This is a genomic window from uncultured Gilvimarinus sp. (assembly GCF_963975215.1).
Lineage (GTDB): Bacteria > Pseudomonadota > Gammaproteobacteria > Pseudomonadales > Cellvibrionaceae > Gilvimarinus.
In genome coordinates, this window is the sequence record NZ_CAXBFW010000007.1 from 1 (window position 1) to 115,343 (window position 115,343).

The following is a 115,343-nucleotide window of genomic DNA, read 5'->3' on the forward strand; positions in this document are numbered from 1 at the left end:
CCCATCGAAAAGTGGCAACGACGAGTACGGGCCAGCCTGAAAGCCCCGTAGGGCGTGGCCTGAAGCGCACATCTGCCGCGCCTTGTCTCTAGCAAAGGGAACCACCCTGTCCGTCGAGACAATGCACAGCAGCTGCACGCTTCAGGCCACGCTGAGCATGCAAGGGTTTTTACAACAGCCTGCTAGAATAAGAAGGGCGACATTACTGGGTTAAGGTTGCAGTTATATGACTGATGGAGGCTAACCCCGGGCTTTAGGCTGTTTTACTGTAAGTAATTGTTTTGCTGAGTTGATCAAGCGGGGGGGATGTTTTGTACGTTTGTATCTTTTGGGGTTTGTAAGGTTAAGCCATTTGGTTGCGGGCACACCGAATGGCTTTTATCGGTGGCCCGGAACGTTTCAACCGATTCAGCAAGTAACCAGACAAAGCCGGCAAATGACATCGGTCAACTGAGGTGGTTGGCGTTTAATCGGCGCCGTACACTTTTTGTTTTAACGGCTGTAGTCGGGCCAATGCGGCGGCAGGGGACTCGTCGGTTAAAACCAAATGGCCCAATTTGCGACCAGGGCGCACGGATTTGTTGTACCAGTCGAGCGCTACGTCGTCTTGCAGTTGGCTGGCTTGGTTCAGCTCGACACCCAGTAAGTTCAACATGGCGGCGGCACCTTGTAAGTTGGTGGAGCCCAAAGGCCAGCCGGCAATGGCGCGCATATGGTTTTCAAACTGACTGACAACGCCGCAGTGCATGGTCCAGTGGCCGCTATTATGTACGCGCGGTGCTAGTTCATTAACCCATAATTGATCGGAGGTGACAAAGCACTCCATCGCCATCACGCCCACGTAATCCAGGTGCTCTAAAATGGCTTTAAGGCCCGCTTGCCCGGTGGCGATTAACTCACTAGATAATTGCGGGGCAGGGGCCACAGAGTGCAGCAGTACACCGCTTTTATGAACGTTTTCGGTGGCGGGATAAAACCGAACTTCTCCGTTTGCGGCGCGCACACCAATAAAAGACACCTCGCGCTCAAAATCCATAAAGGGTTCGGCCACATAGGGCACGGCCTGGTCGGACTGCAGCTCAAAGTGTGCATCGGCGATAAAGTTTTCGACGCCTTTATCGTCGTACAAACGCCACTGCGCTTTGCCGTCGTAGCCTTGCTCGGTGTGCTTAACGACTAATGGATACCCCAGCTCAGAGACCGCTTTGTGTAAATCAGCGGCAGACGCAACGCTAACAAAAGGCGTGTGCGGAACCTGGCAGGTAATCAGCAACTGCTTTTCACGCTCGCGGTTTTGGCACTGGTAAATAGCTTGTGGGTTAGGGTGCACGGCACAGTGCTCGGCCAAACGTTTTAATGGCACCAATGAGCACTGCTCGCGCTCGACGGTGACAACATCGGGCTTGCCCAGTGCTTCATACAGCTCACTGCTCGTCAAGCTCTCATCCATAGCCGTTATCGGGCCCAAACCGGCAACCGGAGCTGTATCTTCGTTGTTTTCGGACAAAAAGCTGAATGTCATGCCCATTGGTAGGCCCGCCAGAGCCATCATACGGGCTAGCTGGCCACAGCCGAGAACCGCTATGTGCATTATTCGACCTCCACGGGCACCGAGTCAGTTTGACGCTGGCGCCAGGCAATAAAGCGTTGGCTAAGCTCTGGGTCGCTCAGCGCCAAAATTTGCGCGGCCATAACGCCGGCGTTTGCGGCGCCAGCTTCACCGATAGCCTGAGTGGCAACGGCTACGCCTTTAGGCATTTGGACAATAGACAATAAGCTATCGAGGCCTTTCAGCTGGCGGCTGGAAACAGGCACGGCTACCACCGGGATGTGGGTCATGGCAGCGGCCATGCCCGGCAGGTGGGCGGCGCCACCGGCACCGGCAATGATGACCCGAATGCCACGCCCGGGGGCTTGCTCGGCAAATTCGCACAGGCGCTGAGGCGTGCGGTGCGCGGACACCACCTGGGTCTCGTAGGCCACACCCAGCTCGTCCAGTATATCGGCCGCTAAGCGCATGGTTGGCCAATCGGACCGGGAGCCCATAATGATGCTGACAACGGGATCTTGCATAAAAACCTCGAAAGAGAGACAAGTCTAAATTTGTGAGCGCGGCATTTTACCGGATAATGACGTGTTAGGCCTAATTATTGGCCGATATTGTTCCAAGCGCTGCTACGGGGCGGGCCGTGGGAGCGGTACGCATAGCTGGGGTGTCAATATCCTATTTAACATAATATACATTATGCGCATATGGTAAAGTTGATAGAACAACGGCAATTAACACAAACAAGCATAAACCGATGGCTTCAATTCAAGCATTTTCATCCAGCGCTGCACTAGCCATTTCTGGAATGGTCGGAGTTATACAGTCATCTGCCATTCCTGAAACAGTTGCTTCACTGTGTGTCATGACAACTGGCCTTATATGTTACATCGTTCTTATCTGGCAAAGCTTTCCCATCCGGAGCCGTTACGGAGGCAAACATTGCAAGCGGCATGGTAAGTAACGACAGGCCTCCTTCGCAGGTTCGAGCTGTTCACCATTATTTTTGATGTGTTTACCACCAGTTCACGTGGTCTTTTCAGGCATCGTACTCGTCGTGGCGGCGATTCCATACATACGGCTTAGTCTGCGGCCAGCCTTCTGGGGAGTCTTCCCAGGTTTCTTGACGACCAAGCGGCGTTAAGTCTAAGTATGTCCAGAGGCTGCCAAGGTACTCGACACCACGGGCACCGGTATAATATGTGCGATAGATGTCATTCCCTTCGCGGATAAACACACTCACACCGTGCCTCTCACCTTTATCGGTCGTCGCGCCAAAATCGAAGTTAAAGTCGCTCTCGTAAGATGAATACCATGGGATAGGCGTAGTCCAGCCCATCCGGGATTTGTACCGCTCGAGCTTATCCCTTGGCGCGCGTGACACCAAAACCAATGAGGTATCGCGAGCGTTCAGATGGGCTGGATGAGTCATGGCATCTACAACCCAGGAGCAACCGTCACAGCCCGCATTCCACTCAGGGGCAAACATAAAATGATAAACAATGAGCTGACGACGGCCTTCAAACAAATCCAAGAAGGACGTTTTGCCGTTCTCTCCCTGAAACGTATAGTGCTTAGCCACTTTTACCATTGGCAACTTCCTACGCTCGGCGTTCAGTGCATCCCTTGCACGCGTTAGCTCTTTTTCTTTTATAAGAAGTTGATCCAGCGGTATTTGCCATTCCTTTGCAGAAACTATTTTTGGTAGAGGTTCCTTAGTCGTGCTCATCGCATAATCTTCCTCAGAATCCTGTTAAGGCCATATAACAATACCGTGTGTCTACTTTTCAAGGGTAACTTGGGAATATGGCGCCTCAGTTTCGCATTTTTCATTGTGGTTAAGGTCGGCCGCAATCAACCAGAGTGACACGTCGTGCCTGCCGGGCTCGCGTCGTATTCATCGTGGCGCCGTACCCAATCCATGATTTGCTTCTCGTTCCGGCCTTTCGGCGTGATATCGAGGTAAACAAAGGCGCCAATCACCTCCTCGTTGCCGCGGGCGTAGCTGGAATAAGTGTGAAACACGGTGCCGCTTTCGTCTTTGTAGAAAACGCTAAGACCAGGCAATTCCTCGCTGAAGTATTTCGGGTCCTCGATAGCTTGGTAATTATAGTAGAGCTGGCCAGCCTCCAGATTCTCTCGAGCGAAAGAAACCTGAAAGTCGAAATTGAAATCGCTGCCCTGGGAGGATACCCATCGCGCCTTCCAGCCCATGCGCCTACGGTATGCTTGCAACTTTTCCAAAGGGGCACGGGATACGCGGACGTAACTGACGTCGTGGTTGGCAAGATGGACGATCGCGCCCTCGGCATGATCTGCCTCCAGCGAACAGCTCGGGCAGCCCGCACTCCAGTCGGGGCCGAACATAAAGTGATGAACTATCAGCTGACTGTTTGTGCCAAATAGCTCGGCAAGCGTCCTTTGCCCTTCCTGCGTCTCGAATACGTACTCCTTTTCCACCTCTACCCACGGCAGTTCGCGCCGCTCACGGGCGACCAAGTCGCGTAGGCGGGTAAGCGCCTTCTCGTTTTTCAGGTGGGCTTTACGTGCCTGGGACCACTCCTCTCTGGACACAACTGTCCGTGATTCAATCTGACTCATGACGAACCTCCTCGCGTGAACTCATCGTTTTTCCGGGTCGAAACAGGTGAAAACTCAGCTTGCATAGAGTAGTCGTTCGTCATTGATCTAAATCGACATCGCCGTCACACATTAGTGATAAAGCGGCTAGGTATGGCAGGCTAGTGGCGCGAAAAAAACATTGAACAAGAAGTTGCCATAGTTGGCTGGTTGATGCGGGCGAGCAGTATTACGTCGCGTCATTTCAGAATCTTCCGGGGTGATAGGGTTTACCTGCCCTCTCCTTCTAATCCCTGTACCTAAAAACTATATACAAAATAACTAATTGGGCTCTTGTCTTAACCCTACTGGCAATCAGCTTAGGCGGCGTTGTCATCGTTCCGGTGATTCACATCACTCGCAACAGTAAGTGGTTGTTGGCTGAAATACTTACCGCGCTAGTGATGCAAATCAACGGCTGCGCAAGCTGATGTAGGCAGCCGCCGTAGCTCACTCACGGGAAGAAGGTAGCGTTGGGACTCTGCAACCAGCTCATAGAGAAGCGTGTCTGAACCGCCGCCTAGTATTTTCTCAAAGATGCTAGCGTCGCGCACATACAAATTACCCGTGATCAGAATACTTTCACTATCCGCCAACTCATCCCACTCAGGTGAGGTTCTACTGGAAAAAACAAAGCCGGAGATCCCTAATGGCCTCATGATATCGTAGTCAATAGATGCTCTGTCGGCAGCTGACCACTCGTAAAGGTAAAGAGACCCGGATTTGGAGTATGATTTGAGATCCGCACCGCTGAGGCGCGTTGTCGCCGCACATTGGGTGTATTTGTCAATATGTGGGTTGAAGAGGCCTGCCTGCGCGGCTGGAGCGGCGACAAGCATTAAAGTAAATGTTGCGGCGCACAGAGCCAAACTGCTCGCTCGAAACATATTACTCAAGCCTAACGCTTGCCTTGAACGCACTGGTCGACTTGATAAAAACCGGTGGCACTAGCCAGGGCCGAAAAACGCTGGAGCAACAAGATAACAAACAGATTTACCACTTTTATTTTCATAATCTATCTTCCTTAATATTTGTAACTGCATGGATTTAGATCCGAAATAAAGCACCCAACAGCCCATTTTCCCAGTTCCTTACTTACACTTTTACGCCGCACCGTGCAAACCTTGGCGGGCGCCCTGCTCCGGTCACGAATATATGTTGGTCGCGCATTGTGCTCTACCATTATCGCCATAAAAGGCGGGCTGCTACACGCGCCTCATCTGTGTGCAGCGAAAAATGCCAGCCATAGCGCTCACACAGCCGTTGAACGATACCCAGCCCCAGGCCATATCCGTGAGGCGTCTCTTGGGTCGGCGTGTGCTTATCATCCGCGTCTCCCCTTACTTGATTGGTAACGAATAGCTCGTGCTCTTTGATGTGAATGGTGATTGGCCCCTGCCCGTCGGGCGTATTCTCGAATGCATTTCGCACCAGATTATTGACCGCGATAGAAAAAGCCTGTGGGTGTCCGCAGGCAACGGGTTTTGCGCGATCATCGATTTCAATATCGATTAAGTCGATTTCGACATCGATGAACTTTCCGTTCAGGAGGTGGCGCTGTTGATCGATTGCCTGGCTTATTAGCGGCATTACGGAAAACGTCTCATCATACAGTCCATCGTCGGTTTCGCGCGCGAGGCACAAGAACATTTCAATCGTGGTTTTCATGTCGAGCGTTGCGCGCCTCACGCGATCTACCACCTTCTGGTCGGCCGCTGACAGGTTACTTTGTTCCAGCAGCTCAAGTGCGCCGGTTATTACCGTGACCGGCGTGCGCAACTCATGGCTGGCGGCATCGGTAAAGTGTCGCTCCCGCGCCACAAACGCGCTGATGCGCTCAAGGGTCTTTTCAATGGCTCCGGCAAGAATGCCCACCTCGTCATCGCCAAACCGACTTGCCTCGATGCGCTTATGGTCGGCGGCCGATAGATGTTCCAGGTCAATATCCGCGACCACCTTGGCCAGCTCTGCAACCGGGGCGACAGCTCGGCGCATCACAACAACGCCCAGTCCAAAGCCCAGAATCCCGAGCGTGCCGACGGCACCGCTGATTATGAGTAGCCACCACCAATCCTCAGACGATTCAGCTTCAATCCCTGCAACGTCAAAAACCACAAAGGCGCGCGACTGTTTATTGTCGGTAAACAGCACGGCAACGTGTAATTCTTGGGTATCGAGTTCGTACAACCCCGGGCCGGGGTTTGTCTGCGCCCATTGCCGGAGTGATTCTGGCAAGTGTTCAACCTTGTCGTACCCGCTAAGGTTTGTCGTCAGCGATGGATAGCTCCGTGCCGCATGCTCTAGCTGGCGCTGCAGCACATGATCTTCGGTTAACTTGATCCCTGCAAAAAAAGCGAACCCCCAGGCCACGCTGAGTACCGCAACGCACAACGCAAATGCAATGGCGACCCGCTTGCGCAAACCGTGCCGGTACACGACTAAGCATCCTCCGCAATTCGGTACCCGATGCGATGCACGGTAAGAATTAACGGGCTATCAAACGGCCTATCGATTGCCTGGCGCAGCTTGTATAGGTGTGAGCGAAGCGCATCACCATCGGGGCGCTCGTCAGCCCACAACAGTGTTTCCAGGTCTTCGCGGGACACAACAGCCGGGGCCTCTTCCATTAATCGTTTAAGCAGCCTTATACCGGCAGGGGTGAGATCGATGCGCCGCCCGGCGCGATGCACTTGCAGCGTAGACCGATTTAAAGTCAGATCGCCCACCGTTAACAGATTGTCAGGTTTCCCGTGCCTACGCTTGTACAGCGCCTGCAGCCGCGCATGTAGCTCTTGCAATGCAAATGGCTTAACCAGGTAATCATCGGCCCCTGCCTTAAACCCATTCAGTTTATCATCAAGCGTGTCTCTCGCTGTTAGCATAAGCACGGGTACTTCTACGCCAGCGTCGGCTCGCAGTTTACGGCACACGCTTAGGCCATCCATCCTTGGCAGCATCAGGTCTAGCACAATAACGTCATAGGTATTTGTTAGTGCCAGCTGCATCGCGCTTACGCCATCATAAGCAAAATCCAGTATATAGCTATGCTTGTCGAGATAGGCGGCGATGTTCTCACAAATATCGCGGTTGTCTTCGACAATTAATGCTCTAACCGGCGCTTCACTCAATGCGTGTACCATAGCTGTTGCCACCCCTTTACCAGGCGTAATCCAATCGAAGGCCAATAAGCGGCTCGGCTTCGCTGTCGTCTTCTACTTCAATGCCGCGGCGGTAATCAAACTCGGTATCGTCGCTCGACGACGTTGCAGTGACGTTGATGATATCGAGAAAGGCTGTTGTATCTATGGCGCCAAAGGCGCGCCGGTAGTCAACACGAACGTTCAGCGAGCCAGAACCGCTTTTGCGGCCGACACTGCGCGCCGTAATCTCTTTCGAGTAGCGTAGCGGCTGCCCTGCCCCTAATACGTCAGAGTGAACAATAAATTGGTCATCTGGCCTACCGGACAAATACTTATAGCGCCCGGCGATCTTCCAGCGGTCGTTGATCTCCCAGGTTAGCCCAAGGGTGGCAACATGCTCGCGGCTGAATTCGTCGGCGACTTCACCGCGGCCGTCTTTGCGGTCGATTACGGCATCATTGTAAGAGTAAGTGGCGGTCGTATAAAGACCTTCGCGAATCGTACCGGTGGCCACAAAGTCAACGCCGTAGGATGTGCCGACACCGATATTGGCAAAGGTTTCGCTGGTGCGATCCAGGTCTACCACCAAATTGTCGAGATCTTGATAATAGGCTTCAACTAACACCGACCAGCTGCTAGACGGAAAGTATTCAAAACCGATACTGCTATGAGTGATTTCTTCGGTTTTAAGGTCGTTCGACTCGTTAGCGGCAAGGTCTAAATATCGTGGCGATTGGTGGAATATTCCCGACGTCGCAAAATATCTAATCATGCCGTCAGGCCGCCAATTGACGCTGAACCTGGGTGAGGCAAAGCTTTCGTCGGCAAAGCCGTCATGCTCGAAGCGCACGCCTGTGCGAATATCCCAATCGCCGCGCTCAAACACTTGATCTATAAAGCCGGCATAGCTCGTTTCTTTTTGGTTGAGTGACGAGTTTATGCTCTCCGGTGTCAGAACAATATAAAATTGATTGGGGTCTGGCCTAAAGTCATCTTGGTCGTAGACAAACCGATTCCAATCTCCATCCAGAACGGTGCTATAGTCCAGTTCAATTTGCGTTACCCGAACCCCCGAGCTGAACACACCCCAGCGATTCACTGTTTCAAAGCCGCTTCGCCAGCCGATCTCTGTCTCCTTTTCACCGACGGTAATAATGTCTTCCCGCACCGGAAAACTAGACGCAGGCGAGCCTTCAGGCACGAGATCGGGATAGGCTTCCCCCTCTGAGCTTACTTTGTCGCTCTTGCGGTAGTATATTTTGTTGGTCCAAACGGACTGATCTCCAATCAGTGACTGCAAGGTCAAACCGTACAAATCGCTATCCTGCTCAGAATCCTGCAGCGCGGTATCTTCAAAATTAGGCGACGCAAAAACGTTATTCACACCGCGAGTGTAGTCTTCGTGGGTATCCATCAGTAGGATTTCGAAAGTGTGGTTCTGGTTGATCGGCATCACTGATTTTACGATGATGTCGCGTAAAACAGGCTCGCCTATATCTAGCTCCTCAATCGTTTCAAAAAAGTCGCCAAAATCCAGCTGCCTGGCAGACACAAGCATTGTTGAGTCTTCAGTGATACCGCTAGGTCCGTCGTATCCCACCTCGTAGCCTGCAAGGTCGTACCGAAAACTGGCCGACGGGCTTGGGTTGCCATCGGCGACGTCTAATTTCAGTAGCGATGCGGCCCGGCCGCCATAGGCCGCACCCCACCCACCCGGTGAGAACTCGGCACCACTGATAACGTTCGGCGCAAAAATCGAGAAACGGCCGCCACCGCCTACATCTTCTTGCTCCCCCAGGGTCGCATCAAAATGCACGGCTTTATCAAACGGAAAGTCATCAACAAACAGTAGGTTGTCTCGTGGGCCGCGGCCACGTACGCTAAAGGCTGCAAATTCACTGGAAGATGCCAGGCCCGGTAAACCGTCCAGCCCGAGGAGCGGGTCCGCACCGCCACCCACAGCGCTGCGCAACGCCTCTCTATCGAGGTAAGTGCCGTTAACCGATGCAATCACGTCAGCGTGCTGCCCGAGAATCAGCACCTCCTCAATGGCCTGCTCTGTAAGCTCAAATTCAATTTTAATGTTCTTGCGCGTCACCACGCGCACACTTGGCTCATACAATGAAGCAAACCCGTTTTTGGCGGCGTTCACCGAGTAAAGGCCGGGGTCGAGCTGTTCAATCACGATGCGACCCTGCGAGTCGGTTTCGACAGCTTGTGTGGACTCGGACTCCCGCTTAGTGATTGTGACTAGCACGTTAGCGAGTGGTCGGCCTGTATTCTGATTTTTGACAATAAACGTCAGCTCACCGGGCGCCTCTGCGGCGCGCGCAAACACGGAAAGACTCAGCATAAGCGCCAATAGGGCCAGCCGTGATACTGCTATAAAATGCCTGCGCAAATGGTTATTCCGCCCAACCGTCAACCACGATAACTGCCTTAGTTGCCTGCTCATGCCTTCTCCCTCCAAGAATCAACCGCATTGATGTCATTAAACGCAGGAAGGGTATCAAAGCCAATGTGACCAAAAAGTCGCTGAAAGTTGAAAGAATGATTATAGGTGACAACCGAATCCCCTACCCCTTACTGCCGCACGGATCGCTGGTAAGCCTCTAAGATGACGAGCGTTTGCGCTGGGCGAGCCAGTTTGCGGCGTTAGGGGGTAACGCGACTCTATGCATAGGCGGATGTTGGTGGGAGGGCAGTACACTCCCCTGCCCCAGCTTCCAACTGGGCGGGGGTTGAGGTCAGCTGGCTGGCAGGGTTTGATTTTGAAGTTAAGGTTATTTTGCCAGAGTTCTGTCTGAAGCGCTTTGAGCATCGATTCAGGCTGCGCCACTCAAAACTCGGTGATTTTATAGAAAGATGTGCAGATTTAACTTTAAAAACAGAAAATAAGTTTGTCACCTTTTTCGAGGGTGCACTAAAAATCTAAGTTAGTCTTCTTTCGGCCATTAGCTGACGTATAAAGTGTTTACTCTTGCTCCAAACTTCAAACCGCGAAATACTAGTTTACGGAATATCCAGAACAGTATCTGCAACACGTTAAGTGGTTTGAACAACACGCTTAACCGCGTCCTGTAAACCGTCTTCTTTCACCATACCCATATCGACGTTATAGCACTTAAATTGTGGCCCAGACGCCGGAAGCCAGTCTTCGAACTGGATTACTTTCATTGACTTTCCTTGAGGGGGGAGCAAAAAATCAAGCAGCCGGTTCGTCAAATCTTCATGGTGACTGGTGACAATGACCTGCCTTTTCCAACTATCGTTAGCGTCGGCGTAGGCCAACTTACGAAGCAGTACAGCAGCTGGAATTAGCTGGTTCATATCAAGGGAAGTAGTGAAGTCATCAAACCCGATAACCCTATGACCTAACTGATCTGACATGGCCAAGTTTAAGTTAATTGTCCAACAAATTGCTAGCTGTGATTTTTGACCTGTGGATAAATCTTCGAACTTTACACCTGACCTTGTCGTAAAACCCCACTTTTTCTTTGCCGGTGTGCCATAGTTTTCAAGCTCGATAGGCAGAAAATCATTGGGAAAATGGAAGCTTGCAAGAAGCTGATTCATGTTTCTTAACAATTGTTCAAGTTCAGCCTGTGGTATTGCCTCAACAACTGATAGCAACTGACTTCTTGCCCCCGATTCCTGTTTACTTATAGCCAGAGCATCGGTGATCATTTTCTCTGCTTGCTCTAAACTATCCAGATCAGTTGCACTAGCTTCGTCTTCTGCCTTCTGGATCTCTAAAGCTGACCAGTTAGTAAATACCCTGCCAAGCTCATGTATAATGTTGGTTTCATCAACGGCCGAACCCCTCTCTGCAGCTGGAGTTTTTATCGTTTCAAGATTATCACTAACATAGTCAGTTAACCCTTCAACAGTAAAGTTAGGGCCATTTAGGAGGTGTGAAAGCTGATCTGAATGAGTATTTATATCTCTCACAACCTCCTGAGACCGCTTTACCTGATTGAGCCTCGCGGTAACAGCTTGCCCTTCTTCGGTAATCTCCTTTATCTTCCCTCTAAGTTCAACAGAACGTGAGTCCGCTAATGTCGACAAAATTTCCAATTGAACCTGTATACCCTGTTTCAAATCAGTAATATTCGAAGCATCGGGATGGCTGTCCCAAGCATCTAACCAATTACTAATATTGTCAGTAAAACCATCAATCCAGGTTGCGAGCGAGCTTTCTCCGCCCTGCAACTTTTCTTGTAGTTTATTAAGCCTTTGGTACTCGAAGGTCAACTCGGCCCTCCGTTTCTCTAGCTTTTCTATTGTTTCAACGTACATGTCGGTATCTGAGCCGACAAACAAAGTATTCTCGAGGTCAGAGGAAGCCAAGGTAGTACCTGTTGACCACTTTTTTATGGCCAAGTCTGCTGGCAAAGATTGAATAGTAGATAAGAAACCTTTGGTAAAGGCAGGCGGTTCGTTTCCTTTCTCAGATAAATCAACCTGGCGGCCTCGATACTCCAATAAACTATGCCCGATATGCTTCAACTGTTCAGAAAGTCTCGAACCTACCGGTTCAGCCAAGTTGCTGAAGCGTCCAATGGAGCTAGAAAGGTTGCGGATTTGAGAATCCCATTTGTTTTGTAGGTTGCCATTCTTTAAAGTCAACGTACTATCGACTAACTCCTGACGAAGCGGCAATTCTTGAGGGAGCTTGGCGACAAGCTCATTAACTCTTCCTGCGAGCGTTTTTCTCTCCTCTTCATAGTTTTTTCTATACTTCAGCGTATGTAGCTGACGCTGCCAGTCTTCCAACTTTGCTTGTAACGCCTTCAAGCTCCGCTTGATCGCTTCGCCCGGCTTGTTTTCAGGCTCTAATAGCTGAATTATTTCGTCACAGGCAAGTTCAGAAATATTTTCTTGATAGAAAAATGAGGCTACTGTACAAAGTTTCTTATGATCAGTTTTAGCATTACCCTTAAGCTCTAACCTCTCACCATTAATAGATACCGCGCCATTACTTTGCCCGGTGGTTATAAAACCACCTGCACCAACATCAGGCTGATTAAGTACCCAGTCCATTGCTTCTAACAAAGAAGTTTTACCAACTCCGTTTTTACCAGTCACCAAAATAAGGTCTGCAGGCTGATCAATTATCGTAAAATCAAGCTCTTTGGCGACACCATTTTTTGAAGCCCGGTAGCCTTTGAAATTTTCCAGTTCTATAGACTGAATAGTATCGATATTGTTACCCAAGAGAAATTGCCTCCAGAACTGGCCGACCTAATAGGTTATTGATGTCCTTTACCAACTCATCTTGCCAGCTTTGAGCAACGCTATAGTCTTCACCAGCGTCCACAGAGACCTTTAAAATATCCGCAAATCGAGCAAATAGCTGCGGTTCAACGCCTCTGGGAGGTTTAGCGCTTTCAACAGCTTCAGAAAGTGCAGAGGAAAAGTCTTCAGCTGTTATTCTCCGAGGGGTATATTCACTTGAAGACAGTGCCCCCAACCAACGGCTCTTTACATCTTCAACTGATTTCCCTTCAAATGACCTCACAGCCTGAAGAACAAAACGCCCCCGATGCCAATCTTGATCACCCATAAGTTGTAACCAAGAAGCAGAGTTCTCTTGCATATCAATCAGTGCAACTAAAGGCGCAAACTTCTGGTAGTCATGCATCAGGTCTGCGAGGCGATCCATCAGACGGGCAACATATTTCTTTACCTCAATCATTTTCTCCTCATTTGGATTCGAATCAGCCCGCCAAATCACCAGATTACAGGCGGAGTGGCAATGCACAGACACTGGATAAATATCCTCCCTTGCTGGCTCACAACCTCCAAAACTAATATTCAATAATGATTCCATTCTTAAGCTTCTCGCAAGTAGGTTCGCCGCTTGATACTCGGCTGGTTGGCATAAAAGTAATTTGTGGGAGAGTCAACAGCATCTAGGATCGTATCTGCGACTGTGTCTTTGTTCCCGTCATAAGGCTTTTGGTGAAAAATATGTTGCCACCCCAAAGTCACTATTGTCTTTGGGGTGATAGAACCTGCTGTAGAATTTTTATTAATAACTCTTCGAAGACTTGGCCGAACATGCGAACCAGCCTGCCCTAAAGCGAGAGCCAGATGATTATTACCACTCGGAACACTCACTTCATCGCCGGAAGAGACAAAGGAGGGGTTTGCATTAAGATAAAGGACCTTATAGCCGGTGACTCCCGCCCTAGAAGGTTTGAAAGATAACACCATACCACCTTCTAGCTCTTCTTCTGAACTTGGAGAAAGGAGGCCTTCAAATAAAAACAATAAGGTTGAAAACTCGGACATAAGAGCCCTGTTTTCATTTATAGGATCATATTCTTTCGTCGGTCTACCATTGAGCCTGGATAAACTGGCGGCTAGTGCAGAATATGGACCCTGATTTTCGCGGGCAGCGCAGAAAACGTCAGTTATAGAATCCAGCCAGGTAGGCGTCGCCGTATGGTAACCGAAATCGCGTTTAAAGGCGCCTTCGAGTGTTGATATAACCTGATGAAGAATTACTACCGAAAATGGTAAGACAGAAGTGAAACTGGCATTCATTGACTGAATACTTGTTTTTAAGGCCTCAACAATCAAAGTTCTTGCCACCCGCTCATAAATCCTCTCCCACAGCTCATCTGCCGCTAAATTCTGCTCCTTATCGGGGTTTCGAATGATTAACTTATCGCCGTCCTGCGGATCATTATTGTGGTGCAAGGCGTAGGTATTGACGATTTGCTGCTGGTGAAAAGTTGGGTAAGCGTCAAAAACTGCAACTATTGGCGCAGAATGTGTTTCCAACACATCTTGCTCATTGTGTTCAAGCTCATCTGTATACTCGTCCAAAACAGTCTGTAGAGTGTGATGCACTTGTGGCTCGTCGCTACCAAAGCCTACAAAAATCAGGGATTTACTTCTAAGTCGATCTCTAAAAACATCGGCAGCCCATTGCCTGTTCCGCCATTTCTGGAGCTGTCGCTCAGTTAGAAGTATCGACTCGTATCTCTTTTCAAAAGCACTATCAGTAAGACGCGCAGCACAACCATTAACCTTGAAGACCTTTAGACGATTAACCTCTCCAATCTTTGCGCCTTTTTTACGGTAATCGTCAAGACAGGAAATCACGTCGGAATTACTTCCGCCGCTCAATTCAGTATAGGCATTCTCAAAGTTGCAGTCGTAGTTAGTAGTTATTACTTCATTAATCAGCCCCTCTCGCGACAACTTTGCTATGTGGTGATGAGCAGGTGTGGGCAGTAAGTCTCGATACTGATCAATTTGTAGAAGCTCCACCAAACTCTTATAAGCGTCATCAAGGTTATCAAACTCCCACAGATACAGTTCAGACAAGCACCCCAGCTGGTTTGCGCTTGCGGCCTTGGTAATATCAGAGAAAAAACAGACACCTTTACAGATTTCACCAGTGGTTGTATAACCAAGGACCTCGAGCTCATGCGAGCACCAGCAATTGCATATAGCCCCATGATCTACACTCTTATATCGGGCCAATCGAAGCTTAAATAGCTCTTCTTTTAGGGCTCTGACCATCCAATTGACATGATGAACCCACTCCCCGCTTTGCGGGACACTTGGCATAGATATACCCGCACCGGCAACGGGCACACAGCGTCGTTCCAGTATCTTATTAACAGTGTAATCAAACGCATTCCTTGCAATCATCTCTTACAGGGCTCCGAGATTTTTGGGGTCAGAGTAAAAATTGTTGTTGTCCGCTTTGGGTCGAAAGCAGTCCATCAATGAAAAATCACCCTACCGAAAGTTAGCACGTTGGTGTAGATCTTGGTGGGCTCCACGTTGCGGTGCCCGAGAATCTGGCTGATGTTCTTGCGCGGCTGACTGGGCAGGGGCAGGTGTATTACAAAGGCCTGGCGGAAGATATGAGGGCTTGGAGATTCGACACCCGGCGCTTGGCGATACCTGAATGGATTTGGTCTCGGGCGCAGCAGAAGCCTCTGGGGCGCTCAGCATCCAGTGACGGCGTGGCGTGCCGACCGGCGAATAAGTCTCGTCTGATGGGGTGTTTTGCACCATATGTCCAGATCCTTTGGTACGGGGTGGCCGGTTCTTTTACGGCCCATTTGGCACAAATTTACTCTTTCTGAGGGTGTGGTGCAAGCCCTGCAGGGCCCTAGCTGGGGTTCAGGGGGGCTGGCTTTCAGCTGCTAGCGGTTCTGGGCGAGTTTATTAAGCAGCACCTGAAGTTGTCGCTTGTATTTCAGGGTTTTAGGTTAGTGCCAAAGCGGTCGTAGGCCCAGTCGGCGTTCCAGTGCATGTAAACAAAGTCTTTGGGCATTTATATTGGGACGTTTGGCCGTCGGTTTCGATGTGATCTATCTCCCGCGACGCTTGGCGTGGGGCGTATGGCACAAGCCTTAAGGCTTGTGTAAAATAACGGCTTAGTCTACTCCCACCGAGGTATTTGTCCGATGCGCCATTAATGCCGCCGTTGTTGCAACGGCCAGTCTCCACCAGCCCCCACCATTAGCCGGGGGAGTTCTTGGCATTTTTGGGATTTGCGTATGACGAATATTCATCTTTCACTGAAAGACGTGTCTTTGGTTTTGCCCGATGGCAGAACGCTTTTTTCTGGTTTAAACGATCAATTTGATGTGCGCCCAACGGGGCTCGTTGGCCGCAACGGTGTTGGTAAATCTTTACTGGCGCGAATTCTTGCCGGGTTAGACCAACCGACCAGCGGGCAGAGCTTGTGCTCTGGGCGAGTGCATTATCTCGCCCAGCACACGGGCCACGATAGTGGCGCTACCGTAGCGGATTTGGTCGGTATCGGGCACATACTTGATGCTTTAACGCGTATTGAGCTGGGCGGTACCCAGGCGACAGACTTTGAGATTGTGGGTGAGCACTGGGACATTCGCCAGCAATTACAGCTTGAGTTAGAGCGCTGCCAGCTGGGCCATTTGGATGCCGCCACGCCGATTGGCGTGCTTAGTGGCGGTGAGGCAATGCGGGTATCGTTGGCGGGCGCCCTGCTCTCTGATGCAGAGTTTTTAATTCTGGATGAGCCCAGTAATCACCTGGATAGGCCCAGCCGACAGGCGCTAATAGAACAACTGCTGCATTGGCGCCGCGGCTTGCTTGTTATCAGTCACGACCGGCCGTTACTGGCAACTATGGAGCGTATTGTAGAGTTAACCCCCAACGGGTTGCACAGCTATGGCGGCAACTACTCTTTTTACGCCGAGGCTAAAGCCCTTGAGCAGCAAAACGCGAAAAAGAAACTTGAGGCGCTTAAGCTTGGACGCAAACGGCAAGATCTGGCGATGCGCAAACAACACGAGCGCGCCGAGCGACGTAAAGCGCGTGGCAACCGCCAAAGTAAAAACGCCAATCAGGCAAAAATTTTACTGGACCGACAAAAAGAGCGTAGCGAAGTATCTGCCGGTGCGTTGCAAAAGAGCTTTTCCGCGAGCCGTGCGCAGCTAAACAAGCAGGTGCTTATCGCGGCGCAGCAGGTAAACGATGACGCGCACATAGTGTTGCATGGCCTACCTGCCCCTTCAATGCCAAAGGGGTATGTTGTTGAGCTGGAAGAGTTGCAATTGCCCTACGTGACGGGCGCTACCGGCCGCATTAATCTGGCGCTAAGTGGCGAGCAGCGCATCGGCGTGCTGGGGCCAAACGGTTGCGGTAAATCCACCTTGCTGCGTGTGCTGTCGGGGCAATTGTCGCCGGTGTCAGGCCGATGCCAGGTGACCACTAAGGTGGCCTACCTGGACCAGCAGTTGCGCAGCCTAAAAGCGAACCAAAACGTTCTTGAGCAAATCAAAAGTGCCAACCGCTTTGCCAGCGAGGGTGATTTACGTATGCGCTTGGCGCAATTGGGGCTGGATGAGCAGACGATAACGGTACCCAGCAAAGTGCTCAGTGGCGGTGAGCGCCTGAAAGCGGCTCTGGCCTGTCTTATTTACGCGGATACACCGCCTAAACTGTTGCTGCTAGATGAACCCAATAACCACGGACCTTCCGTCATTGCAGGCATTAGAGCAAATGTTGCGAAGCTACGCTGGCGCGTTAGTGGTGGTGTCTCATGATGATAGCTTTTTAGACACGCTGGCGCTGACCGGGCGGCTGCAGGCTGCAGCGCATGGCTGGCAGCTAGAGGCACTATAATTAACGCCGTTTTTTAGGCGGCATCCACCACGGCCAAATTTACATAAGTTAGCGCTTTAGTGCCCTGCGCCGCCGCATTGCGCACTATACTGATTAGCTACTTTACACAGCCAATTCCAGCCACAGCATGTTGGCCGCGGATTATAGGAGTGAATAATAATGAAGCTCAATATCAACGGAACCATTAAGCAACTAGAGGTGGAAAGCGACACGCCCTTGTTGTGGGTGCTGCGCGAACAGCTCGGGTTGACCGGCACCAAGTATGGCTGCGGCATTGCCATGTGCGGCGCCTGTACGGTTCATATCGATGGCGTCGCCCAGCGCAGCTGTGTGCTGCCGGTTGGCGCTGTGTCGGAAGCGCAAACAATAACCACGATCGAGGGGCTGGGGGTACAGCAGTTTCACCCGGTGCAGGATGTGTGGGCCGAGCTGGATGTGCCTCAGTGCGGCTACTGCCAGTCGGGCATGATTATGGCCGCCTCGTCTTTGTTGGCGCAAAACGCCAACCCCAGCGACGATGATATTCGCCGCGAGATTGGCAATATTTGCCGCTGTGGTACCTACCCGCGCGTGATTGAGGGTATTAAGGCCGCCGCTAAACGCCTTGCGAGCAACGCCGATGGAGGTCAGGATGCCAACGCCTAATTCAACGCTACCGCTCGATCAGCCCGGTAGTACCTCACGCCGAAATTTTCTTAAAGGCAGCAGTGTTGCCGCCGGTGCCTTTGTGTTTGGGTTTTCGTTTCCCTTTGGTAAAACAGCGCTGGCTCAATCAGGGGCGCCGGAGGTTAACGCCTGGGTTGTGGTGCAACCGGATGACTCTGTGTTAATTCGCATCGCCCGTATTGAGATGGGCCAGGGCTCGCTTACGGGCTTGGCGCAGTTGGTGGCCGAAGAGCTTGAGTGCGACTGGGATAACGTCGGTTATGAGATGGTAAAACCGGGCGAAAACCAAACGCGCGACAACGTCTGGAAGTCGCAATCAACCGGTGGCTCTACCGCCATTCGCGGCTCCCATGAATATTTACGCCAAGGCGGCGCAGCCGCGCGCGTGATGCTGGTAGAGGCCGCCGCACGCCAGTGGCAAGTACCCGCCAGTGAGTGCAACGTCAGTAAAGGCGTAATTAGCCACATTGGCACGGGTAAAACCACCAGCTACGGCGCCGTTGCCGCTTTGGCTAACGACGTTAAACCGCCCGAAACCGTTGCGCTAAAAGACCCTGCTAAATGGACTATCGCCGGCAAGCCCGTTAAGCGCCTGGATACCCAGGAGAAAGTCGACGGCTCGATGGTTTATAGCTCTGACTTTACGCTTCCCGGTATGTTGATTGCAGTGCCCAAGGCTTGCCCGGTGCACGGCGGCACCTTAAAAAGCTTTGACGCCAAGGCCGTGCAAGATATGCCTGGCGTAAAGCGCGTGGTGCGGGTGGATGATAACGCCGTGGCCGTGGTTGCCGATACTTTTTGGCACGCCAAAAAAGCCCTGGATGCCCTGCCCGTCGACTGGGATCTGGGCCCAAATGCGAATGTCTCGAGCGCGACAATTGCCAAGCAGTTACACGCAGGGCTAAGCGCGAAAACCGATTATGTGGGCAATAAAGTCGGCGATGCCGCGGCGAGCCTGGCGAATGCGGAAAAAGTCATCGAGGCGGACTACAGTTACCCCTACCAAAATCATGCGCCGATGGAGACCATGAGCACGACCGTTCGCTGGCGCAAAAACGGCTGCGAAATGTGGGGTGCAACCCAGGTGCCCGAGTCGGCGTTGGCCGCACTAGCAGAGGCCGCCGAACTGCCACAGGAGGTGTGCGAGGTGCACACCATGCGCATTGGCGGTAGTTTTGGCCGCCGGTTGGCGACCGATTATGTGCGTCAGGCAACGTTGGTGGCCAAACAGTTTCCCGACACGCCTATCAAGTTACTGTGGACCCGCGAAGAGGATATGTTGCAGGGCCATTTTCACCCGGTAACGCAATGCCGCATGCGCGCAACCCTGGATAAAAACGGCGATTTACAAGCGTTGCATATGCGTCTTTCGGGGCAATCGATTTTAGCGCACGTTAACCCCAAGGGCATTGGCGATAAAGGCGACCCGGTGATGTACCAGGGGCTAGACCCGGACGGCGATATGGCGCTGGGTTACAGCGTGCCTAATTTGCTGGTGGATCAGGTGATGGTTAACCCGCACATTCGCCCGGGTTTTTGGCGCGGGGTTAACCTCAACCAAAACGCGCTGTATATGGAAAGCTTTATCGACGAATTAGCCCACGCCGCCGGCAAAGATCCACTGGTGTTTCGGCGCAAGTTGATGGCCAATCACCCCAAACATCTGGCCGTACTTGAAGCGGCGGCCGAGGGTATCGGCTGGAACAAGAAACCCGCCGAGGGTGTTTACCGCGGTATCGCTCAGGTTAAAGGTTTTGGCAGTTACGTGGCGGCCGCCGCCGAGGTGTCGGTGACCGATGGCAAGTTAAAAATACATCGGATTGTCGCCGCCACCGACCCGGGCTATGCCATTAACCCGCAGCAAATTGAGGCGCAAGTGGCCGGCTCGTTTGTGTATGGTTTGTCGCCCATGCTTGCCAGCGAGTGCACCGTTAAAAATGGCCGTATTGAGCAGGAAAACTTTAACACCTACCAGGTAATGCAATTGCATGAGATGCCCGAGGTGGAAGTGATTACTATGCCCTCCGGCGGCTTTTGGGGTGGCGTGGGTGAACCCACTATCGCGGTTGCCGCGCCGGCCGTGCTAAATGCGATTTTTGCCGCAACCGGTAAGCGCGTGCGTAACATTCCCCTCAAAAATACCGATTTATCGGTAAGCTAAACCGTGGCGCCCTGTGTTTAATTTTGTGGGGCGCCTATCTAAAATGGCGCGTATCTAAAGGGGGCGTATCTAAAATCGCCACCGTGCACGGCGCTTTTGTTAATCGGCTTTGGCGCTGCTGTGAATATTGTGTAAATCTTCTGGCGTATCAATGTCGCGGCACACGCCGGCATCTTTTACCTCAATTTCTTGATAACACTCCGGGTGCTGTTTGATCAGCTTTAAGCCGCCCTGCTCGCCATTAAGCGCAGTAAGCGCGGGCCAAAAAAAGCGCCCAAAGATTACCGGGTGACCCACCTGCCCCGACCAGATTGGCCTAATAATATTGTCAGCGTTAGCTTTGTGAGCAAGTTGCGTTAAGGTGGTTGGTGAAATATAGGGTATATCACCCAGCCATACGGCGGCGGCTTGTAGGTTGCTTAGTGACGCGTCGGACAATAGCGCCTGGAAACCATCCGCCATGCTGGCGCCCTGACCCTGTCGCGCATGTGGTGTTCGGTATACCGGCGTATTGGGCGCTAAGCCCAGAGTACTCATATCATCTTCATCGCGGATAATCACCCGGACGTTTTTAAAAAAGCTGGCGGCACAGTGGTAGCTTGCCGCCAGCAGCGTTTGTTGCCGGTTAAGTTTGGCAGCGCGTTTATCGTTGTCACCAAAGCGAGTGGAATAACCTGCCGCGACGATTAAAGCCACAATCTGATCGTTTTGAACGGCGCTACTATTAAAGCGCATTGCGCTCTTTACCCCGCTGTACTCGCAGTATGTCGGCCATAACGGCCAGCGCAATTTCGGCGGGTGTTTTGCTGCCAAGCGCCAGGCCAATGGGCATATGAATGCGCGCGACTTCCGCCGCGGTTAAACCGCCGGTGCGCTGCAAACGTTCGGCTCGGGTTTGCGATGTTTTATGAGAGCCCATTACACCAATGTAAAAAGCCGGTGTTTGCACCGCCTCAATCATTGCCAGGTCATCAATGCGTGGATCGTGGGTTAAACCAACAATGGCAGTCGCATGGTGGCAGGCATCCGGCGCTGCGATAAACAGTGAGGGAAGCACGTATTCGGCGCGTATTCCCGGCATGTTAACATTCGCCCAGGCCTCTTCGCGCGGGTCGCAAATGATTACTTCAAACCCCATTGCCAAGGCAAATTCGGCGCAATAGATAGACACGCTTGAGACGCCGGCAATAATCAGGCGCGATACCGGCCCCACCCGGATATCCACAAACCGCTCATCCGGGTCTAGCCAGACGCGCTCGCTTTGGGGCTGATCGTGCAGTAACGATGTAGCGTTACTTTCTTTTGAATCATCGAGTACCACCCGGCGTGTTTTGACCGCTTTTCCATCAAGGGTCGCCAATAGGTTTTGCAGGTGCTCGGTATTCGCGGGCGTAGGCGCTAGCTTTTCTATTAATACATCCAGACTGCCGCCACAGGGTAAGGTAACCCGATTGTTGCCCATATTACCTTCGGCGCCGTAGCGAATTCGCTCGACCGTTTTTTGAAAGCGCCCGTCACCCAGCTGCTGCAAGAAGTCCTCCTCTACGCACCCGCCCGAGAGTGAGCCCACGTGCTTGCCATCGGGTGTGGCGGCCATTAACGAGCCGGGCTCGCGCGGTGACGAGCCAAAGGTGGCGAGTACGGTGCACAGCCAAATCGGCTCACCGTTATGCAGCCATTGCAGCGCCTGAGAAATTACGTGTTTATCCAAGTTTTGCATAATGGTGCTAAGTTTTACCCAACAAATTTTCAGTTATTATACAGGCTAATAAGGAACGACTGCCGAAAATACGGCCGTGCAGCGCGATACTTGTCGTGGCCGAACGACAGACGCCATCGAAATTGCTTACGGTAACACCAGCTTTTAGCAAAGTGGTCTTAGCTCATGACCATTTCTGGGGTTATGGGCAATTGGCGCAAGCGCTTACCAGTGGCGTTGTAGATTGCGCTGCTCACTGCTGCCGCCACACCGGTAATGCCAATTTCGCCAATGCCTTTGGCGCCGATGGGTGAAGCGTTGAAGTCTGGGGTGTCTATCCACATGATGTCTAAGTCGGGGATATCCGCGTTAACGGGTATGTGGTACTCCGCCAGATTATCGTTGGTAATTCGGCCATAACGGTGATCCCAGTGAGTGGCCTCTTGCAGTGCGTGGCCAATCCCCATGACCATGCCGCCAATAAATTGGCTGCGACCGGTGCGGGCATTAAGAATAGTACCGCAGGCGTAACAACCGAGCATACGGCGCACCCTGACTAACCCCAGCTCCTCGTCCACCGCGACTTCAACAAACGTTGCGCCATAAGAGTGCGGCGAATATTTTTGCTCCTCCGGGCCTTTAAAGCTACCGCGAGCCGTAAGATTCGGTTTGCCGGCTTGCTCTAGCAAATCATCCATGGCGATACGTGTTTGCCCGTCCGTTATGGCCCCTTGGGCGAAATGGATATCTTCGAGTGATGCGCTTTTAAGCTCACCTTGCTGCTGTGCAAGAGTCAATAGCTGCTCTTTTATTTTTTCGACGGCATTGCGAATGGCGCCGCCGACACTGGCCGTGGTCGCGCTGCCGCCAGAGATGCCGCCCGGTGGTAGCGAGGTATCGCCTAAGCGCATGTTAACTTTTTTGATGGGCAGGCCAAGCATATCGGCGGCGAGTTGGCTTTGTGCGGTGCGAGTGCCGGTACCTAACTCTTGTGTGCAACACGCAATATCGGCCGTACCGTTTTCATTAAGGGTTACGTCTACCTGTGTGGGAAATACGTTGTGCGGGTACGTGGCGGACGCCACGCCCATGCCAATTAACCAATGGCCGTCGCGTTTGCTGCGCGGTTCGGCGGCACGTTTGCTCCAGCCAAAGCGCTCGGCCCCTTTTTGCAGGCAATCTACCAGCAAGCGACTGCTAAAGGGCTTGCCACTGTGTTGGTCTACCTCCGGCTCATTTTTAATGCGCAGCTCGATCGGATCCATTTTTAGTTCTGTCGCCAATTCATCCACCGCGGCCTCAAGCGCGTACAAGCCGGGTGTTTCTGGTGGCGCGCGCATAAAGGTCGGTAATTGGGTATCTAGCCGACAGCGGCTTTGCTCTAGGTGCAATGAGTGTGTGCGATACATCATCCGGGTTGCCATGGTAAAGGCTTCGTTGTAAATGTCTTTGCGCGAGGTACTGGCGACGCCAGTGTGGATGATGGACTGAATAGTCCCGTCTTTATCGGCACCAAGCGCCACCCGCTGGCGAAAGGGGGAGCGGTGCCCTGTGCCGCCGTACATTTGTTGCCGAGTGGCGACCACTTTGACCGGCGCATCGACCAGCTTTGCGCACAAACAGGCTAACACGGCCTGCGGCCACATGGCGCCTTTAGAGCCAAACGCCCCGCCTACGTAGGGGCATATAACTTGTACCTGCTCGGGGGCAAGGTCGAATAGCGCTGCATAAGTAGCCTGCCCCGGCGCTAAACTTTGTGTTGTGTCGTGAACGGTTAAGAAAGGCTTGCCGTTTTTTTTGCCAAAGTGCGCAATGGTGGCGTGCGGTTCAATAGGGTTGTGGTGGTTACCATACAGCCGATAATCCGCCTCAATTTTTACTGCGCTCGCTTGCCATGCCTGTTGTGCGTCGTCACCTTTAGTGATGACAGCGGGTGCACCCATAAGGCTTTCAGGGCGCTCGTCTGCAGGAGCATCGTCAATGTTGGTTACATGCGTTTGGGTCTCGTAGGTAACCTTCACCAGCAGTGCGGCATCGCGGGCGGTTTCAAAGGTATCGGCGATCACAGCCGCCACGTATTGGCCGGCGTAAAATACCTCGGTTTCGGCCGCCGGAAATACGTTACTGGCCAGTGAATGCTTCACGCCAGAGTCGTTAAACGTTTTAATACGGTTAAAGGGCGGGACGTTGTCGGGCAGCAATATTGCCTGAACTCCCGGCAGGTTTTTTGCCGCGCGGGTGTCGATAGACTTGATTTTGCCGCGTGCGATATTACTGGTAACGGCTACCGCGTGCAGCATCCTGTCTGGTTGGTGCTCGGCGGTAAAAGTGGCGGCGCCAGTGACTTTTTCCCGGCCGCTTTTTCGTACCAGAGATTTTCCAACCGTGCCGCTATAGTCGATCGATTTAAAAGCCATGGTTATACTCCCCGTTGCGTCGGTTGGGTATCGGAGCGGCCGTGTTGCCGGGCCCAGAGTGCGTCATCATCTAACGGTCCCTCATCACGCAGTGTTTGTAACGCCCGTTCCAGCGTGCGTTTGGCGAGCAACACCTTATACTCTAGTCCTGCTGGCGGCTGCGCAGAGGCAAGTGCCGCTTGCGCTGCCGCACGAAACACCTCATCAGTGGGTGCCTGGCCTATCAAGGCTTGCTCGGCGGCTTTGCTGTGCCAGGGGATGGAGCCCAGCCCACCAATACCAACGTTGGCACTGCGGATTGCTCCGTTGTGTATTTCCAGCCCTACGGCGGCGCTGGCGAGGGCAAAGGCATAGCTGCTGCGCTCGCGAATTTTAAAGTAATAGCTATTTTTTAAGCTCGCCGATACCGGGAAAATAACCGAGGTTATTACCTCGTTGGGTTTAATTTTGGTCGAATACTGAAACTCTTTTTGCTGCGGTGTTTGATAAAAATCACGCGCTTTAATACGGCGTTTTACTTCGCCGTTGCTTAACTCCAACTCCGCATCAAATGCGACGGCACTGATGGCAAAGTCGCCGGGGTACATACCCACCAGACGGCCATTGTTGCCAAGCACTGCAAGCATCGCCGTGTCGACGCCCTCGCCATGGTTTTTAATGGTGTGGCCGTCGATTGGCATATCGGGGTGGCGATAGTAAGGCGACCGTGTGCGCTGCAGAAGGTTGCCGCCTATAGTGGCCATGTTGCGGATTTGCGGCGATGCGGCGAGGATAAGCGACTGCCTGATGACGGGAAATGCCCTTCCCCCTTTCTCGGCATCGGCAAGCTCAGCCATCGTGGTCGCGGCGCCAATGTTTAGTGAGTGGCCATCGGATGAAACACCAGAGGGTAATGCGTCGCGCACGTGCACTACAGAGGCAGGTGTTAATACGTTCAGCTTCATAAGGTCGATCATGGTGGTACCGCCGGCGATGGCTTGCACCGAGCGATGATCGATGAGTGTGGCCGCCTCTTTTACGGTTTGCGCATTGTGATAGTCAAAAGGAATCATGAGGTTTGCTCCGCAGGGTCGCCGGCGGGCTCGGCGCCAGAGGTTTGTCTAACGGCGGCTAAAATATTCGGGTAGGCGCTGCAGCGACACAAATTGCCGCTCATCCATTCGCGAGTTTCTTCCGCTGACCCGCTCGCGTGCCCTTCTTCAATACAGGCTACCCCCGACATAATTTGTCCGGGCGTACAGTAACCGCACTGGTAGCCGTCGCAACGTAAAAAAGCCTCTTGCATGGGGTGCAGTTCGTCGCCTTGAGCGAGCCCTTCAATCGTCGTAACGTCCGCGCCGTCGATGGTTGCCGCCAGTGTTAAACAAGACAACACCCGTTGACCATTGACATGCACAGTACAGGCCCCGCAAGTACCGTGGTCACAACCTTTTTTAGTGCCGGTCATGGCTAGGTGCTCGCGTAATAGATCGACCAATGTGGTGCGGTTATCAATAGGCTGGGTGACTTTTTGCTTGTTAATGGTGAGGGTGATTTCGCGCTGAGTGGGCGTGACTGATGATTGCTCGGCCGGTTGAGATGCCGTGGCCGCCGAGGCCGAGGTGGTAGCCGCGGCGCCGGCCGCCAAGCCAACGCCCTTAAGAAAGTCGCGCCTTGGCCAGACGCCTATGGCGCCTGACGAGTCGCTGGCCTTTTTATCATCGCGGTTCATAAGCACTCCCAAAAGTGGTTGGTAATTGATGCGCCTTAATGACTAACCATACGCACCGTATTTAGTTTGTACGATTTTCAAACGCTCTAAGGGGGTTTGTAATCTTCGCAACGCCTTTGGCAGAGAAATCCGCTTGCGGTACAACGCGACAAACCATCCTTAATCGGTTTGATCGTTCAAGCGCCATCGTAACGGCGCCAATACGGGCGTTCTCGGCTGTGTTGGCGGCGTCGGTATAGCCTAACGTGATCATCGCGCGCTCCAGCTGACCCATAACAAACGTCAGAGTGATGAAGGACAGCAAAGAGCGTTCCAGCAACGTTAATAGACGTTCATGCTGTAGATCGATGGTAAATTGATTAAAGCGCGCCTTTTCCTTTCTTTTCTATCCCGGTCGGTAATGACCTGTATAATTCCGCCTCTTATTTAGCGTGTTGCTCACATCGATACGTTGCACTCTCTCCCGGAAGCTTGTGTATGACATCCCCCACCGCCACGCCTACCAGGCACATTTTTTTAACATTACTCGGCTTAATGCTGGTTGCGTTAAATTTGCGCCCGGCACTGACGAGCGTATCGCCGGTGTTGCGCACAATCGGCGATGATTTGTCGCTAACGCCTTCGGGGCTGGGGGTTTTGACCACCTTGCCGGTGCTGTTTTTAGGGCTGGCGGCACCCTTGGCGCCGATCGTGGCCCGCCGGCTTGGTATGGAGCGCACGGTGCTGCTGGCGGTGGCGTTGCTGGCAGTCGCTTTACTTGCTCGCCCTTATTTGGGTGTGGCGGGGTTGTTTATTGGCTCGTCCGCCGCGGGCGCTTGTATTGGCGTGATGGGCGTATTGCTGCCAGGGATCGTCAAGCGCGACTTTCCCAACTCCGTTAGCTTACTGACCGGCTTGTATACCGCGCTGTTATGTTTTGGCGCCTCCATGGCGGCGGGCGCAACCGAGCCGTTACGGTTGCTGTTTAACAGCGATTGGCGCCCCGCCCTTGGGTTTTGGATGCTGCCGGCGGCTATTGCGGCCGTTGTATGGTGGCTGCAGTTAGGGGCTAAGCACTTTCCTAAAAACGTTGGCGCGCCTAAAAAGTCGTTGTATCGCGATTCGCTCGCATGGCAGGTAACCCTTTATATGGGGTTGCAGTCGGCCTTGGCCTATACCGTGTTTGGCTGGCTACCCTCGATTTTACAAGATCGCGGCGTCGATGCCGTGGCCGCCGGGCTGGCGTTGTCGGTGTCGATTATGGTGCAGGTGATTACCGCGATTGCCGCGCCCTGGATATCGAGCTATATGCGCGATCAGCGCTTTATGATCGTGCTGGTGGTCGTGCTCACCCTACTCGGGCTGGCCGGTTGTATCTATGCGCCGCTTAGCTTGATGTGGGTTTCGGCGGTAATATTGGGCCTGGGTCAAGGCGGGACCTTTAGTATGGCATTAACCTTACTGGCTGTGCGGGCCCGCGACGCCGATACGGCGGCCCGGCTATCGGGTATGGCGCAGGGCGTTGGCTATACGCTTGCGTCGTCGGGCCCGTTGTTAACCGGATTACTGCACGATGTGTTTCACGGCTGGGAGGTTACCGGCTTGTTTCTTGGTTTAATTGGCTGTATTGCAATTGCGGCGGGCTTGGGTGCCGGCCGTAAATTGTATGTGCTGGATGAGCGTTAACGAATAGTGATGGTTGGTTTAATTATTTCCATTGCAAATGATAGTACTTATCATTAATATTACCCCCTTGGATTTACTTCGACTTGGGGGTCGCTATGTCTTTTACCTATTTTTCGCGTCGCAATGCTCTGCCCGGTTACGCTTTACTGGCGCTAAGCGCCGCGATTAGCGCTGTGTCGCACGCTCAAACAGAGAGTGATCGCGCTGAATCAGACTCGGATATTGAAGAAGTTCTGATCACCAGCCGTTTCACCACTAACGATCAGCTCGACACGGCCACCGGCCTTGGCTTAACCCTCTACGAGACGCCGCAATCGGTTAGTGTGATGACCTCGGAGCGTATCTCAGATCAGAACTTGCGCTCACTGACCGATATCGTGAATAACGCGGCGGGTATCTCGTCGGTATCCAGCGATAGCTCGCGGGACCGCTTTTCGGCCCGCGGTTTTGCCATTGATAACTACCAGATTGACGGTATTCCCATGAGCTGGAGCTCGGGTGGCGACGCCGGCGAAACCCAGTCTAATACCGCCCTGTATGAGCGCGTTGAGGTAGTGCGCGGCGCGACCGGTTTGTTAACCGGCGCCGGTAACCCTTCGGCCTCGATTAACTTGGTGCGCAAGCACGCCGACAGTAAAACCTTGACCGGTTATGTTAATGCCTCGGCCGGGCGCTGGAACACTTATACGGCCACCGCCGATGTGGCCACCGGTTTAAATCGCAGTGGCTCGGTGCGCGGCCGCGCGGTGGTGAGTTATGAAGATGGCGAGTCGTTTCGCGATTTGGCCGGTGATGAAACCACCGTATTTTATGGCGTGCTCGATGCCGACCTAACCGACAATTTGTTAGTGCGCGTGGGTGCGAGTTATCAAGACAATCAACCCACCGCCTCGACCTGGGGTGGCTTACCCACCTGGTACAGCGATGGCAGCCGTACGGATTGGGAGCGCTCTAAAACCATTGGCGCCGATTGGACCGCCTGGGCCTCGACCGTACAAAACCAGTTTGCCGATGTCATTTACAACTTTGGCAGTGATTGGCAGTTAAAATTAAACGTTAACCGCAATGTAAACGAAGCGGACCTGATGCTTATTTACATGTCGGGCACGGTTGATCGCGACACGGGCGAAGGTCTTAACCCCTCGCCTTACAACGCCGAGACAGAGCGCGATCAAATGAGTTATAGCGCCCAGTTAAGTGGTAGCTATTCATTGTTTGGCAATCAGCACGATCTAACCGTTGGCGCCATTAGCAGTGAGCAGGATTTTATCTCGCAAACCCGCGCCCGCACCGATGTGGCTCCGGTAGGTAACTTTTTTGAGTGGGATGGCAGCTACCCGCAGCCGACCTGGGGTGAGCAATCCGTTGCGGCCGATCAGAACATTACGCAAGAGGCGGTGTACGGCGCGACGCGCTTAGCGGTGACGGATGTGTTTAAAGTGATCCTGGGTGGACGTATTTCAAATTGGGAGCAAACCGGCGTTAGTTACGGCTCGCCCGTGGATTATGGCAACGATGATATTTTTACCCCTTACGCCGGCCTGGTGTACGAGATTAACGATCATCACTCGCTTTACACCAGCTACACCGAGATTTTTTCGCCGCAAAACAGCCGCGACCGCAACGGTGATTTGCTGGACCCCATTACCGGCACCAACTACGAGTTCGGTTTAAAAAGCCGCTTCTTTGACGATGCGCTGCACACCACGGTGACACTATTTAACGTGGTGCAGGATAATCTGGCGCAAGCCGATGGCGACGAGATAGTGCCCGGCTCAGTGCCGCCCGCACAGGCTTATCGCCCGGCTGAAGGCGCCGAGTCTACCGGTGTAGAGCTGGAAGTGGTAGGTGAAATTACCGACGGTTGGGATGTGAGCTTTAGCTACACCAAGTTTGATGCCGAAGACGCTGATGGCACAGCGGTAAACACTAATCAGCCCGACGAGTTATTAAAACTATATACCACTTACCGTTTTGGCGGCGGGCTCGATAAGTTAACCGTGGCCGGTGGTGTTAACTGGCAAGGCAGTAACTATACCAACGCCACAAACCCGATAAGCGGCAACGCCGAGCGTTTGCAGCAAGATTCTTACTCGCTGGTAAGCCTAATGGCGCGCTACGATATTTCATCTCAGTCATCAGTACAGCTAAACGCGGACAATGTGTTGGATGAAACCTACTACAGCCAAATTGGGTTTTACAGCCAATTAGAGTATGGCGAGCCGCGCAATATTACTGCTTCGATAAACTATAACTTCTAACCCACGGTTAGGTGTCGCGTATTAGCGTGACAGTAATCGTTACTCTACAGCTCTGCGGGTATGTGCTATTTGCACCTACCCGCGGGCTTTTTACGTTTTATCGTTCGTATTGGAATTCGTTATGGGCTTAACCGGTTGGCGCCTTGTCTCATTAATTGGCGCGGCATTATTGGGCGGCTACGCCTTGGCCAGCGCCGTGGGTATTTTTCTTGCCGCTATTTTACCGGCCAGTAAAAGCGATGCCGTGTTGCTGGGTAACCTGGTCAGTTTCGCGGTGTACGTCGCTGCCATTATGTGGGTTTGCGCGGTACGCAAGCCGCTGCGCGCCTGGTGTGTATTGTTGATCACGGCGCTCATTCTGGCGGGCCTTTGTCAGGCTAAGGGTGTGAATGTGTTAGCGAGCGTGGGCTTATGAGTCAATCGTCACCGAGTAATAAAAAAGCCGCCGCCTCACCTGATGGCGGCTTTCGCCAAGCCATGACCTGGTTGCACACATGGGTTGGCTTAACCTTAGGCTGGGTGCTGTTTTTAATTTTTGTCACAGGTACCGCCGGGTATTTTGATACCGAGATTGATCGCTGGATGCAGCCAGAGCTTCCTATGGTCGAGGCTCCGTTAAGCACACTGGAAACCGCCAATGTGGTAAGAGCCCGCTTAGAGCAAGAGGCGCCGCAAGCCGAACGTTGGTACATTAGTTTGCCTGCAGGGCGCAACCAACTTTACCCTAGCGTGTTTTGGCAAGGTGCCTCAGAGGAGGCGGGCGCGAGCTCGGCCCGTGGGCGCTTAACGCTGGATGCTACCACCGGTGAGACGCTAACCCCGCGCGATACCGGTGGCGGGCAAACCCTGTACCAAATGCACTGGCGCCTGCACTACCTAGGGCGCGGATACTCCGATTGGATTATTGGCGTTGCCACCTTGTTTATGATGGTGGGGCTCGTTACCGGCATCATTATTCATAAAAAAATATTTGTCGATTTTTTTACCTTCAGGCCCGGCAAAGGCCAGCGCTCGTGGTTGGATGCGCATAACTTTTTTAGTGTGTTTGCACTGCCCTTTCATTTAATGATCACCTACTCGGGTTTATTGTTTATGGGGTTTTCACTGATGCCCCTGATCGTCGCATCGCACTATGGCGATGAAGGCCGGCGCCAATTTTATGCCGAAGTGTTTGACCCGCCGGGCATTGTTGACGCCGCTAACACCCCTGCCCCGTTGGCGCCCTTTGCCGATGTTATTAATCAGGCGGAACAGCGCTGGGGCCCGGGCCGGGTTCAGGTGGTGGACGTTCATCACCCACAAGATGCCAATGCGCGGGTGGTGTTGTACGAGAGTATCGACCAAACGGTTAGCACCAGTGGTGAGCGCCTGGTGTTTGATGGTGTGACGGGCAATCTTTTACACATAGAGCCGGCTGATGCCTCGATGGCCAAGCATGTGCGCGATGTGTTTCTTGGTTTGCACGAGGGCTTGTTTGCCGGTACCGCCCTGCGCTGGCTGTATTTTTTGTCCGGCGTCTTGGGCACCGGCATGGTGGCAACCGGGTTAATTTTGTGGACGGCTAAACGGCGTAAAAAAGCCGAGCGCAAGCCGGGTCAAACTCACCGTGGGTTGGTGCTGGTCGAGAAATTAAACATCGGTACCATCGCGGGCCTGCCCGCTGGCATGGCAACTTACTTTTGGGCAAATCGCTTACTGCCCTTGAATATGGCCGGGCGCGGCGAGTGGGAGGTTCACATTTTGTTTTTAACCTGGCTGGCTATGTTGCTGTATGCCGCGGTGCGGCCAAGACTTAAGGCGTGGCAGGAGCTGCTGGCAGCCACCGGTGTACTATTTGCCGCCCTGCCGGTGTTAAATGCGCTGACTACCGAGCGTCATTTGCTGCAAAGCTTAACGAGTGGCGACTGGGTGTTTGCCGGTTTTGATATTAGCGTTTTTGTGATTGGCGTTGGGTTTACCTGGGCGGCATGGCGCGTTCGGGCATCACGCTACCGCGCGAGCACCACCCAGGTGCCGCTGCGTAAACCACGGGGCAACGCAAATAACCAGGAAGGCATTGAGCGAGACGCCGTGGGGAGTAATTCATAATGGCCGATAACTTATTCCTCTTGGCGGTATCGCTGTTAAGCGTTAGCGCTATGGCTTGTTTGTGCTTAGCCATGAACCGCCATGCGTTTGACCTTAGTAAGTCCGGCGGCCGATTGCCGTTACCCCCGCGTATTTTCCGCAGGCTAGGTTGGTTACTGGTAGCGCTGGTGCTGCTGGTAACGGTTGCGCGGCAGGGTTGGAGTTTTGGGCTTGTGGCCGCCCTGGGTTGCTTAACGGCGGGTGCCGTGCCGGTGCTATTGTTGGCGTCTTACCGGATAACGCGGCTCGCCGCAGTCGGTTTAGGCAGTGGTGGTATTGCTCTGGTTGTATTCGCCGTCAGCTACGTCTAACTGTAATCCTTACTCTGTTAGTTGTGATCTCGACTTCCTATATGTAATATAATACTAATATAGGGGTCGCGATGGTCTACGCCATGCGGGACCAGCATAATAACTAACGAATAAGGTTTGCATGATGCGACAGATAATGTTTTGCGCTTTGTGGCTATGCTTGGCGGCGTGTACGCCAACATCGATAACACAAGCTCCCCCTACCCTGTCGGCTGAGTCCGTAAAAGCGCTGACCCAAAAAGTCGCTGACTGGCAAATAGCAACCTTTTACGAGCAAGGCAAATATCGCGCCCTGCCTACTATTCCCCCGGATTGGATGAACCGCGAGCAATACCACGATTTGGAGTGGCACCACGGCGCGCTCTACGCGGGTATGAATCAGTGGCGCCAAGTGGCCGATAACCCCAAAAAATACACTGACTGGCTGATCGAGATCGGCGAGCGAAACGACTGGGCGCTGCACCAGCGGCCCTACCACGCCGACGACCATACCGTGGGCCAGTTCTATCTGGCGCTGTATGAGGACTTTAACGACCCTAAGATGCTGGAGCCCACCCGCGAGCAGTTTGACTGGATTTTAGGAAACCCTAAAACCGGCACTCTGGACTGGCTGGCCGAAGACACCCACGCCCACGACCGCTGGGGCTGGAGCGATGCCTTGTTTATGGCGCCTCCCGTTTGGGCGCGCTTAGCGAAGGTGACCGGCGACTCTAAGTACCTGGAATTTATGGATCAGGAGTATCACGCCACTTACGACTTGCTGTGGAGTGAAAAAGACCATCTGTTCTGGCGCGATTCGAGCTTTTTTACCAAAAGTGAGAAAAACGGCGAGGACATTTTCTGGTCGCGCGGCAATGGCTGGGTATTTGGCGGGCTTGCGCTGATGATTCCCGACTTGCCTGCCAACTGGGAGGGGCGCGAGTTTTACATCGACCTGTATAAAGAAATGGCTGCTCGGCTGCTAGAAATTCAACGCGATGACGGCACCTGGTCTATGGGCCTGCTCGGTGGAACCGAGGGTTACCCCATTATGGAAACCAGCGGCACCTCATTCTTTACCTTTGGCCTGGCTTGGGGTATCAACCAAGGCATTCTCGATCGCGAAACTTACGAGCCTTCGGTTCTGCGTGCCTGGCAGGCATTGTCGGGCGCGGTAACCGAAAAAGGTCTGTTGGGGCATGTACAACCCGTAGGCGCCGCACCCGGCGACTCTTTCCCTGACTACACCGAAGTGTATGGCATCGGCGCTTTTTTAGCGGCGGGCAGCGAGCTGTATAAGCTGCTGAACGACGAGCCTAAAAAAAAAGTAACTGACCTACGTACATTTATGTACAACAGCGGGTGGTGCTGGTTTCAGGACCCCCGCGCCATCGTCCACAACGGCAAATTGCTGGTGGGCGGTGTCGCCGGAAACGGTCGCGGTGACGCGGCCGTAGGCGTTTACGATTTAGAGCGTGACGCCTTGCTGGGCCGCACTACCTTGCACGATCAGTTTGATCACGACGACCACAACTCTCCGGTTTTTTACGCTCGCCCCGACGGCCGGGTATTAAGCGTTTACGCCCGTCACAGCACCGAAAACAAACACTACTATCGCGTCTCAAGCAGTGACGATTTTTTAAGCTGGGGTGACGAGCAGATCAAGCGCTACGACGATTCCGTTACCTATATGAATTTGTATGCGCTTGATGATGGCAAGCTGTACAACTTTTATCGCGGTATCGATTGGAACCCGACCATGGTGGTCTCTAACAATCAGGGTAAAACCTGGGGCGATGAACAACACTTTATTCAAAACGAAGTTGAGGGCGTTCATCGCCCTTACAGCCGCTACACCAGCAACGGTACAGATACGATAGGCATATCCTTTACCGATGCGCACCCGCGCGATTACGGCACCAGCATTTACTACGCGGAGTTTCGCCATGGCAATTTCTACACCGTGGATGGCCGCCTGATTAAAAACCTAGAGAAAGACGGCCCTCTCAAACCGTCTGAGGCCGAAAAAGTTTTTGCCGGCGGTGGCGGCGGTTTTCGCAGTGTAGCGTTAAGCGCTGAGAACAGTGCATGGACCAGCGCGCTGGCCTTTGACGACAAGGGTTACCCGCACATCGCCTACTCTTTGTATCTGGCCAACAATGACCAGCGCTACCGCCTTGCCTCGTGGGATGGCCAAAAGTGGATCGACCGCGAAGTGGCACACGCCGGCACTCGGTTGTACGAGCAAGAGGCCAGCTACACCGGTTTAATTACCCTAGACCCTACCAACCCCGAGCGTGTAGTGATCTCTACCGATGTTGACCCGACCACCGGCGAAGCCTTGGGCGGCAAACACCAGATCTTTACCGCCCGGGTTGCAGAGTCGGATAGCACCGATACAATCAATTGGCAGCGTTTGTCTTTTGATGATCATCGCCATAACATCCGCCCCATGGTGGTGAACGGTGGCGAGCACAAGTTGGTGTTGTGGTCGCGCGGCCAGTACAACACTTACACCGATTATTATTTGGATACCGTGGGGCGTGCACTGGAATACAACCACTAATAACCGGTAACCGATTTAAAAACATAACGACAAGGTAGAGCCCATGAAGCCCGTTAAACTTTTTTTCGTCGTATTCGCGCTGGCATTAGTAACCGTTACAGGTTGCCAGCCAGTGGCTCAGGTTGCGGCACAAAACCCTATTATATGGGCGGACGTACCCGACGTGTCTGTGATTCGGGTAGACGATACCTACTATATGAGCAGCACTACGATGCACATGAATCCCGGGGTGCCCATCATGCGCTCTAAGGATTTGGTTAACTGGACTTTAGTCGATTACGCCTACGACCGTTTGGTCGATAACGACGCGATGAACCTAAAAAACGGCGAGAACGCCTATGGCCGCGGTAGCTGGGCAAGCAGCTTGCGTTATCACAACGAGCAATTTTATGTCTCGACCTTTTCCGCTACCAGCGGTAAAACCCACACTTACACCACCAAAAAGATCGGCGCGGGTAACTGGCAAGAGGTTAACTTTTCGCCCGATTTACACGATCTGTCTCTGTATTTTGAAAATGGCCGTAGCTTTATGGTCTACGGCGGCGGTGATATTCGCTTAGTTGAACTTAACGATGATTTATCCGGGCCTAAGCCCGGAGGCATTAATCAAGTGATTATAAAAAACGCCAGCGCCGTGGCCGGGAGCGATATTATGTTGCCGGCCGAGGGTTCGCAGCTGCGCAAAATAAATGGCTACTATTACCTCTTAACCATTACCTGGCCACAAGATGGCATGCGTACGGTGCTGGTTCATCGAGCGGAATCCCTAACGGGGCCCTATACCGGTAAAGTGGCACTGCAAGATCAGGGCATCGCCCAAGGCAGCTTAATTGATACCCCCGCGGGCGATTGGTATGGCCTACTGTTTGGCGACCGTGGTGCCGTGGGGCGTATTCCGTATCTGGTGCCCGTCCACTGGCAAGATAACTGGCCGGTGTTTGGGGTTGATGGCAAAGTGCCGCAGCGTTTAGACATGGCGGTCGCCAACCAAAATGTTGCCGGTATTGTCACCTCTGATGAATTTAATTCCGATACGCTTTCTTTGCCGTGGCAGTGGAATCACAACCCCGACAACAAGCACTGGTCGCTTACCGAGCGCGAAGGTTTTTTACGCCTCGGCAACGGCAGAATCGATAAAACCTTACTCGATACCCGCAACACATTAACGCAGCGAACCTTTGGCCCGGAAAGTACCGCGAGCGTTAAAATCGATATTAGTCATTTACAGCAAGGCGATGTGGCGGGATTGGCGCTCATTCAGAAACACTACGGTTATATTGGGGTAAAACGCAGTGACACCGGCACTGAGATTGTTGCGGTGCAAACAGCTAATGAACAGCCAGCTACGCTGGCAACGCTACCGCTGCAGCAACAGGACGTTTACTTTAAAGCTCGCGCCGAGTTTCGCGATAAAACCGATCAGGCACAATTTTACTACAGCCTAAATGGTAATGATTGGGTACCACTCGGGCCGGTGCTAACTATGGAGTACACCCTGCCTCACTTTATGGGGTACCGCTTTGGCCTGTTTCACTTTGCGACGCAAGAGTTAGGCGGCTCTGCTGATTTTGATTATTATCGCTTAGCGCCCTTTAAGCCAATTGATCGCCCACCAAGCTTATAGTTAATGAGCCTGTCGGCTTGTGGCGGTAAGAGTTGATTAGTAGCCTGCCTCGAAACGTTTTCGAGGCAGGCGATGCAAGGCAAAACTGGGCGAAAAAGCGGAGTTTATGAGTAATAAACGAGCATTTTGAGCTTGATTTCAACGCCGCAGCGGCCACGCAGATAGTTTTTCAATAGCCTGTTAGTATTATCGGCTGCTAAGCAACCTAATTGCTGACCTGGAGACTACTTGCAAAACTTCACCCGCGCTACCGACTTTCCCGGGCTCGACCGCCCTCTCGCCATTGTGGATATCGAAACCACCGGCGGCAGTGTAACGCGCGATCGTATTACCGAAATTGGCATTATTGAGGTGGATGAGCAGGGGGTGCGCGAGTGGAGCACCTTGATTAACCCGCAAATACACATCCCACGCAGTATACAGGGGCTAACCGGTATTACCGATGAGATGGTGGCCGATGCGCCGCGTTTTGAGCAAGTCGCTAAAGAGATCGTCACGCGGTTGCAGGGTAAAACCTTTGTTGCCCACAATGTGCGGTTTGACTACGGCTTTTTGCGCAATGCCTTTGCCGAGCTTGGCTACCCGCTGTCACTCGAGCTGCTGTGTACTGTAAAGCTATCTCGTGCGCTCTACCCCGAGCATAAGCGCCACAGCCTGGAGATTATCATTCAGCGGTTTGGCATTGCGGTTGATGCCCGTCATCGCGCGTTGGCCGATGCCCGCGCCACCTTCCAATTTTTATCAGCGGCCGCCGCCGCAAAGCCTGCCGATACTTTTATGGCGGCCGTCCAGGTGCAAACCCGCCGCCCTAGCCTGCCGCCTGGGCTCGAGCCGGACATTATTGAGCAACTACCTACCGGCCCAGGCGTTTACTATTTTTATGGCGACAACGAGAATTTGTTGTACGTGGGTAAAAGCGTCAATATTAAAACGCGGGTGTTATCGCACTTTAGTGGCGATCGGGCCAGCGCTAAAGCCATGGCCATGTGCCAGCAAATTCGGGATATTAAAGCTCATAGCACCACCGGTGAGCTCAGCGCTTTGCTGCACGAGGCGCAAGAGATAAAAAAGCATCAGCCGCTGTACAACCGGCGCTTGCGCAGGCTCAGCACGCTATACACTATTCAGCTGCAAGAAGATGAGACAGGCTTGCTTCGCCCCGATATTATTGACGCGCGGGAGGCGACTCGCAGCTCCCGTATGTATGGCCTGTTTGCGGCGCAAAAAAAGGCTCGCGAGGCTTTGATACAGCTCGGCAAAGAATATGGCCTGTGTGACCATGTTGTCGTCACACCCAAGCCGGTAAAAAGCGCATGCATGAGCCGCCAACTGCAGCGCTGCAAAGGCTTGTGTACGGGCGAGTGGTCAGTATTGCAGCACAATACCGCGCTGATGGATGCGCTGGGCAAAGAAGCATTAAAAGCCTGGCCCTACTCTGGCCCTGTGGCTTTAGTCGAGCAGCAAAACCCACACGATAATGAGCCTGCCTACACCGTCTTTGTGCTTGATAACTGGTGCGTGCTGGCCTCGGTAAGTGGCTCGGGAGAGCCGGACTGGGAATACCTACGCGAAGTTCAAACGGGCGCTGCGCTCCTGGATCGTGATATTTACCGCTATTTGGTTAAGGTGGTGTTAAAGCCCGGCAAAGGGTTAACATTAGTCCCTTTAGCGTAATCAACAGGAAGAGGCTCTATGGCCGTTATACAAACCCTTTGCTCGCAGTGCCTAACAGCCAACCGTGTCGATGAAACTCGCCTAAGCGACGGCCCCAAATGTGGCAAGTGCCGCGAGGCCATCTACAGCGCTCAACCAATATCGGCAAATGATAGCCAGTTTACGCGTTGGCTCGAGCGCGAGCAGCTGCCTTTGGTGGTCGATTTTTGGGCCGAATGGTGTGGCCCCTGTCAGAGTTTTGCCCCGGGTTTTGCGCGTGCCGCCAGTGGCTTAGAGCCCATTGCCCGTTTTATTAAAGTAAATACCGAGCAAGCCCCGCAAACAGCGGCGCAATTTGGTATTCGCAGCATCCCCACGTTAATGGTCTTTCGCGGTGGTGAGGTGTTAGCCCAGCAAGCCGGTGCCTTGCCCTACCCGCAGTTTTTACAATGGCTTAACGGGGTATTAAATCCGTAACTACCGCTCGCTTACAAAAGAGTTACACATGTTCCGCGCAGATTGCCTGCCGAGGCCTTTCGTATACCGTTATTGATTGCACAGCCGAGCCGCAATCACCGGCGTGACGACAGCATGCCCCACCCTGCTAAATGCAAAGCACTGCTAAAGATTTGTAAACCCCTTCACCCCGCAGGCGTAGGTGTGGCACCGGACTCTTTTTGGTCACAGACCCCGCACCTGCCTCTAAGCCCCGTATATTGTGGCCTGCCGTTTCAACCGGCGATGTTCTACCAGCCGTTACTTTAGGCGATTTAGGTACGTTAAGCCTGTCACACTCCAGCATATAGTCTAATTGACACATAGGTTTGACGGGTCTAGTATCCGCTTAGCACCCAACTTGTATACTAGTAGGTTAGGCGCCAAAAAAGACCACAATAATAGCGGTGATAACAATAATCCATCGCCCAATAGAGGATCTGGATCATGCCAAATACGCCACACTTCAAACGTTCTAAACTGGGGTTGCTCAGTTTATTAATCGCCAGCTCAACCACCGTTATGGCACAAGATGCCGACTCTAGCGCAAGTCCTGTCGCCGATGGCGCCGCTATTGAGGAAGTGGTTATTACGGGTTATCGCGGCAGCTTGTTAAACTCCACCATGGCAAAACGGGATTCGGTTGGTTTCTCGGACGAGGTGTTCTCGGACGACATTGGCAAAATGCCAAGTCAAAACCTCGCAGAATCCTTAAGCCGTATTCCCGGTGTAAACATCAACCGCGAGGTGACCGGTGAAGGCCAGCAAATTTCGGTGCGTGGCCTGGGCCCCTCTTTTACCAAAGTGGTATTAAACGGCAACTCCATGTCGGTCGCCTCTATGGGGGATATGAATCAAAACGGCAGCGATGGCCGACAGGTAAGTTTGGACATCTTCCCACCCGAGCTGTTTAAAAGCTTAACCGTTAATAAAACCGCAACGGCCAAACAAATTGAAGGCGGTGTGTCGGGCTACGTGAATATGAAAACGTTGCGCCCGTCAGACTTAGGCGAAGGCCACACATTAAACGTGGGTGTGGACGGCATTTATAAAGAGGCGACCAGCTCAACCAGCCCCAAAGGCTCGCTCACCTACAGTTTCTCTAATGAGACTTTCGGGGTGTTGGCCAGCGTGGTGGCGCAATCTAATGACCATGGTGTGGATGGTTACGAAGTTATCGGCAATGTGCTGCAAGGTGCCTGCTTAGGCGAGCCTGGTACGAATGCCTGCGCCGACGGCAGCGGCGACGGATTACGTTACTCCAATATTGCCTCAGCAGACTACGCCGCTGCCCACCCGGGCGTTAATGCCGGTGACGTCATCGATATTAGTGGCCAGCAGTCAACCTTTGACGCGATGCAACTGCCTTACATCGGGCGCATGGTATCAACCAATGGCAAAAAAGACAGCGTCTCGGCGTTGGTGTCTCTTGAGTACACTCCCAACGACGATATTACGGCGGCATTGGATTTTTTGAGTGCCGACACGGCAAACGAATACACGCGGGATGAAATATCGCACTTTTATCGCCGCAACTATGTGTATCAGCCGATCCCCTCTGATATTCAACTGGACAGTAAAAACCAGGTGGTTTCAGGTACTTTTTATGGCACCTCGCCCTGGATTGGCTCGCAGGATTACGACGAAGAAACCACCTTTACCAGCATCATGCCCAGTGTGGACTGGCAAATATCCGATAGCTTTTCGGTGGCGGCCTCGGCCAGCTTTACCGACTCGGAGTTTTCTCGTTACAACCCCTACGGTTTAATGTTTGGCGCCTCGACTACGCTGGAGTACGCCAATGACGGCATTGTGCCCTCCGTTCGTTACGGTAACACCAGCGATTACGCCAATTACACCACCCATGACGGAGAAGATCGGATTCGCGCCAGCCACACCGAGCGTGAAACCAGCACCACAGGTTTTCATGTTGATTTTGAATACGGTGACGACCCGGATCGCAACGGTTTTAAATTTGGTATTCATCACGATGAAATAGAATCCACCCGACAAACCTTCCTGCCTGTGTTTGCTATGGAGTACGACGGTAATGCCGACGGCTCTGTCACTATGGCCGAGTACCTGGAAGGCTCAGGCGCCACAGCTGAGCTGACCAATAATATTGAGGGTTATATCCGGACGGTTAACTTTGGCTCTAACATCGATGGCTGGAACGGCGTACAGAGTTTTGGTGCCACCGACTGGTCGGCCATGAAAGATTTAATTGGCTTTGACCAGTGGCAAGAAGAGCAGCAAAACCTGACCGACATCACCGAAGAGGTCACCGCGCTGTATTTAGAGTTTAATACCGAAACGGAAGTGGCTGGCCGTATTTTGCGTACCAACAGCGGCGTGCGTGCGTTAAAAACTGACCAATTCGTCGAAGACCAAACCGGTGCCACTAACGAAAGTTACGATCGTATACTGCCCTCTTTTAGCGCTGTGTATGATCTAACCGACGACATTAAGCTGCGCACCAGTGCGTCACGCAGCCTGACCCGTGCCAACCCCAGTGATATGTTCCCAGGCGCCCAGTGGGATGGCTCTGGCATCGATGTGGTACGTGTGGGTAACCCGGGACTCGCGCCGTTTGAATCCACTAACTTTGATATTGGTGGTGAGTGGTATTTTAGTGAACTGGGCTATGTTGGTTTAACTTATTACACCAAAGACATCAGCGGGTTTACTTATCAGGACACCATTTTAGAGAACCTGGACAACCTTGGTCAGTACGGGGTTGATCTCAGTGAGCTGACACCCACTCAGTTAGAGGCGGAGGCAATTTGTAGCCCTAACTGCACCGTGCAAGTCATTACCCGGGTAAACACTCGCGAGGCCAGCACCCTAAAAGGTTTTGAATTAATCTGGGTTCAGCCGCTGGACTTTTTGGTCGAAGGGTTAGGCTTTAATACCAGTGCCAACAAAATTGAGGACGACTCGCCCGAGGGTGCCGAAATTACCGGTGTGGCGGACTCGTACAACGTAACCGGCTACTACGAGAACGATGCATTTCAGGCGCGGGTAACCCTGTATCACCAGGAAGGCGCTGTAGCGTTTAACTCGTGGGGGCAAGATGTGGAAACGCGCGATCGCTCGCAGGTGGATGTATCGGCCAGTTACCGTTTGCCGGTTATGCAAGATAACGATGTAACCTTAACCTTTGACGCCTACAACCTGAACAACGAGCCGCTCTCTACGCGCTTTGCCGGCGACGGCGTGTTGGGGGATTCTCAGTCTTACAATGTTTACTATCCGGGCACGACTTACACCATGGGTGTGCGTGCGTCCTTCTAAGCAACCTGGTGCCGCGATGGCGGCACCTTTTTAAATTTTAGGCTCTCCTAAGCGTAAGATGTATGCCTTGCCCCGCTCAACGCGGGGCTTTTTTTAACTATTGGAAGTACTCTGGATGCTCTTGCGGCAAGGTATCAAGTACTTTGTAAATGCCGCGCATATGAATGCTCATGGCGCTAATGGCCTCGTCCTTTGAGCCGGCTTTAATCGCCCGGATAATCGCCCGGTGTTGCGTCAGTATCCGCTTGTATTGGCCGCGCATATGCAAACTTAAATTCCGCACGCGATCCATATGTGCTTTTTCTTCTTCGATTTTCTCGGCCACTCTTGCATGGCCGGTATGGTTGGCCAGTACCTGATGAAACTTATCGTCTAAACTTTGAAACAGCAGTGCGTCATCGGCTTCGGCCGCGAGCTTTTGCTCGGCAATAATCGCCTCGGCGGCGGCGATAACCTCGGGTTGTGTATGCTCGGCCAGGTAGCTAACCACAGACACTTCTAAAGCCTCACGAATAAACCGCGCCTCAAGAATATTCTTCATACTAAATTTAGACACATAAGTGCCGCGCTGAGGCAGCACCTCGACAAACCCTAAGTTGGCAAGTTTTATCAGGGCCTCACGCACAGGGGTTCGGCTAACACCGAATTTAGCGGCCAGCGCTGTCTCGGAGATCATCTGCCCAGGCAGCAGCTCCATGCTGACAATCGCATCGCGAACAAAGCCATAAATCTGTCCGCTGGCCGGCCGATCATAGCTAATACTCTTGCCGTACTCAGCCGCTTTGTCGAGATAGTTAACAGGTGCGTTACTCAAAAATGGGCATCCTTATTTACTTTTTATGGTCGAGGGCTCAGGTTATTCTAATCTATATTAATTATCACCACTATCCTGCTCACAGAACGACAGGAACACCCCGCCCGCGAATTAAGCATTAGGTCATCAATCGTAAATTTAGCGTAAAAAAATAACGGCACTTTTCGTTAATTTTTAGCGCGCTTGCTATTGTGACTGACACCTGTTGCTGACCCAAATGGCGAGCAGTTGCCGCAACAGGCTCTTACCGCTACCCTCATATGGCCGTATAGACTATTGTGCTTGAGTTTACCCGTTTTATAGCAATAGCGAGCAAAATAAAAAGGAATAATAATGTTTTTACCACAGCTAACCCCACGGCGGGCGAGAGCCCTTTTTGCATTGTGTTGTACGCTTGTAGGCTGCGGCTCAAGCGCGGCCAGCGCGGAAAATAACGGCGCCGACTGCCCCGTACCTAAATTGGCTGACGCCACTGAGCTACCTGACATCGCCACCCTGCCAGATCCGTTTATGGCGCTATCCGGCGACCGCATTAGCAGCAAGCGACAATGGCGCTGCCAGCGCCAGCAGCTTTACTGGCAGGTGCAGCATTACGAGTCGGGCATAAAGCCCCCTAAGCCCGAGCTGGTGAGCGGCCGCGTGAAAAACAACAGCGTTGCCGTCACGGTGCGGCATAACCACACCGAGGTTAGCTTTAACGCCGCGCTTACCTTGCCCAGCCGTGGCGAGCCGCCCTACCCGGCGATTATTGGCATCGGTGCCTCAAGCCTCAATAACGAGTATTTGGCCCGTGCCGGTGTGGCCGTTATTAATTTTAATAACAATCAAGTAGGTGCCCAAAGCGGCAGTGACTCGCGGGGTACGGGCTTGTTTTACGATGTGTACGGCAGCGATCACTCCGCCAGCTCTATGACGGCCTGGGCCTGGGGGGTAAGCCGTTTGATCGATGTGCTAGAGGACTCTGGTGAAGGGCTAATTGATGCCAGCCGGGTTGGTGTAACGGGCTGCTCACGCAATGGTAAGGGAGCCCTTTTGGCAGGCGCCCTGGACCAGCGTATTGCGTTAACCATTGCCCAAGAGTCGGGTGCCGGCGGCGCCGTTAGCTGGCGGGTAGCGCAAGCGCTAGCCGATAAAGGTAACAATATTCAAACCTTAGGCCATGCCGCCGGCGAGCAGCCCTGGTTTCGTGAATCCTTTGGCGCCACCTTTGCCGATAGGCATGTTACGCGGTTGCCGTTTGACCATCATCAACTTATGGGCATGGTGGCGCCGCGCGGCTTGCTGGTGCTGGATAATGACATTGACTGGCTTGGCCCTCGGGCGGCCTATGTCGCAACGGCGGCGGCTAAAGAGATTTACCGCGCACTGGGCGTCCCCGAGAACATTGCCTACTCAGAAAACGGCGCGCATGCGCACTGCCAATTACCGGCCCACCAGCAGGAGGTATTGGCGGTCTACGTAGAGCGCTTTTTATTGGACGAGCCGGGCAATACCGAGGTAATGCGCTCGAGCAAAGCCAAACCTGAAGACGTGACTCCCTGGATTAACTGGAGCACGCCGGCGCTAACGGACTAACGCCGGTTTTGGGTATCGGTTAACGGCCTGCTAAGCAACGTGCGTTGCTTAGCCCTCGCAGCCCGGCATAGCGTCTATCCACTCGCGCAACAGGGCCTCGCCTTCGACATCCACCATGTTGCTGCCTACGGGCGGCATTTGTTCGGCGTGATCGCGCAGTGCCATGCGCAACACCAGTACCGATAAATCACTGTTTGCCGGCACCAGCCGCAAGGCACCATCAAGCCCCATGGTGCCGTTTTGCGGCGGCACATTACACAGCCGGGTGTTGGCAAAATCGGTCTGCCAGCGCAAGTCGATATCCACATTGGTGCCGCCGCTGGGTTGATGGCATTGGGCGCAGTTGGTGTGCAAATAAGCGCGGGCCCGCTCTGATACGGGAGCACTTTGATCGGCCGGATCGGCAAGCGTTACGTCAGTGGTTGTGCCACTTAACGCGCCGATGGTTTTTAACGTGGTTATTTGGTGCCCCTCTCGGCCACTCGAGGGGTAGCGCAACACGCTGTTTAGCTGCGCGGTTTCAAGCCCCAGTGCGCGCCCTGCCGCCTCGGTGTGACATTGCATGCAGTCGCTGCCGCTGGGGTAAATCCACGGTTGGCCTTGGCGCGGCATTACGGCGCCGCCCTCGACCAGCTCGGCGTCAGTGCCAGAGTCGTTCCAGGCGTAGGTATACCCGGCCCACACGTTATCGCTATGGTGTTTTAGCAAGCGGGTCTCAATCAGCTCGTCGTTTAAATAAAAGTTTTTCATCAAAACGCTACCGGCGGGTACGGCCCAATCCTGATTGGCCGCCACCGTTAAACGCTTGCCTTCGGGCAGTGCCAGCCAGCGTTGTTTGTGGGCGCCATCGGACCAAAAAGGTGCCGCAACAGCGTAAGGGATAAGCCCGTTTGCTGGTTGTTGCGGGTTGCTTGGCTGCACACAGCCGGTATCCGACAGCAATGGCTCGGGGGCATTGCTGAGCTCGCCGGGCTCACTGCTTTGCACCAACTGATAGATGCCGCCGCCAAAGCTTAAGATGTACAGCTCGCCATTGGCGTCCTCGGCAAACGAGGCAATGTTGTGGCCTGTATCCGCGATTAACACTTCGGGTTCCCAGCCACCAGAGTCATTCTCTTTTAAGGCGTGCAGCGGCCGGGTAACAAAATCGCCATAGACATATTTACCCCGCAACGAGGCTACGGCTGTGCCGCGATAACGAAAGCCGCCGGTAATGGATTGAAAGCCCGGTTGCGCCTGCTCGGCTACGGGGTCGATCAACCCCGCTGTTTGACAGCCGCTGGAGGGGTTATAGCAATGCTCTCCTTCGCGAATACGCCAACCGTAGTTGCCGCCGCGCTGGATAATATTCACCTCCTCCCAGTTGCCCTGCCCTACATCGGCCAGCCACAAGGCATCGGTTGCGCGATCAAACGACCAGCGCCACGGGTTGCGCAGCCCCCAGGCGTATAGCTCCGGGCAACTGCCGCCGGCTGCTTGCTTTTGCATCATTTGAGTGTCGGAATCACACAAAAAGTCCGCTTGCGCGGCAAAGGGGTTGTCGCTGGGTATGCCATAGGGGGTGCCCGTGTCTACGTCGATACGTATCATACTGCCCCATAAATTGGCGGTATTCTGAGCGCGGTTGTCCGGGTCTCCCGACGAGCCGCCATCGCCGATGCTTAAGTAAAGGTAGCCATCGCGGCCAAAACCAACGCGCCCGCCAAAATGGTTTTTGGAGCGGTAAGGTGCGCTGTAGCGAATGAGCTCCTGCTCTGATCCCAGATCCAGCTGGCCAGTACCATCGGTGGTAAAGCGTGACAGCACCGAATCGCAACAGCCGCCAGCACCGGCTTCATCGGTTTGGTAAAACACATACACCTCGCCGTTACTGGCAAACTGCGGGTGAAACGCAAACGACAGCAAGCCCGCCTCATTGGCACTGTCATTAACTTGTGCGCGCATATCGGCAAACAGCACCCGTTCGCTTACGTCTTGCTCGTTGGCAAAGCGAAATATTCGACCGCCCTGCTCGGCCAAATACCAAACACGGCTGTCGCCCGGCGCCATGCGCATATCCACCGGCTCGTTAAAGCTTAAATTGCCGTAAACCCGCTGCAGCGCCACGCCATATTCAGCGCTGGGCGACTCCCCTGCCAGGCAGCTAGTGTTGTTTGGGCGGCTATCTAAGCCTGATACCTTAGGTACGCTAGACTGGCTGCTGGATGAGCTCGCTGAGCTGGAAGAAATGGTAGAGCTTGTCGAGTTCTGCGAGCTAATAGATGATGAGGTGCTGACAGAGGAGGAGCTAGGCAGAGAGGAGCTGGTGCTTACACTTGTGTGGCTCGAAGAGTTTGGGGAGCCCACAGAACTTGCGCTGCTCTGAGGTGAGGAGAAGCTACTTGAGCTCTCAACGGAGCTGGAGCTCGACGATATCCGGCCGGGTGAACTGTCCGACGAGCTGGCTTCGTTATTGCTGCCAGAACCACCGCAGCCCGCCAACGCTAGGCATGCTGCGAACACTAAAGTCCTCATGCTTTTACCTCCATTTGTTAGGAGCCTACGCCTTAATTTACTTGATTAGTGTGATCTATTTACAAAAGCCAGAGATAGACGTTCATTGTAGTCAGTCACTGTAGATTGGCGAGTGACCGATGCCCCCTCACTGCAGGGCAGCCCAAAAGTAAAGCATCCTAGGCCTTAGTAAGCGTGTCTTTGGTATTCTTTGTTTTAGCTAACCGCTCTGCTAAGCTGCTGTGATCTTCAGGTGCAAGGAGCCCCGTATGTCTTTTGCAGACTTTACCCCCGCCGGTGATTACAGCGAGTATCGCCAGCACGAACTGCGTAAACGTCGACTGATCATGGTCGACGGAAACTTAACCGCCAACGACAGCTCGCACGTTGCCGGCGAATCCGCCCGTGCTTTTCAAAAGGGCTACTGGGGGTTTGCCTCGGCCACTCAGCCAACAGGTGCAAACAAGCTGAGTAATATTGCTTTAGCCAACGCTCAGGCGATGCAGGTTTTTGGCGATCAAAGTCGCCCACTGCCGGAGCTGGCTTACCAGGGCGAGCATGGCATTATCTGCCAGCCAAACTGGTCGTCTGAGCAGCTTATCGAGTGGTTACAGTCCGTGTCTGATTTGGCGCAAAACCGTTACGAGAAGGTGGCCTCGGTTACCGCCGTAGCACTTGATGAATATCACAATAAATATGTGCAAAACAGCCTGGGTTCTCGCGCTTACAACAACATCTCGCGAGCGATGATGTACTTGCTGATCCGGGTTAAAGATAACGACGATAAGCCCGTCGAGCTGGCTCATATCATCGGGGGTAAAGGCAGTTTTGGTGATCTGGATTTATCCATGAGCTCTGTGGAGTCGCAACTTGATGAGCTCTATCTGCATTTAATGGCTAAGCGCGAAGCCGTGCATGCACAAGGTGGCTCGCAACAGGTGGTGTTGGCCCCCAATCTGGCCGGAATGCTCGCTCACGAGGCAATGGGTCACCCGTGCGAAGCCGATCTGGTGATGGGCGGCGCGGTCACTGGTGATATGCGCGGACAGCGTATTGCCAGCGACTTAATTACCATGGTCGACTTTGCTCATAGTTACGAGGGTGTTGAGTTGGATGTGCCCGTCTATGCGGATGATGAAGGCACTCCCGCGCAAGACGTTACCCTGATTAAAGACGGCATACTCACCGACTTTATGCACAATCGTGAAACTGCCTCGCGCTTTGGTAACCCTGTAACCGGCAATGCACGTGCCTATGCCCCCGACGATGAACCGCTTATACGGATGCGCAATACAGCTATTATGCCCGGCAGCAGTAAGCTCGGCGATATGATTGCCGACGTCGAAGATGGTTATTACCTAATGAAAACCAGTAACGGTCAGGCGGATACGACTACCGAATTTATGTTTGGTATTAGCCTGGGATACGAGATCAAAAACGGCAAGCTTGGGCGCGCAATAAAAGATACAACGCTATCTGGCTCTGCCATAAAAATGTTGCAGTCGGTGGATGCCGTCTCGGGCGATATGCATTGGGATAGCGCCGGTTACTGCGGTAAAAAACAACCTATGGTTGTTTCGATGGGCGGCCCTGCTATTCGGGCAAAAGCGCAACTGGGAGGTGAATAATGCAAAAACTTGCCCATACAATACTTAAAACGGTCACCCGTGCCGGATTTGATGACGCCCTCGTAAAAATTACCGAGGCAAATGTTAATGAACTAAACATTGCTCACAACCATGTGAGTTTGATGCGCACCACCCAAAGCCAGTCGCTGTCGGTGATGGCGATTCAAGATCACAAACGTGTCTCAGCATCCGTTTCCAGTTTGGATGCAACGATCATTGATCAGATGATCGTGAATTTAAAACGTGATGTTGCCACCTCACCTCAGGATGACGCCTACGCGGTAGCGCCTGAGCAACAAGGCACTTTTACCAAAGGGCCACAGGAGGTCGACCGCGATGCTATTGCCGCCAGTGCGAAATCGTTACTAAACACCCGCAGCCAACATTACCCAACGTTTCAGATTGAAGAGTGCGCCATTAAACACACGCTCGCAAAAACGACGCTAGTGACCACCCAAAACACCGAGATTACCTCGTCGGTGGGCGGTTATGAGGTATCCCTGATGGGGGCGAGTAAAGACGAGCAGGGCAGTAGCTCATTTAACTACACCGGTGGTGAGCTAGATACCCTACCCCTAGAGCTAACAGAAGCGTTCGACATGAGCCAGATGATGGCCAACAGTGTGCAGGAAACCCGCACTCAAATGGTGGGCGAGAAGTTCACGGGCGAGGTTGTGTTAATGCCGATGGCGGTGATGGATTTACTGGGGTGGTTAACGCAACAGTTAGGCGACGGCGCCCTGATCAGCAAAACCTCGGTGTATCAAAACGCGGTAGGCCGTGCAATTGCTTCGCCCTCACTCACCGTTTACAACAATCCGCAGGGGCCAGGGCAAGCGCCCTATAACTTTGATGGCTTTAAGGTCGAGTCAGTCACACTAATCGACAAAGGTAAGCTCACCTGCCAGTTGCCCACCTACATCGGCAGCCGAAAAATGGGGATTGATTACACCCCGGCGGGCAACAGTTGGTGTATCGCCCCCGGCACAACGAGTCGGGCCGATATGCAGGCCGGGGTTAAGCGCGGTGCGCTGGTGGGGCGTTTATCAATGGGCAACCCTGCCCCCAATGGTGATTTCTCGGGGGTTATAAAAAATAGTTTTCTTTTAGAGAGCGGTAAACGTACTACTGCCCTTACGGAAACGATGATTACCGGTAACGTTGCTCAGATGCTGCTCGATATTGAAGCTATTAGTGCCGAGGTGTCGGACTTTGGTGGCAGTCAATTGCCCTGGCTAAAAATCAGCGGATTACGTTTTTCGTAATGCTCATACGCAGTGTTGCCATTTGGCAGCACTGCGGTTCAGGCACACACGAGCACTATTCACACTTTAAGCCCTGCGCTTTGCGTGCCCCATATCAGTAATAGATAGAATCACCGAGGTGTCCAACGCAGATTAGACACACCCACAGGTACTCGCCACTGTTCACCATCACTGGTTTGCCACAAAAAATCTCCGTTCGCGCCAAGCAAAAACGTCTGGCCTTTTAATTGCGCAATACTGGGTGGGCCGTTGTCACTCATGGTTGATCTGTTGGCGATAGACCAGCGGATGCCGTCCTCTGAACGATAGTAAGGCCTATTGAACCGCGCGCTTATACCGTGCCCTAAAAACATATAGAATGCGCCATTAATATTTGTGACGGTAGCATCCCACAATTGCCCCACACCCGTATGTTCGGTCTCACGGTTCCACTCAATGCCGTCGGTAGTACCCCAAACGTCCTGAAGATAGTAATCGCTTCCGGAGTATACATACCCTCCCGCTAAAAACAGCTTGTCGTCGTTGGCGTATAGCGCAAAACCCTCACGTGAGCCAAAGGGGGCAATAGCGACCTCCTTCGTCCAATTCTCACCGTCTTCACTGGACCAAACCTCGGCGGGGAGGTTATCGTTCCAGATGTTAGAGGTAATGGCCCACAATTTACCATTAAAAACGATTACATCACCTCGGTGGCCTGCGGGCGAGTCGTTACTAATTAAATCCCAATCGGTGCCGTTGCTTGAGCGCCATACCTCTGAGCTAAAGCGGCCCGCTCCACCTTCAAACGCCCTTTCACCACCGAAAAGGTATAGTTGGTCTTTAAATACCACGACAGTATGGTCATGAATTTTGCCGTAGTCGGCGTCGCCGGACTCAACCGCCCAGTCTGCGCCATCGCTGGAAGACCAAATATATTCATTGTGCCGGACGTAGTAAGTTCTTACGTCAACACCGCCAAACAACCAGAGCTTATTTTTAAATGCAACCAATTGGTGTCCGCGCTTAGACGCTAACGGTGTAGTCTTTGCCTCCACTCTTACCGCGTTGGAGCGATAATCTTCATTTTGAAATTGCAGGTAGCCGAGAGTGCCAATTTTAAGAAAGTTGTCGCGATACGGCCTTTGGGGCGCCTCATAAAAACGTTTAAGAGTTCCGTTAGAACAAAGTTGGTATTGATCAGCGTTACACCGGTAATAGCTAGAGCGGATCATTTCTATTGCATCGCTTGGCGAGCTCCATTGAATCGCCGTATTACTATAACTAATGCCGATGCTCAGCTCACTTAGCAGCTCAGTGACCTCAACCTCGTAGCGGGCAAGCGCATCACGGTAGTTTTCGTCACCCGCTTTGTACGCTGTGATCTCGGCTGTGCCCGCCGCGATTGTGCTGATAGCGCCCTCAGAATTTACTGTGGCTACCGACGAATCACTGGAGCTAAAGGTAACGGCCCCGAGGCCAGAGCCACCAGTCAGTGGGTTGCTCGGCGCTGGTGCATTGACGATGGCTTCGACCAGGCTTTGCTCAAAGCTCATCACCTGTTGTGAATATTTATCGACTTGCACAAGGTAGCTAGCGGTTGCTTCGGTAAACTCCGCGTCGGATTGTTTACGCGCCGTTATCTCACTGCTGCCCTCGCCTACAATCGTAACGACACCGTTGTGCTCCTCTACAGTGGCCACGGTTGGATCGCTCGAGGTGTAATGTAGCTCGCCCTCGCCGCTGCCACCCGTTAAAGGGTTGCTAAAAGGCTCTGCGTCGATAAATACGTGTTTCTCGGACTCTAAAAAAAGCAGCGGCACCTGTGGCGCTAAAAGCACCGTGACAGCCACCTGAGTTGCGGCCGCCAAATAGCGGTTGTCCGCCGCTTTTTTTACGTCAATGGCGGCGACTCCGGCGCTTATCGGCGTTACATTACCGCTCGCGTCGACTGTCACCACCGAGGTGTCGCTTGAGCTGAAGCTTAGCTCACCACTACCCGAGCCCCCTGCCACATCGAGGGCTACAACGCTTTGGTGCAACGATAATTCTAGCGAGCCCTGTGGCACCGAGAGGGCCGCTTGAGCCTCTAGTGCTGGCTCGTCTTCTTCACCGCCGCCACCACCACCGCCACAAGCGGTCATTAAAGCGGTCATTAAAGCGGTCACGATAAACAGAGTGAATAAGCGTATTGTGCAATTGAGAGACACGGTCAAGAGGAGCATCCTTTTACAGCTATTGTTGTAGTCGCCTTGCTTGGCGTAAAGAGCGTGGATTTTAGCGACTTGTCGGGGTATTCACAATTGAGTGTCGCGATTTTGTCCGCCGTGAGCTGAGAGGTTAATTTTTGGAGCTTGGTTGGGTGTGTATCGAGTGAGCTTGGATGACAAATGCTTAAATGAGGCGATATAAAGCTTTGCGAGGCACCGAAGCCTTCCAGGTGCCAGCCTTACGCGCAAAAGACAAAAATTTACAGAACCTAAAACCATAATTGCCCGGCCAAAACGCGCCCTGCCTTTTAAAAATGCGGCCTTGCGGTGTTTTTACCTAAAAATAGCGTCCTGTCGCAAACTTATTGATTTTGCGCTATTGTTACCCCATCTAATGGTCATAATGAATATAAGTCTACGTTTGTAGCAAACCAAGCCACACCATAACAATAGGAGATACCCATGCACGTGCCTTTTAACTGGCGGCCACTGGCCGCAGCAGTAGCAGGGGCAACCATGCTTGCCGCTTGCGCCCATAACCCCACCAATACTGCGCAAAACTCGCTAACGCTAAACGATAAAGAGTACTTTGATTCAGCCGCTGTAGATGTATTTGCGTTTTCCAGTAAGCCCGGTGGCCTGTTTTTTGATTCCAAAACCGCGGGCATAGAGATTGTTCAGCACGGCGAGCGAACCGCCACCAACGGCGATGTGCGGCTGTTACACACGCCCGAGCAGTGGGATGGTATGGGCCAGTTTGTCTCGCGTGAAGTCGACAAACAAAGCGGTACCATTACCACCCAACTCGCCTACCCTGAGCTGGATTTTAGCTACAGCGTTACCGCCACCGCCCGCGATAACGGCGTTGTAATTAGCGTATACCTGGGTAGCCCGCTGCCCCAGGAGCTGGAGGGCAAAGCCGGCTTTAATATGGAGTTTGTGCCCGCCGAATACTGGGACAAAGCCTACCTGGCCGATGGCAAGCCGGGGCAGTTCCCGCGCTCGGCCTCTACCACCGACGGTATGATCATGAACGATCAGGGCCTGACCGAGCCCACCGCCTTTGCACAGGGTAAAACACTGGTGCTGGCACCGGCCGACCCGGAGCGCCGCGTTACTATCCGTAAAACCTTAGGCAGCGAAACCCTGGGCGATGGCGAGTTAATGCTGTTTGATGGCCGCACCAAGGCGCAAAACGGCTGGTACGTGGTTCGCGATATGATCCCGGCCGGCCGCAGCGGTAAGGTGGTTGAGTGGACCGTGGACATCAGCGCGATCCCCGATTGGGTGCGCGAGCCTGTGGTGGGATATTCGCAAGTGGGTTACCACCCGGCGCAACCAAAACGCGCCGTAATAGAGCTAGACCCGAACGACACGCCCGAGGCAACCGTAGAGCTACTTAAAGTGCAAGCCGATGGCAGCACCAGCGTAGCCCACAGCAGCAAGCCAGAAGCCTGGGGGGACTACCTGCGCTATGAATATGTCACCTTCGATTTTTCAAACGTGACGGAGCCCGGCCTGTACCAATTGCGCTACGGTAACCAAACCACCGACAGCTTCCCCATCGACTCCGACGTGCTGGCCAAAGTATGGCAGCCTACGCTGGACTTTTTCTTCCCGGTACAAATGGATCACATGCAGGTGCGTGAAGCCTACCGGGTTTGGCATGGCCGCTCACATATGGACGATGCGCTACAGGCACCGCCTAACTACGAGCACTTTGACCTCTACGCCCACGACGGCAACCTGGATACCGACTTTAAGCCCTTTGAGCATATCGACGGTTTAAACTACGGCGGCTGGTACGACGCCGGCGATTACGACATTCGCACCCAATCGCAATACCACACGGTACAGGGGTTGGTGCATGCGGTAGAAGAGTTTGGCATCGAGCGAGACAACACCACCGTTAGCCAAGAGAAAAAGTTTACCCAAATCAATCGCCCCGATGGCAAGCAGGATATGCTGCAGCAAATTGAGCACGGCACTTTGGCGCTTATCGCCCAACACCGCGCCATTGGTCACGCCATTCCCGGCATCGTCGCAGGCCGCCTATATCAATACCCGCACCTGGGTGACGGCTCGACCAAAACCGATAACATGATCTACGACGCCTCGATGGACCCTCATACCGATGAGCGTGCCGTAGGCCCCATGTACGACCCCACCACCGTAGACCCGACGGCCGGTGAAGATCTAATGCCTGAAAATGGCACCCACAGTGGCCGCTTTGACGATCGTTGGGCCTTTACCAGCAACAGTACTGCTCTAAACTACGGTTCGGCCGCGGCGCTTGCCGCTGCCAGCCGCGTGCTGGGCCCCGTGAATGCGGAGCTGGCCGATGAGAGTTTGGCAACGGCCAAAAAGGTGTGGGAGTACGAGGCAAACCGCGAGCCCAACACCTACCGTTTTGGCAACACCACCGGCGGCAAACTTGAGGAAGAAAAACTCAAAGCTGCCGTCGAATTGTTAATTGCCACCAGCGACAAACGCTACGCCGCGGCAGTTAGTGATTTACTCGACGAGGTGAAAGATAACTTTCGCGGTGAAAACGTCGCCATGCTGGTGTCAGCCATGCCTTATATGGACGACGCCTACGCGGCAACGCTTGAGCAGCTAACGCGTGATTATCGCTCGGGGATTGGCGCTATCGAGGCGGAAAACCCCTACGGCGTACCTATTACGCGCGGCGGTTGGGCCGGTAACGGTTCGGTAATGGGCTTTGGTATCACTAACTACTGGTTGCACAAAGCCTTCCCGGACATCGTCGAGAAAGAACTGGTGTATCGCAGCTTAAACTACATATTTGGCACCCACCCCGACTCTAACTACTCGTTTGCCTCGGGCATCGGCTCGCACTCGCAAACCGCCGCTTACGGCAGTAACCGTGCCGACTTCTCGTATATTCCGGGCGGTGTAGTACCCGGCGTATTGGTGCTGGCACCCGACCTGCCCGAAAACAAAAGCAACTGGCCGTTCTTTTGGGGGCAAAACGAATACGTAATCCCCATGGGTAGCCGTTACTTGTTTTTAACCCATGCAGCGCAAGCATTGCTAGAGGAGTAAAGGTAGCAGCAATCAACAGTAAACGGCCCTAACACTCGTTGAGTGAGAGCGCTTGCCGGCACCCTAACAGGTGTCGGCTTTTTTATGTCAGCACTCTTTGTGGGGGAAAACGAACCTGGCGCTACTTACGACTTTTTAATTCGGCGCCGGTATGGCTATACTAACTTGATGCTCTCTAGGTAGGATTGATCCATGCGGCGCGCTATCACGGATGTGTTTTTTGTACTCTTGGTTTTAGCTGTGGCCGCGACGCCGCAAGCACAAGAGTTGGCCCCACGTGCCTATTGGCCCGCCCCAACGGGCACCAATGTGGCCGTTATGAGTTACCAGCACTCGCAAGGCGACGTACTCGTCGATGCCTCTGCCCCCATAGAAGGCGCCGAGGCCACCTTAGATTTTCTCTCACTGACTTATCAGCGAACCTTCGGTCTGTTTGATCGCACCGCCAGCCTGCAAATAAATTACCCTTTTGTCCAAGGCGACGCCGAGGCGATGATTAACGGCGAGTTTAGAGAGCGCTCCATCAGCGCGGGCGCCGATGCCCGGGCCCGCCTTGCGATTAACCTGATGGGCGCCCCCAGTATGGATGGCAAAGCGTTTCGTGAATTGGTGGCAAACCCAGAGCCCATTGTGGGTGCCAGCGTGTTGGTGAGTGCCCCCACTGGCGAATACGACGGTGACAAATTGTTTAACGCCGGTAGCAACCGCTGGGCCGTAAAACCGGCGGTGGGCTTTATTGTCCCAATCAGCCACGGTTGGTTATTTGAGGGCGAAATTGGCACTTGGTTTTATGAAGATAACGATGATTATCAGAGCAAAGTCCGTAGCCAAAAGCCTGTGCTTTCGTCCGAGTTTCATCTGGTGCATGTGGTTAAAAACGGTACCTGGTTCTCGCTAGACGTTAACTGGTATCAAGGGGGCGCCGCCACCGTGGGTGACGGCGCCGAGCAGACCGAACTGAAAAACTCCCGCGCCGGTCTCACCCTACTACACCCCTTAAACCGTCACCACGCCATTCGGTTTGCGGCCAGCACCGCCATAGAGTCAAAAATCGCCGGCGATTTTGACAGCGTTAGCCTGAGTTATATGTATATTTGGTGAAGGCTTAGATTGTTTGAATGATCAGTGCTGTTGTAATACGGCGGTAGCGTTAGTTAAGTCGTATTATATCGTTGCTACCGGATATCTTGGGACGCTCAGTGGCATATGTGCTCGGGTAAGGCCCGAGCACACGCTCCCGTCGGCTGAACTGGTAGTCTTTTGCGTCAACGTAATAGACCCAGACAGTCCAATCAAATTTACCCCACAAATTGGACTGCGCCCATACCTCAGCGCTGTTGCGTAGGATGATCTGGTCCGATACTTTTTTCCACTCCCCGGCGCGTTCAATATTGGCGCGAATCTCCCAGCCAACGATCAGCCGGCTCTGGTCTGGATCAACATTAAAATTGTGATTAACCACGGTAACAGTGCCGCCATGGGAATAGGCGAGCTTTCTGCTCTCGATCTGGACGGAGTGGCTTCCGTTGTACTCACTGTAACCATACAGCCAGGCCTTCGGTCCACAGTTAAGACATGTAGTGATGTGACCCTTTTTCGGCTCATGTGATACTTGAGCGGCGACCGCGAAGTAAAAGTCTTGCCTGTCCAGAACAGCACGCAATGAAATGTAGAGATCGTGAGCTTCTCCGGTTAGGTCACTGCGTACGGAACGATCGGTTGCCAGTAGGTTGCTATTAGCGCTGAGCTTGTCCCGGAAGGATGTAATTGTGCTTTCGTATTGTTGCTGGTAGTTAGACGGTAAAGAGTTGAAACTGCTGTCAATACGGAAGTGCATCTGGTAGAGCTGGCGCAGTGCCACAAATGCCGTCGGGGAGATAGCCACAATAGTGGGTATAGATGCGCAAAGCCGGCTGTAATGGTACAGCTTGGCACGTACCGGTACGCCCTCCTCCTGCTCAATAAAGAGCTGCAACAACTTAAGAATCTCTTCCGGATCTTGCGGCGTTGCGGGTAAGTTTCCCTTAAAACCCACCGCGTCCACAGTAATCGTAATGTTGACGTCGTTACTTTTGGCCGCTCGCTTAAATGCAGTGCTACCTTTGGCGTCGAAGACCTCCGCATCGGCACCCACAGTAGCTTTAAATTTGTCTAGCCTCTCTGCTGAGTGAGTCTCGCACCGATAAACAACCGTAAAGCGCGACCCGCGACGAGAACCGGCCACAAAATAGTCGCCGTAACGCTCTCGAAAATTCTTAGGATTACCCACTTGCGCCTTGGCATCCGCGTTAAGTTCGTACTGGTCAGACTCATCGTATCCAGTATAAGTCGACTCGTAGTGCGCAATCAGCGTCACCGAAGTGTCCGAGAACTTAACTTCATTAAGATAACTGGCCGAGGCGCTAAGATTTACGCCGTCCATGTTGTACCTGCCATTAGCGGAAACGTCGATTTCCTGATCCAGGTCCGACTCCGACTCAATCCACTGGAACCTAGATCGTGCCTCCTTCGTCTCCGACTTGGTCGGATTGCTTTTCTCAATCGCAACGCCTGCCATCAGCTCGCCCGTTACCGCGTTTATTCCGGTGCCGATACTGAACCCATCAGACCACGGGAGATTCGATACGATGCCGTCAAAGTGGGTACTTGGGCTTTGATTATGCTGCTTTGTCATAGATTGTTCCCTCCACTGGAAACACAAACTATCAGTTTTTCGTTCTTCGGTGATTGGCGAAAACCCAGGGGTACACTGCTCTGCTTTGATAGTGATCATGTACGCTTGACCCTGGACGTAAAATGCTTCCACAAACTCAGAAAAATCTAGAATCAAGCCCTCCCAATAGGTGTGGAATGGGCGACCCGATTCAATCGCAGGCCCTTAGCTAGAATAACTAATCACCATTGGGTGCCTCAGGTATTTTTCTGACCTTGCTATAATGACCTTGTCATACTAGTGGCGAACGATTCAGTTGAAAATTAGATTAAACTCGGTGCGCTAAAAAGAGTAATCGACAATTTTTTATTTTGATATTACAGCCAATTACACGGCTTTAAGCTCGGGCCTTGCGGGTACGATTGCTGAAAACAAAGTAAAGTTCTCGCGTGACTAGCAAGTCGTTGCGACTTAATACGGAATTGATTGACACCTAAACCTGCCGTAATTTTCGTGTTCGTGGTATGGCGTATGGGTTAAGTGACGTGAACTCCGTTCTTTGCTATCGCGCCATAAACCTTATTGGAAGCGACCAGTAATTAAGGTCATACACAGTGACTACCAGACTTTCCCCATGCCTCCTGCCAGATGGCCACCCGATGTAAAGTTCCTGCCAGGAAACATAGCCTCAATCTTGTTCACCGTGGTGTATGAACTTTGGCTCAAAGCTTGGAATTTACTGTGACCAATCATAAATGCTCGATTTTCCGTTTCGTTTTCTCACATGCTCTTCAGACTGTCGCAGCTAGGTAAAGCCTTGTCTGGTGACTTATGTAAGAGACGAAAATTGATGACTCTAACTCCGTTACGTTTAACCATCAAAAGCTCTGCCCCTAGGGGACTATGCTTTACGGTACCTAAGTACTGAAACTACTTAGTTTACCCGCTTAGCGAACAATCCATAAAGTGAGTACACAGGTGACATAGGCATCCCACTGCTCTACAGGCCATTCGGTTTTCGGCTAGCGCCGCCGTAGAATCATGGGTTAATAGGTAAGATTGAAACTGTCATCCGCATCAGGTAGATTCGCAGGTGGATTATTTACCTAAATGAGGAAAATACTATGCGTATTCTGGCAAGCATCGCCCTGACACTAGCGGCACCACTCGCACTGGCCGGCCCGCAATGCACCGACACAGACCCGTCCGAGTGGCAGGATCAAGAGGCCTTTCAGCAAAATCTGAAAGATCAAGGTTACAAAATCAACGTTTTTAAGGTTACCGACGGCAACTGCTACGAAATCTACGGTTGGAACAAGGCGGGCCAAAAGGTCGAGATCTACTTCCACCCGGTAACCGGTGAGGCCGTTAAAACCGAGATCGACGATTAATGAGCGCCACCGTCAAATTATGGGACCCGCTGGTCCGGCTGTTTCACTGGTCGTTCGCGGGTATCTTTGTGGCCAACTACTGGCTTAACGAAGAGGGAGACGACTGGCACCAGTGGTTGGGCTACACCGCTGCCGCTCTGGTAGCGGTACGTTTTGTGTGGGGCTTTATCGGCCCCCGCGCCGCGCGCTGGTCCGACTTCTTCCCTACCCCTTCACGGCTTAAAGCTCACTTATGTACGTTAATTAATGAGCGCGACTACCATCGCCTTGGTCACTCCCCGCTCGGCGCGTTGGTGATGATTTTAATGCTACTAGGGTTTGTGGGCCTTGCGGTAACGGGCTTCATGATGGCCGAGATCGACCGCTACTGGGGCGTACAATGGGTCGAAAACATTCACGGCTATATTGCCAATAGCCTTTTGGCCCTGGTAATTCTTCATATCCTGGCGGCAGTTTATGAGAGCATTCAGCTGAAAGAGAACCTTCCGTTGTCGATGGTGACGGGTAAACGAAAAACGCCAAAAGAGTAAACCCATATTCTGGTGAGCTGGCTAGTCTTTCCGGTCAATAAGCGTGGAGCTAACCGCTGCGCTTATGGTTAGGTCTGATCTCTTAAGGGCTCAGCTCTAGCCACACGCTCGCTTGCCGCAACGAGCTGATTTAATCTCCGCAGCTTATTAAGAGATATTTGAAACTGACCGTTGCTCGGCAAGCGCTTGCCTTCAAACTCCTTCCAAACCAGCGCACCTGGCCCATTGTAAATCTCCTCAAACGTCCCATCCGGCAATATTTTAATGATAATGGTGTGCGCCGGTTTACTGCGAAACGCGACAGCGTTGGCTTGAGTCGCTTTAATTTCTACCTGCAGGCCATTTTTACTCAGTGCGTCATAACCCTTATTGGATGCGGTCAGTAACTCAAGGTCATAGGCATCAGCCACCAAGCATTCCCCCAGGCTACCCACCATATGTCCGTCCGGAGTAAAGTGCCGGCCGGGAAACATCGCCTCAAGCTCGAGCACCGTGCTGTAAAGCTGCTTTACTAACCCTCGTAACTTTTTGTGGTCGATCATAAGTTCGCTTATAAATATTGTGAGTTTATGATGAATGCTTGTTATGCGCACCATACAAGCTAAAGGATACGCGCCACATGGCGGGTGATCAGAAGCTTAAACCGAGCGGCGCTTACTAATGTCGTAATCACCCCCTTGTTAAACAGAGCCATATCGTCGTCTTGTCGCTGCTTGAGTGCCGAAAAACAGTGGTCCCGCCTCGCCAGGCCGCCTCTCTAAGAAACTCTAAAGTTGTGAGGCAAGCCGCCGACAACCTTGAACAGGACGAAAGTGGGAGGCTCAGCCACCACCGTTATCGTAGCGTAGTCTACACTCACACTGGCCCTAGCAATATTGGTTTAACGAGCACAGGCACAACCTGCTTTTTTGTCATCAACAAATAACGAGTTATTGCCATGTTTTTTCACAATAAGCGCCTTGCGGCTAAAATTCGGGATCTTGAAGACCAATTACAGGTATTCTCGGATATTCAAAGTGATTTACAGCAAGAGATGATCAGTTTTTCGCTTGATTCCCGTGGGGTGATGAAGGGCGCAAACCAAAACTTTTATGAATCGACGGGTTATAGTGCTGGCGATATTAAAGGTAGAGCGTTAAAAGAGATATTAGCGCCCTCTTCTCTTGATAAAGATCACTGTCAGCGCATGTTTGACTGTATTTCTGCGGGGCGTCATTGGCATGGCGCGGTTCATATTGTTAAAGGAAATGGTGACGAGGCCTGGTTTCGCAGTATATTTCAACCGCGCGCTAAAGAGTCTGGGGAGTTGTCCGAGATGATTACTTACTCTACGGAGCTCACCAACACAATTTCTCAGTCGCGTGAACACAAAGATATGTTGCAGGCACTCAACCGATCTTCGGCCGTTATTGAGTTTACATTAGACGGTACTATTCTCGACGCCAATGACAATTTTTTGCGCTGTGTCGGCTACAGTAAAAGCGACGTTGTGGGTAAACATCATCGCATGTTTTGCACGAGTGACACGGTACAATCTGTCGAGTATGCCGAATTCTGGCAGCGGTTAGCGCGAGGTGAAATTGTCTCCGATCGATTTCAGCGGGTAGGCCACGATGGCAGGATCATTTGGCTCGAGGCCAGCTACAACCCTATTCGGGACGACACAAACAAGTACTATAAGGTCGTTAAATTTGCTACCGATATTACCGAGCAGATGAACCGTGAGGCCGCTATTGCTGAAACCTCGAATATCGCCTACGAGGTTTCTCAAAAGACCGATAGAGATACTGCCGAAGGGATTAAAGTAATCAATTCAACCATCGAAACCATGCAAGGGCTTTCTCATCTGATGCAGGATGCCAGTGCTGGAATTAACGATTTGGATACCCAATCGGAGCGCGTTTCATCGCTAGTTGATAGCATTAAGGGTATTGCCGATCAAACCAACCTTTTGGCGCTTAATGCTGCTATTGAGGCAGCTCGCGCCGGCGAGCAAGGGCGAGGCTTTTCGGTGGTGGCGGACGAAGTCCGTCACTTAGCTTCACGTACCAGCGAGGCCACCGAGCAGATTATTCAGGTGGTTGCCGAAAACAAACAGCTCACCAAGAAATCCGTGGCGTTAATCGAAACCAGTTTGGCTGACGCTCGCCGAGCGCTAGAATCCTCCAGTGAATCGGGGAACGTGATGAACGAAATTCAATCGAGTGCCCGACAAGTCGTCGACGCCGTAAGTGAGTTTAAAAAGACCCTTTAGGGCAACACTATCCGCCACAGCAGGTGTGTCAAAGCCTGGCGACTCCCTGGCCTTCGCCTTGATGTTCCAGAGTTAAGGCTGGGCTTGGATGGCTTTTTTAAAACCCCTCGTTTCTAAATCGCCTAAGTTAATTAATTAACCCACCTAGCCAGCAATCAACAAAGTCAGTACACAAATGCCACAGGCAGCCACCCGCCACGGCCCGCCACTTCCAGGAGGGAACCGCCAGCAGACAGCCATAAGCCGCGCCCGCCCACACCGTATGCAGCGGATGAAAGCCAATACTGCAACGGTTAGGGTCAAAAATCGGATCCGCCAAAAGGTGATCAACATCGATAATCATCGTCGCCAGCATAATCAGTGCCGCCTTCCGCCAATTACCCTTCCAAAATAGCTTTGCAAAAACCACAGGCATTAGTAGGTGGAATGAATAATGAATTATATGCCTGAGTAAGTCGGTGTTGACTTCCATTGGTTTGCTCTTGGGTTGCAGACTGATTTCATTAGTTTAAAGCTCAAAGTGCTGCCTCCTCTCGGGGCGGCCAGACCTTGCCAGCTAGCCATCGATCTCGCTATCTATTCAATGAACCTATTGTTTTACAAGAATGTCAGATAGCTCGTAAGTATAATTTGTCCCTGAACACAGTGATAGCGCTCCACCTTCCGGAAGCGGAGCGCTGTATGCCGCCCATAACATCACCGAAACCTCACTACTTTGAGTGAAATGCACGATTGTACCAGTGTATTTTTCGGTATCGATCCCTTCTATTCCGTAGTCGATGTTTTGCAGTAGTGCATAAGCCCCGAAAATATCCTCCCCGTCCTCAACCAGCGTAATAAGCACGGACGAAATCGTGGTTTCTTCAATCTCTTTGAGAAAGAATACAGCCACAGTATCTTCGTCAAGGATATGGGCAAAAGCTCGCTTGTGAGTATTGCTCGGGGTGTTGCAGCTATGAGCCAAAGGAACAGAAAAAATAAAGAATAAAAATAAGGCGACTAAACCTTGACGATTAAGCCCTATGGCTTGGTGCCGTGTTTCCATGGTTTTTGTCCTATTGATTTTGTACTGTATCTCTATGCCTATACTCCTAGGCTCCAATTCCTACGATACTGGGTTCTTTATATAATATAGCGTGAATCGGAGCGCTTTTCTGAGTATGGCTTTTCACACCATGCAAATTAACCTTTAATATTCATGCCGCATCATCTCAAGAAAATTCCCGAGGCTATGGTTTGTGATTGTGATGATCAAGGCCCAATTTTTAACCATTAGTGGGAGGTGTAATGCCTGACACGATTGCCTTTGCGGAAGGCAACTAAATATTTTTTAAGTCAACTGAGCTTTCAATAACTCACATTTGGCCAAAAAGCGGGATTCAATGTTTCACTACGCCGAAATAGTTTCCATAATTACTAGTGAAATTCCAGGTTACAACATAGTCGCCAGAAATAATTTCTTTAAAGTCATCAATAAACAAGCTATCCACATAAAGCCCGCCTTCTGCATATTCTCCGGCTTTAATCTTTATTTCATATGGATATGCTGTAGAGACGGGATAACTAGCATTAACACAATGGATTAGGTCAGGTTTTCGGCAAGCTATAAAATAGGGCTGATGCTCTCCTCTCCATGGAGCCTGAGTCAACACAACCTCAGTGCTTTGGTTGTTTTTTATTCTGAAATATATTTTTTCGTGCTCATAATATGAACTGATTACAATCTCATTCTCAGCATATGACGGGCAAGCCAACAAAAAAACGCCGGCGCTCCTCAGTAAAACACGGACTAGACTGGAAAAAACAGCGAACCGATAACGAGTTTTTGTTACTGGTCTTATCGACACTTGATGACGCTCCCTTAGTTATCAGTGAGGCGCGACTTGAGCGCTGCTCAACGGCCACTGCCTCTTTTTTCTAACCACCCTGCTTGGCTAATCCTGGTTGATGATGACGCCCGCATTGTGGTTGGTTTGGAGCACAGCGAAAAACCAATCCGACAACATGCGCTTGTTATAGCCTTACCACTGTATTTTGCTTGCGTGGTTTGAGCATTTTTCTTTCTTGATCTGTAAATTGATGCTCTGCATCAACTTTTTCTGTAACATTTCTGGCAATTTCATTCATGAGTTCCAGGCCACCACCAAAGTTAAATAAATAGAGAGGCAAATATTCATTAGGTGATAATTTTAATGTCAGAGTGCAACTATACATCGCGTCAACCATAGCCTGTTCTTTCGGTCTACGATTGCCACCATAAAAGAAATTATGCCATTTTGATTTAGGGAGTCCAGGTATAACTTTTTCCAAGGTTGAAAGATCTACGCTTAGATTCACAGGTTCACCTCTACTGAGTATGCCTCGATCCAGGCTCCATACCTCTTTTTCTTTATATTGCCTTAGCCTGAAATAACCAAAGGTCAACGCAGTCGCTAGAACTATGAAAGCAGCCATTATTTGACGAGTTTCAATGTTATATTCAATCCCCATGTACTCAAGGAGGGTTATTAGCCCTCCTGAGAATACGACAGCACCGAAGACTATTGAAACTAGAGCAAAATCTAATAAAAGAGAAAGCCCAACTCTGAATGTGATTTTTGTTTTCATACTCTACTGCTATAACAGCTTATTAATATGCGAGTTGAAAAGTGCGCCGTGGCAACCTATCTACCCTAGAAAGGTTTTACAAAGCGCTTTCAACACCTTTCTATAAAACAAAGTGAGCCGGCTTTCTTTACAAGCGTTTTAGCTAATCTTTATCACAAACGCCTCACTATGACAGGGCTTTTTAGCTAGCAAGTTTAAATCGTCAGAGATGTAAAGCAGTGAGGAGAAGTGTTCGCACATCACTCCCGATGCATTTTTACTCTACCTTTCCGCTGGCCAACCTGCTGATCAAATGAGTTTATGATAAACCCACCGAATCCACAGGATACAAGAGGAAAAGAGTGCCACGAATTTTATGGTTTGGCAACCGGGGTTTCTGCTAAGGCGGGAACGGAGACTGGGGTTACGGGAAAGGTCGGCCGCTCCTTTTGGCTGAATTCTCGATCGTAGTCGAGAATAACGTGCATCGAGGCTTTGGTCGTGTTTGAGCACAATAATACCTAACCACCAGAATGGCACGCTGGGGCCCCTGAGAGCGAGCCGAATGAAGGCCTATTTTAGGGGGTAAGTGAGCAGGACGCTCACGCAAGTATCGCCGTGCCAGGGATAATGGTATGGACCCACTCCACTTTTAAACCGGCCTCGCGATGGGCCAAAATGGAAGTTGCAAAACACCATTGAACAAAGAGGAGTGGGTCGAGATGAAGATTACAACAGTTGGGATCGATATCGCAAAGTCAGTGTTTCATACAGTAGCATTAAGCCACCAAGGTAGGCTGATTAAGAAAAAAGAGCTCAAGCGTCATCAAGTCTTGGCTTACATGGCTAGGCTAGAAGCCTGCACAGTCGTGATGGAGGCGTGTGGCGGTGCGAACTACTGGGCCAGGGAGCTGATGGCACTCGGTCACAAGGTTAAGCTCATTTCCCCGCAATATGTGAAACCCTTTGTGAAGGGCAACAAGAATGACTACAACGATGCCGAAGCGATTGCCGAGGCCGCTCAGCGCCCTACGATGCGTTTTGTACCGATAAAGTGCATCGAGCAGCAAGATATACAGAATATCCACCGTCAACGAGAGCGGCTAAAAAAAGAGCGTACCGCACTGGTTAATCAGATCAGAGGGCTGTTGACGGAATATGGCATCGTTATTCGCAAAGGCGTAACAGCCGTCATACAAGAGTTGCCGTTAATACTGGAAGATGCGGAGAATCAACTGACGGTCCTGTCAAGAGCGTTATTCTCGGAACTGCTCGAAGAACTGTACCTGTTAAATGAGCGACTCAAGCGTTGCGAGGAAAAGATAGAAACGGTTAATCGGGAGAATGAGCAGTGTCGGCGATTGGATGAGGTGCTGGGCATCGGCCCGATCACGGCAAGTGCCCTGTATGCGGCGGCAGGGGATGGCAAGAACTTTGTGAATGGCCGTCATTTCTCCGCGTGGATTGGGCTCGTACCGGGTCAGCACGCGAGTGGTGGGAGATCAGGGTTACTGGGCATCAGCAAGCGAGGCAACGTGTATCTGCGTACTTTATTGATTCATGGCGCGCGATCAGTGCTGCTGAACTCGGCCCGAAAGACGGATCGTTTCAGCTGTTGGGCACAAGCGTTGTTAGAGCGCCGAGGGCACAACAAAGCCTGTGTGGCGGTGGCCAATAAAATGGCACGCATTGCATGGGTGGTTATGGCCCGAGGCGAGAGTTACCGCCCTGCAGCGTAGTAATACTAGAATGCCAGCTTAGGCTGACAAAACAGCTAACAAAAGAGTTTACCTTTCACTTCAGTTGCAAAAGACAGAACGATCAGATGGTGAGATAGGTCAGACCGGCTCATTCAAACCCTTGCACACGCCGTGGCCTTCGAGGCCGGAGGGATGATTAGGGGGATGAGCGCAGATAACCATCGGGGCCAGGAGGTCAAAAACACCTCCACTCAAAGGCCGGATATATGAGAGCAATGATTTTCTCTCACATAATGATCACAGTGTCTTGCAAACGGAGTGGGTCCATATATGGCGCGTCGATACGGCCCGCTAAAATTGGCTGAAATGAGGGCACCCGCAGGGCCGTGAACCGGGGTGGGCTTTCTTTTCGTTAGTTTTCTTTTGCCCAAACAAAAGAAAAGTGACTCGCCCGCCCGGCGACCCGGGCATATTAAAAGTCTCCCGCCTGCGGCGGCTCTCTATACATTAGACCAGCGTGACGAAGTACGGGGCTGTGCGTGATGACCATGTGCTTCGTAGATACACCAAAGCCACTGGATACCGGCTCCAGGCCGGTATGACGAAAAAAACGACCGGTGACTGAGGGCAAACAAGGATGGTAGAACCAGATAGCTTTCGATGGGCGCTAGCTATGGACTACGTAGCAACCAAAGCCACTGAATACCACTTCCAGGCGGTATTGTGGAGCCTGATGGCGACGTAATTCGTAGGCACCTCATAGCCCAGGCCGGCATGGCAAACACCCCAGAGGCTACACTCCCTTCAACACCTCCGCCAAATACTTCCCCGTCTCCGAGCGCTTGCGCTTAATCACCGTCGCCGGCGTGCCCTGCGCCACCACCTTGCCGCCACCCGAGCCTCCTTCCGGCCCCATATCGATAATCCAATCGGCCTCAGCTACTACATCCAGGTTGTGCTCAATGACCAATACCGAGTTACCGGCATCCACCAAGCGGTGCAGTACGTGTAGCAGTTTGTCGACGTCGGCCATGTGCAGGCCGACGGTGGGTTCGTCCAGCACGTATAAATTGTGCTGGTTAACGCGGCCTTTGGCGTCCTCTGGGGTCATTTTCGCTTTGGCGAGTTCGGCCACCAGCTTGATGCGCTGGGCTTCGCCGCCGCTGAGTGTGGGGCTTTGTTGACCCAGGGTTAGGTAGCCCAAGCCAACATCTTGCAGTAGGCACAGGGCGTGATGCACTTTGCTGACGGGTTTAAAAAACTCGGCTGCTTCGTCGATGTTCATGGCCAGCACGTCGCCGATGTGTTTGCCCTTGTAGCGTACGCTTAGGGTTTCATCGTTAAAGCGCCAGCCGTGGCACACATCGCAGGGGACGCGCACATCGGGTAAAAAATTCATCTCGATTTTTTGCATGCCCTGCCCACCGCAACCGTCGCAGCGGCCATCGCCGGCGTTAAACGAAAAGCGCGCGGGGGTATAACCACGCAGGCGTGCATCGACGGTGCCGGCAAACAGCTTGCGAATGGCATCCCAAATACCGATGTAGGTGGCGGGACACGAGCGCGGGGTTTTGCCGATGGGGGTTTGATCGACCTCTAGAATACGGTCGATATCCTGCCAGCCGGTAATGGCATCGGCGCCTTGCCAGGTATGCGTTTTTTTGCGTTTGTTGTTAATCGCCTGTTTTAGGTTGGGGTACAACACGCCGCGTATTAAGGTACTTTTACCACTGCCACTGACGCCGGTAATGGCCACCAGCTGGTGCAGCGGCACGGATACCGAGACGTTTTGCAGATTGTTTTGGCAGGCGCCCTCAATGCTCAGCGATTCGCTATCCCACAGCGCGCGCATCTCGGTGTTGCGCAGTTCGTCCATGGGGTGGCGCAGCGGGTTGGCCAGCATTTGCCCCGTAAGCGACTGCTTGTTCTTCATGAGTTTGGCAACAGTGCCCTCGCCTACCACCGTACCTCCGTTTACGCCCGCGCGCGGGCCTATGTCGATAATATGGTCGGCTTCGCGCATGGTGTCTTCGTCGTGCTCGACCACCAGTACCGTATTGCCCTGCTGCTGTAACTCGCGCAAGGTTTGCAGCAGCTTGCGATTGTCGCGGGTGTGCAAACCAATGGTGGGCTCGTCTAATACGTAGCACACACCCTGCAGGCTGGAGCCTAGCTGCGCCGCCAGGCGAATGCGCTGGGCCTCGCCGCCGCTAAGTGTTGGCGCGGCGCGATCAAGCGTTAAATAATTAAGCCCGACTTTTTGCAAAAAGTGCAGCCGGTTTTGCATCTCGCTTAATAAATCGCGGGCGATGGCTTGCTCGTTATGTTTGAGTTTAAGTTTGCTAAACCACTGCTCGGCGTTGTCCACCGGTAAGGCGGCAAGCTCAGCGATGCTTTTATCGCGAAACCTTACAGACAAGGCTGTAGGGTTTAAACGCTGGCCATCGCATGTGGGGCAGACTTTATCGGCGCCCTCCTCGTCCGGTTGCCAGGTGTTCTCTTCGCCGGTTTGCTCTTCATCAAAGCCTTTAAGCTTTACACCGGTGCCAAAACAGCCGGTGCACCAGCCGTGCTTGGAGTTGTAAGAAAACAGCCGTGGGTCCAGCTCGGGAAACCCGCAGCCGCAGCTGGGGCACGCGCGCTGGGTAGAGAACAGCCGCTCTTTTGCTTTGCCCTGGGGCGCGGCGATGACCACGCCATTACCGAGGCTGAGCGCCTGTTGCAGAGCGTCGGTTAACGCCGCCTGATTTTTTGGCTCGATGCTAACGGTTGCCAGTGGCAGCTCAATATCGTGCTCTTTATAGCGGTCGAGCTTGGGCCAATCATCCGTGGGTTGGTACTCGCCATCGACCCGCAACTGCGGGTAACCCTTTTCAGCGGCCCACTGGGCCAGCTCGCGGTAAATACCTTTGCGGGCGACCACCATGGGCGCCAGCAAAGTAAGCGCTTTACCGCGATAGTCTTTTTGCACACGTGCCAAAATAGCATCAAGGGTTTGTGGCTCGATGGCTACATCGCAACTGGGGCAATGCTGCACGCCGAGTTTGACGAACATAAGCCGCAGGTAATGATAAATTTCTGTGAGTGTGGCAACGGTACTTTTGCGGCCACCGCGGCTGGTGCGCTGCTCGATGGCCACCGCCGGAGGGATGCCGTAGATGGCGTCGACATCCGGGCGCGAGGCTGGTTGCACAAATTGCCTGGCGTAGGCATTAAGCGACTCTAAATAGCGGCGCTGGCCCTCGCCAAAAATCAAATCAAACGCCAGAGTACTTTTACCGCTGCCGCTGACGCCGGAAATAACCGTGAGCTTATCGCGCGGGATGGTAACGTCGATATTTTTTAAATTGTGCTCGCGCGCGTGATGCACGCTAATAACATTGGCGGCTTTCTTTTTAGGTTTGTGGTTGCCGGCTACTGAGAGCGCTGCACCAGAGCGGAGTGTTTTAACATAGTCGTTAAGGGCTTGGGCGGTATAACCTTTGCCGTTTTGCATTACCTGTTGCGGGGTGCCTTCGGCAATAAGTTCGCCGCCGGCATCGCCGCCCTCGGGGCCAATGTCAATCATCCAGTCGGCGGCGCGAATCACATCCAGGTTGTGCTCGATCACCAGCAGCGAGTGCCCGGCCGATTGCAGTTGCCGAAACGCCTGCATTAGCGTGGCAATATCGGCAAAGTGCAACCCAGTGGTGGGCTCGTCAAATAAAAACAAAATATGATCGCGGTCCTTCGCTTTGGTGTTAGCCAAGTGCCCGGCCAGCTTCAGCCGTTGCGCTTCGCCGCCACTTAATGTTGGCACCGCCTGGCCCAGCTGAACATACTCGAGCCCCACATCGGCCAGCGGCTGCAAGCTGCGTAGTACCTCGGGTTTGTCGTCAAAAAAACTTAACGCTTCGCTAACGGTCATCTGCAACGCATCGGCGATGGAGATGGCGCGGCTGTGTTTGAGTAACTTAACCTCGAGTATCTCATCGCGAAAGCGTTTGCCATTACACTCGGGGCAGCTGAGGTACACGTCGCTTAAAAACTGCATCTCGACATGTTCAAAGCCGTTGCCCTGGCAGCTGGGGCAGCGGCCGTTGCCCGAGTTAAAACTAAAGGTGCCGGGCTTGTAACCGCGCTCTTTGGCCTGTGGCGTGGCGACAAAACATTTACGGATGGCATCATAGGCACCCACATACGTAGCGGGGGTCGAGCGCGTGGTTTTACCGATAGGGCTTTGATCGACCATAACCACTTTATCGACGTGCCCGAGCCCGTTTATGGCCTTGTAAGCACCCGGTGCTTCGGTTTGCTCGCCAAAGTGCTTCAGTAGTGCCGGGTATAAAATTTGCCGCATTAAGGTGGACTTACCCGAGCCGCTTACCCCGGTTAAACACACAAGTTGCCCCAGCGGAATGGTGACATCTATATTTTTTAAGTTGTGCGCGCAGGCGCCCTGAATATCGAGTGATTTAGTTTGCAACGCTTTAAGGGCGGGCAAGTACTGCGGCGCGACTTCTTTAACGCCCTCGGCGCTCTTGCCAACAGCTTTTGCCGCATCACCGGTGGCCGCCATTGCTATTTGCTCAGTTCCGTTTAAATAGCGTGCGGTAATGTTGGTTTTACGCTTAAGCAGCGCGCTGGGCGTGCCAAAAAATTCGATGTTGCCGCCATCGCGGCCGGGCTTTGGGCCTATATCTAAAATGCGATCGGCGGCCAAAATAACCTGCGGGTCGTGCTCTACCACTAACAGCGAGTTACCGGCGTCGCGCAAGCGGTGCAGTACGCTCACTAGCCGGTCGATATCCCTCGGGTGTAAGCCGGTGCTGGGTTCATCTAAAACAAACAAGGTGTTGACCAGCGATGTACCCAGCGCAGTGGTAAGGTTAATACGCTGTACCTCGCCGCCGCTTAAGGTGCGCGATTGGCGATCGAGAGTTAAATACTCCAGCCCTACCTCGCACAAAAAGCCCAGGCGCGAGCGAACTTCGCCCAGCAATAACTCGGTGGCTTCGTCGATGGCCGAGCCGCTATCGGCGGCTAACTGATTAAAAAATGCAAGAGCATTGGCCAACGGCAGCTGCATGGTATCGGTGATATTAAGGCCTGGCAGCGCGTTAAAAACTTTGTCGGGCAGATTGGCGCCCACAGGTTTAAAACGGTTGCGGCCGGCCAGTGCTTTTTGCGCCTCGCTAAACGAGCCAATGCGCCACCACAGTGACTCGGGTTTTAACCGCGCCCCGCCGCACGCTTTACAAGGGGTGTAAGCGCGGTATTTAGAGAGCAGCACGCGAATATGCATTTTGTAGGCTTTGGACTCTAGCCAGTCAAAAAATTCCCGCACTCCGTACCAAACGCCTTTGCTCCAGTCGCCCTCGCCGTCAATCACCCATTGTCTATCTGCTTCGCTTAAGTCTTTCCAGGCGGTGGTAATGGCGATACCACGTTTTTTGGCAAACTTAAGTAGGTCGCGCTGCACCTCGGCGTAGCTGGGTGTTTGGATCGGTTTAATGGCGCCGTCTTTTAGGCTCTTGTTCTCGTCGGGTATCACCAAGCCCCAGTCAACCCCGATCACCCGGCCAAAACCACGGCAGGTATCGCAGGCGCCAAGGGGCGAGTTAAATGAAAAATGACTGGGCGTGGGTTTGCTGTAGCTGATATCACAGCTGGGGCAATGGTGATGACTGGAAAAGTGCTTTGGGCTGCCCGCCTCGCGGTTATCGTCCAGCGGGTACACCAGCACATGGCCTTTGCCGTAGTGCAGCGCGGCCTCCAGGGCCTCGGTTAAGCGGCTGCGATTTTCCTCCGTCAGGCGCAGGCGATCTTGCACTACCTCAACCCGGCTGCCCTCGCGGCTGTGGATACGGGCATAGCCCTGTTGGTTGAGTAACTGCAGTACTTCGTCATCACTGAGCGCTTCCGGTACGGTTATGGGCAGGCACACCATCAAGCGCTGCTCGTTTGACCAACTTGTATACAGTGCGCTCAGAATGCTTTGCGGCGTGTCGGTAATAACGGGCTGGCCGCAGCCGGCGCAATAAAGTTGCGCAACCCGGGCAAACAGTAGCTTAAGATAATCGTTAAGCTCGGTCATGGTGCCCACGGTCGAGCGCGATGTGCGCACTGTGTTGCTCTGCTCGATGGCAATGGCCGGCGGTATACCGTCAATGCTGTCCACCGCCGGCTTGTCCATGCGATCTAGAAACTGCCGGGCGTAGGCCGAGAAGGTCTCGACGTAACGCCTTTGGCCCTCGGCGTAGATCGTATCGAAGGCCAGGGTCGACTTGCCCGAACCACTAACGCCGGTAACCACCACCATCTCGCCCAGCGGGATATCCAGATCGAGGTTTTTAAGGTTGTTTTGTCGAGCACCGCGGATTTTGATGGCATCGAAGGACATAGAGACAGCACCTGAGCGAAAAAAGACTGAGTAAATATACAGTGTTTTGGAGAGTTATCAAAGATAGTACGAGCGCCTTTGCGAGCCAGATCACCGAGCGAATTTACTTGATAACCGTTATCATCCTATTTACCCTAGGGTCTTAGCACTATCACTGGAGAATTTTATGCGTCGCCCCCAACTATTGGCTGGAATTTGCCTGGCACCACTTTTGTGGTCTAGCACTGCGTTTGCGCAGTGGACTCTGGAGCCTGCCAGCTCATCACTCTCGTTTACCTCGGTTAAAAACGACACCATCGCCGAGCATCACAGCGCGAAGCAGTTTACCGCTAGCGTGAGTGACGCCGGTGCCCTAACCGGCTCGGTCGATTTGACGCAGCTAGACACCAATATTGAGGTGCGGGACGAACGCTTGCGCACCATGTTGTTTGAAACCGAGCAATTTAGCGCGGCCACCATAACCGGCAACATTGATCCGGCCTTGCTAGAGGCCAAAACTGGCACTGTAACGACAATCGAGACAACCCTTAACCTGACTTTACACGGCACGACTCAATCGTTGCCGGCTAAGCTGAGCGTGGCCCGATTGAATGAGTCGCAGTTGTTGGTATCAACGCTGACGCCTATTATGGTTAACGCCGCCGACTTTGGGTTGATAGAGGGCGTTGAGAAATTGCGTGAAGTCGCCGGCTTAAGCAGCATTGCAGTAAGCGTACCGGTTACCGGTGTGTGGTTGTTTCAAAAAGATTAATCACTAGCGTAACAGTTACGGCTAAAAACGGCTTGTGATTACACACCGTTTTGGCCATCGGGCGGCAACCGCAGTAATGCGGTTGCCGTTTTTGTTTATGCGTAGTGCTGCCCGCTACTGCATCTCGTGGGTTTTACGTTAACCCAATCGGCGCTGCGGCTGAGCTGGCTGCTGGGCTTGTTTTAGTAGCTCGATAAAACTCACGGCGCTGGGTGTGGGCAGCTGCTCAGCCTCTAGCTCGAGCGCGATAAAATGCTGGCCTTTGCGCACAATTCGCCCTTCAAACACAAAGCTGTAAGCGTTGCCATCGATATCGCACAGGGCGATATCAACGGTAATTAATTGGTGCAGTGAGTAATCGTGATTGTCGACCTCGATGTAAAACCCCAGCGTACTGCAATTGCGTAAACGCCCATTGCACTGATGTTTATTGCGATTTAAGCGAACTCTTAGGTCAGTATTGATACGTGGGCTACAGCGGTGTTCCATAGATGATATCCTCGATGCATTTAATGCCGTTGGTTAGGGATGCATAAACTCCAGGGTGGGTAACGGGTCGCCGGTGCGATCAAAACGGTTAACTTCACGGGCAATGTCGGCGGCTAGCTGATCGGTCATGGCCGCACCGTCGAGCTGCCAGCACCAGTTGTTGTTGCAGGTGCCGGGGGTATTCATGCGCGCTTCAGAGCCGAGCGCCAGCCAATCTTGCATAGGCACAATTGCCATTCTCGCCACCGAGCGCAGTGCGGCTTTAATCAGTATCCAATGGTTTAACGCATTTGGCTTAACGGCAAAATACTCGGCAATGTGCTGCACTTGCTGGGCGCTTAATGTCGCCAGCCAGCCGCACGTCGTGTCGTTATCGTGCGTGCCGGTGTAAACAATGTTAATAGGCTCGCAATGGTGCGGTGCATTAATATTCTTGGGCTCGCCATCCAAACCAAACTGCAACACCAACATGCCAGGCAGCGCAAACCCGGTGCGTAATTGCTCGACCTCGGCGGTAATCAGGCCGAGGTTTTCGGCCACAATGGGCAGCTCGTCAAACTCTTTAAACAGTGCGGTTAATAGTGCTTCTCCCGGCGCCTCGACCCACTGCCCCGCGCTGGCGTCAACACTGCCGGCGGGAATCTCCCAGTAGGCACTCAGGCCACGAAAGTGATCGATACGAATTAAATCAAATTGATCCAGCTGACGTCGCAGGCGGTTTTTCCACCAGCTAAAGCCGTCCGCTTGCATAGCCTGCCAGTGGTAATGGGGATTGCCCCAGTGCTGCCCGGTGGCCGAAAAATAATCGGGTGGCACACCGGCGACGCTGGTGGGGTTGCCCTCGGTATCGAGTAAAAACTGATCGGGATTGGCCCAAACATCGACGCTATCGTTGGCAACAAAAATTGGAATATCGCCAAACAATGCAATACCAAGCTGTTGTGCGTGTTGGCGCAACTGGCACCACTGAGAGTAAAAGGCAAATTGCTCGAATTGCGCCTGAAAGATATCGTCGGCGCATTGCTGGCGTATATCGGCCAGCGCCGTTTCCGAGCGCAAGCGCAGTGGCTTGGGCCACTGGTGCCAGCTAGCGCCCTGGTGCCGCGTGCGAATAGCGTAAAACAGCGCAAAGTCGTCCAGCCAGTAATCTTGCTCGGCGATAAAGGTCGCAAAGTCTTTACTCACGTTGCGCCCGGCGGGCGACGCAATAAACGCCTTAAACCCCTGGCAAGCCAATGTGCGCAAGGTGGCAAGCCCGGTTTTATTGATACCATCATCGGCCGGTTCTAGGGTTAAATCGGCGGCGTTAACCCAGCCCCATTGGCACAATCGGTTAAGACAAATTAGATCGGGGTTGCCGGCCAGCGCCGACCAGGAATGATACGGTGAGCCGTCATCGTGGGTGGGGCCCGTGGGCAGCATTTGCCATACGTTAAGGCTGGCGCGGCTTAAAAAGTTTAAGTAATCCTCGGCGCTTGCACCCAAATTACCACTGCAGGGTATACGCCCGTTTACCGCCGGCGCCGGCAGCGAGCTTGGGTGCAGCAACACCCCGGCGGTGCGCCGATTAAATATAGCGGCGGGTTGATAGCTAAGCGATGCCAGCATTTATTGATGCCCCTGACGCATCACGCCGCCGTTAGCTGGCGCCCCGCTACCGGTGCTGATTGGGGTGTTGAGTGAGTCAGGCGGCACCAGCCCCAAACAGGTGTACAGGTTGCTAACGTGCTGACGAAATAAACGGTCAAAATCGCGCACACTCTCGGAGGGGTTGTAATCGCCAAACCACCAAAACCAATCGGATCCTTCGCACAAGGCCAGCTGCAAACTGGCTTCGGCGGTTTTCTCATCGCTAAGTTTGCCGCTTGCAATCACCTGGTCGTAAGCGCGCTTGGCCTCACATAAAATATCCCAGGCGTGATTTTTTTCGCTGTCGCCAATCCAGGTCGAGAAGGTGCCGTACACCCAGCTGCCGGCACACAAGTGCTCCAGGCTGATGGGGTTTGTTGCGGTGGCTTCGCTCTCGGGGTGCAACACTTCAGAGTAGGTTCTGGTAACTAAATAGGGGTGCTCTTCGATCTTTTTATACAGTGCGTCGATAAAGTACCAGGCGTTTTCGGGGTAGTACTCCCAGGCGTTTTCGCCGTCCATCACAATCGAAATAACCGTGTGAGTGTCTTTGGGGGCGGCTTTGGCAATATTCTCTAAGTGGTGAACAAAATCGCCCACGGCATCGTCGGCGTGCCAGTTGGCGTATTCAAAACCAATTTTATCCGATAGGCCATCGTCCCTAAAAAAAACCTTTACCCCGCCCTGCCCAACCTGAAATGCGGTATGGCGACTGTTGGGGTCGTTTTTGATGTGCTCGCTGGCCTCGCGGTTACCGTCGCCCTGCAAGCTATTAAACAGCACCGAGTCGCCGGTAGCGCTCCACTCAATACCGTGCTCACCCAGTAAACGTAACGTGGCATCACTAAGCGCACCCTCAGAGGCCCAGCAACCGGTTGGCGTTATACCAAAGTGTTGTTTAAAAACCGCTAGCCCGTGGCGCATTTGCCAGTGGGCGCGCTCTTCGCCGCCGGGGTATTCGGGCGATTGGGGTAATGGCGCCGCGGGCATGGCGTCCCGGGTACTGTTTAAGTCCAGCAGTAAAGGCAGTATCGGGTGTGCGTAGGGGCTGGTAATTAGCTCGGCTTGGCCCAACTCGGCGAGTTTTTTGTGGCGTGGAATAATCCCGCTAACGGCGCCGTAAATAATTTGCAGTAACTCGCGGCAGTGCTCGGCGGTGTAATTATAAGCTTGCTGTTGCAGCGCCTCGACGGCCGGGTTGTCGCGCCTTACGGTTTCCCCCAGCCAGCCTAAGTGATACCAGACGCACAAGTCGGTAAGGTATTGTTGATTAAGGTAGCGCTCACCAGAGTCCAGCGTTAACGAATTGTCGTACAGGCTCATTAATTGTTGGTAAGGCTCAAAGCGCTCGACAATGCGCTCGCGGTTGGCCCGGGTGCATTGCTGTAATAAATCGGCAAATTGCTCGCTGCCGGGCTCGGGCCGCTCGGCGGTGGTCAGTACCGCGAGCAGCGGGTCCGTCAATGGTTCGCCCTTGCTGAGGTAAGCGTTTAGCTGTTGGTCATAATCAACCAATTGCTCGATTAAAATAGGTACGTAGTTAAACACGGCTTTACTGCCCGGGTTGTTCTCCAGGTGCCCGGCCATATCGGTGTAGTCTTTAATGGCGTGCAGGTACGTCCAGGGGAAGTAGTACTCCCCGGTTAGGCAATCGCGGTAGTCCGGTTGGTGCATGTGCCATAAAAATACGACGGATGTTTCGGGTACTGCGGTCATGACTAATCTCCTGACAACATATCGGGGGTGACCAATACAACGCCTGCGGGAGAGACATAAAAACGTTCGCGATCGGCGGCTTCATCAAAGCCGATAACGGTGCCCTCGGGGATGACGCAGTCGCGATCGATCAGGGCTTTTTTGATTTTGCAGTTACGGCCTATCTCGACGCTGGGAAACAACACCGAGTCGACCACCTCTGAGTAAGAGTTAACTCTTACCCGGGGGAAGAGCAACGAGTGGCGCACCACCGCGCCGGAGACGATACAGCCACCCGCCACCATCGAATCTACCGCCATGCCCCGCCGGCCCGAATCGTCAAACACAAACTTGGCCGGCGGCACATGCTCCTGATAGGTCCAGATGGGCCACTCAGAGTCGTACAAATCCAGCTCGGGGGTAATGCCGGTTAGCTCGAGGTTAGATTGCCACAGTGCATCAACGGTGCCCACATCGCGCCAGTAAGCCTCACCACCACTCACCGGATCTTTAAACGGGAAGGCAATCACTTTGTGAGACTTAAGCAGCGAGGGAATAATGTCTTTGCCAAAATCGTGAGATGAGCCCTCGGATAGCTGATCGCGCTCAAGCTCTTCCATTAACACATCGGTAGAGAAAACATAGATACCCATCGAGGCTAACGCAATGCCGGGTTTACCTGGAATATGCTCCGGCTCAGGCGGTTTTTCGGTAAACTTTACAATGTTGTAGTCAGTATCGACATCCATTACCCCAAAAGCGCTGGCGGTTTCACAGGCGACTTCGATGCATCCCACGGTAATATCAGCGCCGCTTTCAACGTGCGCGCCAATCATGGTGCCGTAATCCATTTTATAGACGTGGTCACCGGCCAAAATCAGTACATAGCTTGGGTCATGGCGTTTAATAATGTCCAGGTTTTGGCGCACCGCATCGGCGGTGCCGGCATACCAGGATTCTCCCAGCCGCTGCTGTGCGGGCAGCAACTCCACAAACTCACCCATTTGCCCGCCTAAAAAGCCCCAGCCCCGCTGAATATGCCGGTTTAGCGAGTGCGACTTGTACTGGGTAAGCACGCTGATACGGCGAATACCCGAGTTAACGCAGTTAGATAGAGGAAAGTCGATAATACGAAACTTGCCGCCAAAATGTACCGCTGGTTTGGCTCGCCACTGGGTTAAGTTTTTAAGCCGGGTTCCCTGGCCTCCGGCCAACACTAATGCGAGGGTTTCTCGGGTTAGGCGGCTGACAAAACGTCCTGATGCGGGGTTGGTCATACGGTATTGCTCCTTGCTGCTAGGGCTATAACTAGCGATTAGCTCGTTACTGACTATCACTATCTGGCGATAGCGTAGGGGGTGTTGCGTATTGAAAACAAATCGATAACTACCTGGCAAACGCTCCTTGTTGCCTATCGGGATATGACAGAAATATTTAATAGCAAGTTGAGTGCCATAGAGTAAAGCGGCTTAAGCTTCCGGGTCGTAGCGAACTCACGATTCTGTCACAGGTGGACGCTATACTGACGCCCAAAGTGCTGTGACAAGTGGTGCGGTGATGAGTACTTAACATAGACGTCAATGACTGTGGTGTATAGCTTACTCCTACTCTATGGCATCAAACGTGCTACAAACGTGCGGTTAGTCATAAACATTGCAGTCTCATTTTTGGCCGTGCTAAATGAGTGGGCACGAATGGCCAAAACTATAACTAAACTGTGTTACGGTTTTGTGTTCAGCCACTGGCAAAAGGAATAAGCAGCTTATGCCGCGCCCCAAAGGATTACAGCTTAGCAGCGAAATGCAACGAATTAGTGCAGCAAGCAGCCACGACCCTTTTTCCGTTCTGGGCGTGCACCCAAGTGATGCTCTACCCGGTAACGTTAAGGCCAACATCATCCGCGATGTAGCAAACTGGCAGTTAGTCACCTTTTTACCCCACGCCCGCGGCTCGGTTTACGCAGAGCTTGACTCCCAATCGGTCGAGTTAACGCAACTTTCCGGCAGTGATTTTTATATGGCCGATAACATCGCCGAGCGCCCTACCCGGTTTTATCAGTTGCGCTGGCAGGATGAGTACAACAATCATTACCATCACCACGACCCGTACGCGTTTGAACCGCAAATTAGCGAGTACGACTTGCACCTGTTTGCCGAGGGGCGCAACTGGAACATTCACCATATATTGGGGGCCCACCCAAAAGTGATCGATGGTATTGCCGGTGTGCTTTTTGCCACCTGGGCGCCGGGCGCGGAGCGGGTCAGCGTGGTGGCGGATTTTAACCGGTGGGATGGCCGCTGCCACGCGATGCGCTCGCGTGGCAGCAGTGGTGTGTGGGAGCTGTTTATTCCCGGTGTTGCCTTAGACACAAAATACAAGTTTGAGATACGCGCGCGGGATACAGGTGCCATAACCGTTAAAACCGACCCCTATGGGCGCTACTTTGAAACGCGCCCCCATACTGCCGCCCGGGTGTATAGCGCCGCGCCGGAGCAAGTGTGGACGGACAACGAGTGGATGAACCGTCGCCGGCTTTGGAGTTGGCAGCACAGCCCACTGAGTGTGTACGAGATGCATTTAGGCAGCTGGCAGCGGGACCATGACAACCAGTTTTTAAACTACCGCGAGCTGGCCCATCGGTTGGTCGAGTATGTGGTGCCTTTGGGTTTTACCCATATTGAAATTCTACCGGTAGCCGAGCACCCACTGGATGACTCCTGGGGTTATCAAAGCACCGGCTATTTTGCCCCTACCAGCCGCTTTGGCAACCCGGATGACTTTCGCTATTTTGTAAACCACCTGCACAACCACAATATTGGTGTCATTCTCGATTGGGTGCCGGCCCATTTCCCTAAAGACACATTTGCCCTGGCCCGCTTTGATGGCACAGCGCTTTATGAGCATGAGGACATTCGCCTCGGGGAGCATAAAGACTGGGGCACATTGATTTTTAATTACGGCCGCAACGAGGTGCGTAATTTTTTAATCGCCAGTGCTCTTTTTTGGCTGGACGAATTCCATTTGGATGGCTTGCGGGTGGACGCCGTCGCCTCAATGTTGCATTTGGATTACTCGCGCGAGGCGGGTGAGTGGCTCCCCAACCGTTACGGCGGCAACGAAAACCTGGAGGCGGTTGAGTTTGTCCGCGAGCTCAACATCCAGTGCCACGGGCAACACCCGGGCGTTTTAGTCATCGCCGAAGAAAGCACGGCCTGGCCGCAAGTGTCGGGGCCGGTTTACCTGGGCGGGCTGGGCTTTTCATTAAAGTGGAATATGGGCTGGATGCACGACTCTTTGCAGTTTATGAGTAAAGACCCCATCTACCGCCAGTACCATCACGACAACCTGACCTTTGGCATGATGTACGCTTTTAGCGAGAACTTTCAGCTGCCATTTAGCCACGATGAAGTGGTGCACGGCAAAGGCAGCATGATTAACAAAATGCCCGGCGACGACTGGCAAAAATTTGCCAACTTGCGGTTGTTGTATACCTTTCAGTTTACCTACCCGGGCAGTAAATTATTGTTTATGGGCTCAGAGTTTGGCCAGTGGTCTGAGTGGTGCGATAAAGGCGAGCTGGATTGGCCGTTAATGCAGTACGAGCGTCACCAGCAACTGCAGCAATCCGTCGCCGATTTAAACGGCCTGTATCGCACGCAACCGGCGTTGTACGAGCACAACTACAGCGCCGATGGCTTTAACTGGATCGACTGCCATGACAATCGCCAATCGGTTATCAGCTACATTCGCCAGGGCGAGCACGAACGCGTGATTGTCATCCTTAATTTTACCCCGACCCCGCGTCACGACTACCGCGTTGGCGTGCCAGATGACGGAGAGTACGATGAGATATTTAACTCGGATTCAACCTACTATGGTGGCAGTAACCTCGGCAATGGCAGCCGCTTAATGGCGGAGCAAAAGCCCTGGATGAACCTGCCCTACTCCCTGTCGTTAACACTGCCGCCACTGGCTGGCATCGTACTTAAATGTCGGCGTTAAGCGTGTAGCGCAACCCGTACGCCTGCAAAAAACCGTAAGGAGTTTGGTGTGAAAGTTTTGTTTGCTTGCTCAGAGGCTTACCCGTTAGCTAAAACCGGCGGCCTGGGCGATGTTGGCGGTGCTCTGCCGCGCGCACTGGCCCGCCTTGGGGTTCAGGCACGCCTGTTGCTCCCGGCTTATAAGACAACCCTGGATCAAGCTCGGCCCCAGGGGTTAAAACTACTGCGTGAGTTTACCCTGGAGCAAACCACAGTAAAGTTGTGGCAGTCGCGCCTGTCGGGCAGCCGCGTTCCGGTGTGGCTGGTGGATATCCCCGAGTTTTCTGATCGCGACGGCGGCCTGTACGGCGACCCTAGCGGTGCCGACTGGCCGGATAACCCCTATCGGTATTATATGTTTTGTAAAGTGGCCGAGGCCATTGCGCGCAATAATATTGGCCTGCAATGGCAGCCAGATGTCGTGCACGCCAACGACTGGCAAACCGGATTGTTGCCTGCGTTGCTGGCGCAGCAGCCAGGCGCACCGGCTACGGTTTTTACCATTCATAATTTGGCCTACCGCGGTATTTTTGATTATCAGGTGTTTCGTGAGCTCAACTTGCCCGAGCACTGGTGGCATCACGAGCGGCTAGAGTTTTGGGGTAACTTCTCGTATTTAAAAGCCGGGTTGGTCTACGCTGATGCGATTACTACCGTAAGCCCCAGCTACGCCGAGGAGATAAAAACCGAGGCCTTTGGTTGCGGCCTGGAGGGGTTGTTAAGCCACCGCGCCCACTGCCTGAGTGGTATCGTCAATGGCATCGACACCGACACCTGGAACCCGGGCACAGACCGCCATCTGGAGGTTGGCTACAGCCGGCGTACCCTTAAACGCAAAGGCTACAATAAATCGGCGCTGCAACGTGAACTGGGCCTGCCGGAAGATAACTCGCTTGCACTCGTGGGGTTTATCGGTCGGCTGGTCGAGCAAAAAGGCATTGCGTTAATGCTTGAGGCGCTGCCGCCTTTGTTGCGCCAAGAGCGCTGCCAGCTGGTGGTTATTGGCTCGGGGCAAGCTGAGTTTGAGGCGGCCTTAAAGGCGTTACAGGCGGAGTTTCCGCAGCAGGTGTCGGTGACCATCGGTTACGATGAAGGTTTGTCGCACCGCATCGAGGCCGGTAGCGATATCTTTTTAATGCCGTCGCTGTTTGAGCCTTGCGGACTTAATCAAATGTACAGCCAGCGTTACGGGACGATTCCGGTGGCTCACTTTGTGGGTGGCTTGCGCGACACCATCGTTAATTTTTCCGATTCATCCGGGGCGATTGATGCCACTCACGCCAGCGCTTTAGAAAACATCGATGAAACGGGCTTTTTATTCTCTGAGGCCTCGGGCGCGGCGTTGGCCTCGGCTCTCAATCATGCGCTTACCTGCTTTGATAATCCGCTGCTGTGGCGCAAGCTACAGGACAACGCGATGAGCCAGGACTTTGCCTGGGGCAAAAGTGCCCGCGCCTATTTAGAGCTGTACCGCCAGACGGTTAATGCCACCACTCAATCCAGTGATGCAGCGGATCAAGCAGCAGCGCTATAGCCAGCAATGCGCTGGTACCGGCCAGCAGTGGTCGGCGCCAGCCAGCACGCTCTGGGTAACGACTATCAATCAGCGCTTTTACCCGCTCCGGGATATGGCTGCGGCAAAAGTAACTCGCGTCATCGGGCATTTTTGATTCGTAAAAGTGTTTGTGTAAGCGCGCCACCGTTACGATGCTGCTGGCAACCTCCACTGGCGCGACAAAACGTGTGGCGTACCAATCGCAGGCCTGCTCATTGGCCAGCTCCAGCCGGCTGAGTAACGCGCTTAAACACCAACCGCCGGGCAACACCGCCATTTTTGCGATAAACAAGCGCAGATTGTCGTGCCGTAACTGATGCGCTTTTTCGTGCTCTACCACCGCGCGTATGGTGTGCTCGCTGCAGCGGTTAATTAAACCGCGGGAGATAAAAATTCGCGAGCGCCAGTAACCCAACGTAAAGGCCACCGGCTCATCGCTGGGCAGCACATAAACATAAGGCAGTGTGTGCGCATCGGCCAGGGCGATAAAAGAGTGCACCGTTTGTCTGCTGCGCCACAGCCGGTACAGCAACCAACCGCAAAAAAGCACCGCAGCCAGCGCGGCCAGGCTCGTAAGCCAAGGAACATGTGGCGCAATGGGCGCGTGTTGGCCACAGAGTAACAATTGCCCGAGTTCGCCTCCGGCGGTATCAGGGCTTGCCAGGTTGTGGCAGTGCTCCGAGACAAACCAGTGGGACCAGGCGGGGCTGCCGAGCTCTAGTGCAATAATCAGCGCGCTGCACAGCGGCAGCACAAGGATCATCCATAACAATAAACTGGCCTCTGTCGGGTGCAGAGGGCTCAGCCAGCGCTCGATTATGGGTGTGCACAAACGCAGTAGCGCTAACAGCATCAGCCAAACCGTGATGCCCACCAGTAAATAAATCACAGGGTATCTCCCCGGTTGGGCGCTATCGCCTTAGATGGCTCGCCGGTTTGCGTCGGTTCGGTTTGTTTGCCCCGGCGCTCACCGATTAACCGCTCCAACTCATCGAGTGATTGATGATCAATATCGTGAGCAAAATCCACAAAGCCGCTTAATATCGGCGTCATGCTCCCGCTGTGAACCTGCGTAATCACCCGGCCAATAAGTTTACCCAAAAACTCCCCGCGGCTTAGTTCGGCCCGGTAGACGTAAGCACGCCCCAGCTTTGACCGCTTAATCAAGGCCTTGCGGTGCAACCTTTCAAGCGCTGACTGCACGGTATTTAAGCTGCTTTTTAAGGCGTCGGGCAAATCGTTTTGCAAGCTTTTAGCATCGCGCCCGGGGGTATCCCACAGCGCGCGCAGCAAGCCTAGCTCAAGTTCACCCAGTTGCGGCAAGGTATTACTTTGCGATCGTGTCTTCATAGCGTTGGCTTCATCGCCGGTTTTATTTATGTGGCTTATCTGGCTCTTGTGCATGGCAACACCGATTGGCAATCGGTGTTGCCAAAGCCCGATAACACTCCCTGTAAATTATATAACATATTGATATTTATAGAATAATTAAAATGCTCTTGGTTCATTAGATACGCTTATGATCCGCATTCAGATCAGTCTCGAATATAGTAGACACTTGGAAATAACTATTAAGGATGCTACATGCCCCGGCAATCGACTCCCCCGCGCGCTCAGCGCTCCCGTATTTGGCTCGCCTTGGCGGCTACCGCCGTCTCCCACCCGCTGCTTGCCCACGAGATAGAAGAAATAGAAGTCTCTGGCCATCGGGTTAACTTAATTGGCGAAAGTGTCTCAGCGTCTGAGGGGGTTGTGTCTCAGCGTGATATCGAAACCCGTGCCCTACTGCGCTCGGGTGAAGTGCTCGAGCTAATACCGGGTATGGTGGTCACGCAGCACAGTGGTACCGGCAAGGCCAATCAATATTTTTTACGGGGGTTTAACCTCGATCACGGCACTGACTTTGCCAGCTTTTATGACGATATGCCCATTAATATGCGCAGCCATGGGCACGGCCAGGGCTACACCGACCTCAACTTTATGATTCCCGAGCTGGTGTCGTCGCTGCGTTACCAAAAAGGCCCCTACTACGCCGATGTTGGCGATTTTAGTGGCGCCGGCGCCGGGTTTATCAGCAGTAAAAGTGGCTTTAACGAGGGCCAGCTTAAGCTGTCCGCCGGCAGCGATGAATACTACCGCCTGTTTGCCGGCGATTCGTTTCACGCCGGCGAGACAGAGCTAATGTGGGGCTTTGAGGCCAATGGCTACCAAGGCCCCTGGACGGACATTGATGAAGACCTGGAAAAATACAACGGCCAAATAAAAGCGACACGGGCTTTGGCCGACGGCACCCTAACCTGGTCGCTGATGGGCTATAGCAATAAATGGAACAGTGCCGACCAAATACCGGCCCGCGCTGTACAGTCCGGCATTATTGATGAGCTTGGCTCCATCGACACCACCACCGGTGGCGAGTCGTCCCGCTACAGCGCCAATATAAAGTGGCAAAACGAGCACTGGCTCGCCAGCGCCTACGCCATTGATTACGACTTAGCTTTGTGGTCCAACTTTACCTATTTTTTGGATGACCCCGTTAATGGCGATCAATTTGAGCAAGTGGATGAGCGCCAAATATACGGCGGTAAACTGCAATACCAACACGACCTTACCCTGGGCTCGCTAGCGGTACACAACCGCTACGGGGTGGAAACACGCATCGATGATATTGCCGAAGTGGGCCTTTTTCATACCCAGGCACGACAACGCTTAGGCACGGTGCGCCGCGATAAAATCACCGAGTCGAGTATCGCCGCCTACATGGATAGTGAGATTAACTGGAGCGAACGATTTAAAACCGTACTCGGCTGGCGCTACGATTTTTACGACTTTGATGTCAATGACCTGGCCGGCATCAACAATGCCGGAGTCGACTTAACCCGCAACAGCGGACAGGCCGATGACGGCATCGCCTCGGTTAAGGCCAGCGCCGTGTACCGGCTAACGGACAACTGGGAAGGCTACCTCTCGGCTGGCACCGGTTTTCACTCCAACGACGCACGCGGCACCACCATTCGCATCGACCCGGCGGACGGCAGCGCGGTTGATACCGTCGACCCGCTGGTGCGCTCGTTTGGTTCAGAGCTTGGCCTGCGCGCTAACTTTAATGAGCGCATTAATGTCTCCGCCGCACTTTGGTACTTAGAGCTCGATAGCGAACTGCTGTTTGTAGGCGACGCCGGCAACACCGAGGCCAGCGACAAAACCGAGCGCACGGGGCTAGAGCTTACCGGTTACTACCGTTTAAACGATAATTGGACGCTGGACCTGGAGTACGCTTACACCCACGCCCGATTTGTAAACGAGCAACCGGGGCGCTATGTACCGGGCGCAGTAGAGGACGTATTGCAGCTCGGCGTCAGTGCCGATTACGCCAATGGCGTGTTCGGCAGCTTGCGCTTGCGCTACTTCGGCCCGCGGCCGTTAGTAGAAACAGGCGATGTGAACTCCAACGCAAGCACCTTACTAAACGCTAAGTTGGGTTATCGGTTTAAGCCGCTCACAGTGAGTTTAGATGTTCTTAATTTACTCGACAGCAACGATCACGACATTGATTACTACTACGCCTCACAGTTAGCGGGTGAAGCATCGGCGCATGAGGATGTGCATTATCATCCGCTGGAGCCGCGGAGTTTGCGGGTAACGCTTGAGATGGCGTTTTAGTTGTTAAAAATCCCAGACTTGTCTGGGATTTTTTGTGTTGGTGGGGCTGTTTTCTGTTTAACAAAGAGGCAGCTCCTGCGTTCGCTACAGCGTCATCCCCGGCATAAGCGGAGCCTTGACCGGGGATCCAGCGACTGGGAGTTTTTGTATGAGGGTGCCGCTAACGCGGACTTTAAGTTTATATGCCCGCGTCGCCGGGCGTGGCGAGTGACTTTTCTTTGTTTGGCCAACGCAAAGTAACCAAAAGGCCGCTCCTGCGCATCCCTGAGCCCACGGCATTAGTGAATCCATTCACGTCAAAGGCCACCCCGGCATCTCAGCCGCTCGGCTGAATGCAGGGGATCTAAAAGCGGTACTTCGTAGCTGGGCTAGTCGAAACTCAAAAGGTACGGCTGCAATCAAACATCAAAGACCTGACTCTCACCACATGATTATATCATTGACGCATAAACAATAATTCCTAATTTTATAATTCCTTGAATCACAATCAGGCCTGAAGCAATAAAACATAAATTAGCTGAATCTAGTGCTTTTTGACCACGAACGATTTTCTTAGAAAATGGTAAATCCGTATCAGGCGGCGGATACTGCATATTACCTTTAATTAGCTTTCCGTATCTGTATAAAAAGTTAGATACTATAATGTATACAAACAACATGAATACATTGACAGAAATAATCACATAAAACCGATTCTGTACATATTCCTGCATTGCCGCTACTGAGTCATTGATTGGCGGTGCAGGATATGCGCCAAAAAAATATTTAATACCAAAATACAATAACAATCCAGTGGAAACAAAACCAATAAATTTTATTTTCCCTTTGGTCGTCCCTTGCATATATTCTATTTCCAATGCTCTACCTTTTTTACTTTTAACTTGGATTTAGCTTTTACGGTGCCCCTTGTGACGGCTTGACTTAATCGCTAGCTTTGTTTGCGTGCTCGCGTCGTCGGGCGTGGCGATGCTTGCGCAAACGTCCTGTTTGCTTACCCACTAAAATAGGCCTGCGCTCGGCTGGATGCAGGGGATCTAAGAGCAGTACTTCGTAGCAGAGCTACCCGAAATGCAAAAGATACGGCTGTAATCAATCATCAACGACCGACCTTCGCCGCGCTGCAGCATGACCCCTTGAGCGTTTGCTAAATTATTTAAGAAGCCTAGCATCATAAAATCCGTCCCCTCGAACCATTATATCAACCGCATTCATTAGGTTTTTTGCTAGCAGGTAAAAACCAAGAAATCGATATAAAAACCCTCTCTCACCACGTAATAGAAGCCGCCCCTGCTGCTTGGCACCGTACATATGCTTATGTTTTGCACAGGCTCCATAGTGGAACAGCGCCATATCGATATCCTTCTCAACCACTACCCCCTTCTCATACATCATTCCCAAATTGTAATTGGCAGGGGGGTAATCTTTCTCTTCGATCAAATTTACATACATTCTAATGGCAATATCAAACTTATTTAGAGCAAAATAGCATTTTGCCTGACCAAATAGTAACTCAAGATCGTCAGGGTCAGGGTCAACTTCACTCGCCTTCAAAAATAACTCTAAGGCCTTTGTTGGATTTTCTGATGTTCCAGCACCCCACAAATACATCCAGGCCAGTACTCTAAGGATGTCACTATTGTGATCATCCTCCATCGACTGATAGAGCTCGAAGGCTTTGGAGTAACTCCCTTCGTCTAGCGCGCGGTTTGCTTCTTCTATTTTATTACCACTCATCAACAGCTAGGTCTCCGTATCGATCTGACAGGCCTTCTTTTGCTTCGCGACAACCGTCAAGATTTCGTCATTTTTGCGAAGGCTGAATTCCAGAAACGTAAGAATTGACAAAACTGCGTCCTCCAATGTTTTTTTTGAATTTCTCGCATTTTAGGGATCAATTGAAACGTCGTTGCGACTCTTTTGTTTTTCGTTGGAATGCTTATCAATAGAACGCACAGAAATCCACCTATCCGTATACCAGCCTCTCGGAAGATCGTTTTTCGAGTTTGCGCACTGAGGTGGTGTTCTGTCATTAGCAAAGAGGTAAAACAATGGGCCTACAACAGGAACAAGCAAAACCATGGAAAGAAGCAGCTTTAAAAAAACATAGTCATCTCTCATCCAAGTACGCATGATTAGCATTAAAGCGATAAGCTCAGATAAAGCTATTGTTATTATCAGAATCGGACCCATAACCGATTACTCAACGCCTCAAACAGGGGCGCGCGTTAGCGCGTCCCGACCGAAGGCCCTTGCTGCTTTGATTTGTTAGGTGGATACATACCTTGTCTTTGCGCTTTCGTAAACTCTTTTTTCCAATCTTCATACTCAAGGACGCTTTCTGCTTTTTCTACATCTTCCATTGGCCATGCTATCCACTCTTTGCCCCGATGGACATAAACCTCTATGCGAATGTTGTGGTCAGAAAGAACCTTAACCAGCTCGTCATTTCTTTCACCCCACGATGTTGATCGCCCCCATATCGGCGGGAATTCTCCCATAACACTAGAACTAATTTCGCTTAGTTCATTTGAGTATTGGTGCGAATAGAAAATACAATCCTCTCCAATGGGTAATTTAGTGCTGATATCATCTAGCATTCCGTCAAATTCTTGATCGGACTTAATTCGCTTAACAAGATACGGTATTTTTTTTGAGTCTAATGCACTTGCCATTTCACGCACTTCGCTTTTATCAGAAGTGCATGTCACTCCTTCATTGATGGGAACATGAACATCATTCTCACACCCTACAAGTATTAGGAGAACTACCATTCGATAAAAAATATTCATATACACCTAACAGCTTATTAGTGTGCGAGTTGAAAAATGCGCCCGGCAACCTATCATTCCCAGCCGTATTGTAGAAAGACACTTTAAACTACTGTTAAGCATACCCTTTCCTTAATTTTGGCGTATTTTTAATGGTGTCAAATTACGCCTGACACACAGCTAATGGCAACCTATCTACGGTAGAGATTGGTTTAAAAGAAGGCAGAAAGTATTTGATTGAAAAGAAAAAGACGACATTTCTGACAGTTCCATGTCTGGGGAAAGTACGCTAAGCGCTTATGTTTACCGTAGAATATTATGCCATAGCAATAAACGCAACTACCAACCCAAACCAGCTACGAAGCGCCGCTTTTGGGGCCCCTGCAGCCAGCCGAGCGGAGGCCTATTTTAGGGGGTAAGCAAACAGGACGTTTGCGCAAGTCTCGTCAGGGCATGGAGAAGGTGAATGCCGGAGGCAGAGAGGCCGGCCTGGGCCGCGCCCTGTCGAGACGGCCCGCTAAAATCGGCCGGAGCGAGGGAACCCGCAGGGCTGAGATGCCGGGGTGCGTTTCTTGATTACTTCTTGTCGCACAACAAGAAGTAATTCGCCTGCCCGGCGACTGAGGGCACACAAAGCAGTAACCTACCAATGTAATCGTATAGCACCCAAAGCACTCCGTAGCTAAAAGGCCACTGGATACCGACTCAAGGCCGTTATGACGATGTAGTTGGAACTTGCGATTGGGATAAACAAAACCGTAACCAACCATTGTGATCGTAGAGCACCTAAGCAATCCGTAGCTAAGGCCACTGGATACCGGCTCCAGGGCCGGTATGACGATGTAGCTGGATTACAGGCTCTAGGCTCCAAGCCGGTATGACAATGTAGCCAGCTAGCGACTGAGGCAAACTCTACAACCCCAACGCCCCAATCGTATCGCGGGCAAACTGCCAGGCTACCCGCCCGCTGCGCGAGCCGCGGGTCATGGTCCAGCGCAGTGCGGCTGCACGCATCTCATCATCCCAGGTGCCGCCCATATCCTCAATCCAAAAGCGTGCGGCGGCTAAGTATTCCTCTTGCCTGAAGGGGTAAAAGCTTAGCCACAAACCAAAGCGCTCGGCCAGCGACGTTTTTTCTTCGATGCTGTCGCCGGGGCGAATTTCGCCATTTTCCTGGGTGGTTTCGAGGTTCTCACTCATTTTGTGCGGCAGTATATGGCGCCGGTTACTGGTGGCGTAAAACAGAACGTTATCGCCCGGTGCGCAAATCGAGCCATCTAGCGCGGACTTAAGAGCTTTGTAGTGATGCTCGCCCTCTTCAAACGAGAGGTCATCGCAGTACACAATAAAGCGCTCGGGCCGGTCGGCAATTTGTTGCAGCAGCTCGCCTAAGCTTGTGAGGTCGGGCTTGTCGATTTCAATGAGTTTGACGGCGTCTTTATGGGCGTACCAGCAGGCTTTAATCAGGGTCGATTTACCGGTGCCGCGTGAGCCGGTCAGCAATACGTTGTTGGCGGGTTTACCGGCAGCAAACTGGGCGGTGTTGCGCAGCACGGCGGCTTTTTGGTGATCGACGTTTTGCAGTGCATCGAGGGGAATATGGTGTGGCTTGTTAATCCCTTGTAAATACCCGCCGGTAGCGCCGGGGCGCCAGTAAAAGGCCGGCGCAGTCCAGTCGGTCGCCGGTGGCGCAGCCGGTACAAAACGCTCCAGCCGATCGAGCAGTGCGTCGACTCGATTCATCAGGTGGTCTAGGTCGGCCATAGCTTACTCCCGCGCGAGAATTGTGATTAAGGGTTGGCGTCGGGTTTGTCCGACGTTTTGTTTTGCTGTTGCAGTAACAAATCCATAGAGCGTTGCAGCTGAACCAGCTGGGCCTCAAGGTCTGAGCGCGCGGGTTGCTCGCCCTCTTCTTCGATTTGCCGTGCCTGGTTTTCTTTTTCAATCACGTTAACCACAATGCCGATAATCATGTTTAAAAAGGCAAAAGCGGTTAAGAAAATAAAGCTCACGTAAAAAAGCCAGCTTAAGGGGTACACCTCCATGGTTTCGTACATGACATCGGTCCAGTCCTCGAAGGTCATTACGCGAAACAAGGTGAGCATACTGATGGCGATATCACCCCAGAGTACTTCGTTGATGTCGGCAAAAAACAAACTGCCGATGGCGCCGTAGATATAAAAAATAATAAACATCAGCAGCGCTACATACCCCAACTGTGGCAGTGCTTTTAGCAAAGAGCTGAGCAGAATACGCAACTCGGGGATGATCGACACCATCCGCAGCACCCGGAACACCCGAATAAGCCGCCCCACCAGGGCCATATCGCTGTTTTCGATAGGGATTAAACTGACCACGACGATGATGGTATCGAAGAGGTTCCAGGCGGATTTAAAAAAGTCGCGTTTGCGCGGCTCGCCCCAAAACCGAATGCTGACCTCAAGTAAAAAGAACAGGGTAATGGCCCAGTCGAGCCCCACCACAATTTTACTGGCGAGCGGCGGAATATCGTAAGTCTTGGCACCGATCACCAGCGCCGAAAACACGATAATACCTACCACAAACAGCTCAAAGGCTTTATTGCTGCGCAAGCGGTTAAAGCGCGCCTGCCAGCTGTTGCCCTCGGTGGGCAGGTTGACCGGGATCATTTCACTCATAGCGTGTCTTCACTGTTGTTTACACCTTTTAGCCAGCCGGGCACAGGCCGCTCGCTAGTTAACAAACTCTTCCATAAAATCGAGTGCCGCCTGATGACTCACCTCGGCGCGATGCTCGGCCCACAATTTACCCACTTTGTCGACGTTAAGCTTTTGGCTATCGACCAGCACCCGGCTTTTAAGCTCGCCAATATAGTCGGTGGTGGCGCATTTGGTAAAGACCGTTTGATGGGTAATAATATCCATAAAAGGCCCGGACTTACTGGTGGGCATAATAAACAGCAGCTGCAACCCAAGCGCGTCGGTTAAGTAGCGAATCACCTCGCGCGAGCGGTGCTCATCCATTTTAGAGAAGGCCTCGTCCACCAACACCATGCGCAGGTGGGTGTCGCCTTCACTAAAGCGAAACGCCGAGGTAATGGCGGCGGCGCGGATGATGTAAGCCGGGGTTTCAAGTTGGCCCCCGGAGCCTGTGCCGTAGCGTGAGAGCGCGATAGGCTCTTTGCCCTCGGGCTGCTTGTAAATTTCATAACGGCGGTAGTGGCGGTAATCGGTAATCCGTGCCAGCTCGCGCTCGGCACGCTCCCGGTCGTCGTCCAGCAGCATAGCCATTAAGTGATCGCGCACCTGCCGGTGCTTGGGGCTCAGCTCGTCGGAAAATAACCCGTCGCTCTCTTCCAGCCCCGGGTTGTGCATAACGGCTTTAAAAAACTGCCAGTAGTCGCGGTATTCGGCCACCCACTCCCAGCCAAAATAAAACCGCTCGCGGTCGGCGCCAAAGCGGTGTTGCTCAAGCTCGGTGTTAAGGCTGTCTAAACTGCGGGCGCCCTCCTCTACCGCCTGGTAAATAGAGTGGCACAAGTGGCTGACAAAGGTGTGATTAAAGCTGGTACGCAGGCGCGCAAGCTCTTCACTCTTATTGGCCAGAATATTGTTGTTGAGCTTGTTGTGCAGGCTATCAAGCTGGCCGCGGGTACCACACACTAAATTAAAATTGGCCACGTCCTGGTTAAAGTCGGGCTCAAACGCCAGAGCATCACCCCCGGCGTCGCGGTTGTACTCGACAATTTGCTTTTGCAGCCGGTTAAGCAGCGTAATCAGCTCACCGTCTAGCGCCTCGTGCTCGTTGCGATAGCGCGCCGCGGCCTCTACCGATAACTCCTGATCGATGCGCTCAAGCGTTGCCTCGACATCAAAGCTGGGCCACTTGCCGGCGTGCAACCGGAGGTTGTGCTCGCACTGATCGGCGGCGTCCAGCAGCTCTTCCTGACGCTCGGAGCGGTTTTTAATATCGTGCGCCAACTGCTTTAGGCGCTGCTCGATACCGCCCTGGGTACGATCCAGCTCGGCCATATTGTCCACGACGTTTTGCTCGTCGCTACGCAGCTGCTGCAGTTTTTCCTCAAGATCAGAAAACTCGCTTAAATCCAAATCGGCGAGCGACTGCTCAAGCTCGCCGATGCGACGCTGCTGCGCGGCAAGCTCGGTTAGCGCGTGGCCGTAAGGCGTGGGGGCTAACTGCTTGGCGGCGTCGGCCAATTGCTTTAGCTCGGCCAATTGATCGGCCGAGCCACGCCACTCGGCGTTTAACCGGGTTAAGGCTTCGCGCTTGGCCAGCAGAGCGCGCTCGCGGGCGCTTTGGCCAAACACCAAATCGGCGTCGGCCATATCGCAGCGGAACATCGCGTAGTTGCCCGAGGCCATGCCGTCGGCGGTTAAGCCGCGGCGGGTGTTGCGCAACTGCTCGGCATCCGTAACGCAGCGCACGTTATCGTAGCTGGCGCGCAGATAGGCTTCGGCGGTGGCGTGACTAAACCCCATAAGGGCGACAATAGAATCAGTGCCTGGCTCTGTTTTACCCGCATCGGCGCGGGCTTTAGTGCCCTGAATAACCCGCGCACGCCCTTCACTTTTAGGCAGCTGCCGCACTAATTGAATGGCGCGTGCTTCAAACTCGGGATCGACCAAAATGCCAAACCGCGCGCCGCCAATGTAACCCTCGATGGCGCTTTGCCACTCGGGGTCGAGAATTTCAACGTGATCACACAGCACCCGGGCATCGGCCTCGGGGTACTGCTGGTTAATCGCTTTGAGCGCCGTCGCCACATAGCGTGGATAGCGCACCTGGGCACTTTGCAAGGCGTCGACTTCGGCCTGCAACTGTTCGAGCTTTTGTTTATTGCGTTGCGCCTCGCGGGTGCGCGAGTACAGCAGCTCGTTAATGTTCTCGGCCAATGCGCCGTCGCGCTCCAATGGCGCCAGTACTTTATCGCTTAAGCTTTGCAGCGCTTGCGCTTTTTGTACCTGTTGCTCCAGCGGCGCGCTATCGATCCAGTCGTGATTGAGTAGCCGGGGTAGTTCAATAAGATTATCGGTAAGCTCGATGATCTTACGCATATCGTTAAGGCGTTCTTTTTCACCCAATTGCGGCAGCTCTAGCACCAAGGAGCTACGCTGCGTAAGCCGCACTAGGGTATCCAGCGCACGGGCATTGCGTTTTAGCTGCTGATCGGACTCGCCGAGGCTGGTGGCCAGCTCGGCTAACTGACGTTGGCTGGCGCTAATGTCACGCTCTAAAGTGTCTTTATCGCGCAGCGCCGCGACGCCCTGGCGGCGCCCTTCCAGCTCGATGCTGTGTTGTCTTAGTTGTTCGCGGCGGGTTTGTAAGTCGCCGCGTTTGGTTTCGCATTGGGTAAGCTCAGCGCGTTGCTGTTGCTGCTCGTCTTTGGCTTTAACGTAATCGCGCTGGGCGTGCAAAAAGGTGGCCCGAGCGGCTTGGTAAGCCAACTGCTGCTGTTGCAACCAGGCGTCAACAAACTGATCGGCGCTTTGACGCGCCGAGGCAATCAGCCCGATTCGCTCGCGCAGGGACTTGGCATCGGCGTCCATGGCGTGAATGCGTTTAAGCATACTCGATACATCGCCGATAGCGCGGCCTAAATCTTTTGCCTCGAGAATTTCACTGGAAACGAATTGGTCGATACTGGATACCGGCTTGTAGGCCATAAAGCGCGAGAATGCCTGGGCCGCGCGACGCGCTTCACGGTCGGATACCGCATCGGGTTTGCCACGCAAAGCGCCATACAAACGTCCCAGGTATTGCCCTTTGCGCTCATAGCGCTCAACTTTGTCAACCCCAAAGCTTTGCCGTAAGCGAGTGTAGGCCACATCCAACGGCAGTACCCGGCGCTCGTTGCCATCGTCTTTTTCCAGCTCGGAAAGCGAGAAGCTGGCGGTGTTGATAATAAAAAACTCAATATCTTTTTGCCGGGCGACCGTTTGCGTGCCGGCGCGATCGAGCATGGCGCGCACACCAATAACGGCGACAAACGGGCTGCCACTTTCACCGGGGGTTGGGTGAAATAAACCTGCCAGATAACCGTCGGCGCCGTCGGGGCGTGCGTAGCTGCCGTCATCGCAACCCAACACGTAAGAGGCAAGCGTGCGCACGGTTTTACCACCGCGGCCGCGCTGGGTGCTTTCGTCCTGCCCCGGATTAAAATGAAACAATCCATCGTGGGCGGCCGTCATCAAGGTTTGAATAGCATCGGCGGCGGTGGTTTTGCCCGAGCCGTTACCGCCCGAGAACAAGTTGATTTTGTCAAAGCTGAGGCAACGGTTGGGGATATTGCCCCAGTTAACGTAAAAGAATTCTCGTAAAAACACGGTTAACCCTCGGCCTCGTTGATGCCTGTGGTGTTATCTTGCTCCGGCGACACATCGGCTTCAGTATCAGAGTTAGCCGCTTGCAATAACTCATCAATCACACTGTCGGAGACATAGTTAATAATCAGTGGCCTTACCCGCAACCAGGGCTCGGCCTGCTCATCATCGCTGTTGTAGTCAATCAGACGCAGCTGCTTTAAACCGCGCAATAAACGTCGCCGCTCGGACACAGGCTCGGGCAGGTCGCGGCCCAACAGGTTTTTTAAACTCAGTACCACCGACTCCATGGGCACCAGTACTGCGCCGCCGTCTTCTACCTGCCCTTCGCGCAGTGCTTTGTCGTATTCAATGCGCAGCACCAGCGCCAGAGCGATTTCGTGCTGGCTAAGTTTGCTGCGCATACCCGTGTAGGGAATGTCGTCACTCTCGATTCCCGGAAAGTCGGCCCCCGGTGGCAGCACCCGCACAAACTCGTGGCGGGTATCGTGTTGCAGGCGAATCCCGCTCAGCGCTAGATAGTCGTGCAGTGCGGCCTCAATGCGCACAAACCGGTCGTACAGTTCTTGCTCGACCTGGCTTTCACTGCGGCACAGTACGCCGTAATCGAGCAGCCGCATCACCAGCTCGCGCCAGTGCTCAAAGCTTAGGTTGGCATCAGTGAGCGCGCTATTAAGCTCGTTAAGAAACAGGTTATCGCTCACGCGGACTCCGTTTTTTGGTGCAGTCTGATTTCAAAAATATCTCGCTCGATTAAATAATCATCGTTTTGCTGCTCGAGCCGCCCGAGCTCTGAGACACTAAAGTGAAAATCGTGGTTTAGGTTGTCCGCCGAGGCCACCTCGATAACGTGGCACAGCTTGAGTAGATCCTGGGCGTTGGTTACCGGTAAAAAGCGTGAGTTAACCACGCCCGTTTCAGCCAGAGCGCGATGCACGTAATCGCGCAGTTGTCCGCCCTGAAAAGCAAATGCCTGATCCAGCACTTGCTGAATGTACAGCTCTTTACGCGCCTGCTGATCAAGTTCTGGCGCCGCGGCCACCCGGCTTAGTATCACCTGGTTAGGGCGCCGTTGGCGCAACTGATTTTGCCCCGGGTCAACGTAGCGCAACAGACAGTTTTGCAGGGTGGGCTCCAGGTCGCTCAGTACCCGGCGCTGCAGTGCCGGTTGGTTGCGCAGCTGTTTGCAGGCTTGTATCAGCTGATCGGACTGGCCGTTATTTAAGTAGCTAAGCTGGCGCATAATGGTTTCGGCGCGCCGGGTAAAGTTATTTAGCGCACCACGCAGTTGTGGCAACATGGTGTCGCAGGCATCGCGCAAACGGCGCTCGATAACCTCCAACAAATAATAAAGCACCGAGCGCTTGGGGTTTTCGGCCACTAATTGCGGCAGTATTTGTCGCAGCTCACGCTCGGCACCGGCTTTAAAGTCTTTGTTTTTGCGCTTAATAGCCACCATTAAACTGGCGATGGCATCGCGGTGTTTTTCGACGCTATCGGCCGACAGGCGAATGGCCAGATCGGGCATAAAGCGTTTTTCCATAAAATCAAAAAACTGATCCGAGGCGCGATTAATCAGCTGTTGGCTTTCCATCTCTCGCACCAACTCGCGGCGCTGATCGGCAAGCTCGGCGATAATGTCCGAGAAGTCGCTAATAATACGCTCGGAGTAATCGTAAGCGTCCAGCAAATCGCTGTACTCGCCGCGATCGGCAAATGCCTGCAAGCTATTGCGAGTGTTACGGGTGTTGCGATGACGGGTATGCAACCGCTGCTTGCCAATATCCAGCAGCGGCTGGGTAAATAGCCTTCCTGTGCGGGTAAAGGCGTAGTGGCTGGTTAAGGTAGCGCTATCGACCTGGCACTCTAACCAGCCAAATTCCAGAAGCCGGTTTAAGATAAACCCGGCAAGCTCGCGCTGATTTTTAAAGCGCCCTTCCCCTTCGCGTTCGTCGTCGTCAAACACTACCGGGTTGCGGGCGATGGCCTCCATAAACACCGCGACAATACCGTTGCGATCCAGCAGGCTTTGGTAGTCGTGCAGTTCGGTGTACAGCTTTTGATACAGCAGCCGCAAACACTCGACGACGACCTCACGATATTTACCCGTTAACGGGTTAAAAAAGTGAGCCTGAGACTCATGAAAAAACATAGCGCTTATTCGTACACGCAGCGTTGCGCAAATAGGCGCGAGTCCGCGTCATTCCATTGGACATCCGGCTTAACCATCATTTGCTCGCACCAGGGCTCCGAGCCCGGCTCGGCTGGTGTGCTGGGAACATCGCTTGCCGTCGGCGTCTGGTCTTGCGGCGCGACTTGCGGCACTACCACAAACGGATCCGCGGCCTCGGCTACACCGGGCTCCGGAGCGGGCGCCGGGGTAATGCTTAGCACATACAGCCCAACGGCGATGGTGATAACCCCGATAACGATAGATACCAAAGAAATAATAAGGGATTTAGACATTGGGTTCACTTAGCCATGTAGCCAATTGCTCGGCGTAGTAGGTAATAATTAAATCGGCCCCGGCCCGCTTAAACGAGAGCATGGTTTCCATGACGATGGCTTTTTCATCGATCACCCCGGCGCTGGCACCGGCTTTAATCATGGCGTACTCACCACTGACGTGGTACACCGCCACCGGGCGCTCACTGTGAGTGGCAATTTGATTAACTACATCAAGATACGCCAGGGCGGGTTTAACCATTAAGATATCGGCGCCTTCGGCTTCGTCCTGCAGTGATTCAGCTAAGGCCTCACGGGCATTGGCCGGGTCCATCTGGTAGGTGTTACGGGTGCCTTTAAAAGTACTGTCCACCGCGTCGCGAAACGGCCCGTAAAACGCCGAGGCAAACTTGGTCGAGTAGGACATGATTGGAATGTGGGTAAAGCCCGCGCCATCCAGTGCTTCGCGCAGCGCGGCAATCATTCCGTCTTGCATACCGGACGGTGCAATCATATCCACACCGGCGTGGGCACACACCAGCGCCTGACGCTGTAAGTTAACCAGAGTCGAGTCGTTATCCACGTCGTTATCGGCAACGACACCGCAGTGGCCGTGATCGGTGTACTCGCAAAAACAGTTGTCGCTGATAACGGTAATCTCGGGGGCGGCGGCTTTGGCCGTTTTTATCATGCGCGCCAACAGGCCGTCGTCGGCAAAGGTGTCGCTGCCTACGGCGTCTTTGTGTTGCGATACGCCAAACAGTAAAACCGCGGGAATACCGGCGGCGGCAGCGCGTTGCACAACACCCGCCAGTTGCGCCTCGGGGTAGCGCACCACACCCGGCATGCTGTCGATGGCGACGGGTTCGGTGATGCCCTCTTCGACAAAGATCGGCAATATTAAATCGGCGCAGCTTAATTGTGTCTCACGTACCATGCGACGCAGGGCGCTGGTGCGACGCATGCGACGAAAACGAAATTGTGGTGTTTGCATAAAGTCTCTGCCAGTGCTGATGGTTAAATCCCCAGGGAGCTTTCGTGGCTCCACTGGCATTGTATGTACATATCACCCGACCCGGGGGTGTGGTAGTTACGGCTACTCTCCCAGGTAAACGTATGGGTGCCGCACAATTCGGTTTCTAAATGTACTGTGGCTGATACCCAGTACATTTTGCCCAGCAGCGCTTCAAACTGTTCGATCCACTGGTTCCACTCGTACTCCACCGCCTGGTAGGAGGCGCCAAAGTGCATGACCTCGGTTTGGTAGTTGCGGGTTAACGCGTCCAACGCCGGAATCGCAAACATCTCCTGACACAAAAATGGCCAGTTGTCGGCGCGCGGCAAGGTTAGCATCGCCTCGCGGTTAGTGCGTATGCGCTCGCTATAGCCAACACCCTGAATGCTGTCTTTGATGCAGCCGTAGACAATCGATTCCTGATCCATAACCCTACCCACGATATTTATCTCGGTGGTCGATATGCTTGTGCCTGTTGCGATGCGGCGGCTTATTGCTCACGTTAGCGCTTAGGGACTGCTGTGTTCAGCGAGTAGTGCCAACAGTGCCGCTTCATCCAACACCTTCACCCCTAAGGCTTCGGCTTTGCTCAGCTTAGAGCCGGCACCGGGCCCGGCAACAATAAAGCTGGTTTTTTTAGAAACACTGCCGGCAACTTTGGCGCCCAGCGCACGCAGTTTTTCGCCGGCTTCATCCCGGCTCATACTCTCGAGGGTGCCGGTAATCACCACGGTTTGATCGGCCAATGGTTGCGGTACATCCGGCTCTGCGGTTTTATCGACTTCCTGCCAGTTAACCCCGATGGCTCGTAACCGATTAATAATGTCGATGTTTTCGGGCTCAACAAAAAAGTCGCGAATAAAATGCGCAACCACCGGCCCAACATCGTCGACACTTTGCAGCGTCTCTTCATCGGCCTCGGCCAGTGCATCCAGTTGACCAAAGTGAGCACTTAAATTTCGCGCGGTAGCTTCACCCACCTCGCGAATGCCTAACGCATAAATAAAGCGCGCCAAGCTGGTGGTTTTGCTTTTTTCAAGGGCGGCCAATAAGTTGTCGGCCGACTTTTCGCCCATGCGCTCTAACCCTGCGAGCTGCTCGCGCGTTAAACCAAATAAATCGGCAACCGTAGTAATCAGCGATTTATCCACTAATTGCTCTACCAGCTTGTCGCCCAGGCCGTCTATATCCATGGCCTTGCGCGAGGCAAAGTGACGGATGGCCTCTTTGCGCTGAGCGGGGCAAATTAACCCGCCCTCACAGCGGATAGCCGCTTCGCCCGGCACCTCGGTGGCAGGCGAGCCGCAAATAGGACACTCTGACGGAAATACAATTTCGCTGGCATCATCGGGGCGACGCTCTTTCACCACAGCCACGACTTGCGGAATCACATCGCCGGCGCGGCGCACAATAACCGTATCACCAATGCGCACATCAAGGCGCGCGATTTCGTCACGGTTGTGCAGCGTCGCGTTTGAGACGGTAACCCCCCCGACAAATACCGGCGCCAAGCGCGCCACCGGAGTAATTGAGCCGGTGCGCCCCACCTGAAACTCAACCGCATCCAGCGTGGTCATCTCTTCTTGCGCCGGAAACTTATAGGCGATGGCCCAGCGCGGCGCCCGCGATACAAAGCCGAGCGCTTCTTGCTGTTCAATAGCGTTAACTTTAAACACCACGCCGTCGATATCGTAGGCCAGGGAGTCGCGCTTTTCGCCCAGAGCCTGATGATAGGCAATACAGTCTTCGATGGACTGCGCGGTTTTTAATTGATCGTTTGGGGCAAAACCCCAGCGTTTTAAGTGATGGAGTATATCCGTATGCTTGGCGGGCAACGCCTGACCTTCATGGATGCCCACACTGTAAGCGCACAGCTGCAGTGGGCGCTTGGCGGTAATACGGGAATCCAGCTGCCGCAAGCTACCCGCGGCGGCGTTGCGCGGATTGACAAAAACTTTTTCGTCGGCGGCGCGCGCGGCTTCGTTTAACGCGGCAAAGCCTGCCTTAGGCATAAAGATTTCACCGCGCACTTCAAGCCGCGAGGGGTAATCGTCGCCATACAATTTAAGCGGCACCGATTTAATGGTGCGCACATTAGCGGTAATGTCTTCACCGTTCAGGCCATCGCCACGGGTTAGCGCGCGCACTAAAAGTCCGTCTTCGTACAGCAAACTGATGGCAATACCGTCGAGCTTGGGCTCGCAGGCGTATTCGATCGCGCCGTCAACGCCTAAGCGATCTTTTAAGCGTTTATCAAACGCAATTAGGTCGTCATCGGCAAAGGCATTGTCCAGCGATAGCATGGGTTTTTCATGGGCCACTGTGGTAAATGACGCTAACGGCGCCGCCCCCACCCGCTGACTGGGTGAGTCGGGAGTGATCCACTCGGGGTGTTGCTGCTCGATACTTTTTAGCCGTTGAAACAAACGGTCGTACTCGGCGTCCGGTACAGTCGGCTCGTCGAGTACGTAATATTGGTAGTTGTATCGGTTAATCTCGCCGCGTAACCGATTGAGTTCGGCGCTTGCCGACCCGGATGTTTGCTGGACCAAAGTTTACTCTACCTAATAAAACGGTTGCCGAAGTTGACTCTCGGGTTAGCTTGTCGCGCGCGACAGGCGTTTGCGCTCGTACTCGGCGATACGCTGGCGACAGTGCTCCATGGTTTGGCGGGTCATCACACTGCGGTTTTCATCTTTAAGTTCGCCGCATAAGTTGTCAGCCAACGCCTGCGCAACGTCACGCATAATATCAAACGATTTTAAACTGTCCGGGCGCATGGGTAACGTCATAAACAAGCTCACACCGGGGGTGTGAAAGCTGGCCATATTCTCAAGGTCAAACACGCCGGGTTTTACCATATTGGCCAAACTAAAAAGTACCGGGCCCTCGCCGGTTTCATGGGCGTGGCGATGAAAAATATTCATGTCGCCAAAACGCATGCCGCACTGCAGCAAAACATCGAGCAGTGCGCTGCCCGAGAACTGATGCCCTTCGGGCGCCATAACGTTAATAATGACGACTTCATCGGGCTGCTCGGGGGCGGCGTCAGGCTCGTCGCGACCGCTAAAGCTTGGCTCTTGATAGCCACTTTGTTGGGCGGATTCTTCGGGCTCATCAATGGCGCTAAAGCTTGGCTCAACACGATCCTCGATACCACTGTCAAAATCGTCGTCACCGGTGTACGGCTCGCTTGCTTGAGCTTGTGCGGCCGTTTCGGGTGTGGCGTTTTGCTCGACGGACTCCATCAACATAGGGACAGATTCATCCAGGTTTAAGGTAACCTGTTGCGGGATACGACTTTTGCTGGTCGCGGCAGGTGTGTGCTCGTCTGCACCCGGTTCGTCATCGCGGGTACCCACCACCCTTGCCCCACCATTGGGCAGCTCGCTGGTAAAGGGTTCATCAAAGGGCTCGCCGCTACTGTCAAAACGTTTTGCGCGTTTTGACACCCGGATGGCGTCGCGGCGTGAGGCGCGCATACGGCGCCAGCCATCGAGCAAAATGCCGACGATCAATAACACCACAATAATCGTTAACCAAGTTTCCATATTGCTATATCCACTTTAATTCTTGACGCGGAGCTAGTGCCCCGACGTTTAAATGGCGGCGAGCTCGGCCGCTTCATCCACATCGACGGTAACCAGACGCGATACGCCCGGCTCGTGCATAGTGACACCAAGCAACTGATGGGCCATTTCCATGGCGATCTTGTTGTGGGTGATGTAGATAAATTGTACCTGCTCTGACATTTCTTCAACCATGCGCGCGTAACGGCCAACGTTGGCATCGTCCAGCGGCGCGTCAACCTCATCCAGCATACAAAAAGGTGCCGGATTAAGGCGGAAAATCGAAAACACCAAGGCAATCGCCGTCAATGCTTTTTCACCACCACTGAGCAAGTGGATGGTGCTGTTACGTTTACCCGGTGGGCGGGCCATAATCGCAATACCGGTATCGAGCATATCCTCACCGGTTAGCTCGAGGTAAGCGTGGCCACCGCCAAACACTTTGGGGAATAGCTCCTGCAGCCCGCCGTTGACCTGATCGAAGGTTTCTTTAAAGCGGGTGCGGGTTTCGCGATCAATTTTTTTGATGGCGTTTTCCAGTGTTTCGAGCGCTTCCATCAAGTCTTCGTTTTGCGCGTCTAAGTAATTCTTTCGCTCAGATTCGGTTTTGTACTCATCAATGGCGGCCAGGTTAATGGCGCCCAAACGGCTGATGCGATTGGCCAGTTGCTCCAGCTCGGCCTCAAGCGGTGCGCGTTCGGCGCCCTCTTCAAGGTTATCCAGTAGCGTTTGCAAATCAAAGCTGTCTTCGGCGAGTTGCTCGGCTAAGCCTTTGCGCTGCACCTCAAAGGTTTGCGCGGCCAGGCGCTCTTGCTCGAGGTGACCGCGCACAGCCTGAACTTCCTGGTCGGCTTTGTTGCGTGCTTGCTCGGCCTCGCGCAGATCGTGCTCTACCGCCTCCAGTGTGCGACGCGACTCGGTGAGCTCTTGTTCAACATTAACGCGCTTGGCCAGTGCCGACTCGAGCTCCATTTTGTTCTCTTCGGCCGGGTCGCGATTTTCGCTCATGGACTCGGCCAGCTGCTCGCGGCGCTCGTTAAGCGTTTCGGCCTGTTCGTGCAGACGCGCAATACTGAGTTTAATACTGTCGATTTGCGTGTTCAGCGACGCGGCGCGCATTTGCAGCTCGTGCGCTTTGTCTTTGTCGTGGCGGGCTTTTTGCCGGGCGCCATCGAGTGTGGCACGGATTTGATCACGACGGGCTAACAGCCCTTCGCGCTCGTCGGTGTCCTGCTCCATGGCACCAATGGCATCGCTTAAAATGACCCGGGCTTCGGCCAGCTGCTCGGCTTCTTGCTCCATTTGCTCGCGGGCTTCACGCACTTCGGCCTCAAGTCGGCTTTTGCGCATGCCAAGCTGCTCGAGCTGAACCTGTTTGGCGCTAACGCTCGAGCGCAACTCGCTGTGGCGCGCGTTGTGGCTGTCGAGCTCACGGCGCACATTTTCGCGCTCGCTCTCGATACTTTTTAATTGTTCGCGGTTTTCACTGGAGTCGGCGGCCAGTTTCTCAACCGCTGTTTCGGCCTCCAGTATGGCGGCGTCGAGCTCTTCGATTTCCTGACGGCGGGCAATAACACCGGCGCTGGCATCTGTGTCGCGGGCGACTTTCAGCCAGTGGGGGCTGAGCCATACCCCGTCGCGGGTAACCACGGATTCACCAGCGCCCAGGCTATCGCGCATGGCGAGAGCGGCCGACAAATCATCGGCGATATAAATGCCGTTTAATAGTCCGGCCACATCCCAGCTGGCGGTAACCTGGCTGGCAAGCGTTTGCTGGTTATTCGCGCTGGCGCCGGTGCTGGCGTTGCGATCGAGCAGCACCAACTCACCCTGAGCCAGCTCGGCAACAAAGCCGGCGGTGGCATCCATACCCTCGACACACACGGCTTGTAGGCTGTTGCCCAGTACGGTTTCCAGCGCTTTATCCCAGCCATCCGCAACGTTAACGTCTTCGGCCAAACGCGGGGCATCGGTCAGCCCGCGCGCTTCAAGCCAACCGGTAACCGCTTTGTTTTTCTCGCCCAGTGCGGCCTGTTGTAAAGCATCGAGTGAGGCGTGGCGCCCGCGCATGCTCTGTAGCTGGCTGCGCTTGGCGTCAAGTTCTTCGCTGTAGCGCTGGCCATCGCTGCGCAATTGCTCGAGCTGGTCGACATAACCCTCTACCCGCTCGCGCTGCTCATCCATTAGCATTTCAAGTTCAGCTAATTGCTCGCGCAGTTGCTCGATTTCGGTGTCATCGGTGCTGTTGTCACCTAAACCGCGCTTTTCTTCGTTGAGTTTTTCTACCCGGCTTAGCAGGCGTTGCTGCACTTGCTCCAGGTGTTGAATGCGCGATTGCTGTACCTCAGCGCGCTGGCGTGGCTCGGCGGCGCGCAGATTAAAATCGTCCCACTCGCCCTGCCAGGTTTGCATGTGCTCTTCGGCCTCGGCCAGTAAGTCGCCAGACGACTCCTCGGCGGCCTGTACCAACTCGAGCTCGGGCTCGATCTCAAGCAACTCTTCTTGCCACTGCTCGGCTTTTTCGGTGTCGACCCGCAGGCGATCGTGCGCCTCGCGGTTTTCGCGCTCGGTGCGTTCGATATCGGCTTGTAGCTGCCGATTGCGCTCTTCGGCGTGCTTGATGCTTTGTTCGATTCGGGCAATATCGGCGCCGATGGCGTAAAAACGCCCCTGAACCTCGTTAAATTTGTCGCTTAGCTCGGCGTGCTGAGTGCGGCATTTTTCAATCGTGGTGTCTTTGTTGACCTGTTCGGTGACAAACGACTCCATCCGCAGTTCTAATTCGCGAATCGCCTGCTGCTTGCCGCTTGCCTGCTGATCCAGCTCGCGGTATTTGATCGCCTGCACCTGAGCCTTAAGCTGGCGCTCTTGCTTTTTATACTCTGTGTATTTTTCCGCCGCCTGCGCCTGACGCTCTAAGCGGGACAGCTGGCGCTCCAGCTCATCGCGGATGTCAGTTAAGCGCTCGAGGTTTTCGTGGGTGCGGCGCATACGGTTTTCGGTGTCGCGGCGGCGCTCTTTGTACTTAGAGATACCGGCGGCCTCTTCGATATAGACCCGCAGCTCTTCTGGTTTGGCCTCGATCAGGCGGGAGATCATGCCCTGCTCGATAATGGCGTAACTGCGCGGCCCAAGGCCGGTGCCTAAGAAGATGTCGGTAATATCCCGGCGGCGGCATTTAGCGCCATTGAGGTAGTAGTTGTTTTGCCCGTCGCGGCTGACTTTGCGCTTAATGGAGATTTCGGTGAAGGCGGCGTATTCACCCATCAGGGTGCCGTCGCTGTTATCGAACACTAACTCGATAGACGCCTGACCTACCGGCTTACGCCCGCCCGAGCCATTAAAGATAACGTCGGTCATCGACTCGCCACGCAAATTTTTGGCGGACGACTCCCCCATCACCCAGCGAACGGCATCGATAATATTAGATTTACCGCACCCGTTAGGGCCAACGACGGCCCCAAGATTACTGGGAAAGTTGACGGTGGTCGGGTCGACGAAGGACTTAAACCCCGCCAATTTAATACATTTTAACCGCATAGGTCCTTGTCACTCGTTATCTTCGCCCAGGGCGAGTATTGGAAGCTTTGCGACATTCAGTGCTTGAGCGGGCCCGTCCACTGGCGCTCAAAACCTGCAGCGAGCCAAATTTTAACGGAGAATTCTACACATTTGCCCAAACCTTTACACCTTTCACGCCAGCAAAACGACAATCTTTTTGCGCAAGCTTGTGGCATTTAGCGTATCGCCCTAAGCGGGTGTACATTCCTTGCGCACCTGGCGCAAATATCAACCCAAGCCCCGCTCATTACAGTTGGGTGTCGATAACGATCTCGATAGGATTGGGCAGATCATCGATGGGAAGTGGCCCGCGCAACCCCTGTAGATCGCCGGCGGCGGCACTGACCTGACCGCTTTTGGAGATCCGTGCAACAATTTCAACCTGGCCTTTAGCAAACAGCCGGTCGGCACTTGTCATGGCCATAGTTTCATCCAATACAATTGTCGCCGGAAACTGAGTGGCCGCCAGCCGTGTGACCACAAGGGGCATGGGGCTGCCCTGATACTCACGGGCGTACAGAAACAAGGTGGCGCCCTGCGGTAGCTGTAAATCCGGCGCAAGCGTTACGGTCACCGGAATCGTCCAGCTCGCCTCACTGGTACCCCCTGAATCAGCGCTATTGGTGGCCGCGCCAGCCGTACTTTGGCCTCGTTGCCGGGCCTCTTCTCTGGCGCGCACAACGCCGGCCATTAATGCCTCCCGACCGGGAGCGCCTTCGGGCGTTAAATTAACGGCCGTACCCCACAGCCTGGCGGCATCGGAAAATTGCTGCTGCTCAAACGCGTTGATACCGGCCAGCCCTAGGGCCGTGGTATCTTCGGCATCGACCTCGAGGGCGCGCTCAATCAAAAACTTTATTTCGTCATTAATTTGGTTACCATTGCCCAAAAAAATCGCCTGGGCGAGCGCCGATGCGTTGCCGGGATCGGCCGGTGCGCGCTGGTAAACCTCGCGAAAACCTCGCTCGGCGGCCTCAAAATCACCAATTTGGCTGCCATAGCGGCCCAACAGGTACCAGTACTGGGCGTTATCGGGCTGGTTTTTTAGGCGCGCCTCAATGGCAGAGACCAACTCGCGGGTGGCTTTTGCCTCGGGCATTTGCCCGGCGCGCATCAGCTCCATGTTGTCACGTTCAAGCTGCTGCTGCATTTGGGCAAACAGTACGTCACCGCTAGAACCCTGATTAAAGTACATCCAGCCGCTGGCCAGCACCAACACCAACAGCGCCAACAGCAAAACGGCACCGCCGCGACGATGCAGCGGCCGCTCTTTTTCGCCTTTTTGGTCGGCAAGAAAATTACGTTGTAATTCGGCCACTAAGCGATCGTACTGTGCTTGATCGATTCGCCCCAGGCGACGCTCGTTATCAAGCTCTGTGGTGTGCTCGCGATACAGGGCCAAATTCTCGCTGCTGCGCTGATCGCCGGCCTGCTCAGGCATTGGCTCCAGTCCGGCGAGGCGCCTGGCGCGCCAAATAGGCCAGACAAAGAGTAGCGCGACCAGTAACACTGCCGCGCCCGCGGCCACTAAAAACTCACTCATCGGGTTTCTCCTGACGCTCAGGCGCGCTACTGGGTGTATTTAACAGACGGCTCAGCTCGGCCTGCTCACCGGAATCTAAAGGCTGCTCAAGTTGTTCGGCGCGCCGGCGGCGAATCATCAAAATCATGACGATGACGGCGATCACCAACAACACTGCGGGCATCAACCAAAGCGCCAAAGTGGCGGGCGTAAGCGGTGGCCGGTAAAGAATATAGTCACCGTAGCGGGCTACCATGCTGTCCGTAATTTCTTTGTCGCTGCGACCATCCTGAATTTGCTCGTAAATGTCGCGCCGCAAATCTTGCGCACTCATAGAATCGGAGCCGGCAATATTTTGGCTCTGACAGGTGGGGCAGCGCATTTCATTGATAAAGGCTTTAAAGCGCGCTTCATCAACCTCGTTATCAAATTGGTAGATGGCCTCGGCGGAGCACACAGAGGCAAAAAATATCAGTAAAGGAATCAATAGTTTGAGCATCTTCAACAACCTTATACATGTTTTAGCGAGTATACCCACCTGCCGCATTCTATGCGAGTAAGCCACTCTTATAAGCCAAGCTTTTTACGCCACAAAAAAAATAACAACAATTGAGAAAAAGTGGTTGACGTCTGCGCGCGAATCATTAGAATACGCACCTTCTGAACGCGGGTGGTTAGCTCAGCTGGGAGAGCATCGCCCTTACAAGGCGAGGGTCACAGGTTCGATCCCTGTACCACCCACCATTTAAGTAAGCGTTCAAACCGGGTTAGTTTTGCGGACCGGTAGTTCAGTTGGTTAGAATGCCGGCCTGTCACGCCGGAGGTCGCGGGTTCGAGTCCCGTCCGGTCCGCCACTATTTAAAGAAGCTCCTCACCTGAGGGGCTTTTTTTATGTCTGCAACATTGGGCCATTTAGGTGGACAGGACGATGAACCCGCGAAGCGGTGTTCGACAAATTGGCACGACTGCATGGATGCAGGAGGTAGAGCAATGCAGGAGCAATTGCCGAGGATAGCCAGTTTGCACAGCTCGCCGAGCTGCCCGCAGGGTGAGGGCCAAGGATGGCCCGAATGTTTCCCGTCCGGTCCGCCACTATTTAAAGAAGCTCCTCACCTGAGGGGCTTTTTTTATGCCTGCCTTTTTCTTTTTAAACGATTAATTGACGATGCAATAAAGCCGGGACTTAGAGCTGGAGAGTTAAAAAGGCCCCTGCGAGTCAGGAGGCCTTTTAAGTGATGGCGAGGCTAACCGCTATGACTCGTTTAACGAGCGATACAGCGGCTCCAGTGTTTCGCGCCACACACGATCATCAACAACCCCGATATGGCGATAGCGAACAATCCCCTCGCGATCAATGACAAAGGTTTCTGGCGCACCGGTAACACCTAAGTCGAGCCCCAGCCGTCCCTCACTATCAAAAATGCTGTATTCGTAGGGGTTGTGTAAATCTTTAAGCCACTTGCGCGCAGGCTCACGCTCATCTCTGTAGTCGACACCGATAATATGCACGCCTTCACTAGCGAGCTTAACCAAGTATGGGTGCTCAGCCTTACAGGCAAAGCACCAGGTTGCCCAGACATTTAGCAGGGTAACCTGCCCTTTTAAGTCATCGGCGGTGACGATTCGGGTTTCATCCTCAACCGTAGTTAGCTCAAACTCGGGGACTTTATTGCCCACTAACGCCGAGGGCATCGCGTTCGGGTCAAGCGAAAGCCCCACATAAAACAGCGGCAGCAAAATTAATAAAATAATAAGCGGAGCAAATAATTTTAAACGACTCACTAGGCGCCCTCCCCGACAGCACCCGCCAGAGCGGCTTTTTGCTTGGTTACCGCCCGCTTGCGGTAGCGCTTATCGATAACCGCGAGAAGCCCGCCAGCCGCCATCATTAATGCAGCCAGCCAAATCCAGCGCACAAACGCTTTATAGTGCACCCGCATTGCCCAGCTATCCGCATCGATATTGTCGCCCATCGCGATGTAGACGTCGCGGGTAAAACCCGGGTCGATGGCGACTTCGGTCATAATTTGCCCTCCGGCCAAATAGCGACGTTTTTGCGGCTTTAACACACGTAAAGTGCGTCCGTCTTTTTTCATACTGACAGTCGCCTGATCGGCCACATAATTAGGCCCGCGAACTTTGTCGAGCTGCTCCAGAGTAAATTGATACCCCGCCACCTCTACCGGCTTGCCAACGTCCATACGCAATTTTTGCTCGTCACTGTAGTGACTGGTAAAGCACACCCCAAGTACCGCTAACGCTATGCCGAGATGCGCCACCACCATGCCGTAGTAACTTAAGCTAAGTTGCCTTAACCCTTTGCCCCGGCCATGTTTGTTAGCACTTTTTAACCACAAATCTTTAAGCGTTGTGAGGGCTACCCAAGCCCCAAGGAACGTAGCCAGTACCATGCTGAGCGCAAAGTCACCCAACAGCCACGGAACGATGAGCGCGACTATCAGGCTGGCAATCAAGGGGGAAATTAACGTTTTGCGTACCGCACCTAACTCACTGCGCTTCCAGCGGCTGGCCGGCGCAACCCCCATCAACAGACAGATAAGCACCATAAAAGGCAAAAAGGTCAGGTTAAAATACGGGGCACCCACGGAGTACTTGCCAAGCTTAAGGGCATCGGCCACCAGCGGAAACAGCGTGCCGAACAATACTGTCAGCATGCTGATAACCAACAGAGCATTGTTGGCCAGCAACAAGGTTTCGCGTGATAACCAGGTAAAACCGGGCGAACTTTTTACCACGGGGGCGCGCAACGCAAACAACAGCAGTGAGCCGCCCACGACGACCGCTAAAAAGATAAGAATAAAGAGTCCGCGCTCTGGGTCATTGGCAAACGCGTGCACCGAGGTTAACACTCCGGAGCGCACTAAGAAGGTGCCTAACAGACTCAGCGAGAACGCAAAAATTGCCAGCAGAATCGTCCAGCTTTTAAACAAGCCGCGCTTTTCGGTAACGGCCAAAGAGTGAATCAAAGCTGTGCCGACTAACCACGGCATAAACGAGGCGTTTTCGACCGGGTCCCAAAACCACCAGCCGCCCCAACCTAACTCGTAGTACGCCCACCAACTGCCCAGGGCAATACCAATGGTTAAAAAGGCCCAGGCCGTGGTTGCCCAGGGGCGCGACCAGCGCGCCCAGGCACTGTCGAGCTTACCCGTTAGCAACGCGGCAATGGCAAACGCAAACACCGTACTAAAACCGACATAGCCCATATAAAGCAGCGGCGGGTGAAAGATTAACCCCGGGTCTTGCAACAAGGGGTTAAGGTCGGCGCCATCCAGTGCCGCCAGCGGCAAAATCCGGTCGAATGGGTTAGAGGTAAACAGGATAAACATCAAAAATCCCGTGGCGACAAATCCCATAATCGCCAGCACCCGTGCCTGCAAATCTAACGGCAGGGCTTTACTAAAAACGGTAATGGCAAACGTCCAGCCGGACAGCATCAAAATCCACAGCAACAACGAGCCTTCATGCCCGCCCCAGACGGCACTCACCTTGTAGTAAACGGGCATTAAACTGTTGGAGTGGTTGGCCACGTAGGCCACCGAAAAATCATCGTGGACAAACGCCCACAGCAGACAGCCAAACGCAATCGCGATCAAAACAAATTGTCCGGTCGCCAGCGAGCGGGCCGATAACATCAAAGGCAGTGAGCGAACCTGTGCCCCCAGTAGCGGTAAAACAAACAGCGCGGCACTAATAAACAGCGCCAATATCAGTACAAAGTGCCCAAACTCAGGAACCATAAGACATTTCCTCGCACGTGGCCTCGTGCTTTTCGCCGTTATTCATGGCTTCGGCGACTTCCGGGGGCATGTAATTTTCATCGTGTTTTGCCAACACCTGATCGGCGTAAAAGACGTTGTCGTCTTGCCACAAGCCATTGACCACAGCGGCCTCACCCTCGGCAAACAGGTCGGGCAAGATGCCGTCATAACTAACCTTTAATGAACCTTCCGGGTCCACCAGGGTAAAGCTAACCTGCAGTGATTCGTCACTGCGCACCACGCTGCCCGGGCTGACACACCCCCCGGCCCTAAGGCGCACACCGCGTGGCACCTCGTTGGCGGTGAAGGCTTTAGGCGGGTAAAACAAGTTGATGTTTTGGCGCAGCGCGTAAACCAATAAGCCGACGGCAATACTGGAGAACACCACGATGGCAATAACAATAAGTAGGCGTTGTTTTCTGGCAGGATGCATAGGGTCTTCCGGTTAAGGCGCGTTAGCGCTTGCCTGTTGATGCCGCGCTTGCTGCATCTTTTGCATGGTTTGTTGACGATAGATACGGGTTAGTTGAGAGCGCGCATTAACCACCGGATACACCAATAATGCGGTGAATATAACAAGTGCGATCGCAACACAGGCCCAGACATAAATGCCGTGGCCAGACATGTGTAAAAAGTCCGCCAAGGAGTCAAACCGAAACTCGATCATAGGGTATCACCTGCTGTACCGGCGGCTTTTGTGCATTTAGTCTGGGCGAGCTGCGTTACCCATTTGGTGCGCGCTTCTCGCACAAGAATTTCCCGGCGGGCATACAGAATTAACGCGAGGGTATAAAAGCAGTAGTAGGCCAAAATACACAATAGCAATGGGTAAAGCATACTGGGGTGGATACTGGAGCCACCGCTCAGCTTAATGCTGGCGGGCTGATGTAAGCTGTACCACCAGTCGACGGATTTATAAATGATGGGGACGTTAATAGTGCCCACCAGCGCGAGAATCGCACAGGCTTTGTCGGCGGCATCGCGACTTGGGTACACCTCGGCAAGCACCACGATGCCGGCATACAAAAACAGCAGCACCAACATAAAAATATTGCGCGCATCCCACTCCCAGAAAGTCCCCCAGGTGGGGTGCCCCCAGAGAGAGCCGGTGGCAAGAGTTAACAGCGTGAGAGCGGCGCCTATGGGAGCGGCCGATTTCATAACCATAAAGGGCAGCTTCATCTTCCAGATTAAGCCCACGGCCCCGGCAATGGCCATAATGTAGTAGCCAGCCAGCGCCAGCGCCGCCGCTGGCATATGAATAAAGATAATGCGGTAACTATTGCCCTGCTTGCTATCGATGGGGGCAAAACCCAGCCCCCAGCTGATACCCACCACCATAAGTATTATGGTTAGGGGGGCAAACCACACAAGCCAGCGGCCTGATTTTTCGTAAAACCAGCGGGGCGAACCGAGTCGATGAAACCATTGCCAAGCCAAGTGTCTACCTCATTCATTATTATCAGTGGTTGGAGGAAATTCGCAGCGCGCCGGCGGCAGCCAGCGGCATAATTAAAATTGCCATCGCCAGCGCAGCCCCCAGTAACGCCAGACCCTGAGTTGCACCAAGACCCGCAATGGCGGAACTGACCGTATTGGCGCCAATAATAAGCACCGGTAAATACAGCGGCATAATAATCAGGGTCAATACCAGTGCACTACTGCGTAGGCATACCGTGAGAGCGGCCCCCAATGCCCCAATCAAGCTCATAATGGCCGTGCCGACCGTTAACGATATCACAAGCGGCCAATAACCCCCAGATGGCAGCGATAGCATCACACCCAGCAAGGGGGCGATCAGTGCCAGAGGCAGCCCTGTAGTAAGCCAGTGGACAATCACTTTAGCCAGCACGGTAAGGTATAACGGCTGGGGGGACAAGATAAATTGAGTTAAGCTGCCGTCATCAAAGTCCTGCCGAAACAAACTATCCAGCGACAGCAAAGTAGCCAGCAGCGCCATTATCCAAATCATCCCCGGGGCAATGGTAGCCAGCAACTGATCCGAGGGGTCGACCCCCAGCGGCAGTAAGGTAATACTGATTAAGAAAAACACCAAAGGGCTTGCGATATCACTGCGGTTGCGCCACACAGAGGTTAAATCCCGGCGGATAATGGCCCTAAAACCGGCACCCAGGGGATAGCTATGTTGAACTTCAGGCATAGTCAGCATCCGCAGCGGGTTGAAACAGGGATAAATCCAGTGTCGCAAAATTGGCCATCGCCAGTGGTTGGTGTGAGGTGAACAACACAATACCGCCCTGCTGGGCGTGACGGGCCATGGTGGCCTCAAGCTTATGCACGCCGGCTTTATCAATGGCGGTGAAAGGTTCATCGAGCACCCACAAGGTGGCACGGCTAAGGTAAAGTTGCGCTAGCAGAACACGGCGTTTTTGCCCGGCCGATAGCGCAAAACTGGGCGAGTGCTCAAAGCCTGCCAAATTAACCTGCACTAAAGCCTCGGCGATAGCGGCCTCTGTAACCGGGGGGTTTAACGCGCCCAGCCACAACAGGTTTTCGCGTACGGTCAGTTGCGGTTTAACCGGCACCTGATGCCCCAGATAAAGCAGCTCCTGGTGAAACGCTTGCCGTTGACTGGCGGTAGAGCGGCCGCGCCAGCGGATGTCGCCACTGACCGCCGGTAGCAATCCGGCCAGTGTGTTGAGTAAGGTCGTCTTGCCAGCACCGTTAAAGCCCACAATTTGCAGCAACGTACCGGCCGGGCAATTGCACTGAACGCCACTGAACAGCACACGGCCATCGCGCTCGCAGCTAAGGTTATCCAGTGTCAGTAGCGGTTCAGTCACGTTTTTATCCAATATCCGGGTACGACGGCCAGCGGATACTGGCGCTCAAACTTTTGTGTCGGCGGCCGACACAGTCTGTATACAGTGGCGCCGATTATATAGGCGTTGACCGCAAATGTTTACCCGGCGACACTGATTAGTCGACGAGTCGCCCCAAAATTGCTATGGAATCGCTCTATGCCTGTTGATATACCCGGCCTATACACGCAAGCAGGCGGTTTAAAACGCCCGGCAACGGCCAGCTTTGCCGCGCCAGGCGCGTTACCGCTGGCGCCGGGCGAACAAGCTCAGGCTCAGGTATTAAAAAGCACCCCATTAAACGCCGCTTTAAGCGCCAGGCTGCTGGGCACAGGCGCCCAGGTAAGCCAAGGTCCAGCGGGCAGTGGCGCCGAAACCGCCGAAACGGCCCGCAGCGCCCTGTTAAATAGTTACCGCAGCGCAATGGCGCGCAACGAAATGCATCTGGCCGCCCTGCTGATTCGGGGGAAAAGCGTCACAACCGTGGTCGACCAGCCCTTAGTAAAAGGCCAGTTTCTGAATGTGCAACTGACGCAGCAGGGCCGTCTGACAGCGTTAAACGCAAAATTTGATACCCCAAACCTCGCCGCACCGGTATCGGCTAAATCGACGGCCCTGATTGCGGCGCTGAAACCGGTATTGCGCGAGCTGCTGCCGCGTCAAGGCCAGCAGGACTTGCTCTCGCAACTGCAGCGACTGCCCAACGTATCCTCCAACTTAACTCAGGTCGGTGGCGACAAAAGCCTGGGAAAACTGCTGGGCCAGATTGATCAAATCGCCCTTAACCTGAACGCCCCGGCCTCGGGCAAGGCCGTCCGTACCGCGCTGGAACAAAGCGGCACACTGCTAGAGCCCAGGCTCATGCGCGCCATTCGCAGCCCAACCCCCAATGCCGCGGTTAAAGATGTGCTGGCACAAGATTTAAAAGCGGCCTTGCTGCAATACCTGGCGCCACTGCGCCCTACCGGCACAAATCCAACCCCCGCCGGTGCAGCGACACCCGCGCCGTCAACGCCCGCCCCATCGCAGCCGGTGACCGGCGAGCTCGCCCTGCCCTCACTGATGCAAATGCTCAGCAGTCACAGCCAAAACAGCGGCGGTGGATCTTTGCGCATGTTGC

General features: G+C 53.2%; 83 protein-coding genes and 2 tRNA genes (1 of these 85 running past the window's edge). 30 read left to right on the forward strand and 55 right to left on the reverse strand.

Features of this window, described 5'->3' with window-relative positions; translation table 11 throughout:
• Window positions 1-466: 466 nt before the first annotated feature.
• The 11 genes from AAC019_RS06785 to AAC019_RS06835 form a co-directional block, all read right to left on the reverse strand.
• Window positions 467-1,591: a 5-(carboxyamino)imidazole ribonucleotide synthase gene (locus AAC019_RS06785; protein ID WP_339897890.1), complete on the reverse strand. Its 1,125-nt coding sequence runs from the start codon at window positions 1,589-1,591 to the stop codon at window positions 467-469.
• Entirely contained in the window at window positions 1,591-2,073 is a 483-nt protein-coding gene (gene purE / locus AAC019_RS06790) for a 5-(carboxyamino)imidazole ribonucleotide mutase (protein ID WP_041523219.1), read from the reverse strand. Before purE ends, AAC019_RS06785 begins: the two co-directional genes overlap by 1 nt.
• A gap of 512 nt (window positions 2,074-2,585) precedes the next feature.
• A complete protein-coding gene (locus tag AAC019_RS06795) occupies window positions 2,586-3,275 on the reverse strand; it encodes a DUF899 domain-containing protein (protein WP_339897891.1) in 690 nt (229 codons plus the stop codon).
• A 125-nt stretch (window positions 3,276-3,400) separates the two neighbouring features.
• Window positions 3,401-4,147: a thioredoxin family protein gene (locus AAC019_RS06800; RefSeq protein WP_339897892.1), complete on the reverse strand. Its 747-nt coding sequence runs from the start codon at window positions 4,145-4,147 to the stop codon at window positions 3,401-3,403.
• Window positions 4,148-4,563: 416 nt separating this feature from the next.
• Window positions 4,564-5,061, reverse strand: coding sequence for a hypothetical protein (locus AAC019_RS06805; RefSeq protein WP_339897893.1), 498 nt, complete (start codon window positions 5,059-5,061; stop codon window positions 4,564-4,566).
• Window positions 5,062-5,347: 286 nt separating this feature from the next.
• The gene (locus AAC019_RS06810) at window positions 5,348-6,601 is read right to left on the reverse strand and encodes a HAMP domain-containing sensor histidine kinase (protein WP_339897894.1); all 1,254 of its coding nucleotides are present in this window, start codon (window positions 6,599-6,601) and stop codon (window positions 5,348-5,350) included.
• A gap of 2 nt (window positions 6,602-6,603) precedes the next feature.
• On the reverse strand, window positions 6,604-7,305 hold the full coding sequence (locus AAC019_RS06815) for a response regulator transcription factor (RefSeq protein WP_339897895.1): 702 nt from the start codon (window positions 7,303-7,305) through the stop codon (window positions 6,604-6,606).
• Between the two features lie 16 nt (window positions 7,306-7,321).
• Window positions 7,322-9,658, reverse strand: a complete 2,337-nt coding sequence (locus tag AAC019_RS06820) for a TonB-dependent receptor (protein WP_339897896.1) — start codon at window positions 9,656-9,658, stop codon at window positions 7,322-7,324.
• Between the two features lie 692 nt (window positions 9,659-10,350).
• The gene (locus tag AAC019_RS06825; protein WP_339897897.1) at window positions 10,351-12,522 is read right to left on the reverse strand and encodes an AAA family ATPase; all 2,172 of its coding nucleotides are present in this window, start codon (window positions 12,520-12,522) and stop codon (window positions 10,351-10,353) included.
• A complete protein-coding gene (locus AAC019_RS06830; RefSeq protein WP_339897898.1) occupies window positions 12,515-13,126 on the reverse strand; it encodes a hypothetical protein in 612 nt (203 codons plus the stop codon). Before AAC019_RS06830 ends, AAC019_RS06825 begins: the two co-directional genes overlap by 8 nt.
• 14 nt (window positions 13,127-13,140) lie before the next feature.
• Entirely contained in the window at window positions 13,141-14,646 is a 1,506-nt protein-coding gene (locus tag AAC019_RS06835; RefSeq protein WP_339897899.1) for an SIR2 family protein, read from the reverse strand.
• Window positions 14,647-15,836: 1,190 nt separating this feature from the next.
• Between AAC019_RS06835 and AAC019_RS06840 the strand changes: the two genes are divergently transcribed.
• From AAC019_RS06840 to AAC019_RS06850, 3 genes are all read left to right on the forward strand, one after another.
• On the forward strand, window positions 15,837-17,369 hold the full coding sequence (locus AAC019_RS06840) for an ATP-binding cassette domain-containing protein (RefSeq protein WP_339897900.1): 1,533 nt from the start codon (window positions 15,837-15,839) through the stop codon (window positions 17,367-17,369).
• A 235-nt stretch (window positions 17,370-17,604) separates the two neighbouring features.
• Window positions 17,605-18,093, forward strand: coding sequence for a (2Fe-2S)-binding protein (locus AAC019_RS06845; protein ID WP_339898008.1), 489 nt, complete (start codon window positions 17,605-17,607; stop codon window positions 18,091-18,093).
• On the forward strand, window positions 18,080-20,275 hold the full coding sequence (locus tag AAC019_RS06850; RefSeq protein ID WP_339897901.1) for a molybdopterin cofactor-binding domain-containing protein: 2,196 nt from the start codon (window positions 18,080-18,082) through the stop codon (window positions 20,273-20,275). Before AAC019_RS06845 ends, AAC019_RS06850 begins: the two co-directional genes overlap by 14 nt.
• A gap of 99 nt (window positions 20,276-20,374) precedes the next feature.
• Here the strand turns inward: AAC019_RS06850 and AAC019_RS06855 are convergent, their stop codons facing one another.
• The 5 genes from AAC019_RS06855 to AAC019_RS06875 all read right to left on the reverse strand — a co-directional run bounded on the left by AAC019_RS06855 (window position 20,375) and on the right by AAC019_RS06875 (window position 26,102).
• Window positions 20,375-21,010, reverse strand: a complete 636-nt coding sequence (locus AAC019_RS06855) for a nucleotidyltransferase family protein (RefSeq protein WP_339897902.1) — start codon at window positions 21,008-21,010, stop codon at window positions 20,375-20,377.
• Complete coding sequence (locus AAC019_RS06860) at window positions 21,000-21,995, reverse strand: XdhC family protein (protein WP_339897903.1); 996 nt, start codon at window positions 21,993-21,995, stop codon at window positions 21,000-21,002. Before AAC019_RS06860 ends, AAC019_RS06855 begins: the two co-directional genes overlap by 11 nt.
• Before the next feature lie 158 nt (window positions 21,996-22,153).
• A complete protein-coding gene (locus AAC019_RS06865; protein WP_339897904.1) occupies window positions 22,154-24,391 on the reverse strand; it encodes a xanthine dehydrogenase family protein molybdopterin-binding subunit in 2,238 nt (745 codons plus the stop codon).
• A 2-nt stretch (window positions 24,392-24,393) separates the two neighbouring features.
• Window positions 24,394-25,443: an FAD binding domain-containing protein gene (locus tag AAC019_RS06870; RefSeq protein WP_339897905.1), complete on the reverse strand. Its 1,050-nt coding sequence runs from the start codon at window positions 25,441-25,443 to the stop codon at window positions 24,394-24,396.
• A complete protein-coding gene (locus tag AAC019_RS06875; protein ID WP_339897906.1) occupies window positions 25,440-26,102 on the reverse strand; it encodes a (2Fe-2S)-binding protein in 663 nt (220 codons plus the stop codon). Before AAC019_RS06875 ends, AAC019_RS06870 begins: the two co-directional genes overlap by 4 nt.
• Window positions 26,103-26,579: 477 nt before the next feature.
• Here AAC019_RS06875 and AAC019_RS06880 point away from each other — a divergent pair, with 477 nt between their 5' ends.
• From AAC019_RS06880 to AAC019_RS06925, 10 genes are all read left to right on the forward strand, one after another.
• Complete coding sequence (locus AAC019_RS06880; RefSeq protein WP_339897907.1) at window positions 26,580-27,767, forward strand: MFS transporter; 1,188 nt, start codon at window positions 26,580-26,582, stop codon at window positions 27,765-27,767.
• A 95-nt stretch (window positions 27,768-27,862) separates the two neighbouring features.
• On the forward strand, window positions 27,863-30,028 hold the full coding sequence (locus AAC019_RS06885; protein WP_339897908.1) for a TonB-dependent siderophore receptor: 2,166 nt from the start codon (window positions 27,863-27,865) through the stop codon (window positions 30,026-30,028).
• Between the two features lie 121 nt (window positions 30,029-30,149).
• Complete coding sequence (locus tag AAC019_RS06890; RefSeq protein ID WP_339897909.1) at window positions 30,150-30,443, forward strand: DUF3649 domain-containing protein; 294 nt, start codon at window positions 30,150-30,152, stop codon at window positions 30,441-30,443.
• A complete protein-coding gene (locus AAC019_RS06895; protein WP_339897910.1) occupies window positions 30,440-32,116 on the forward strand; it encodes a PepSY-associated TM helix domain-containing protein in 1,677 nt (558 codons plus the stop codon). Before AAC019_RS06890 ends, AAC019_RS06895 begins: the two co-directional genes overlap by 4 nt.
• The gene (locus AAC019_RS06900; protein WP_339897911.1) at window positions 32,116-32,466 is read left to right on the forward strand and encodes a DUF3325 domain-containing protein; all 351 of its coding nucleotides are present in this window, start codon (window positions 32,116-32,118) and stop codon (window positions 32,464-32,466) included. Before AAC019_RS06895 ends, AAC019_RS06900 begins: the two co-directional genes overlap by 1 nt.
• Before the next feature lie 121 nt (window positions 32,467-32,587).
• Window positions 32,588-35,011 carry a glycoside hydrolase family 88 protein gene (locus AAC019_RS06905; RefSeq protein WP_339897912.1) on the forward strand — a complete coding sequence of 808 codons (2,424 nt, stop codon included), beginning with the start codon at window positions 32,588-32,590 and terminating at the stop codon, window positions 35,009-35,011.
• Window positions 35,012-35,054: 43 nt separating this feature from the next.
• A complete protein-coding gene (locus AAC019_RS06910) occupies window positions 35,055-36,635 on the forward strand; it encodes a glycoside hydrolase 43 family protein (RefSeq protein WP_339897913.1) in 1,581 nt (526 codons plus the stop codon).
• Window positions 36,636-36,863: 228 nt separating this feature from the next.
• Window positions 36,864-38,309, forward strand: coding sequence for an exonuclease domain-containing protein (locus AAC019_RS06915; RefSeq protein WP_339897914.1), 1,446 nt, complete (start codon window positions 36,864-36,866; stop codon window positions 38,307-38,309).
• 18 nt (window positions 38,310-38,327) lie between these two features.
• Window positions 38,328-38,765 carry a thioredoxin TrxC gene (gene trxC / locus AAC019_RS06920; protein WP_339897915.1) on the forward strand — a complete coding sequence of 146 codons (438 nt, stop codon included), beginning with the start codon at window positions 38,328-38,330 and terminating at the stop codon, window positions 38,763-38,765.
• A gap of 465 nt (window positions 38,766-39,230) precedes the next feature.
• A complete protein-coding gene (locus AAC019_RS06925) occupies window positions 39,231-42,077 on the forward strand; it encodes a TonB-dependent receptor (protein ID WP_339897916.1) in 2,847 nt (948 codons plus the stop codon).
• A gap of 97 nt (window positions 42,078-42,174) precedes the next feature.
• On the opposite strand, the gene AAC019_RS06930 is transcribed toward AAC019_RS06925, so the two are convergent.
• Window positions 42,175-42,891 (reverse strand): GntR family transcriptional regulator, encoded by a 717-nt coding sequence (locus tag AAC019_RS06930; protein ID WP_339897917.1) that lies wholly within the window; start codon window positions 42,889-42,891, stop codon window positions 42,175-42,177.
• 459 nt (window positions 42,892-43,350) lie between these two features.
• Between AAC019_RS06930 and AAC019_RS06935 the strand changes: the two genes are divergently transcribed.
• Window positions 43,351-44,466, forward strand: coding sequence for a dockerin-like protein (locus AAC019_RS06935; RefSeq protein ID WP_339897918.1), 1,116 nt, complete (start codon window positions 43,351-43,353; stop codon window positions 44,464-44,466).
• Window positions 44,467-44,514: 48 nt separating this feature from the next.
• On the opposite strand, the gene AAC019_RS06940 is transcribed toward AAC019_RS06935, so the two are convergent.
• On the reverse strand, window positions 44,515-46,572 hold the full coding sequence (locus AAC019_RS06940; RefSeq protein WP_339897919.1) for a PQQ-dependent sugar dehydrogenase: 2,058 nt from the start codon (window positions 46,570-46,572) through the stop codon (window positions 44,515-44,517).
• Between the two features lie 121 nt (window positions 46,573-46,693).
• On the opposite strand from AAC019_RS06940, the gene AAC019_RS06945 reads away from it, so the two are divergent.
• The 3 genes from AAC019_RS06945 (at window position 46,694) to AAC019_RS06955 (ending at window position 49,852) form a co-directional block, all read left to right on the forward strand.
• Entirely contained in the window at window positions 46,694-46,831 is a 138-nt protein-coding gene (locus tag AAC019_RS06945; protein WP_339897920.1) for a hypothetical protein, read from the forward strand.
• 397 nt (window positions 46,832-47,228) lie between these two features.
• Window positions 47,229-48,587, forward strand: coding sequence for a TldD/PmbA family protein (locus tag AAC019_RS06950; protein ID WP_339897921.1), 1,359 nt, complete (start codon window positions 47,229-47,231; stop codon window positions 48,585-48,587).
• Entirely contained in the window at window positions 48,587-49,852 is a 1,266-nt protein-coding gene (locus AAC019_RS06955; RefSeq protein WP_339897922.1) for a metallopeptidase TldD-related protein, read from the forward strand. The genes AAC019_RS06950 and AAC019_RS06955 overlap by 1 nt, the downstream gene beginning before the upstream one ends.
• Window positions 49,853-49,962: 110 nt before the next feature.
• Here the strand turns inward: AAC019_RS06955 and AAC019_RS06960 are convergent, their stop codons facing one another.
• Window positions 49,963-51,984, reverse strand: coding sequence for a hypothetical protein (locus AAC019_RS06960; protein ID WP_339897923.1), 2,022 nt, complete (start codon window positions 51,982-51,984; stop codon window positions 49,963-49,965).
• Between the two features lie 516 nt (window positions 51,985-52,500).
• Between AAC019_RS06960 and AAC019_RS06965 the strand changes: the two genes are divergently transcribed.
• Together AAC019_RS06965 and AAC019_RS06970 are read left to right on the forward strand one after the other, a co-directional pair.
• Window positions 52,501-55,104: a glycoside hydrolase family 9 protein gene (locus AAC019_RS06965; protein ID WP_339897924.1), complete on the forward strand. Its 2,604-nt coding sequence runs from the start codon at window positions 52,501-52,503 to the stop codon at window positions 55,102-55,104.
• 192 nt (window positions 55,105-55,296) lie between these two features.
• On the forward strand, window positions 55,297-56,205 hold the full coding sequence (locus AAC019_RS06970) for a transporter (RefSeq protein ID WP_339897925.1): 909 nt from the start codon (window positions 55,297-55,299) through the stop codon (window positions 56,203-56,205).
• A 49-nt stretch (window positions 56,206-56,254) separates the two neighbouring features.
• Here AAC019_RS06970 and AAC019_RS06975 read toward each other — a convergent pair whose 3' ends face one another.
• On the reverse strand, window positions 56,255-57,778 hold the full coding sequence (locus AAC019_RS06975; RefSeq protein ID WP_339897926.1) for a hypothetical protein: 1,524 nt from the start codon (window positions 57,776-57,778) through the stop codon (window positions 56,255-56,257).
• Between the two features lie 1,103 nt (window positions 57,779-58,881).
• On the opposite strand from AAC019_RS06975, the gene AAC019_RS06980 reads away from it, so the two are divergent.
• Together AAC019_RS06980 and AAC019_RS06985 are read left to right on the forward strand one after the other, a co-directional pair.
• Entirely contained in the window at window positions 58,882-59,148 is a 267-nt protein-coding gene (locus AAC019_RS06980) for a PepSY domain-containing protein (protein WP_041523230.1), read from the forward strand.
• Window positions 59,148-59,678 (forward strand): cytochrome b/b6 domain-containing protein, encoded by a 531-nt coding sequence (locus AAC019_RS06985; protein WP_339897927.1) that lies wholly within the window; start codon window positions 59,148-59,150, stop codon window positions 59,676-59,678. Before AAC019_RS06980 ends, AAC019_RS06985 begins: the two co-directional genes overlap by 1 nt.
• Before the next feature lie 68 nt (window positions 59,679-59,746).
• On the opposite strand, the gene AAC019_RS06990 is transcribed toward AAC019_RS06985, so the two are convergent.
• The gene (locus AAC019_RS06990; RefSeq protein WP_339897928.1) at window positions 59,747-60,220 is read right to left on the reverse strand and encodes a hypothetical protein; all 474 of its coding nucleotides are present in this window, start codon (window positions 60,218-60,220) and stop codon (window positions 59,747-59,749) included.
• A gap of 395 nt (window positions 60,221-60,615) precedes the next feature.
• Here AAC019_RS06990 and AAC019_RS06995 point away from each other — a divergent pair, with 395 nt between their 5' ends.
• Window positions 60,616-61,932 carry a PAS domain-containing methyl-accepting chemotaxis protein gene (locus AAC019_RS06995; RefSeq protein ID WP_339897929.1) on the forward strand — a complete coding sequence of 439 codons (1,317 nt, stop codon included), beginning with the start codon at window positions 60,616-60,618 and terminating at the stop codon, window positions 61,930-61,932.
• 127 nt (window positions 61,933-62,059) lie between these two features.
• On the opposite strand, the gene AAC019_RS07000 is transcribed toward AAC019_RS06995, so the two are convergent.
• The 4 genes from AAC019_RS07000 to AAC019_RS07015 all read right to left on the reverse strand — a co-directional run bounded on the left by AAC019_RS07000 (window position 62,060) and on the right by AAC019_RS07015 (window position 64,539).
• Window positions 62,060-62,404, reverse strand: coding sequence for a DUF6122 family protein (locus AAC019_RS07000; protein WP_339897930.1), 345 nt, complete (start codon window positions 62,402-62,404; stop codon window positions 62,060-62,062).
• A 117-nt stretch (window positions 62,405-62,521) separates the two neighbouring features.
• Window positions 62,522-62,977 (reverse strand): hypothetical protein, encoded by a 456-nt coding sequence (locus AAC019_RS07005; RefSeq protein ID WP_339897931.1) that lies wholly within the window; start codon window positions 62,975-62,977, stop codon window positions 62,522-62,524.
• Window positions 62,978-63,311: 334 nt separating this feature from the next.
• Window positions 63,312-63,779 carry a hypothetical protein gene (locus AAC019_RS07010; protein WP_339897932.1) on the reverse strand — a complete coding sequence of 156 codons (468 nt, stop codon included), beginning with the start codon at window positions 63,777-63,779 and terminating at the stop codon, window positions 63,312-63,314.
• A 166-nt stretch (window positions 63,780-63,945) separates the two neighbouring features.
• The gene (locus AAC019_RS07015; protein ID WP_339897933.1) at window positions 63,946-64,539 is read right to left on the reverse strand and encodes a hypothetical protein; all 594 of its coding nucleotides are present in this window, start codon (window positions 64,537-64,539) and stop codon (window positions 63,946-63,948) included.
• A gap of 701 nt (window positions 64,540-65,240) precedes the next feature.
• Between AAC019_RS07015 and AAC019_RS07020 the strand changes: the two genes are divergently transcribed.
• Window positions 65,241-66,257 (forward strand): IS110 family transposase, encoded by a 1,017-nt coding sequence (locus tag AAC019_RS07020; protein ID WP_339897934.1) that lies wholly within the window; start codon window positions 65,241-65,243, stop codon window positions 66,255-66,257.
• A gap of 754 nt (window positions 66,258-67,011) precedes the next feature.
• Here AAC019_RS07020 and uvrA read toward each other — a convergent pair.
• A complete protein-coding gene (gene uvrA, locus AAC019_RS07025; protein ID WP_339897935.1) occupies window positions 67,012-72,600 on the reverse strand; it encodes an excinuclease ABC subunit UvrA in 5,589 nt (1,862 codons plus the stop codon).
• Window positions 72,601-72,766: 166 nt separating this feature from the next.
• On the opposite strand from uvrA, the gene AAC019_RS07030 reads away from it, so the two are divergent.
• Window positions 72,767-73,351: a YceI family protein gene (locus AAC019_RS07030; protein ID WP_339897936.1), complete on the forward strand. Its 585-nt coding sequence runs from the start codon at window positions 72,767-72,769 to the stop codon at window positions 73,349-73,351.
• A 138-nt stretch (window positions 73,352-73,489) separates the two neighbouring features.
• Here AAC019_RS07030 and AAC019_RS07035 read toward each other — a convergent pair whose 3' ends face one another.
• From AAC019_RS07035 to glgC, 4 genes are read right to left on the reverse strand one after another with little or no spacing between them, the layout of a single operon-like run.
• Window positions 73,490-73,840 carry a PilZ domain-containing protein gene (locus AAC019_RS07035; RefSeq protein ID WP_339897937.1) on the reverse strand — a complete coding sequence of 117 codons (351 nt, stop codon included), beginning with the start codon at window positions 73,838-73,840 and terminating at the stop codon, window positions 73,490-73,492.
• Window positions 73,841-73,873: 33 nt separating this feature from the next.
• Window positions 73,874-75,448, reverse strand: coding sequence for a 4-alpha-glucanotransferase (gene malQ / locus AAC019_RS07040; protein WP_339897938.1), 1,575 nt, complete (start codon window positions 75,446-75,448; stop codon window positions 73,874-73,876).
• Window positions 75,449-77,185: a glycoside hydrolase family 57 protein gene (locus AAC019_RS07045; RefSeq protein ID WP_339897939.1), complete on the reverse strand. Its 1,737-nt coding sequence runs from the start codon at window positions 77,183-77,185 to the stop codon at window positions 75,449-75,451.
• A gap of 2 nt (window positions 77,186-77,187) precedes the next feature.
• Window positions 77,188-78,441: a glucose-1-phosphate adenylyltransferase gene (glgC, locus tag AAC019_RS07050; protein ID WP_339897940.1), complete on the reverse strand. Its 1,254-nt coding sequence runs from the start codon at window positions 78,439-78,441 to the stop codon at window positions 77,188-77,190.
• A 487-nt stretch (window positions 78,442-78,928) separates the two neighbouring features.
• Here glgC and glgB point away from each other — a divergent pair, with 487 nt between their 5' ends.
• Window positions 78,929-81,166: a 1,4-alpha-glucan branching protein GlgB gene (gene glgB, locus AAC019_RS07055; protein ID WP_339897941.1), complete on the forward strand. Its 2,238-nt coding sequence runs from the start codon at window positions 78,929-78,931 to the stop codon at window positions 81,164-81,166.
• A 48-nt stretch (window positions 81,167-81,214) separates the two neighbouring features.
• Complete coding sequence (gene glgA, locus AAC019_RS07060) at window positions 81,215-82,738, forward strand: glycogen synthase GlgA (protein ID WP_339897942.1); 1,524 nt, start codon at window positions 81,215-81,217, stop codon at window positions 82,736-82,738.
• Here the strand turns inward: glgA and AAC019_RS07065 are convergent.
• Window positions 82,686-83,648, reverse strand: coding sequence for a M56 family metallopeptidase (locus AAC019_RS07065; protein ID WP_339897943.1), 963 nt, complete (start codon window positions 83,646-83,648; stop codon window positions 82,686-82,688). The two genes, glgA and AAC019_RS07065, sit on opposite strands and share 53 nt — an antisense overlap.
• Complete coding sequence (locus tag AAC019_RS07070) at window positions 83,645-84,109, reverse strand: BlaI/MecI/CopY family transcriptional regulator (RefSeq protein WP_339897944.1); 465 nt, start codon at window positions 84,107-84,109, stop codon at window positions 83,645-83,647. Before AAC019_RS07070 ends, AAC019_RS07065 begins: the two co-directional genes overlap by 4 nt.
• A gap of 234 nt (window positions 84,110-84,343) precedes the next feature.
• Between AAC019_RS07070 and AAC019_RS07075 the strand changes: the two genes are divergently transcribed.
• On the forward strand, window positions 84,344-86,419 hold the full coding sequence (locus tag AAC019_RS07075; RefSeq protein WP_339897945.1) for a TonB-dependent receptor: 2,076 nt from the start codon (window positions 84,344-84,346) through the stop codon (window positions 86,417-86,419).
• A gap of 431 nt (window positions 86,420-86,850) precedes the next feature.
• Here the strand turns inward: AAC019_RS07075 and AAC019_RS07080 are convergent, their stop codons facing one another.
• The 16 genes from AAC019_RS07080 to AAC019_RS07155 form a co-directional block, all read right to left on the reverse strand.
• Complete coding sequence (locus AAC019_RS07080) at window positions 86,851-87,276, reverse strand: hypothetical protein (RefSeq protein WP_339897946.1); 426 nt, start codon at window positions 87,274-87,276, stop codon at window positions 86,851-86,853.
• Between the two features lie 292 nt (window positions 87,277-87,568).
• Window positions 87,569-88,153 carry a tetratricopeptide repeat protein gene (locus tag AAC019_RS07085; RefSeq protein WP_339897947.1) on the reverse strand — a complete coding sequence of 195 codons (585 nt, stop codon included), beginning with the start codon at window positions 88,151-88,153 and terminating at the stop codon, window positions 87,569-87,571.
• Between the two features lie 491 nt (window positions 88,154-88,644).
• Window positions 88,645-89,208, reverse strand: a complete 564-nt coding sequence (locus AAC019_RS07090) for a hypothetical protein (RefSeq protein WP_339897948.1) — start codon at window positions 89,206-89,208, stop codon at window positions 88,645-88,647.
• Between the two features lie 891 nt (window positions 89,209-90,099).
• Complete coding sequence (locus AAC019_RS07095) at window positions 90,100-90,951, reverse strand: ATP-binding protein (RefSeq protein ID WP_339897949.1); 852 nt, start codon at window positions 90,949-90,951, stop codon at window positions 90,100-90,102.
• A gap of 26 nt (window positions 90,952-90,977) precedes the next feature.
• On the reverse strand, window positions 90,978-91,835 hold the full coding sequence (locus tag AAC019_RS07100; RefSeq protein WP_339898009.1) for an ion transporter: 858 nt from the start codon (window positions 91,833-91,835) through the stop codon (window positions 90,978-90,980).
• Between the two features lie 63 nt (window positions 91,836-91,898).
• On the reverse strand, window positions 91,899-95,510 hold the full coding sequence (locus tag AAC019_RS07105) for an SbcC/MukB-like Walker B domain-containing protein (RefSeq protein WP_339897950.1): 3,612 nt from the start codon (window positions 95,508-95,510) through the stop codon (window positions 91,899-91,901).
• Between the two features lie 2 nt (window positions 95,511-95,512).
• The gene (locus tag AAC019_RS07110) at window positions 95,513-96,211 is read right to left on the reverse strand and encodes a DUF4194 domain-containing protein (protein WP_339897951.1); all 699 of its coding nucleotides are present in this window, start codon (window positions 96,209-96,211) and stop codon (window positions 95,513-95,515) included.
• Window positions 96,208-97,659: a Wadjet anti-phage system protein JetA family protein gene (locus AAC019_RS07115; protein ID WP_339897952.1), complete on the reverse strand. Its 1,452-nt coding sequence runs from the start codon at window positions 97,657-97,659 to the stop codon at window positions 96,208-96,210. The genes AAC019_RS07110 and AAC019_RS07115 overlap by 4 nt, the downstream gene beginning before the upstream one ends.
• Window positions 97,660-97,664: 5 nt before the next feature.
• Window positions 97,665-97,973, reverse strand: coding sequence for a DUF3012 domain-containing protein (locus AAC019_RS07120; RefSeq protein WP_339897953.1), 309 nt, complete (start codon window positions 97,971-97,973; stop codon window positions 97,665-97,667).
• Complete coding sequence (hemB, locus tag AAC019_RS07125) at window positions 97,966-98,946, reverse strand: porphobilinogen synthase (RefSeq protein WP_339897954.1); 981 nt, start codon at window positions 98,944-98,946, stop codon at window positions 97,966-97,968. Before hemB ends, AAC019_RS07120 begins: the two co-directional genes overlap by 8 nt.
• Window positions 98,947-98,969: 23 nt before the next feature.
• The gene (locus tag AAC019_RS07130; RefSeq protein WP_339897955.1) at window positions 98,970-99,395 is read right to left on the reverse strand and encodes a hypothetical protein; all 426 of its coding nucleotides are present in this window, start codon (window positions 99,393-99,395) and stop codon (window positions 98,970-98,972) included.
• Between the two features lie 81 nt (window positions 99,396-99,476).
• Window positions 99,477-101,519: an NAD-dependent DNA ligase LigA gene (ligA, locus tag AAC019_RS07135; protein WP_339897956.1), complete on the reverse strand. Its 2,043-nt coding sequence runs from the start codon at window positions 101,517-101,519 to the stop codon at window positions 99,477-99,479.
• Between the two features lie 45 nt (window positions 101,520-101,564).
• Entirely contained in the window at window positions 101,565-102,518 is a 954-nt protein-coding gene (gene zipA / locus AAC019_RS07140; protein WP_339897957.1) for a cell division protein ZipA, read from the reverse strand.
• A 48-nt stretch (window positions 102,519-102,566) separates the two neighbouring features.
• Entirely contained in the window at window positions 102,567-106,076 is a 3,510-nt protein-coding gene (gene smc, locus AAC019_RS07145; RefSeq protein WP_339897958.1) for a chromosome segregation protein SMC, read from the reverse strand.
• Window positions 106,077-106,344: 268 nt separating this feature from the next.
• Window positions 106,345-107,640, reverse strand: coding sequence for a c-type cytochrome biogenesis protein CcmI (gene ccmI, locus AAC019_RS07150; protein ID WP_339897959.1), 1,296 nt, complete (start codon window positions 107,638-107,640; stop codon window positions 106,345-106,347).
• Entirely contained in the window at window positions 107,633-108,118 is a 486-nt protein-coding gene (locus tag AAC019_RS07155; protein WP_339897960.1) for a cytochrome c-type biogenesis protein, read from the reverse strand. The genes ccmI and AAC019_RS07155 overlap by 8 nt, the downstream gene beginning before the upstream one ends.
• Window positions 108,119-108,287: 169 nt before the next feature.
• Between AAC019_RS07155 and AAC019_RS07160 the strand changes: the two genes are divergently transcribed.
• Together AAC019_RS07160 and AAC019_RS07165 are read left to right on the forward strand one after the other, a co-directional pair.
• A tRNA-Val gene (locus AAC019_RS07160) sits at window positions 108,288-108,363 on the forward strand.
• A gap of 33 nt (window positions 108,364-108,396) precedes the next feature.
• Window positions 108,397-108,473: transfer RNA gene (locus AAC019_RS07165), tRNA-Asp, on the forward strand.
• 397 nt (window positions 108,474-108,870) lie between these two features.
• On the opposite strand, the gene AAC019_RS07170 is transcribed toward AAC019_RS07165, so the two are convergent.
• Genes AAC019_RS07170 through ccmA form a run of 7 tightly spaced genes read right to left on the reverse strand, consistent with a single transcriptional unit; the run spans window position 108,871 to window position 114,205 of the window.
• Window positions 108,871-109,401: a DsbE family thiol:disulfide interchange protein gene (locus AAC019_RS07170; protein WP_339897961.1), complete on the reverse strand. Its 531-nt coding sequence runs from the start codon at window positions 109,399-109,401 to the stop codon at window positions 108,871-108,873.
• Window positions 109,401-111,380 (reverse strand): heme lyase CcmF/NrfE family subunit, encoded by a 1,980-nt coding sequence (locus AAC019_RS07175; protein WP_339897962.1) that lies wholly within the window; start codon window positions 111,378-111,380, stop codon window positions 109,401-109,403. Before AAC019_RS07175 ends, AAC019_RS07170 begins: the two co-directional genes overlap by 1 nt.
• Window positions 111,370-111,834, reverse strand: coding sequence for a cytochrome c maturation protein CcmE (gene ccmE, locus AAC019_RS07180; protein ID WP_339897963.1), 465 nt, complete (start codon window positions 111,832-111,834; stop codon window positions 111,370-111,372). The genes AAC019_RS07175 and ccmE overlap by 11 nt, the downstream gene beginning before the upstream one ends.
• Before the next feature lie 12 nt (window positions 111,835-111,846).
• Window positions 111,847-112,068, reverse strand: coding sequence for a heme exporter protein CcmD (ccmD, locus tag AAC019_RS07185; protein WP_339897964.1), 222 nt, complete (start codon window positions 112,066-112,068; stop codon window positions 111,847-111,849).
• A complete protein-coding gene (gene ccmC / locus AAC019_RS07190; RefSeq protein ID WP_339897965.1) occupies window positions 112,065-112,841 on the reverse strand; it encodes a heme ABC transporter permease CcmC in 777 nt (258 codons plus the stop codon). Before ccmC ends, ccmD begins: the two co-directional genes overlap by 4 nt.
• A 22-nt stretch (window positions 112,842-112,863) precedes the next feature.
• Window positions 112,864-113,562, reverse strand: a complete 699-nt coding sequence (gene ccmB / locus AAC019_RS07195) for a heme exporter protein CcmB (RefSeq protein WP_339897966.1) — start codon at window positions 113,560-113,562, stop codon at window positions 112,864-112,866.
• The gene (ccmA, locus tag AAC019_RS07200; RefSeq protein WP_339897967.1) at window positions 113,555-114,205 is read right to left on the reverse strand and encodes a cytochrome c biogenesis heme-transporting ATPase CcmA; all 651 of its coding nucleotides are present in this window, start codon (window positions 114,203-114,205) and stop codon (window positions 113,555-113,557) included. The genes ccmB and ccmA overlap by 8 nt, the downstream gene beginning before the upstream one ends.
• Before the next feature lie 177 nt (window positions 114,206-114,382).
• Between ccmA and AAC019_RS07205 the strand changes: the two genes are divergently transcribed.
• Window positions 114,383-115,343, forward strand: the 5' portion of a protein-coding gene (locus AAC019_RS07205) for a flagellar hook-length control protein FliK (protein ID WP_339897968.1). Its footprint extends 497 nt past the window's final position; 961 of the gene's 1,458 nt are visible here — the first part of the coding sequence; it begins with the start codon at window positions 114,383-114,385; the stop codon falls past the right edge of the window.

Excerpts from the sequence above, each read along its gene's own strand:
- AAC019_RS06785 (WP_339897890.1), bottom strand. The coding sequence starts at position 1,591 with ATGCACATAGCGGTTCTCGGCTGTGGCCAGCTAGCCCGTATGATGGCT.
- purE (WP_041523219.1), bottom strand. The coding sequence starts at position 2,073 with ATGCAAGATCCCGTTGTCAGCATCATTATGGGCTCCCGGTCCGATTGG.
- AAC019_RS06795 (WP_339897891.1), bottom strand. The coding sequence starts at position 3,275 with ATGAGCACGACTAAGGAACCTCTACCAAAAATAGTTTCTGCAAAGGAA.
- AAC019_RS06800 (WP_339897892.1), bottom strand. The coding sequence starts at position 4,147 with ATGAGTCAGATTGAATCACGGACAGTTGTGTCCAGAGAGGAGTGGTCC.
- AAC019_RS06815 (WP_339897895.1), bottom strand. The coding sequence starts at position 7,305 with ATGGTACACGCATTGAGTGAAGCGCCGGTTAGAGCATTAATTGTCGAA.
- AAC019_RS06820 (WP_339897896.1), bottom strand. The coding sequence starts at position 9,658 with ATGCTGAGTCTTTCCGTGTTTGCGCGCGCCGCAGAGGCGCCCGGTGAG.
- AAC019_RS06840 (WP_339897900.1), top strand. The coding sequence starts at position 15,837 with ATGACGAATATTCATCTTTCACTGAAAGACGTGTCTTTGGTTTTGCCC.
- AAC019_RS06850 (WP_339897901.1), top strand. The coding sequence starts at position 18,080 with ATGCCAACGCCTAATTCAACGCTACCGCTCGATCAGCCCGGTAGTACC.
- AAC019_RS06855 (WP_339897902.1), bottom strand. The coding sequence starts at position 21,010 with ATGCGCTTTAATAGTAGCGCCGTTCAAAACGATCAGATTGTGGCTTTA.
- AAC019_RS06860 (WP_339897903.1), bottom strand. The coding sequence starts at position 21,995 with ATGCAAAACTTGGATAAACACGTAATTTCTCAGGCGCTGCAATGGCTG.
- AAC019_RS06865 (WP_339897904.1), bottom strand. The coding sequence starts at position 24,391 with ATGGCTTTTAAATCGATCGACTATAGCGGCACGGTTGGAAAATCTCTG.
- AAC019_RS06870 (WP_339897905.1), bottom strand. The coding sequence starts at position 25,443 with ATGATTCCTTTTGACTATCACAATGCGCAAACCGTAAAAGAGGCGGCC.
- AAC019_RS06875 (WP_339897906.1), bottom strand. The coding sequence starts at position 26,102 with ATGAACCGCGATGATAAAAAGGCCAGCGACTCGTCAGGCGCCATAGGC.
- AAC019_RS06880 (WP_339897907.1), top strand. The coding sequence starts at position 26,580 with ATGACATCCCCCACCGCCACGCCTACCAGGCACATTTTTTTAACATTA.
- AAC019_RS06885 (WP_339897908.1), top strand. The coding sequence starts at position 27,863 with ATGTCTTTTACCTATTTTTCGCGTCGCAATGCTCTGCCCGGTTACGCT.
- AAC019_RS06890 (WP_339897909.1), top strand. The coding sequence starts at position 30,150 with ATGGGCTTAACCGGTTGGCGCCTTGTCTCATTAATTGGCGCGGCATTA.
- AAC019_RS06895 (WP_339897910.1), top strand. The coding sequence starts at position 30,440 with ATGAGTCAATCGTCACCGAGTAATAAAAAAGCCGCCGCCTCACCTGAT.
- AAC019_RS06900 (WP_339897911.1), top strand. The coding sequence starts at position 32,116 with ATGGCCGATAACTTATTCCTCTTGGCGGTATCGCTGTTAAGCGTTAGC.
- AAC019_RS06905 (WP_339897912.1), top strand. The coding sequence starts at position 32,588 with ATGATGCGACAGATAATGTTTTGCGCTTTGTGGCTATGCTTGGCGGCG.
- AAC019_RS06910 (WP_339897913.1), top strand. The coding sequence starts at position 35,055 with ATGAAGCCCGTTAAACTTTTTTTCGTCGTATTCGCGCTGGCATTAGTA.
- trxC (WP_339897915.1), top strand. The coding sequence starts at position 38,328 with ATGGCCGTTATACAAACCCTTTGCTCGCAGTGCCTAACAGCCAACCGT.
- AAC019_RS06925 (WP_339897916.1), top strand. The coding sequence starts at position 39,231 with ATGCCAAATACGCCACACTTCAAACGTTCTAAACTGGGGTTGCTCAGT.
- AAC019_RS06945 (WP_339897920.1), top strand. The coding sequence starts at position 46,694 with ATGGTAGAGCTTGTCGAGTTCTGCGAGCTAATAGATGATGAGGTGCTG.
- AAC019_RS06950 (WP_339897921.1), top strand. The coding sequence starts at position 47,229 with ATGTCTTTTGCAGACTTTACCCCCGCCGGTGATTACAGCGAGTATCGC.
- AAC019_RS06955 (WP_339897922.1), top strand. The coding sequence starts at position 48,587 with ATGCAAAAACTTGCCCATACAATACTTAAAACGGTCACCCGTGCCGGA.
- AAC019_RS06960 (WP_339897923.1), bottom strand. The coding sequence starts at position 51,984 with ATGACCGCTTTAATGACCGCTTGTGGCGGTGGTGGTGGCGGCGGTGAA.
- AAC019_RS06965 (WP_339897924.1), top strand. The coding sequence starts at position 52,501 with ATGCACGTGCCTTTTAACTGGCGGCCACTGGCCGCAGCAGTAGCAGGG.
- AAC019_RS06970 (WP_339897925.1), top strand. The coding sequence starts at position 55,297 with ATGCGGCGCGCTATCACGGATGTGTTTTTTGTACTCTTGGTTTTAGCT.
- AAC019_RS06975 (WP_339897926.1), bottom strand. The coding sequence starts at position 57,778 with ATGACAAAGCAGCATAATCAAAGCCCAAGTACCCACTTTGACGGCATC.
- AAC019_RS06980 (WP_041523230.1), top strand. The coding sequence starts at position 58,882 with ATGCGTATTCTGGCAAGCATCGCCCTGACACTAGCGGCACCACTCGCA.
- AAC019_RS06985 (WP_339897927.1), top strand. The coding sequence starts at position 59,148 with ATGAGCGCCACCGTCAAATTATGGGACCCGCTGGTCCGGCTGTTTCAC.
- AAC019_RS06990 (WP_339897928.1), bottom strand. The coding sequence starts at position 60,220 with ATGATCGACCACAAAAAGTTACGAGGGTTAGTAAAGCAGCTTTACAGC.
- AAC019_RS06995 (WP_339897929.1), top strand. The coding sequence starts at position 60,616 with ATGTTTTTTCACAATAAGCGCCTTGCGGCTAAAATTCGGGATCTTGAA.
- AAC019_RS07000 (WP_339897930.1), bottom strand. The coding sequence starts at position 62,404 with ATGGAAGTCAACACCGACTTACTCAGGCATATAATTCATTATTCATTC.
- AAC019_RS07005 (WP_339897931.1), bottom strand. The coding sequence starts at position 62,977 with ATGGAAACACGGCACCAAGCCATAGGGCTTAATCGTCAAGGTTTAGTC.
- AAC019_RS07015 (WP_339897933.1), bottom strand. The coding sequence starts at position 64,539 with ATGAAAACAAAAATCACATTCAGAGTTGGGCTTTCTCTTTTATTAGAT.
- AAC019_RS07020 (WP_339897934.1), top strand. The coding sequence starts at position 65,241 with ATGAAGATTACAACAGTTGGGATCGATATCGCAAAGTCAGTGTTTCAT.
- uvrA (WP_339897935.1), bottom strand. The coding sequence starts at position 72,600 with ATGTCCTTCGATGCCATCAAAATCCGCGGTGCTCGACAAAACAACCTT.
- AAC019_RS07030 (WP_339897936.1), top strand. The coding sequence starts at position 72,767 with ATGCGTCGCCCCCAACTATTGGCTGGAATTTGCCTGGCACCACTTTTG.
- AAC019_RS07035 (WP_339897937.1), bottom strand. The coding sequence starts at position 73,840 with ATGGAACACCGCTGTAGCCCACGTATCAATACTGACCTAAGAGTTCGC.
- malQ (WP_339897938.1), bottom strand. The coding sequence starts at position 75,448 with ATGCTGGCATCGCTTAGCTATCAACCCGCCGCTATATTTAATCGGCGC.
- AAC019_RS07045 (WP_339897939.1), bottom strand. The coding sequence starts at position 77,185 with ATGACCGCAGTACCCGAAACATCCGTCGTATTTTTATGGCACATGCAC.
- glgC (WP_339897940.1), bottom strand. The coding sequence starts at position 78,441 with ATGACCAACCCCGCATCAGGACGTTTTGTCAGCCGCCTAACCCGAGAA.
- glgB (WP_339897941.1), top strand. The coding sequence starts at position 78,929 with ATGCCGCGCCCCAAAGGATTACAGCTTAGCAGCGAAATGCAACGAATT.
- AAC019_RS07070 (WP_339897944.1), bottom strand. The coding sequence starts at position 84,109 with ATGAAGACACGATCGCAAAGTAATACCTTGCCGCAACTGGGTGAACTT.
- AAC019_RS07075 (WP_339897945.1), top strand. The coding sequence starts at position 84,344 with ATGCCCCGGCAATCGACTCCCCCGCGCGCTCAGCGCTCCCGTATTTGG.
- AAC019_RS07085 (WP_339897947.1), bottom strand. The coding sequence starts at position 88,153 with ATGAGTGGTAATAAAATAGAAGAAGCAAACCGCGCGCTAGACGAAGGG.
- AAC019_RS07090 (WP_339897948.1), bottom strand. The coding sequence starts at position 89,208 with ATGAATATTTTTTATCGAATGGTAGTTCTCCTAATACTTGTAGGGTGT.
- AAC019_RS07095 (WP_339897949.1), bottom strand. The coding sequence starts at position 90,951 with ATGGCCGACCTAGACCACCTGATGAATCGAGTCGACGCACTGCTCGAT.
- AAC019_RS07100 (WP_339898009.1), bottom strand. The coding sequence starts at position 91,835 with ATGATCCCGGTCAACCTGCCCACCGAGGGCAACAGCTGGCAGGCGCGC.
- AAC019_RS07115 (WP_339897952.1), bottom strand. The coding sequence starts at position 97,659 with ATGTTTTTTCATGAGTCTCAGGCTCACTTTTTTAACCCGTTAACGGGT.
- AAC019_RS07120 (WP_339897953.1), bottom strand. The coding sequence starts at position 97,973 with ATGTCTAAATCCCTTATTATTTCTTTGGTATCTATCGTTATCGGGGTT.
- hemB (WP_339897954.1), bottom strand. The coding sequence starts at position 98,946 with ATGCAAACACCACAATTTCGTTTTCGTCGCATGCGTCGCACCAGCGCC.
- AAC019_RS07130 (WP_339897955.1), bottom strand. The coding sequence starts at position 99,395 with ATGGATCAGGAATCGATTGTCTACGGCTGCATCAAAGACAGCATTCAG.
- zipA (WP_339897957.1), bottom strand. The coding sequence starts at position 102,518 with ATGGAAACTTGGTTAACGATTATTGTGGTGTTATTGATCGTCGGCATT.
- smc (WP_339897958.1), bottom strand. The coding sequence starts at position 106,076 with ATGCGGTTAAAATGTATTAAATTGGCGGGGTTTAAGTCCTTCGTCGAC.
- ccmI (WP_339897959.1), bottom strand. The coding sequence starts at position 107,640 with ATGAGTGAGTTTTTAGTGGCCGCGGGCGCGGCAGTGTTACTGGTCGCG.
- AAC019_RS07155 (WP_339897960.1), bottom strand. The coding sequence starts at position 108,118 with ATGCTCAAACTATTGATTCCTTTACTGATATTTTTTGCCTCTGTGTGC.
- AAC019_RS07175 (WP_339897962.1), bottom strand. The coding sequence starts at position 111,380 with ATGGTTCCTGAGTTTGGGCACTTTGTACTGATATTGGCGCTGTTTATT.
- ccmE (WP_339897963.1), bottom strand. The coding sequence starts at position 111,834 with ATGCATCCTGCCAGAAAACAACGCCTACTTATTGTTATTGCCATCGTG.
- ccmD (WP_339897964.1), bottom strand. The coding sequence starts at position 112,068 with ATGATCGAGTTTCGGTTTGACTCCTTGGCGGACTTTTTACACATGTCT.
- ccmB (WP_339897966.1), bottom strand. The coding sequence starts at position 113,562 with ATGCCTGAAGTTCAACATAGCTATCCCCTGGGTGCCGGTTTTAGGGCC.